Below are 115343 nucleotides of genomic sequence, written 5' to 3'. Positions count from 1 at the left end.
CCGATTACAGCGAACAACTTATTGAGGTTTGTCGTAAACTTTCTCCGCAAGATCTTTCATCATTAATGTCTATCAGCGATAAGTTGGCAGGTTTAAATGCCGCACGCTTTGCAGAATGGACAAAAATTCACAATGAAGACAATTCTCGCCCTGCACTCTTTGCATTTAAAGGCGATGTTTATACAGGTTTAGATGCTGATTCCCTTTCGGAAGATGATGTCATTTTTGCGCAATCCCATTTACGTATGCTGTCTGGGCTTTATGGACTTTTAAAACCGCTTGATTTAATGCAACCTTACCGATTAGAAATGGGGACAAAATTAGCCAATCCGAAAGGAAAAGATCTGTATGCCTTTTGGGGAAATGTGATTACCCAAGCAGTTCAACAAGCTATTGATGCACAAGGCGATAATGTATTAGTCAATCTAGCCTCTGATGAATATTATAAATCTGTTAAAGAAAACCAACTTAACGCCAAAATTATCAAGCCAGTTTTCTTAGACAATAAAAATGGAAAATACAAAGTAATTAGCTTTTATGCTAAAAAAGCACGAGGCTTAATGTGCCGTTATCTTATTCAACATCGTTTAACCAACATTGAACAATTAAAAGAATTTGATTTAGCTGGTTATTGGTTTGATTCAGCATCCTCCACTGAAACTGAATTTGTCTTTAAGCGAGATATTAATGAATAAAATTTTTGTTATTTTGACCGCACTTATACTTTCAGGCTGTGCAACTAAGCTGACCCAATTAAATGTGCCTACGCAGTTAGAATATAATGGCAAACATTATGTACTTACTGGCAGCCAAGATTTAGGAACCATTGCACGCTATGCGTATATATCTAAGCCAGATACGCTAGAAAATTGGCAATCTGAAATTGAAATTCTTTTTGATCGCAATCAACCAGCACGTTCAATTAAAGAACGCATTGCATTGAGAGAACGCATTTATCGCAATACAGACGTGAAAGATTTTCATTTTGATACTATTCCAGAAAATTCGACCAATCCAAATGAATTAAATGGATATGTCATCTATTCGCCAACGAAGGAAAATCCATCTTGGCAAGTCAATGTAATGAAAGGACGACAATTGCCCCAATGTGGCTTTGTGCAATTTCAATATTCACAGAAAATACAGCAACCAACGCGTTCTAAACATTTATCTGTCGATAAAGTACAACAACATTTGCAAAAATACGTTGTGGATATAGAAAGAAAACATTTACAAAATTTGAAATGGCAACTGTTCTGTGAAAAATAATGTAGATCAAAATCTCGTCAAATTTTGCTAGAGCAGATTCTTTGAATGATGTAATCTTATGCCCATTTTCAATTATGGTTAAAAGTAGGTAAATTATGATTAAAAAAATTGCAGTTTTAACAAGTGGTGGCGATGCGCCAGGTATGAATGCCGCAATTCGTGGCGTAGTACGTTCTGCACTTGCAGAAGGCTTGGAAGTGTTTGGTATCTATGATGGTTACCAAGGTTTATACAATAATAAAATCAAACAATTAAATCGCTATAGCGTATCTGATGTCATTAATCGTGGCGGTACTTTTTTAGGCTCTGCACGTTTTCCTGAATTTAAAGATCCTAATATTCGGGCAAAATGTGCGGAAATTTTACGTTCTCACGGCATTGATGCACTTGTGGTTATCGGTGGTGACGGTTCTTATATGGGGGCAAAATTATTAACCGAAGAACACTGTTTCCCTTGTGTTGGATTACCCGGTACTATTGATAATGATGTGGCAGGTACTGACTATACCATCGGTTATCAAACCGCATTACAAACTGCAGTGGATGCAATCGACCGTTTACGTGATACATCAAGCTCACACCAACGTATTTCTATCGTTGAAATTATGGGTCGCCATTGTAGTGACTTAACGATTTCTGCGGGGATCGCTGGCGGTTGCGAATATATCGTCGCATCAGAAATTGAATTTAATCGCGAAGAATTAATTCAACAAATTGAACGTAGCATTATTCGCGGTAAACGCCACGCTATTATTGCTATCACTGAACTTTTAACTGATGTTCATTCTCTGGCAAAAGAAATTGAAGCTCGCGTAGGCCACGAAACTCGCGCAACCGTTTTAGGGCATATTCAACGTGGTGGTTCTCCTTGTGCTTTTGACCGTATTCTTGCCTCACGTATGGGCGCATACGCAGTAGATTTATTGCTACAAGGCAAGGGCGGCTATTGCGTAGGTATCCAAAATGAACAGCTCGTTCATCACGATATTATTGATGCCATTAATAATATGCAGCGTGTATTTAAGGCTGATTGGCTTAAAGTGGCAAAACGTTTGGAATAATCCTTTATTCACTATATAAATCACTAACACTTAATTCATCTTTTTATCTTTCTCAAACAGACACAACAATGTGTCTGTTTTTTCTTAAAAAGTGCGGTCAGTTTTTCTCTTATTTTCTACAAATCATTTATTTTTAAAGATTGAAAATAAATGCGACTGCCAGTTCTACCTAGATGATCTTTTTGCTATCAAAATAGAGATCCGATAAAATGCCTCAGGCAAAATAAGGGATAAAATTATGACAAAGAAAAAAGTAAAACCCAATTCAAATACTATCGCACTGAATAAACGTGCAAGACACGATTATTTTATTGAAGATGAAATTGAAGCAGGTCTTGAATTACAAGGCTGGGAAGTCAAATCTATACGCGCAGGCAAGGCAAATATTAGTGATAGTTATGTTATTTTTAAAAATGGCGAAGCCTTTTTATTCGGCGCAAGCATTCAGCCATTAAATGTTGCATCAACGCATATTGTTTGTGATCCAACTCGCACTCGTAAGTTATTGTTAAATAAACGCGAATTAGCATCCCTATTTGGCAAAGCAAACCGAGACGGTTTTACCATAGTTGCACTTTCTCTTTACTGGAAAAGTGCGTGGGCAAAAGTCAAAATTGGTTTAGCCAAAGGTAAAAAACAACAGGATAAACGTGATGATATTAAAGAACGTGAATGGAAAGTAACAAAAGATCGCATTATGAAAAATGCACATCGAAGATCTTAAATTGTAATAATAAATTAGCCCCAAATTACTTGGGGCTAATTTTTAAAATAGAATGAAAAACATTCAATCTTTTTGTTAATAAAAGAATATCGCCTTATCCCATACCGTATTTTTTTAATTTTTTACGTAATGTACCACGGTTGATACCAAGCATATTTGCTGCACGGGTTTGATTACCACGAGTATATTGCATAATCATATCTAACATAGGGTGTTCAACTTCCGCTAATACTAGCTCGTAAAGATCATTCACATCTTGACCATCTAATTGTGCTAAATAATTACGCAACGCTTGTTTGACTGAATCGCGTAATGGTTTGCTGGTCACTTGTGATTGCGCATTTAATACTGATACCGTTAAGGCATCGGCAGAATTACGTTGTTGTTCTAACATTTTTCTTTATCCAAAATTAAATTGAAAAAATCTTCCAATACAATCAGCTGCTCTTTTGGATCACTAATTGCATTAAAAGTCTGTTTAAAAACGGAATCAGGTTGAATTCCCTGTAAATACCAAGCTACGTGTTTACGCGCAATGCGATAGCCTTTTTGTTCGCCATAGAATTGATGTAATTCTTGAATATGACGCAAAATCTGACCACACTTTTCTTTTAAACTTGGCATTTGACTTATCGAGTTATGCTCAATTAGGTTTTCTACCGCTTGAAATAACCAAGGGTTACCTAAGGCAGCACGACCGATCATAATGGCATCCGCTCCAGTATAATCAAGAACGAATTTTGCTTTCCGAGCAGAATCAATATCGCCATTAGCTATAACTGGTATAGCAATCGCTTGTTTAACGGCTTTAATGTTATCGTACTCCGCTTCACCTTCAAAAAGACAAGCGCGTGTACGACCATGCACCGTTAATGCTTGTATGCCACATTGTTCTGCAATTTTGCCGATTTGAACGCAATTTCGATTAGATTTATCCCAGCCTGTACGAATTTTTAAGGTCACTGGCACATTGACGGCGGACACTACTTCTCGCAAGATTTTTTCCACCAAATAAGGAAATTGCAACAACGCAGAGCCTGCGAGTTTGCGATTTACTTTTTTGGCAGGGCATCCCATATTAATGTCAATGATTTGAGCGCCATATTCCACGTTAATAGCAGCGGCTTGCGCCATCTCGAGTGGATCACTACCTGCAATTTGCACCGCATTGAGACCTAAATCTTCGCTATGTGCCAAACGCAATTTGGATTTTTCGGTATGCCAAACTTGCGGATTTGTGGACATCATTTCTGAAAATGTAAGCCCCGCACCATAATATGCACAAAGACGGCGGAAAGGCTGGTCGGTAATACCTGCCATTGGTGCAAGTAAAACACGATTTTTTAATTGGTATGAACCGATTCGCATTTTACGTTCCTTTCCTAGCAAGCCTAAATCTAATTTATATCGAACTGCTCGACAACCGACAAGGCTGGCTATAATACGCATTTTGCCTTGCTTTGCAAAGTGAAATTTGTTTAAAAAATACACTTTTTTTGATTGACAAAAAGAAATTAAAGCGTTTTTAGCTTACCCGTAATTCGGCACCATTCTTCTCTCGCCGCGACTGGCTCTAACGCAAATGTTTGCGTATAGGCATCGCATACCGATTGAGCTTGAGTTTCTAAAATGCCCGATAAACCAAGATCGCCATTCGGCTTAACAAGTTGGCTAATGATTGGGTAAAGTTCTTTGAGAGGGCCAGCAAGAATATTCGCCACCACGACATCTGCTTTTAAATCAGAGGGTTTTTCATCAGATAAGAACAGCTGTAGGCGATCTGCCACGCCATTTTGCTCAGCATTATTGCGACTGGCCAGAATGGCTTGTGGATCGATGTCAATTCCCACCGCACTTTTCGCACCAAGTTTTAATGCTGCAATGGCTAAAATACCAGATCCACAACCAAAATCGATGACGCTTTTATCTTTTAAATCAAGACCATCTAGCCATTCTAAACATAGTGCGGTTGTAGGATGAGTGCCTGTACCAAATGCTAAACCTGGGTCAAGCATAACATTGACGGCATTTTCATCAGGCACATCACGCCAACTTGGACAAATCCATAAACGCTTACCAAATTGCATTGGGTGGAAGTTATCCATCCACTCACGTTCCCAGTCTTTATCTTCTATTTGTTCAATTTTGTATGCCGTATTGCTATCTAAGTGTTTTGCTTCTTTTAATAAGCGGACAATTTCTGCCATATCTGTTTCTGCATCAAATAGTGCAATAACATCGGTATTACCCCATAAACGCGTTTCGCCCGGCAAAGGCTCAAAAATCGGTGTATCTTGACTATCCATAAAAGTTACAGAGACGGAGCCGATTTCTTCTAAAAAATCACTCATTTGTTCTGCTTTTTCATTGGTGCTGTTCAGGCGAATTTGAATCCAAGCCATTTGTTTTTTCCTTTATTTCATAAAATGGGGCATATTATACCGATTTTTTTAAAAGTTTCGGCAGTAAAGTCGAGCCAAGTGTGGCGAGCATGATGATTGTTATACCAAGTGCGGCTGAAAATGATAGCGTTTCGCCAAGTAATGATACAGCAAATAAGATGCCGAATAGCGGTTCAAGTGCGACTAAAACACCGGAGATATTGGCATCCACACTATTAAGGCCTTTATTCCATAACCAATAGGCAAGCCAGCTACAGCCAATGGCAAGATATAATAAACCTGCAATACCAGTAGAATTTAATGATATTTGCCAGTTTTCTGTGAGTAATAGCGTAAATGGCAATGTTGTGATGGTGCCAAGAACAATGCTGACGGAGGTATAAGCCTGCGTTGAGACTTTGGCTACAACTCGCTGTGTCCAACGTAATACGGCAGCGAAAATGATCCCAGCACTTAGTACTAATAAACAGCCGAATAAACTGATGTTATCAATGCCTTCATTATTTTTTCCGCCATTAATTAAAATTGCCACGCCAATAAATGCCATTGCACCGAATAGCCAGTGAAACCATTTTGCTTTGTCTTTAAAGAAGAAATGCCCGACAAATACAACGAGCAGCGGTTCTAGCCCAATCATGGTGACTGCACTGGACGCAGATGTATATTTTAGTCCGATGAATTGCAATAAAAATACGGCGGTATAGTTAAAGAATGCCAACCACCAAAGCTGTTTACGCATTGGTTTATCAATTTTTTTCCAACGACGTAAAAAGAGTGGCATGACAATAATCATTGCAATAATTAACCGCACTTGCACAACAAGCACAGGATCCATCATCGAATAAGTGAGCTTACCGACGATTAATGAACTGCTCCAAATAAGTAGCGCAAGAATTTGATAGAGCATTGATGTATCCCTGTGAATTGTTCCAACTCTATGTTTTAGCGTAGAAATTGCTGAAAGTGAGAAAATTAAATATCACCTTCCTCTCATTTAGAAGAAGGTGACAGCATATTGATTAATACTTAAAGTGCGGTAACTTTTAATTGAGTTTTTTCAATACGACGTTCGCCCAATTTATTACCCACTAAAAAGGCAATTAATCCAAATACTAATGACGGCACGATTTGATGGAAGTTAAATAATTTTATGCCAAGTTGAGTGAGCAAGATATAACTCCCCAAGCCGATAATCATTGAGCTTAACGCACCATAAGCATTTGCTTTATCCCAGTAAATACCCAGCACAATTACCCATAAAAATGCGGCTTCCAGTCCGCCAAAGGCAAATAGGTTTAACCAAATAATCATATCTGGTGGATTGAGGGCGGCAAAGATTAAAAGTGCGGTCAAAATCAGCGTAATAATTGATGAAAAATAGCTCACTTTTTTCTCATTTTTTGCGGCCTCTGGTTTCGCAGAAAGGTATAAATCTTTGACAAAAATAGAAGAAGATTGAATAAGTTGTGCATCAATTGTGGACATAATCGCAGACATCGGTGCAGCTAAGAAAATCCCCGCAACAATAGGCGGCAATACTTTTATCATTAATGTTGGAATTACTTGATCTGATACCGTTAAATTTGGAATAACCGCTCTGCCAAGCGCACCAGCTAAGTGCATACCCAACATAATAATTGAAAGTACAATGGTTCCAATCAGCATACCGCGATGTAAGGCTTTACTGTCTTTAAATGCCATACATCGAACTGCGGTATGTGGAAGACCAACCACCCCGAAACAGACAAGTATCCAGAAAGAAGCCATAAATTGGAAATCTAACATTCCATTTGGCCCGTAAGGCGTGACTAAGTCAGGATCAATTTCAGTTAATTTATTAACCGCACTTTCTACACCACCGAGGGCATAAATCGTGCCAATAAGGAGGATTATAGTCCCAAAAATCATTACGGTACCTTGAATGGTATCCGTCAGTACGACGGCACGGAAGCCCCCGATAAAAGTATAGATACCTACCGTTAAAGCAAATAAGAGTAATGCTTGAGTATAAGAAATGCCGATGGTTGTTTCTAATAAACGCGCACCACCAATAAATTGCACGGTCATAGCCGCAAAAAATGCGAGAAGAAGAGCAAGGCTTGATAGCCAAACTAAATATTTGTTTTTATAGCGATAAAAGAAAAGATCATTAATAGTTAAAGCATTGGTTTCTCTTGATAATAGCGCGAATTTTTTACCTAATGCACCTAATGCAAGCCATACGACTGGCACTTGAATCATCGCAAGTAATACCCAACCTAATCCGTATTTATAAGCTGCGCCTGGCCCTCCGACAAAAGAACTTGCACTGGCATAAGTTGATGCAGTTGTCATTGCGAGCACAAAACCAGTCATCGAACGATTTCCCACATAATATTCTGTTAAAAAATCGCCTTTTGTACGTTTTACATAGGCAAAAATTGCCGCACCAAAAACAAAAGTGAGATAAATAATTAAAGGAAGAATAATACCTAGATTCATTTCTGACTCTCCTGATCGTTAATTTCAAGAGAAATATCCTGAAAAATAATTTTGATAATCCAATAACCAATTACAATAAACAGAATAGGCAAATAAATACAAGAGAGTTCGAACCAGAGGGGGAAACCAATCGGCCCTTGAGTTTCTTTAGGTAAATAAGCACATAAGCACCAACCTATCACATATAAAATAGATAAGCTCAATGCCCAACTGGCTTCTTTACCAGCTTGTTGATAACGTTGTTTTAATGTCATATTTTTTCCTTAAATTTTTATAAGTGAAAGTATATTTTTTGAATGGTATAAGAGGCGCATATATCCTACGCTCCTTATACTTATTCATATTACAACTTTTTTGAATAATTCAAAATGTTTTGCTCGTTTTAGTTTTTATTATCATTAAATAAATATCGGAATATATAAAAAATGGCTAACCTTTGTTAGCCATTTAACGTTTAATTATTCATGCATACCTAATTTTTTCTCCAAATAGTGGATGTTTGTTCCACCTTTTTGGAAATTCTCATCTTCAAGAATTAATTCATGAAGTGGAATATTGGTTTTAATACCATCAATAATTGTTTCAGATAAAGCATTTTGCATACGACGGATTGCCACTTCACGTGTATCGCCGTAAGTGATAAGTTTTGCGATCATCGAGTCGTAATGTGGAGGCACAGTATAGCCGCCATAAACGTGAGAATCCCAACGAACGCCCAAACCGCCAGGCGAATGTAAGTGATTTACTTTGCCCGGAGATGGTAAGAATGTTTTTGGATCTTCTGCGTTAATGCGGCATTCTATTGCATGGCCTTTAACTTTAATGTCCTCTTGTTTAAAGGAAATTGGCAAGCCTGCCGCAATGCGCAATTGCTCTTTCACTAAATCTACACCTGTGATCATTTCTGTTACTGGGTGTTCTACTTGGATACGGGTATTCATTTCAATAAAGTAGAATTCGCCATTTTCATATAAGAATTCAAAGGTTCCCGCTCCGCGATAGCCGATTTCTACGCAAGCTTTTGCACAGCGTGAGCCAATATCGCGGCGAACTTCTTCTGTGATACCTGGCGCTGGTGCTTCTTCCACAACTTTTTGGTGACGACGCTGCATTGAGCAGTCGCGTTCAGCCAAATAAACCGCATTACCGTGAGTATCTGATAACACTTGAATTTCCACGTGACGTGGATTTTCTAAGTATTTTTCCATATAAACCATATCATTGTTGAATGCAGCTTTCGCTTCTGCTTTGGTCATCGCGATAGATTCTTCTAATGCGTCTTCGCTACGAACAACACGCATTCCTCGGCCACCGCCGCCGCCAGATGCTTTGATGATGATTGGATAACCAATACGTTTGGCGATTTCTTTATTTTTAGCAATATCATTACCTACAGGGCCATCCGAACCCGGTACACAAGGCACACCTGCTTTTTTCATTGCTTTAATAGCTGAAACTTTATCGCCCATTAAACGAATAACATCTGCAGTTGGGCCGATGAAAGTGAAACCTGAACGTTCAACTTGTTCAGCAAAGTCAGCGTTTTCAGATAAGAAACCGTATCCAGGATGAATTGCATCCGCACCTGTTACTTCGGCGGCAGCAATGATAGCTGGAATATTTAAATAACTTTTTGCGGAAGGTGCTGGACCGATACAAACGGTTTCATCAGCGAGTAAAACGTGTTTTAAATCACGATCAGCAGTGGAGTGAACTGCCACAGTTTTAATACCTAATTCTTTACAAGCACGTAAAATGCGTAGAGCAATTTCACCGCGGTTAGCAATCACAACTTTTTCTAACATAAAAGAGTCCGTTTAGTCAGATAGACGTGAATTTTTATGTAGGCTCTTGAAATATTGTTCTCCCTATAAAATTTGGCGTGAACAGATTTCAATTTATATCGCCTACGATAAATTCGCTCTAATTGTTTGTATATGAAATAGGCGGACTAAAGTCCGCCCGACAAAAATATTGGAAATTATTCAATAACGATTAATGGTTCGTCAAATTCAACGGCGTTACCGTCGTTGATAAGAATCGCTTTTACAACGCCAGCTTTGTCCGCTTCAATGCGGTTCATCATTTTCATTGCTTCAACGATACAAAGCGCATCGCCAACTTTCACTGATTGCCCCACTTCAACGAATGCTTTTGCTTCTGGGCTTGGGCTGCGATAGAAGGTTCCCACCATTGGAGAACGTACAAGATGGCCTGATAATTCATCCGATGCGGCTGGTGCGGATGTCGCAGCTGCTGGAACTTGAGCTGGTGCAGCGGCAGGAGTTGGTGCTACTACTGGTGCTGCAGCATATTGAACGGCTGCAGGAGCAATTACTGGCGCAGCACGGCTAATACGTACTGTACCCTCTTCTTCTTGCACTTCTAATTCAGTAATGCCCGATTCTTCTACTAATTCGATTAATTTTTTGATTTTACGAATGTCCATACGTTCTTCCTAAAAAAATTGAAATTTTAACCGCACTTTTAAAGGAAAAAGTGCGGTTATGAATAAACTTACTTTTGTGTTGCAAAGATTACCTTAATTTTTTCAAATTTGCGATAAAATTCTGTGAATTTCGCCAAAAATGCTCGATTTTCTATTTTTTAGCAAGGTAATCCATAGCAAATAAAAAGGCAAACTCGTAACCTTTTGCGCCCAAACCGCAAATAACGCCTTCAGCCACATCGCTAAAATAAGAATGATGACGAAATGGTTCACGTTTATGCACGTTAGATAAATGAATCTCTACAAAAGGAATTGAAACAGCTAAAAGTGCATCGCGCAATGCTACACTGGTATGGGTGTAAGCCGCAGGATTAATTAAAATAAAATCGACTTGTTGAAAACTTTCGTGGATCTTATTAATTAATTTTTCTTCACTATTGGCTTGAAAACATTCCACTTTTACATTGTGTTGAGTGGCTAATGTTTGTATTTTCGCTTCAATAGATGCAAGCGAAATACTGCCATAATGTTTTGGCTCGCGAGCCCCTAACATATTTAAGTTCGGGCCATTTAACAGCAAAATTCTGTGTGTTTGCGACATTTTTAATCCTTTTTGTGTGGCGCATTATACTGGTTTTTTCGATTTTTGGTGGTCGAATCAGATAATTTTAGTGATAAATTCAGATTCTAAATCCACAATAGGTAAATTAGAACTAGGCCAAGCACGTAGTACCTGATATTCCATCAAATCTAAAGTATCTAAGCCTGGAGTTGCATTCGGAGTGTATTGTTGTGCAATTCGCGCGAGCTGAGAGAGCCCTAAACTGCTTTCGATACTTGAACTTATAACCGCTTTTAGGCCTAACGAATGTGCTTGGTTAATGAGCTCAGCACAACGTTGAATTGAACCAATTAAAGTGGGTTTGATGACGACAGCCGATAAGTGCGGTTCTTTTTCTAGACAAAAATTAGGCTCTCGCACGGATTCATCCCACGCAATAGCAATGTCGGTTTGAGCTGCAAATTCACGGCTGAGTTCTTGTGTTTTACAAGGTTCTTCTAAAAATTGAATACGTTTTCTATGTTGCAGTTTGACTTGAGCGGCAAACTGTAACGCTTTTTCTAACGACCAATGGCGGTTTGCATCAAGCCGTAATTGTAAATCAGGAATGGCTTCTAAAAACATATCGGCAATTAATCCATCGCGATTGGCTTCGTATATGCCCACTTTCATCTTTGCCACCTTTTCGCCTTCCATGCTCGCAAGTTTGGCGTACAATTCATCTGGATCGCCATAACAAAGTGGTGCTGTATGGTAATTGCCTTCAGCTTGTAAATAACCTTTCATTTCATCCATTGCGCAACTGATACCAAAAGCAACGGAGGGATAGGTGCCATCTAATGGTACGCGAGGTGCGTCACAGCTTGCATTGCACCATGTTGTTAGCCATTCAATTGCTTGTTCTTGAGCTTGGTCTAAGGTTTCTTCGCTAAAACCAGGTAGCGGAGCGATTTCTCCCCAACCGTCTCGGCTGCAACTCACTCTTACGATTAAGCCTTCACGGCGTTTTAAAAAACGATCACGCAGAATAAGTTGGCTATCAACGGGGATGGAATAACGGTAAAGATTAAATGATTTTTCAGCCATGCTTGCTCTCAATACAAAAGTGCGGTCAAAATTCACGAAGATTTTTAACCGCACTTTAGAACGATAAATTAAGGGTTACGTCTGAATTTACTGAAGTCTGGGGCGCGTTTTTCGTTAAACGCATTGCGACCTTCTTGACCCTCTTCAGTCATATAGAACAACATTGTTGCGTTACCCGCTAATTCTTGAAGACCAGCTTGACCATCACAATCCGCATTTAATGCTGCTTTCAAACAACGGATTGCGATTGGGCTATTGCGTAACATTTCACGACACCAACGCACGGTTTCTTTTTCAAGATCAGCGTAAGGCACAACCGTATTGACTAAGCCCATGTCTAATGCTTCTTGTGCATTATATTGACGGCATAAGAACCAAATTTCACGCGCTTTTTTCTGCCCCACTAAACGAGCCATATAGCTTGCGCCCCAACCGCCATCGAATGAACCGACTTTTGGCCCAGTTTGCCCGAAAATGGCATTTTCAGCAGCAATCGTTAAGTCGCAAAGCATATGTAATACATGACCGCCACCAATTGCATAACCAGCCACCATTGCTACAACTGGTTTTGGACAAGAACGAATATCGCGTTGGAAATCTAATACATTTAAGTGATGTACGCCGCTGTCATCTTTGTAACCACCGTAATTGCCACGCACTTTTTGGTCACCACCAGAACAGAATGCTTTTTCGCCTTCGCCAGTTAATACAATGACACCAATGTTTTCATCGAAACGTGCATCGGAAAATGCAGTGATCATTTCTTTCACTGTTTGTGGGCGGAACGCATTACGAACTTCTGGGCGGTTAATGGTAATTTTTGCAATGCCATCAGTGGATTTATGATAGCGAATATCGCTATAGCCTTCACTGTGATCGACCCATTCAACAGGCGCATATAACACATCATCTTTTGGATTTTGCATAAGAATTCCTTTTAATTAACGTAAAAAAGTGCGGTCATTATAGCGGAAGTTTTTCAGATCAGGAAAACTAAATTCATTTGCTGCTTTATCTGTTGTGAAGATATTGCTAGAATTTTGTGCATTCTCACTTTTATAAGGATCAAATGTGAAATTAATTGCAACCTTAGGTATGGCAGCATTGCTGTCTGGCTGTTCAATGTTTGATAGTCAACAATCCGCAATTCCAGCGGAATTTGCTGGGGCTGATTACCAACTTTCCGATCAACATGCAAAACAATGGGCGATTGCAAGTAAGCAAGTAGAACAATGCGTTTACCCAAATTTAACTCGAATTTTGCAACAGCATTTTTCAAAAGAAGATAGCTATATTCACTCACAATATGTCTTTTTCTATCCGTTGGAAAAAATTATTGGCGAACAATATGTGAAGATTATCCAAGCCGATGAAAAATCAATGAATTATGCAAGCTATCAGTTTAAAAAATTCCGTACCAAAGTGAGCAATGTTGAACCTTTAACTAAACAGTCTTGTTTGAAGTTGCGTAACGAAGCGCACGATGATTTGGCTGTCGTGAAAGGTCAATATAAAAATGGTATGGTGGAAGTGCAAAAAAATGAAGATGGCACACCAAAAAATTCTGATGGCATTGCAACCAATCAAAATAAATTCTTCTTTGATATTATCAAATGGGGATCGATGTTGTTACTTTAGTCTAAAATTCGATGCAATAAAAAACCGCACTTTAAAGTGCGGTTTTATTTTTCATTCTTTCTAGCTAAAAATTACGCTAATTTTTTGATTTGTGCAGCTAATTTAGATTTGTGGTTTGCTGCTTTATTAGCGTGGATTAAGCCTTTAGAAGCCATACGGTCTACAACTTTTTGCATTTCAACGAATGCTGATTCAGCTGCTGATTTTTCGCCTGCTGCCACTTGAGCATATACTTTTTTGATATAAGTACGCATCATAGAGCGTTGGCTTGCGTTGTGTTGGCGACGTTTTTCAGATTGAACCGCGCGTTTTTTTGCTGACTTGATATTAGCCAAGGTCAAACTCCTAAAATTTCTGTTGATTGATAGACAAAATAAAGGGCGTCAATATGCCGATTTTTTATACTTTTGTCAATGGAAAATTTGTGTTGATTTCGGTGAGACACAACCGAAAGTAAGTATCGTTATTTTTACAAGCTCTTTCAATATAGGCTCACACAAACGATGTGCGGCGGATTTTATCAGTTTTTTTTCACGGAATATAGCGTAAAAACAAAATTTCTATACAATTAGGCAAAAATTTTAGGCTTGAGAAGAATATTTTGAGTAAACGACTTTTAAAATCTAGCATTGTTGTTAGTTCTATGACTTTATTATCAAGAGTGTTAGGTCTTGTGCGCGATGTAGTTATCGCTCATCTCATTGGGGCTGGCGCTGCGGCGGATGTTTTTTTATTTGCTAATCGTATCCCAAATTTTCTTCGTCGTTTATTTGCTGAAGGGGCCTTTTCTCAGGCTTTTGTCCCTGTTCTCGCAGAATATCAACAATCTGGCGATATGAATAAAACCCGTGAATTTATTGGAAAAGTTTCTGGTACCCTTGGGGGATTGGTGAGTATTGTTACGATCCTTGCGATGGTTGGATCGCCTGTCGTTGCCGCTTTATTTGGGATGGGCTGGTTTACCGATTGGATGAATGATGGCCCTGATGCACATAAATTTGAACAAGCCTCTCTTCTTCTTAAAATAACTTTTCCTTATTTATGGTTTGTTACTTTTGTGGCATTTTCTGGTTCTGTGCTTAACACGATTGGAAAATTCGGCGTGATGTCCTTTTCACCCGTGTTATTAAATATAGCGATGATTGCCACCGCACTTTTCCTTGCACCACAAATGGATAACCCAGATCTTGCACTGGCTATCGGGATTTTTCTTGGCGGATTATTACAGTTCTTATTCCAAATTCCATTTATGAAACAAGCTGGTTTACTGGTGAAACCAAAATGGGCTTGGCGGGATGAAGGCGTAACCAAAATTCGTAAATTAATGATCCCTGCGTTATTTGGTGTATCGGTAAGTCAAATTAATCTTTTGCTGGATACAGTGATTGCGAGCTTCTTAATGACGGGCTCTATTAGCTGGTTGTATTATTCCGACCGCTTACTGGAATTTCCTCTCGGTTTATTTGGCATTGCGATTTCTACCGTAATTTTACCAACGCTTGCTCGCCACCACGTCAATCGTGAAGGCGATTCAGATAAAAGTGCGGTTGATTTTCGTAATACAATGGATTGGGGCGTGCGAATGATTTTATTACTTGGCGTTCCTGCTGCCATTGGTATTGCTGTATTGGCTCAGCCAATGTTACTTACGCTCTTTATGCGTGGAAATTTTATGCTAAATGATGTTTATGCCGCCTCTTATTCTTTATGGGCGTTTAATGCGGGTTTGCTTAGCTTTATGTTGATTAAAATCCTCGCCAATGGCTATTACGCTCGCCAAGATACCAAAACCCCAGTAAAAATCGGCATTATTGCCATGGTGAGTAATATGGGCTTTAACCTATTGGCAATTCCTTTCAGTTATGTGGGTTTAGCTATTGCTTCAGCGATGTCCGCAACTCTTAACGCCTATTTGCTCTATCGCGGCTTAGCCAAAGCGGATGTGTACCATTTTTCACGTAAAAGTGCGGTCTTTTTTGTCAAAGTTTTATTGGCAGCAATCACAATGGGTGCGGCAGTTTGGTATTACGTGCCTGAAATCAACCAATGGGCGAAAATGGATTTCTTTATGCGTGTTTATTGGCTTGTTTGGTTGATTGTCTTAGCCGCGATAGTTTATGGCACAACGTTGATTTTATTAGGCGTTCGCAAGCACCATTTGCTGACAAAAAACTAACTTCTCGCTATAATGCCGAAATTCTCTTATTTTCATGGATAAGGACATGCAATTAATTCGTGGGCTTCATAATGCAAATCGTGTTTTACAAGGTTGTGCGCTAACGATCGGCAACTTTGATGGTGTGCATTTAGGGCATCAAGCAGTCCTCCGCCATTTACGCCAAAAAGCTGACGAATTAAATTTACCCATGGCGGTATTGTTATTTGAATCTCAGCCGCGTGAATATTTTATGGGGGAAAATGCACCTGCGCGTTTAATGCGTTTGCGTGACAAAATTTATTATCTCGAAAAGGCTAAGGTCGATGTCGTAATTGTGGCGAAATTTGACCGCACTTTTGCTGAACAACCAGCTGATGTTTTTATTGAACAAACGCTTGTTAATCATCTACATGTGAAATTTTTAAGTATTGGCGATGATTTCAAATTCGGCTCAAAACGCCAAGGTAATTTTGCCATGTTGCAAGCAGCTAGTAAGCGTTTTGGTTTTATTGTTGAAGATAACCGTAGTTTTTGTCTAGATGCACAGCGAATTAGTAGCACGGCAATTCGCGAAGCGTTAGCGAATGATGACTTACAACTTGCAGAAAATTTACTCGGTAAACCTTATCGTATTTTCGGGCGTGTGATTCATGGAAATAAATTAGGCAGAACAATAGGATTTCCAACGGCCAATATTCGTTTGCATAGACAAGTAAATCCAATCAAAGGCGTTTATGCCGTAAAAGTGCGGTTAAAATCGGGGGAGATTTTTAACGGCGTGGCAAACATGGGAAAACGTCCAACTATAAATGGATTAATGCAATTATTAGAAGTCCATTTATTTGATTTTTCTCAGAATATTTATGGCCAAATGGTGGAAGTGGAATTCTGCCACAAGATTAGAAACGAGATTAAATTCCCGTCTTTTGATGATTTGAAAGTGCAAATTGAGAAAGATGTAGAAACTGCGAAAGCGTTTTTTAACAGTTAATTTTAAAATGTAAAAATTGGAAAATAAAATGACAGTCGATTACAAAAACACTCTTAACCTACCGGAAACCAGCTTTCCAATGCGCGGTGATTTAGCTAAGCGCGAACCTGATATGTTGAAAAATTGGTACGAGAAAAATCTTTACCAAAAAATTCGTAAAGCGAGTAAGGGCAAAAAATCTTTTATTCTGCACGATGGCCCTCCGTATGCGAATGGTAACATTCATATTGGTCACGCTGTAAACAAGATTCTGAAAGATATTATTATTAAATCCAAAACGGCGTTAGGTTTTGATTCGCCTTATATCCCGGGTTGGGACTGCCACGGCTTGCCAATTGAATTAAAAGTAGAAGGTTTAGTGGGCAAACCAAACGAGAAAATTTCTGCGGCTGAATTTCGTCAAAAATGTCGTGAATATGCCTCGGAACAAGTAGAAGGTCAGAAAAAAGACTTTATCCGTTTAGGTGTGTTGGGCGATTGGGATAATCCATATCTCACGATGAATTTCGATACCGAAGCGAATATTATCCGCACTTTAGGTAAAGTGATTGAAAATGGTCATTTGTATAAAGGCTCAAAACCAGTTCACTGGTGTTTGGATTGCGGTTCTTCTTTAGCAGAAGCAGAAGTGGAATATGAAGACAAAGTTTCTCCGTCAATTTACGTTCGTTTCCCTGCGGAAAGTGCGGTTGAAATTGAAGCTAAATTTTCTGCACAAGGTAGAGGACAAGGTAAATTATCAGCCATCATTTGGACTACCACACCTTGGACGATGCCGTCTAACCGTGCGATTGCGGTGAATGCAGACTTAGAATACAACTTAGTCCAACTTGGCGATGAGCGCGTGATTTTAGCTGCTGAATTAGTTGAGTCAGTGGCAAAAGCGGTGGGCGTAGAACAAGTTGAAATTCTGGGTTCTGTAAAAGGTGCTGATCTTGAATTAAGCCGTTTCCATCATCCATTCTATGATTTTACTGTACCAGTAATTTTAGGCGATCACGTAACCACTGATGGCGGCACGGGTTTAGTACATACCGCACCTGATCACGGTTTAGATGACTTTATCGTGGGTAAACAATATGATTTACCAATGGCGGGTCTTGTATCGAATGATGGTAAATTTATTTCAACGACCGAATTCTTTGCAGGCAAAGGCGTATTTGAAGCAAATCCGCTTGTGATAGAAAAATTACAAGAAGTAGGTAACTTATTAAAAGTTGAGAAAATCAAACACAGCTATCCACACTGCTGGCGTCACAAAACGCCAATTATTTTCCGTGCAACACCGCAATGGTTTATCGGCATGGAAACGCAAGGTTTACGCCAACAAGCATTAGGCGAAATCAAACAAGTTCGCTGGATTCCAGATTGGGGTCAAGCACGTATCGAGAAAATGGTTGAAAACCGCCCAGACTGGTGTATTTCACGCCAACGTACTTGGGGTGTGCCGATGACCTTGTTCGTGCATAAAGAAACCGAAGAACTTCATCCGCGTACCTTAGAGCTACTTGAAGAAGTGGCGAAACGTGTAGAAAGAGCGGGTATTCAAGCGTGGTGGGATTTAGACGAAAAAGAATTATTAGGGGCGGATGCAGAAACCTATCGCAAAGTGCCAGATACCCTTGACGTATGGTTTGACTCAGGATCAACCTATTCTTCTGTTGTTGCAAATCGCCTAGAATTTAATGGTCAAGATATTGATATGTATTTAGAAGGTTCCGACCAACACCGTGGCTGGTTTATGTCTTCTTTAATGCTTTCTACTGCAACAAACAGCAAAGCACCATACAAGCAAGTATTAACTCACGGTTTCACTGTGGATGGTCAAGGCCGTAAGATGTCAAAATCTATCGGTAACATAGTGACGCCACAAGAAGTCATGGATAAATTCGGTGGTGATATTTTACGTTTATGGGTTGCTTCAACAGACTATACAGGCGAAATGACCGTTTCTGATGAGATCTTAAAACGTGCAGCGGACAGCTATCGTCGTATTCGTAACACCGCTCGTTTCTTATTAGCAAACTTGAATGGTTTTGATCCAAAACGTGATTTAGTCAAACCAGAAGAAATGATTAGCCTAGATCGTTGGGCGGTAGCTTGTGCATTAGATGCACAAAATGAAATTAAAGATGCATACGATAACTATCAATTCCACACTGTGGTACAACGTTTAATGCGTTTCTGTTCGGTAGAAATGGGGTCATTCTATTTAGATATTATCAAAGATCGTCAATATACAACCAAAGCAGACAGCCTTGCGCGTCGTAGCTGTCAAACTGCGTTATGGCATATTGCTGAAGCATTAGTTCGTTGGATGGCACCGATCTTATCTTTCACTGCCGATGAAATTTGGCAACACTTGCCACAAACTGAAAGTGCTCGTGCGGAATTCGTATTTACTGAAGAATTCTATCAAGGCTTATTTGGTTTAGGCGAGGATGAAAAATTAGATGATGCTTACTGGCAACAACTGATTAAAGTTCGTTCAGAAGTAAACCGTGTATTAGAAATTTCTCGTAACAATAAAGAAATAGGCGGCGGTTTAGAAGCAGAAGTGACCGTTTATGCTAATGACGAATATCGTGCATTGTTAGCACAATTAGGTAATGAATTACGTTTCGTATTAATTACCTCAAAAGTAGATGTAAAATCTTTATCGGAAAAACCTGCTGATTTAGCGGACAGCGAATTAGAGGGTATTGCGGTAAGCGTAACACGTTCTAACGCAGAAAAATGCCCTCGTTGCTGGCATTATTCTGACGAAATTGGGGTAAGCCCAGGACATCCAACACTTTGTGCACGTTGTGTAGAAAATGTAGTGGGCAATGGAGAAGTTCGATACTTTGCATAATTAAATTCATTGTAAAACAAAAAGTGCGATTGATTTGCTCTGTCCTTAAAAGTTAGACTAAATAAGCAACAATTATGGACAGGTTAATTCGCCGCACTTTTTATAGGGAGCAAACAATGGCAGAAGAAACAATTTTTAGTAAAATTATCCGTAAAGAAATTCCGGCAAATATCGTCTATCAAGATGAATTAGTCACTGCATTTCGTGATATTTCCCCTCAAGCTAAAACACATATTTTGATTATTCCAAATAAAGTCATTCCCACAGTGAATGATGTGACGGAGCAAGATGAAGTAGCGCTAGGTCGATTATTTAGCGTAGCGGCTAAACTCGCTAAAGAAGAAGGTGTTGCGGAAGATGGTTACCGCCTAATTGTGAATTGTAATAAACATGGTGGGCAAGAAGTATTCCATTTACATATGCATTTAGTTGGTGGAGAACCTTTAGGTAGAATGTTAGCGAAATAATGAAAAAATATTTTCTAATTTTAGCGAGCTTCATGCTCGTGGCTTGTTCAAGTTCAGAACAAAACTTAACTTATTCAACAAAGCCGATTTTGAATATTACGTCGTCTCTTTCGCCTTTGATTCAAGTTGAAACGACTCAAAAATCAGCGGTTATAAAAAATAAAAGTCAGCAACTTTTGAATATAAGTTACCATTTGTATTGGTACGATCATTTAGGGGTAACCCAAATTTGGGAAAATCAGCAAGAAAGCTATTCCGCTCAATTTTTGCTAAAACCACAAGAGCAAAAATCAATTGATTTAACTAAACCTACTGTAGAAAGTAAAAATTATCGCCTTTATTTAAAATAATTTATGAGCTCGTTGTTAATTGATTTAAACGGAAAAGAGTTGGAACAAGAGGAAGTTGAGTTACTTTCTCACCCTCTTGTTGCAGGATTAATTTTATTTACTCGAAATTTTGAAAACAGAGAACAAATTCAAGAATTAATTCGTTCTGTTCGCCAACGAGTGAAAAAGCCTTTATTAATTACGGTGGATCAAGAAGGTGGACGAGTTCAACGTTTCCGTGATGGATTTACAATGTTGCCTTCAATGCAGGCTTTTCAAGAAACTCTGTCAGCAACTGAACAAGTGAGTTTTGCTAAAGAAGCAGGTTGGCAAATGGCAGCAGAAATGATTGCCTTGGATATTGACTTGAGTTTTGCTCCTGTGTTGGATTTGGGGCATGAATGTCGAGCGATTGGCGATCGCAGTTTTTCATCTGATATAAAAAGTGCGGTAAATTTAGCCACCGCTTTTATTGATGGTATGCATCAAGCAGGTATGGCATCTACAGGTAAACATTTTCCCGGTCATGGCCATGTATTAGCCGATTCTCATTTAGAAACACCTTATGATGATCGCACAAAAGACGAAATTTTTAGTTTCGATCTCCAACCTTTCCAACAGTTGATTTCACAAAATAAACTCGATGCGATTATGCCTGCTCACGTAATTTATTCGCAATGTGATAGTCAGCCTGCAAGTGGTTCAAAATATTGGTTGAAAGAAATTTTACGCAAGAAATTAAATTTCCAAGGTACAATTTTTTCCGATGATCTAGGAATGAAAGGCGCGGGAGTAATGGGGAATTTTGTAGAGCGTAGTAAAAAAGCACTCAATGCAGGTTGCGATCTTTTATTACTGTGTAATGAACGTGAGGGTGTCATTCAAGTATTAGATAATCTAAAACTTACTGAAAATCAACCGCACTTTATGGCTCGTCAAGCTCGCTTACAAAGTTTATTTAAACGTAGAGTGATTAATTGGAACGACTTAATTTCAGATCAACGTTGGAGACTTAATTATCAAAAATTAGCTGATATTCAAAGCCGTTGGTTAGACATTCAGGCAGCAAAAAATGATTGATTGTCGATACTATCAACAAAATAAATGTCGTTCTTGCCAATTGCTTGAAATACCTTATAGTCAGCAGCTAACTGAAAAACAATATCATTTAAAGCAGCAACTGATTTCTATTAATTACGATGAAGCTCAATGGGTGGCTCCTTTTCAATCTAATGAACAAGGCTTTCGTAATAAAGCTAAAATGGTTGTTAGTGGTAGTGTTGAACGCCCGATACTTGGCATTTTAAAAAATAATGATCCACAAAGTGCGATTGATTTGTGTGATTGTCCTCTTTATCCTACACATTTTTCAGCAATTTTTTCAATTCTCAAAGATTTTATTGGTCGCGCAGGTTTAGTACCTTATAACATTGCTAAACAAAAAGGCGAGCTTAAATATATTTTGCTGACAGAAAGTATCGCGACGGAAAAATTGATGTTGCGTTTTGTGTTACGTACAGAAAATAAATTGCCATTAATTCGTCGAGAATTGCCCAAATTATTGGAAAAATTACCGCACTTAGAAGTGATTAGTATTAATTTACAACCACAGCACGCGGCTATTTTAGAGGGCGAACAAGAAATTTTTCTGACAGAACAACAATTTTTGCCTGAAAATTTTAACGGTATTCCACTCTTTATTCGTCCACAAGGCTTCTTTCAAACTAACCCTAAAGTGGCTGCAGGTTTATATGCAACCGCTCAACAATGGGTGGCTGAATTCCCTATTTATAACCTGTGGGATTTATTTTGTGGCGTAGGGGGATTTGGCTTACATTGTGCTAAAGCGTTGCAGGAAAAATGGGGAAAACCCATTAAATTAACAGGAATTGAAATTTCTTCCTCTGCTATTTTGGCAGCCAGTCATTCTGCGAAAATATTAGGTTTAGAACATGTAAATTTCCAATCTCTAGATGCAGCAAGCGTGATTGAAAATAAAAATAAAAATAAGCCAGATCTTGTGATTGTAAATCCGCCGCGTCGTGGAATTGGAAAGGAATTAAGTGAATTTCTCAACCAAATTCAACCGCACTTTATCTTGTATTCCAGCTGTAATGCCATGACAATGGGTAAAGATTTACAGCATCTAACTTGTTATAAACCATTGAAAATTCAACTTTTTGATATGTTTCCGCAAACATCTCACTATGAAGTATTAGTTTTACTAGAAAGAAAAAAGATTAATTAAGGTAAGCTAGAAAAGGCTAGGGAATTTGAAAGAAGGGTGGTGGAACTAAGCAGAATTGGTCTTAACAGCAAGTGGCTTACTGCACGCATCCCTGCGGGATTTCTACCCAGTCCACCATAGATTAAAAAATGCATCTCGGTGTTCTAGCTTTTGCAGCATAAAACTATGCAATAAGGTTTAAACCTTTAAAGCCACTATATCAGGAGACCAATCCTGTCTTCCTACAATATCCGTAAGAATTGGAGCAATGATAAAATCCTTTATATTAATTGTCAATTAATGTTTTGAATATTATTTCCAATTAAACAAAAACCACCCAAATTAATTTCGGATGGTTTTATTTTGAATAAATTATGATGAAAAATTATCTTGCGCCATATACAACGATTGTTTTTCCATGAGCGTGGATAAGATTCTGATCCTCCAACATCTTAATAATGCGCCCCACAGTTTCTCGTGAACAACCCACCATTTGCCCTATTTCTTGGCGTGTAATTTTGATTTGCATACCATCAGGATGCGTCATTGCTTCAGGCTGTTTAGCTAAGTTCATTAAAGTTTGAGCGATGCGACCTGCGACGTCTAAAAATGCCAAATTCGTGACTTGACGTGATGTATTTTGCAAACGTCTTGCCAATTGTGCAGTGAGAAACATTAAGATTTCAGGGTTTGCCTGAATCAACTGGCGATATTTCTTATAGGAAATTTCAGCAATTTCACATGTTGTTTTTGTTTTTACCCAAGCTGATCGTTTTGAACCTTCATCAAATAATCCCGCTTCGCCAAAAAATTGTCCTGCTCCTAAGTAAGTGAGGATCATCTCTTTGCCTTCATCATCTTTTGAAGATACCATTACAGAACCTTTAATTACATAATACAGCGTGGTCGCATCTTCCCCAGCATGAATTAAAGTTGATTTTGCAGGATATTTATGCAAATGGCAGTGAGTAAGAAACCAATCTAAAACGGGATCTCGTTGAGTTGCTTCTTCTTGAGAGGAGGTTACAACTTCATCAATTTCGGTTAATTCATTTGACATTCTTGCTCCTTACATTCCTGTTTCAAAAATTCCGTTTTATTTTTGATGTCAATGGATTCATGTAATTCAGACCATACAATCAACGCAATTCCATTGCGAATTTGAGTCAGTAAAAGTTGTTTTTTCTGGTTGAGTGAAAGTTCTTCTATACCGTAATCGGTTCCTTCGCGTAAAATCACGCTTTCTACGATATTATCTAATGTTTCTGCTTCCAGTTCTTGCCAAGGAATAATCATATATTTACTCGGTAAAGTCAATTAGGCAAAAAGTGGCTCGATAAAACGCCATTGTTGTTCAAAAGACTGACTTGAATTCAGACGGAAATTTGTACGAACATAGCGCATAAATTGTCCTTCGCAGAGTGTCACTAAATGTGAGGCAATTATACGTTCATCCACGTTGAAAGCACGCCCTTCACGTAATTTACGCATTTGCAAAATATTGACAAACTGCATCTCAAGACGATCGAAAAATTGTGCCACACGTGCTTGTAATTGCGCTTCTTCAAACATTAACGCGTGACCTGTTAGAACACGTGTTAAGCCGGGATTTTTTCGAGCAAAATCCAAAATTGTTTGTAAAATGTCGTGAATGCGATTCATTGTTTGAGTTTCGTTACGCATTGACGCTGTAATTCGGCTCAGCAAAGTACTTTCAATATGTTCAATTAGTGCTTCAAACATTTTTGTTTTGCTTGGAAAGTAACGATATAACGCAGCTTCCGACACACCAACTTCTTTTGCTAGACGAGCGGTTGTCATTCTTTCCATTCCACGTTCAGAATGAAGCATATGTATCAATACTGTAAGCACTTGCTGACGACGTTCTTTTACCGTTCTTTTTTCAATTTTCGGTGTTTCAATTTTAGGCGCAATTTCTTCTACGCCTGATAAAGATAATTGTTCTTCTACCATAAATTATTGTTTACCTGAATGACCGAAACCGCCTTCTCCACGTTCGGTTTGTTGAAAATCTTCTACAATATTAAATTCAGCTTGTACTACTGGCACGAAAACAAGTTGAGCAATACGATCGCCGACTTCAATTTTGAATGGTTCATTTCCACGGTTCCACATTGATACCATTAATGGCCCTTGATAATCGGAGTCAATTAATCCCACAAGGTTTCCTAACACAATGCCGTGTTTATGGCCAAGACCCGAGCGAGGCAAAATCACGGCAGCTAAATTGGGATCCGCAATATAAATTGATAGCCCTGTCGGAATTAATTTGGTTTCGCCTGGTTGAATTTCAAAGCTTTCATCGATCAACGCACGTAAATCAAGACCTGCTGAACCTTCAGTTGCGTAAGTTGGCAGAGGAAATTCATTTCCAATGCGAGAATCTAAAATTTTTACGTCAATTTTTTTCATTTAATACTCCGTTTGAAATTCATTTTTAGGTAAAAGTGCGGTTGGAATTATAAGGTTTTTTGATAGCGTTCGATGATTTCATTGACTAAATCAGCGGCAAGTTCTACTTTTGATTTTAGCGATAATTTTTTATGACCATTTTTCCAAAAAAGCTGCAAGGCATTTTCATCCGCGTTAAAAACTTGTCCGCCAGATACATCGTTGGCACAAATCATATCAAGATTTTTGCGTTCAAGTTTATCTTTTGCATAATCATCAATATTTTGGGTTTCGGCTGCAAATCCAACAGTAAAAGGACGATGTGTTTTTAAATGTCCTACATCTGAGATAATATCGGGATTTTTAATTAACTTGATAGATATTTCATCGCCAGATTTTTTGATTTTTTGTTCTGCAACTTCAGCTACTCTGTAATCAGCAACAGCCGCACAACCAATAAAAATTTGATTTTTTACCGCACTTTCAAGAGAGGCTTGCCACATTTCTTGTGCTGAGATGACATTAATTCGATTTACATTTTTTGGTGTTGTTAAATTCACTGGGCCTGAAATCAGTGTGACGTTTGCCCCACGTTTGGCAAATGCTTCAGCAATCGCAAATCCCATTTTCCCTGAACTATGGTTAGAAATATAACGAACGGGATCGATTGCCTCACGCGTTGGGCCTGCTGTAATGGCGACATTTAATCCTTGTAGATCTTGTTTTTGAGAGAAAAAGTCAGAAAGTGCGGTAAAAATTTCCTCTGGTTCTGACATACGCCCTTTCCCCATATCGCCGCAAGCTTGAAAACCACTATTGGGGCCGATAAGCTCAATCCCACGTGTTTGAAGAGTCGTTAAATTTTGTTGAGTAATGGATTGGTGATACATCTGCTGATTCATTGCTGGCACAAGAAAAATTGGCGCATCAGTTGCAAGACAAATTGTTGAAAGTAAATCATTCGCCATGCCTACAGTAAGACGGGCAATAAAGTCTGCACTAGCTGGCGCAATAATAATGGCATCAGCCCATTTGGCAAGTTCAATATGCCCCATTGCCAGCTCTGCTTGTGGATCAAGTAAAGATTGCGATACCGCATTGCCAGAAATGGCTTGAAGTGTCAAAGGAGTAACAAATTCTGCTGCAGCTGGGGTTAATACTACACGTACTTCAGCTTCTGCTTTGCGTAATAAACGAATCAACTCTATTGTTTTATAGGCTGCAATGCCGCCCGTAATACCGACGACAACACGTTTTCCGTTTAAATTCATTTTCTTCCCTTGTTAGTACTTAACCACAATTTCGTTATTTTACTTTAATTTTATTGAATGCCCAACGCTATTTTTACGATATGCATCGCAGATTTTGAATCACTTGCTCGTCAAACCTAAAAAGTGCGGTCAAAATCTTTCTTATTTTTCTTTTATAAATATATGGAAAACAATGATGAATTAATGCCACGGGAAAAATTGCTGGCATTCGGAGCAAAAGCATTAAGTGATTATGAACTACTTGCGATTTTTTTACGTACTGGTATCAAAGATTGTCCTGTTATGTCACTTTCTAAAAATGTATTAACGCATTTTGGCTCCTTGCACGCTTTACTTTCCGCAGATAAAAAAGCTTTCTGTTCTGTAAAAGGCTTAGGTATTACGCAATTTATTCAACTGCAAGCGATTACGGAAATGACCAAGCGTTATTTAAAGCAAGAGATGTTAAGTACGCCGATTATTAATGATCTTGAAACGGTAAAACTTTTTTTACTCACTGAATTGCAACACGAGGAAAGAGAAGTATTTATGGTTTTATTTTTAGATAATCAACATCGTTTGATTAAAAAAGAGCGGTTATTTTTAGGTACAATTAATGTATCAGCGGTTTATCCGCGAGAAATTATTAAAGAAGCACTCTATTGTAATGCGGCAGCTTTAATTTTGGCACATAATCATCCTTCAGGTATAACGGAGCCGAGTTATTCGGATCAACTTATTACTAAAAAAATTCAAGATGCGGCTGAACTAATGGAAATTCGCGTGCTTGATCATTTAATTGTAGGGAAAAGCGATTGTTATTCTTTCGCGGAGAATTGTTTATTATAAATTTTTATAATATTGACCATTTTTTTACCGATTACATTCAGGAAAATCGCATTTACACTTGAGAAATGAAAACAAAGTCAGTATAATTTGCGACCTTTAATATAGTAAGCGGGTCGGATTAGCGCGACCTGACGAGGTAGCAAGCTAGGTTTAACCAGCTTTAAACAATCCGAACCGTAAGCTCGAGCTTATATTTAATTATTGGAGATTATTATGTCTAGAGTTTGTCAAGTAACAGGCAAGCGTCCAGCTGTGGGTAATAACCGCTCACACGCAATGAATGCGACACGTCGTCGTTTTCTTCCAAACCTTCACACTCACCGTTTCTGGGTTGAAAGTGAAAACCGTTTCGTAACCTTACGTTTAACTGCGAAAGGTATGCGTATTATTGATAAAAAAGGCATTGATGCAGTATTAGCTGAAATCCGTGCTCGTGGCGAAAAAATCTAAGGAGCTAAAAAATGGCAGCTAAAGGTGCTCGTGAGAAAATCCGTTTAGTTTCTACTGCAGAGACAGGTCACTTCTACACAACTGATAAAAACAAACGTAATATGCCTGAAAAAATGGAAATCAAAAAATTTGATCCAGTAGTGCGTAAACACGTTATCTATAAAGAAGCAAAAATCAAATAATATTGATTTAATTATTTTAAACCCGAGTAGAAACTCGGGTTTTTTATTTGTTCTTATTAGAAACGTTTGCTTTTTATTTAGCCGTTTGACTCGTAAGAAGCTAAATTTGCTTTTCATATTGCAAAAAGAATATACAATTGTCCCCGTTTTGACGTAACCCTACATCAAAACCTGTTTCCAACCTAGCCCGTCCAATGGGCAAACTAGGGTAAAAACAAAAAAGCTGAAACGCTTTTTTTAATAAGTAGCGAGTCAAATGCCCTATGTGTCTGTTTTATAAACAGTAAATTTATCGCAAGGCACCCGACTTATTTTTTTCACCTCTTTTAGAAGGTTTTAATCAAAAATGACAATGATTACCCCTGTACAAGCAATTCTTGCTTCAAACCAACATTTTTTAGATCGCCAAGATGTAATGGAATCCAACGTACGTAGTTATCCTCGCAAATTACCTTTTGCCTATGCAAAAGCACAAGGCTGTTGGGTTACTGATGTTGAAGGTAATGAATACCTAGACTTTTTAGCAGGCGCAGGAACCCTTGCATTAGGACATAATCATCCTATATTAATGCAAGCCATTAAAGACGTATTAGATAGCGGATTGCCGTTACACACTTTAGATTTAACCACTCCACTTAAAGATGCGTTTAGTGAAGAATTATTGTCATTCTTCCCGAAAGATAAATATATCTTACAATTCACAGGCCCTTCTGGTGCAGATGCAAATGAAGCAGCCATCAAATTAGCCAAAACTTACACAGGGCGTGGCAATATCATTGCTTTCTCTGGCGGTTTTCACGGTATGACCCAAGGGGCATTAGCCTTAACGGGTAATCTTGGTGCAAAAAATGCCGTTGAAAATTTAATGCCTGGCGTACAATTTATGCCATATCCACACGAATACCGCTGCCCATTTGGCATTGGTGGCGAAGCAGGCGCGAAAGCAGTTGAACATTACTTTGAGAACTTCATCGAAGATGTAGAAAGTGGCGTAGTAAAACCAGCTGCAGTAATTTTAGAAGCAATCCAAGGAGAAGGCGGCGTTGTTCCAGCACCAATAAGCTTCTTACAAAAAGTACGTGAAGTAACCCAAAAACACGGCATTTTAATGATCGTCGATGAAGTGCAAGCGGGTTTCTGCCGTTCTGGAAGAATGTTCGCCTTTGAACACGCAGGCATTGAGCCTGATATTATTGTGATGTCAAAAGCAGTTGGTGGCAGCTTACCATTAGCTGTATTAGCTATTCGTAAAGAATTTGATGCTTGGCAACCTGCAGGACATACAGGTACATTTCGTGGCAATCAATTAGCGATGGCGACAGGTTACGCTTCACTTAAAATTATGCGTGATGAAAACCTCGCACAAAATGCCCAAGAGCGTGGTGAATACTTAACCAACGCATTACGTGAATTAAGCAAAGAATATCCGTGCATCGGCAACGTACGTGGTCGTGGCTTAATGATGGGGATCGATATTGTAGACGAACGCCAAGCGAAAGATGCGATAGGGGCTTACCCGCGCGATTGTGAATTAGCGGCAGCAATCCAAAAAGCTTGCTTCAAAAACAAACTCTTGCTCGAACGTGGCGGACGCGGTGGCAACGTGGTTCGCGTGCTTTGTGCGGTAAACATCAACCAAAGTGAATGTGAAGAGTTCATCAAACGCTTCAAACAATCTGTTGTAGACGCATTGAAAGTGGTGCGTAGTTAATTAAAAGCGGTCTGATTTTGCAAATGTTTTGCGAATTTTGACCGCTTGTAAATTCAAAATGGTAGGGAAATCCCACCTTTTTTCTACTCAACTGTATAAAACTGGGATATACTTATGCTATATACAATTAAGCATAAGGAATAACTATGATTGAAGCCTCTGTTTTTATGACTAATCGAAGTCAAGCTGTGCGTTTGCCCGCTGAAGTTCGCTTTTCTGAAGAAATCAAAAAATTATCGGTTCGTGTATCGGGCAGTGATCGGATTTTATCGCCTCTCAACCAATCTTGGGATAGTTTTTTCTTGAATGATCAAGCAGTTAGCGATGATTTTATGAATGAACGAGAAATTGCATTTCAACCAGAGCGTGAGGCTTTATAGTGTTGAAATATATGCTTGATACTAACATTGTGATTTACGTGATTAAGCGTAGGCCATTGGAAATTCTTTCTCGCTTTAATCAAAATGCAGGAAAAATGTGCGTGAGTAGCATTACTGTGGCTGAACTCTATTATGGAGCTGAAAAAAGCGAATATCCCGAAAGAAACATTGCGGTTATTGAAGATTTCTTATCACGCCTCACCATTTTAGATTACCAACCAAAGCATGCAGCTCATTTCGGCAATATTAAAGCTGAACTCTCTAAACAAGGGAAATTGATTGGCGAAAATGATATTCATATAGCTGCTCATGCTCGTAGTGAAGGGTTAATTCTGGTTAGTAACAATTTAAGAGAATTTGAGCGAGTTATAGCATTACGTACAGAAAATTGGGTGTAATTCATATCTAGGAATAATTATGTCAAACCTCAAACAACACAAACAAGCTTTGTTTTGCAACGATAACGAAGCCATTAACGATTATGAAACAGCGATGTATAATGCGGTGCAAGCAGTCTCTGCTTGGCTGAAAAATGAAAAAATGTACACAGGCGGTTCAATCAAACAAATGCGAGCCTTAATAAGCGGTTTTAATCCGACGAAAGAGGGTATGGGTGTACAGAAATCACTCGATCATTTGGTAAAAATTTTCCTTAATCCAAGCCTTAAAGTACATCATCCACACTCACTTGCCCATTTACATTGCCCAACGATGGTAACAAGCCAAATTGCGGAAGTACTGATTAATGCGACCAACCAATCAATGGATTCATGGGATCAAAGCCCAGCAGGTTCAATTATGGAGGAGCATTTGATCAACTGGCTACGCCAAAAAGCAGGCTATGGCGAAGGCACATCAGGCGTGTTCACTTCTGGTGGTACTCAATCTAACTTAATGGGCGTATTGTTGGCACGCGATTGGGCGATTGCAAACCACTGGAAAAACGAAGACGGCTCTGAATGGTCAGTACAACGTGATGGTATTCCAGCAGAAGCAATGCAAAAAGTGAAAGTGATTTGTTCAGAAAACGCACATTTCTCTGTACAAAAAAATATGGCAATGATGGGCATGGGGTTCCAATCGGTCGTGACCGTGCCATCAAATGCCAATGCACAAATGGATCTTATTGCACTTAAACAAACACTTGCACAGCTTAAAGCTGATGGCAAAATTACTGCCTGTATTGTCGCTACCGCAGGCACAACAGATGCTGGCGCAATTGATGATTTAAAAGCAATCCGCAAACTTGCCGATGAATATCAAGCGTGGTTACACGTTGATGCCGCTTGGGGTGGCGCATTATTGCTTTCCAAAGATTATCGCTATTTCTTAGATGGTATTGAATTAACTGATTCCATCACGCTTGATTTCCACAAACACTTCTTCCAAACGATCTCGTGTGGGGCGTTCTTGTTGAAAGATCCTGAGAACTATCGCTTTATCAATTACAAAGCGGATTATCTCAATTCGGAATATGATGAAGCTCACGGCGTGCCAAACTTAGTGGCAAAATCGCTACAAACAACTCGTCGTTTCGACGCATTAAAATTATGGTTTACCCTTGAAGCATTGGGCGAAGATCTTTACGCTTCAATGATCGATCACGGCGTAAAACTGACCAAAGAAGTCGAGCAATACATCAACGATACTCCTGCCTTAGAAATGCTTGTGCCAAGTCAGTTTGCATCGGTGTTATTCCGTGTCGTACCAAAAGACTATCCAGCTGAATTTATTGATGCACTAAACCAAAACGTGGCAGATGAACTCTTTGCTCGAGGAGAAGCGAATATTGGCGTGACTAAAGTAGGCGACAAACAATCACTGAAAATGACTACCCTAAGCCCGATTGCAACATTGGAAAATGTTAAAGCGTTATTAACTCAAGTACTAACAGAAGCAAATCGCATTAAAGATGACATCAAAAATGGCACTTACACACCACCCATTGATTAATTAGTTAGTCAATTAACACAAAAAATAACCGCTTGTATCTGAAAACAGGCGGCTATTCTGTAAAATAAAAATCTTTTAGCATAGATCAAACGAGATATATAAATTTTATCCATTAGATAACTACCTATATTTTTGAAATATTCATCATTTTAATTTTCAAAGAATATAAAAAAATGGTAAAACTAACCGCACTTTATATCATTATTCTATCCACTTACTAAGTTGAAAATCATGCCAGAACTTCCTGAAGTCGAAACTGCACTACGTGGTATTAGCCCTTATCTTAAGAATTTTACGATTGAGAAAGTTGTCGTGCGCAAGCCTAAATTGCGCTGGGCTGTATCAGAAGAATTAATAACGCTAAAAAATGTAAAAATTGTCGATCTCACTCGTCGAGCAAAATATTTGATTATTCACACGGAAAAAGGCTATATCATCGGGCATTTAGGTATGTCTGGATCTGTTCGAATCGTGCCACAGGATAGTGCAATAGATAAACATGATCATATTGATATTGTAGTGAATAATGGCAAGTTATTACGCTATAACGATCCTCGCCGTTTCGGTGCTTGGTTGTGGACGGAGAATCTAGATGACTTTCATCTTTTCTTAAAGTTAGGCCCTGAACCACTTTCTGATGAATTTAATGCAGAATATTTATTCAAAAAATCTCGTCAAAAATCTACCGCACTTAAAACTTTCTTGATGGATAACGCTGTGGTAGTGGGCGTTGGAAATATTTATGCGAATGAAAGTTTGTTTATTTGTGGCATTCATCCCCTTAAACTCGCTAAAAATTTGACGCGCAATCAATGTTTCTCTTTAGTGAACACGATTAAAGATGTTTTGAGAAAAGCCATTATTCAAGGTGGAACAACACTTAAAGATTTTTTACAGCCCGATGGTCGCCCAGGTTATTTTGCACAAGAATTATTGGTATATGGCAATAAAGATAAACCTTGTCCAAAGTGCGGTGGAAAAATTGAAAGTTTAATTATTGGACAGCGTAATAGTTTCTTTTGCCCGAAATGTCAGAAAAGGGGTTAGAACAAATAAATTTTCAAATTGAAAAGAAAGTATTAAATATAATGAAAACAGCGGTCAAAATAGACCGCTATTTTTAATTTACTGGAAATTCTTCAATAACAACTGGAATTTGTAAGATTTTGCCTAATCGTAGAATGGTGACGAGAACTTTTGAATTAGGTTTTGTATTTGCGATAATTTGCATCATTTCTCTGGCTGAAATCCCCTCTTGATTATTTAATTTCAAAATCACATCGCCAACTTGAATACCTGATTTCGCAGCTGGGCTGTTCGGGCTTACGTCTGTGATAACTATGCCTTCTTCACTACTTGAACTAATATCACTTTGTACACCAAAATAACCTCGAATCACACGTCCATCACGCATAATTTTACGTAGTACATCATTTGCAATATCTATTGGAATGGCAAAATTTAGTCCTTCTGCGATTTCATTGGCGGTTTTGCCAATACTTAGCGTGCTAATTCCAACCAATTCCCCAGCAGAATTAATTAATGCGCCACCTGAGTTGCCGCGGTTAATTGAAGCATCAGTTTGAATAAAATTTTGTCTGCCCACCGAATCGCCTACCGCATTACGACCGATTGCGCTAATGATTCCTTGAGACACGCTTTGTCCTAAGTTGTAGGGATTACCGATTGCTAATACCACATCGCCGACGTGAGCTTGACGCGCTGAATTTTGTGGAATAGTTGAAAGATTATCTGCACGAATTTTAAGAACAGCGAGATCAGTGAGATCATCTGAACCAACAAGACTGGCCTCAAAAATATTTCCGTTTTGCAACGCTACTACAATTTGATCTGCATTTTGGATGACGTGTTTATTCGTCAGAATATAGCCATCTTTACTCATAATCACACCAGAACCTAAGTTATTCACTTGTAGCTGATCATTATCATTAATGCTGGCGGAAGAAAAAGAGCGGTTATAAACATTCACTACTGCTGGAGAGGCAATACGCACGGCATTTTTGAACGATATAATATCGTCTGAAGTGAAGATATTGCTGTTATTCAGTCTTGGAACCGCAAACAAAATCACGCCCGCAGCAGCCAAGCCCCAAAGTGCGGAATGGAAAAGTTTTTTAAGCATTTAGACTCCTTTCGGTGTGTAAGTTAATTTTATATCGTCACCGATTTGTTCTAATTCATTGAGTTGCCATAATGGTGCATCGGCAAGTTTAGTTAAATTCGGTAATTGGCATAGACCACGAGCATTGTCTCCAAGTAATTTTGGCGCAATGTAAATAATCAATTCATCCACTAATTTCGCATCAATTAAACTGCCCGCTAAATTTGCTCCAGCTTCTACCCAAAGGGTATTGATTTGTCGTTTTCCCAGCTCTCGCATTAATTCTTTTAGTAAATTTTCTTTCGGAAGAATAATTTGTTCACAAAAATCAGGAAAGCCTGTTAAATCTCGTGTTTCACTAGAGACTAACCAAACGGGAGAATGGGTTAAAAAAAGTTTATGAGTCGGCTGAATGCGATGTTGTGAATCTAAAATGACTCGCACAGGCTGGCGAAGCCATTCTTTTTTATATTCTGTTTTAAGATTTTCAGGAAATTCGTCCCAGCGTACATTAAGGCTTGGATCATCTGCAAGTACTGTCGCAGAAGTAGATAAAAGTGCGGATGATTTTGCTCGCATTTTTTGTACGTCCGAACGAGCATCTGGGCCCGTAATCCATTTACTTTCTCCACTTGCCATTGCAGTTCGTCCATCTAAACTCATGGCAAGTTTTAGTTGAACAAAAGGCATACCTTGACGCATTCGTTTTAAAAAGCCTTTATTTATTTTTTCCGCTTGATCGTTTAATAGATTCACTGCACTTTCGATACCAGCATCAGACAACATTTTCAAACCTTTTCCTGCGACTTGAGGATTCGGATCTTGCATAGCCGCAATGACTTTCACTACGCCCGCCTCAATTAATCCTAATGCACAAGGTGGTGTTCTCCCATAGTGAGAACAAGGCTCTAAGGTGACGTAAGCGGTTGCTCCTTTAGCATTTTCACCAGCTTGAGCTAAAGCAACGCGTTCAGCATGAGGTTGTCCTGCCTTAAAATGAAAGCCCTCCCCCACAATTTCACCATTTTTAACCAATACGCATCCCACCGATGGGTTCGGTGTAGTGGTATATTGACCTTTGGCGGCTAAATCTAAGGCACGTTGCATAAATACGCAATCTTGTGAGGAGAATTCAAGCATAATTAATCCTTTAATTTTTCAATTTCGATAGTGAATTGATCAATATCATCAAAACTTAAATAGACTGATGCAAAACGAATATAAGCCACTTTATCGAGTTTTTTTAATTCATTCATCGCAAGTTTACCCACTAACTTACTTGGCACTTCACGTTCTCCAGTTGCACGCAGTTGAAGAATTATGTGATTAATTGCTTTTTCTACATCATCTGCACTTACAGGACGTTTTTCTAAGGCGTGTTGAATACCGCTGCGCAATTTATCTTCATTGAATGGCTCACGTGTACCATCAGTTTTGATAATTTTCGGTATGATTAATTCTGCCATTTCAAAAGTAGTAAAACGTTCGTGACAATGACCGCACTCACGGCGGCGGCGAACTTGATAACCATCAGATACTAAACGGCTATCAATGACTTTAGTTTCTTCTGTATCACAAAATGGACAGTGCATAGATAATTCTCCATAAAAGGGTGTTATTCTACTAAAAAATAGGTTATTTGACGATTAGCTTTGTGCCTTTCTTGTCTTCTTTTGTGCGAATAATAAGCCAAACCAAGCTTTTGTTTGTTTTAATAATTTCGCAATATTTTCAGGTTGTTTAAATCTTGAGGTCTGCGCTAATACTCGTGACCAATATGGATCGGCTTTTGACCCGAAACCATTACTTTCAGTTAATTCCTGAAGTTTTTCAGAAACGGAATTTTCATCACTTACAATAAAATCACTTATATTTCTTACTGTTGGCACCAATTGTATTTCTATTTGGCTTTGTAAATAATCTTTTACGTAAATTTGTAATTGAGCAAGCGCAACTTCACGCTCAATAGGCGGTAATTCGAGAACCTTATCTTGCGTAATTAATTTTGCTGGTACCGCATTTTCTTGTGTAACACATTGAATTAAATAATAAATCCAAGGACGAATACAATAACGATCTTTGTATTTCGCAAAATGCCAGTGAATGACTTGTGAATTATCGCCAAATAAAGCCTCCATATAACCAAATAAACGGATTTTTTGATTTTCGTTTTGCCAATCTACGGCAATATTAAAATCTATAGAAGCCTGTTTAGGCTCGCCAAGATCGGCTATTTTCTCTTTAAATTCTAAAACATTATCGCGAATATTTTCAGCATAAACCTTTCCAAACTCTGCGCGCGGTAACACGCCTTTTACTTCTGCTTGTCTAAAATAATCAGCAAAATTTTGTTCATCAAGGTAAATTAAGTCATTATTGAGAGAATAATTATCTAACCCACTTAAAGTGAAGTTTTCACTGTCAGCAATGCGTTCATCTTTATCGCGGAAATAAACACCAAGTTGTTTTTCAAAGAAAAATTTCACTGGATTTTCCACAAAGCTGACTAAAGAATCCAGTTCAACTTCTTCGATTTTTTCTGGGTTTTCTGTCATAGTGACGGCAAATTCCGAATTACTTGCACTTGCGTCAAATTGAGCCATTGGCAACCATTTTGTCGCAAAAGAGCGGGTAAATTTCTCGTTATATTTGAAATTATCTGGGCTAAATGCGGTCATTGGATGTTCAATGACAGTAAGGACATTTTCCTTTTGCCCTTGATTAATATAATCCACGAGTTGGCTTACCAATACGGAGGGTTCTTTCGGTTGATTATCGGTAATGGAACGCCCAATATAGCTGATATAGCAATAATTACGTGCGGCTAATAAGGCCTCTAAGAACAAATAACGATCATCATCACGGCGAACACGGTCGCCTTTTTGATAATGATATTGCATTAAGTCAAAACTGTTTGGTGTTTGTGTTCTTGGGTAATCGGCATCATTCATTCCAAGTAAACAAACCACTTTGAATGGCACTGAACGCATTGGTAATAAGGTGCAGAAGTTTACTTTCCCTGCAAGGAATTTGAGGCTATTTGGTGCATCTTCCAATTTCATTGTGATGACATCGGCAATCACATCTGCTTGTAATTTTTCAGTAAAATGGAGCATTTTTAGATGCTCAGCTAATTCATTAATTTTCTCTTGAATATAGAAAATCGTGTCGCTAGTGTCTTCATTTTGTACGAAGAAATCTGATAAAAGTGCGGTTAAAATTTCTTGCCATTTTTCGATGGAATGTGCTTGTTGCAGGGTTTCATGCAGCAAGGAAAGTGCGGTGAAAAAGTACGATAAATTTCCAGCAAGTTCACCTTTTAAGCCATAGCTGCTGTTTAACCCCAAACTATCTTGCCAAATACCCTGCTCTTCACGCATCGCATAGCCTAAAATCATTCTTTCTAATCCAGCTTGCCAAGAATTAAAATTGATGCCATCTTGATTTTTTTGCAAACCGAAACGAATCCCTGAATCCGCCACCCATTCTCGCACTAATGGTAAATCAGCAAGAGAAATATTAAATCGTTCTCGCGTCGCAGGAATATCCAACAACGCTAACACATCTTCCGCACTAAAATTGCTTTCTTTTAAGCGTAATAAAGTTAAGTAACTTGAGACCAACACATCGCTTTCTGAAAGTTTATTATCTGAAAGTGAAAATGGAATTTGTGGAGCATTTCTATTTTTTTGCCCGAAAACGGCCTGAATATAAGGCGTGTATTGATTTATATCTGCCACCATAACAACTACATCTTTTGGCGTAAGGTTAGGATCTTGATTGAATAAATCGAGTAAATAATCGTGCAAGACTTCCACTTCCCGCATAGCACTGTGGCAAGAATGTAGAGTTAAAGTGCGGTCATTTTTTGCGATATTTAACGGTTTATTTTCTAAATGCAGAATTTGAGATTGCAATTGTCCAAGTAAACTGTTCGATTTAATTTCTTGATAAGCATTGACGGGATAAGTTGGAATATGTTCTTCATCTCGCACTAAGGTATAGAGAAAATCTCGTCCCATTTTCCCCCAAGCCGCCAGCAATGGATTGCCTACTTGAAGGTTTTCATTTTGATAAGTGACGTCAAACTGAGCGTTTTCTAGTTGAGAAAGTTGTTCCTCAGAAAAGAGCGGTTGATTTTCATTTTGTTTATTGAATTGATAACGCTGACGAGAACGCAAATAATCAAGGCGTAGATCACTAATATCCCCCCAATATTCTTGGCAAGGATTATTAAAAAATAAATGAATATCCACTTCAGAGGATATCGCTTGCAAAATATTGAGATAAGCAGTTGGAAGCGCTGGAATACCAAAAATAAATATGCGTGAAGGTAATTTTTTCGGTGCTTTTTTATCCGCAAGCAAGGCTAAGAACTGATTATGCAAAGCCGCTCGATGTGTAGCATCATCAACATCTGATTTAACATCGACGACCAACGCACGCCATAGCTCCCCTTGCCATTTTATATTGCCTTGAATTTGCTCAAACAACGTATCGTTTAGGTTAGGTTGTTGCTTTCGTATTTGCGCAGTGATTTGTTCATCTTCGCCTTTTTCCCAAGCAAAAATCCATTCAGCTCGGTAAACTAAATATTGGTCAAATAAGTCGGCTATTTTACTGCTAAGTTGATAAAGTTTGTATTGTTCAGAATGTGGCGAAGATGCTAAATAATTTCGTAAAGGCAAAAAATTTTCTTTCTCGAGAAAAGTCGGGATTAAGCGTATTAAACGCCACATCATTGAATCTTTATCAAAAGGGTTTTCCAATGCCGTTGCGGGTAAATTTTGAGCATAAAGCTGCCAAATAAAACTTGCTGGCATAGGAAATTTTAGGTTCGCTGAAATGCCTGTTTCTTTGGCGAGTTCAATTTGTAGCCATTGTGCCATATTAGGGCTTTGCACCAAAATAATATCTTGTTGAAAAGGATCTTCAGGTGGTAAAGATTTGAATAAAGAAGAAAGAATTTCTTTTTGTTTTTCAAGCTGATTGGAATAATAAATAATGAACACAATGGCGACCTTTTGATGATTTAACCTAGAAAAAACAACGCCATTTTACTGAGTTTTTATCAAAATTTCACTCGTAGGATAACGCACAATAATGCGTTCATTTTCACATCGAATACGAAAAGTTAAGCCATTTTGTTGTATCAATTGTTCACAAGCTAACCCTAAAAATTGGCGTTGAGCTTGATTCTCTGCAATTTGTGTTGCCTGAAAATCTTGATAAATTTTTACCGCACTTTTTCGCTGTTCTGCCGTCCATTGATTAAAAACAAGAAATAAAACGCTAAATAAAGCTAAAGAAAATAACAATGTAATAAGAGACATTCCTTTATTCATCCTGAACATTAAAATCACTCCAACTTTTTTCTGCTAACTTCCACTGACTATATTGTTGCACTAAAGCGACCACCGTCTTTTTCCCATAAGCTAAAGTTACGCCATCTAAAGTTAAATTCCCGTTGGTAATCACTGCGCCACTAATCCTCCCTTTGCCAGTCAATTTTAAATCGCCCTCTGCAATTAATACGGCAGACACCGTGCCATTAATTTCAACCTCTGCTTGTGAATCTGAAAACCAATAAAGTTTAGGCGTTTTATTCGCGTTTAAAATTCTGGGCGGAGAAGAAAAGTGCGGTCGAAAATAGGCAAGTTTTTCGCCACTCACAAAATCTTTCAATGCGCCTTGATTATCTCCCTTTTTAGGCGATTTTTTAAATAGGCTCATTCTTTCACACCAAAGAAAATATTGAATTGAATCTGTGGCACCATCAAGCGTAATGCTGATTTGCTTTACACTTTCATCATTATTTAATGATAAATCAAGGCAGGCAGTTTGTTTTTTCAAGGCTGTTATTCTTTGTAATTGTAATGTTCTTTCCACATACAGTTTTCGTTGATTTTGTTGCGCCCGAAAAAAACTTAAATTGCTATCATCTAACAATAAGATTACGCTTAATAAGCCTGAAATAAAAATCAGAATAGTCAGCGTAATAATACCTTTTTGTATTGTCATTGTTTTTGATTCCAAAGAGCAACGACAAGGGAGGTTTCATAACTGATATTTGGGGTTTGTTTTAAATTTCCTTTTAACTTGATTTCTAATCCTTTGCCTTCAATTAACCAATTAAATTGTAGCCTAGTAATTTCATATTCGTTGTTATCTAATAAATCTGCCCAACCTCCCCCAGCGTTGCAAGCGGTTTGTTGAAAAGCACGTTTACACGTTTCTGCCGTGCAATTAGTAGGAATAACACTTTGATAAGTCAGTTTGGTTTTTATCATTTTGTTACTCACTTTATAGCCAAATAATTCTTCAGTACTACTTTTAGATGTATTTTTCCCATTTTTCATACAGGTTTTCGGCGAACCTTTACCAATACACCCATTTTTATTTAAATCATAAAAGAACAACACGCAGCTATTAGGTGGCGCATTATCTTCTTGGCTAATAAAAATGGCTGTGCCTTGTTCATCTAATTCAAATAAAAATAAATTGCTTTCCGTCAGTTTTGCATTTAATGCTCGAAATCCTAATCGGCGAAGATCTTTGCCTATTAACTGTAATATTCGTTGTAATTCAGCTTGTAATTTTAAATGTAATAACATTTGTTGGTTTTGTGTTTGTATTTGCACATAAAAATGCGAAATGCTTAGCAGCAATAAAGAAGACAAAGCCAGTGAAATCATCAGTGCTAATAGGGTTTGCCCTTTTAATAATGTTTTCATCATTAATTACAAGCACTATCAAATTGATTGGTTTTTAAACGAATACTGCCAACATTGAAAAATAAAAATAACGTACGTTCATTTTCTGCTTGCAAAATAAAGCAACGAGTAACGATAGTATTACGAATGCCATCAAATCTCGTGATTTCTTTTGGATAAATATGATGGCTTTGAATCATCGTTTTATTAGGAAAATAAGGATAGTAAAAATGCGCATAAACCTCTTTCGGGCAATTTATCGGATTTAAACAATCACAAGTTTGGTTATTTTTTACTTGTGCCGTTAAGCACCATTGTTGTGTCGCAAGGTTCCGATTGATAAGTAAAAACCACACTTCCGATGAATTTTCTGCACGAACCTGAATTTGTCGTAGAAATAAATACAAGCGATGTTGCTCTTTGGCTAAAATCGTTTTAGGTGAATCGGTTTGCCATAATGGCACGACAAAACTCAGCACAATGCTGATGATTGCTAATCCAATCAATAATTCCACTAATGTCACACCTTTCTGCATAAAACGCTCCAATTTTCTACCGCACTTTAACCATAAATAATGGGTAGAAAAATCACTTGATGTGATTTTTGCGATCTATATCGCAAAGTTTTTCTGAAAATCTATAAAAACCATTGTTTTATGATTTTCAACTGGTTATTTTGGCAAATCTCGCTATAATGGTGCGGAATTTTTCTGTTCTTTAAAATCTGGTGGAAATATGAATCCAATGTTAAATATCGCTATTCGTGCGGCACGAAAAGCGGGTAATGTGATTGCTAAAAATTATGAACGCCGTGATGCTATCGAAAGCACACAAAAAGGTATTAATGATTATGTAACAAACGTTGATAAAGCGGCAGAAGCAGAAATCATTGAAATTATTCGTAAATCTTATCCTGATCACACAATTATTACGGAAGAAACAGGCGCAATTGAAGGCAAAGAAGGCAAAGATAGCGATGTACAATGGATTATTGATCCGCTAGATGGTACTCGTAATTTTATGACAGGGCTTCCCCACTTTTCTGTGTCTATCGCAGTTCGTGTAAAAAATCGCACTGAAGTCGGGGTTGTTTACGATCCAATCCGCAATGAATTATTTACTGCTGTGCGTGGCGAAGGTGCAAAATTAAATGAAGTACGTTTACGTGTAGATAGTAAACGTGAACTTCAAGGTTCAATTTTAGCCACTGGTTTTCCATTCAAACAACCAAAATTAATGCCAGCTCAATTTGCAATGATGAATGCCTTAATTGAAGATGCCGCTGATTTCCGTCGTACGGGTTCTGCCGCATTAGATTTATGCTATGTGGCGTCAAACCGTATTGATGGTTATTTTGAAATGGGCTTAAAAGCATGGGATTGTGCTGCTGGCGATTTAATCGTGCGTGAAGCAGGTGGTTTAGTTTGCGATTTTGATGCTGGTAACGGCTACTTACGCAGTGGCAATATCATTGCTGCACCATCACGCGTAATTAAAGAAATGTTAAATAAAATTCGCCCTTGTTTAGGTGCTGAATTTAATCATTAATTTTTATAAGCACAATAGCACCTATCAAGGTGCTATTTTTAATTTTATTAATGAAACATACTTGATTAGCGACTTTATCTGCACATCAACGAAAAAAACGACGACATTATGCTTCCAGAACTTGGCTTTTTCCTTCTTTTACTCGCAACAGCTAGCGCGTTTTTTCTTGCGTTAGTGCCTCAATTTGGGTTGTTCAAAAAAAATTCGACTTTAATTAATGCTGCTTGGCCGCTTAGTTATATTTTTACCCTTGCGACGACGTTCTCAATTGGTTTGCTTACTTATTCTTTTGCGGTGGATGATTTCACCCTTGAATATGTAGCGGCACATTCCAACTCTCAATTACCTACATTTTTTAAAGTGGCTGCCACTTGGGGAGGACATGAAGGTTCAATGTTGTTTTGGTTATTTTCATTGAGTTTATGGCTTGCTGCTTTTGCTTTTTTTAATCGAAAAAATGACCGCACTTTTTCCGCTCAATCTTTATCTTTATTGGGATTGATTTGCTTTGGTTTTGCGGTGTTTATTTTATTTTATTCCAATCCATTTGGACGCATTTTCCCTGCTCCCGCAGAAGGGCGCGATCTCAATCCAATGTTGCAAGATGTGGGATTAATTTTCCATCCGCCTTTATTATATGTTGGCTATGTGGGCTTTGCGGTAAATTTTGCAATGAGTTTGAGTGCGTTGATTTATAACCAATCTGCACGACAAATTGCCCGCTCAATGCGTGGATGGGTGTTGGTTTCTTGGTTGTTTTTAACCATTGGCATTGTGCTTGGTGCTTGGTGGGCATATTACGAACTTGGCTGGGGCGGTTGGTGGTTCTGGGATCCCGTAGAAAATGCGTCTTTAATGCCTTGGTTGCTTGGGTTAGCGTTATTACACAGTTTAATGGCGACGGAAAAACAAGGCGTATTTAGTTATTGGACAACGCTTTTTTCTCTGCTTGCTTTTGCCTTTAGCGTATTAGGCACGTTTATTGTTCGTTCTGGCGCGCTCACTTCTGTGCACGCCTTTGCATTGGATAACACGCGCGGTTATGTGTTGTTATTAATTTTCTTTGTTTTGACAGCGTTAGCCTTTGGTTTATTCGCTTTACGAGCGGGAAGTTCATCAGAAAGTGCGGTGAAATTTCAGTTCATTTCTAAATCGGGTGGCATTTTATTACTGAATATTTTGCTGACCATTGCGACGGTTTCTACCTTTTTAGGTACCTTTTACCCGATGTTATTCCAAGCGATGAATTGGGGCTCAATTTCGGTGGGAAGTCCTTATTTTAATAGTATTTTCTTCCCCATTATTACGGCGATTTTAATCCTAATGGTAATTGTGCTTAGCATACGTAAGGGGCAATTTGATCGCACATTATTGATACGTTGTGGGTGGTTGCTTATTCCGTCTTTAATTCTTGCAGGCCTAATGATTTGGCAACAGCTACGCCATAATTCTGCGTTGAATTTTCACGCTTTCGCTTTTGTGTTATTAACTCTTGCGATTTGGCTTTTGTTGGTCACTTTATGGCAAAATTGGCGACAAATTCGTTTGTCTCAATTTGGTATGATTTTAGCGCATTGTGGCGTGGCGATTGTAACTATTGGTGCGGTAATGAGTGGTTATTTTGGCAGTGAAATTGGTGTGCGTTTAGCACCGCAACAAAGTCAAACGCTGGGACAATATGAATTTCACTATCGCCAATTTTCTAATGAAATCGGACCAAACTTTACGGCAGAAGTCGCCTTTTTTGACGTAACTGAAAATGGTAAACCTTATGCAGAAATTATCCCCGAACGCCGTTATTACGATGTTCGTACAATGACAATGAGTGAAGTGGGGCTTAATGGCGGTTTTTGGGGCGATTTATATATTGTGATGGGCGATTCTCTCGGCAAAGGGGAATTTACTTTCCGCTTACATTATAAACCACTGATTCGTTGGCTTTGGGCGGGCGGTATTTTAATGGCCTTTGGCGCACTTTTTAGCGTCTTCGGATTACGCAGAAAACAGGAAAAATAATGAACAAAAAACTTCTCTTTTTTGCACCGCTCTTTGTGCTTTTAGGCGTGTGTGTATTATTAATTGCTGGGTTAAATCAAGATCCGAAAAAAATTGCGTCGGCTTTAATTGATAAACCCGTTCCAGAGTTTTATCAGGCTAATTTACATGATCCATCACAAATCGTAAGCCCGAAAGATTTTCCTAAACAGCCATTTTTATTAAATGTGTGGGGCAGTTGGTGTGGTTATTGCAAAGAAGAACATCCGTTGTTAATTGAGATTGCAAAAACGTTGCCTATTGTGGGTGTAGATTATCGCGACAATCCGCAAAATGGTATTGAAATACTTAAGAGAATGGGCAATCCGTTCATCTTAACTATTGATGATAGTCAGGGAGAACTTGCCCTCAAATTAGGCGTGGATGGTGCGCCAGAAACTTATCTTGTGGATGAAAATGGTGTGATTCGTTATCGCCATTCTGGTTTATTGGATAAAGAAACTTGGCAAACGGTATTTTTGCCAAAAATTGAAGCATTGAAGAATAAATGAAAAGCCTATTAGATATTTTTACTCGAGTTCAAAAAACATTTGTTTTTGCAACCGCACTTTTATTCGCATTTTCCTTGTTTACTCAAGCGGAAATGGTGGATACCTATCAATTCCAAAATCAAGATGATCGTACTCGTGCCGTAGAGTTGGCAAAATCTTTACGCTGCCCACAATGTCAAAACCAAAATTTGGTGGAATCTAATTCTCCAATTGCTTATGACTTGCGTCTTGAAGTGTACAAAATGGTGGATGAGGGCAAAAGCAATCAGCAAATTATCGATAAAATGACGGCTAGATTTGGTGATTTTGTGAATTACAAACCGCCATTCAAATGGAATACGGCGTTGTTATGGTTATTGCCAGTCGCCCTTTTAATTCTAGCTGCAGTATTGCTTTATTTCTCAAATAGGAAAAAACAGTTTTCAGAAAAAGTGGTTGCACAACAACTAGAGAATGATGAAATAATTTCCCTCCCCTCAACCTTTGGCAGCTCCCCCCGCAAGCAAGGGGAGCCAAGTAAACTTTCTAAGGGAAAAGTGAATAGCAAAATTTATTTTGTGCTTTTTACTTTACTCATCGCTATTCCAGCTACTTATTATTTTTCCCTTGATCGTTTTAGTCGTGTTCAACAAGGCGAGCAATCGATGATTGAGCAACATAATCAAAATGTTGAAATGAATGATGAACACAAAAATGAAAATGTGATTGAGAAGCTCCAAAATAAACTGCGAACTGATCCGAATAATGCGGAAACTTGGCTTCAACTTGGGGAAGCCTATGTGCAGAATAATGAATTTGATAGCGCGCTTGTGGCTTATTCTAATGCGGAAAAATTGTCGGGAAGTAAACCTAATATTTTAGGCTTGGCAGCCACCGCACTTTATTATCAAGCAGGTCAGCAAGTGACCCCAAAAGTCGAGCAACTTTTGAATGAAGCTTTGGCAAAAGATAAAAATGAAGTATCTAGTCTTTCTTTGTTGGCGACAATTGCCTTAGAAAATCGCCAATATCAACAAGCCGGTATGTATTTACAGCAGTTATTAGATTCAGGTAATGCGGCAGTGGATCGTCGTTCAGTTATTCAACGAATGAAGATGTTGGATTTTTTACAACGTGGTGAAAAAGGACAAAATCCGTGAGCCAATATTCTGAAAATATTATTATTGGTGCGGGTGCGGCAGGATTATTTTGTGCCGCACAATTGGCTAAGCTAGGCAAGTCGGTAACAGTTTTCGACAACGGCAAAAAAATCGGACGTAAGATTTTGATGTCGGGCGGTGGGTTTTGTAATTTCACCAATTTAGAGGTTACGCCAGCTCATTATCTTTCGCAAAATCCTCATTTCGTCAAATCGGCACTAGCTCGTTATACCAACTGGGATTTTATTTCTTTAGTGGCGGAGCAAGGGATTACTTATCACGAAAAGGAATTGGGGCAATTATTTTGCGATGAGGGTGCAGAACAAATCGTTGAAATGCTGAAATCTGAATGCGATAAATATGGTGCTAAGATTTTATTGCGTAGCGAAGTTTCTCAAGTTGAACGGATTCAAAATGATGAAAAAGTGCGGTTTGTTTTACAGGTAAATTCAACCCAATGGCAATGTAAAAATTTGATTGTTGCGACAGGTGGGCTTTCTATGCCTGGGCTTGGCGCAACGCCATTTGGTTATCAAATTGCGGAACAATTTGGCATTCCTGTTATTCCGCCTCGTGCGAGTTTAGTGCCTTTTACTTATCGAGAAACAGATAAATTTTTAACCGCACTTTCAGGTATTAGCTTGCCTGTCACTATCACGGCACTGTGCGGAAAATCTTTTTACAACCAGCTTTTGTTTACTCATCGTGGTATTTCAGGCCCTGCGGTGTTACAAATTTCTAATTATTGGCAGCCCACTGAGTCAGTGGAAATCGATTTATTACCGAACCACAATGTGGAAGAGGAAATTAATCAAGCAAAACAACATTCACCAAAACAAATGTTGAAAACCATCTTGGTTCGATTATTGCCGAAAAAATTGGTCGAACTTTGGATTGAACAAGGCATTGTGCAAGATGAAGTTAGCGCTAACATCAGCAAAGTGCGGGTAAAAAATCTGGTGGATTTTATTCATCACTGGGAATTTACTCCAAATGGCACAGAAGGCTATCGCACGGCTGAAGTGACAATGGGCGGTGTGGACACCAAAATGATTTCTTCTAAAACAATGGAAAGTAACCTTGTACAAGGTTTGTATTTTATTGGGGAAGTGCTAGATATAACAGGCTGGCTAGGCGGTTACAACTTTCAATGGGCGTGGAGTTCAGCTTATGCTTGTGCAACGAATATCTCAAGACAATAAATAGATAAAGATCAAAGCATACGCATTTTTTACAAGACAAAATCTCAAAATAGCTTTATCATATCGCCTGTTTTAGGCTCGCTTAACCCGTTTTAATTAACTTAATTGAGGAAAATAAAAATGGCAAAAATCGTTAAAGTGATTGGTCGCGAAATCATCGACTCACGCGGTAACCCAACTGTTGAAGCTGAAGTTCATCTTGAAGGTGGTTTTGTTGGTTTAGCTGCGGCTCCATCTGGTGCATCAACTGGTTCTCGTGAAGCATTAGAATTACGTGACGGCGACAAATCTCGTTTCTTAGGTAAAGGCGTATTAAAAGCCGTGTCTGCAGTGAACAACGAAATCGCACAAGCCATCGTTGGTAAAGATGCAACAAACCAAGCTGAAATCGACCAAATTATGATCGATTTAGATGGTACTGAAAACAAATCTAACTTTGGTGCAAATGCAATCTTAGCGGTATCTTTAGCAAACGCAAAAGCAGCAGCAGCATCTAAAGGTTTACCACTTTACGCTTACATTGCAGAATTGAACAGCACACCTGGTGTTTACTCTATGCCATTACCAATGATGAACATCATCAACGGTGGTGAGCACGCAGATAACAACGTGGATATCCAAGAATTTATGATTCAACCAGTTGGTGCGAAAACATTACGTGAAGCACTTCGTATCGGTGCTGAAGTATTCCACAACCTTGCTAAAGTATTAAAAGCTAAAGGCATGAGCACAGCAGTTGGTGACGAAGGGGGTTTCGCACCTAACTTAGCATCTAACGCAGATGCTTTAGCATGTATCAAAGAAGCAGTTGAAAAAGCAGGTTATGTATTAGGTAAAGACGTTACTTTAGCGATGGACTGCGCATCTTCTGAGTTCTACAACAAAGAAACTGGCAAATACGAAATGAAAGGCGAAGGCCGTTCATTCACTTCTCAAGAGTTCACACATTATCTTGAAGAATTAACTAAACAATACCCAATCGTGTCTATCGAAGATGGTCAAGATGAATCTGACTGGGAAGGTTTTGCATACCAAACTAAAGTGTTAGGCGACCGCGTTCAATTAGTGGGCGACGACTTATTCGTAACTAACACCAAAATCTTAAAAGAAGGTATCGAAAAAGGTATCGCAAACTCTATCTTAATCAAATTCAACCAAATCGGTTCTTTAACTGAAACTTTAGCAGCAATCAAAATGGCTAAAGATGCAGGTTACACTGCGGTTATCTCTCACCGTTCAGGCGAAACTGAAGATGCAACTATCGCTGATTTAGCGGTTGGTACAGCAGCAGGTCAAATCAAAACTGGTTCTATGAGCCGTTCTGACCGTATTGCGAAATACAACCAATTAATTCGTATCGAAGAAGCATTAGAACGTGCAGGTACTCCAGCTGCATTCCCAGGCTTAAAAGCAGTTAAAGGTCAAGCGTAATTCACGCTGAATTTACTGTAAAATCTCACCGCACTTTGTATAAAAGTGCGGTGTTTTTATATCTAATATTTAAAGGAAAGGGAATGTTACATTTAACTTTAGAGGACGAACTCTTTTTAGGAACGCCAAAGCAAGTAGGAACGCATTCTACGGTATTTGAGCATTTTGCCGTAATGTTTGAAGATGACGGCGAAACAGGCTATTTTTATGCACTTGATATGCGTCAAAATGCCCAACCGATAGTTGATATGTTGCACGTGTATAATGTTGATTCAACCTCTAATCATCATGAGGCACGCAAACTTGAAATTTGTTGGGATGAGAGTGGTTATTTAGCATTGTTGCTTATTAATGGCTATCCTCATGCCGTATTTGATTTTGCTCGTTTAGTCGGCTATAACAGCAATAAATATCCACAACCAGATTTAATGAGCATGTGGACTCGTGAAGAAATTACTAATAAACAGGCCGAGCAATGGCTAGGCGTGAAAACCATTCGATAAAAATTGAGAACAATGAAAAAGAAAAATCAGATTTTAGTTAGTTTATCTATTGTGGCCTTATTAGGAGGCTGTTCAGAAGAACAAGTACAACGTGATGTGTATCAATCTTTAGACGATTGTTTAGCGGATTGGAAAAAAATTGAGCTTTGTGAGGCAGATAAAAATACTGAAAGTACTCAGAAAACTGAAACTACACCACAGCAGGGGCTTGGTTTAAATATTCGTGATAACGGTAATGCAGAAAGTGCGGTAAAAAATCCAGCTGAAAATAATGCACAAGCTAATCAAAGCGAGAACAATACCGAATCGACTGCAAAAGCTGAAAGTAACGATCCTTCTTTAGGGGCTGCGATTGCTGGTGGCGTTATGGGGTATATGGTGGCTCGTGCAATTAGTAATTTCCTTGGCCCAAGTTATCATCCTGGAAATCGAGCGGTCACCACACCAACAGGGCAAGTGGTGCAACCTCAAACGAATCGTTCTGTTGGAAAACCAATGCTCGTGAAAGGAAATGCAGGAAGCATGAATAGTAAACCTGTATCTCGTGGTGGTTTTAGTAGCCCAAATAATACTCATCGTAGCAGTGGGGGATAAATGAAGCGTGTAACAGGGTTTCCTACTCGACCAGATATGGTTCAACAGCTACTTAATGTTGGATTTGATTATTATAACTTGCCTTCCAGTGATGGATCTCATTATTGGTCTGATAATGTCGCCTATGAATTTACCTTAGCGGAAATTGATCGCATTGAGGATACCACTAATGAATTGCATTCAATGTGTTTAGATTTTGCGGCGGATGAAATTAAAAAAGGCGATTATGAAAATTATCGTTTTACGGAGTTGCAAAAACAGATTATTGAAAGCTCTTGGCGTAATCAAGATCCTTATTTATATGGACGCTTTGATTTTGGCTATGATGGCGACAACCTAAAAATGTTTGAATATAACGCCGATACACCAACATCTTTGTTGGAGGCAGCGGTTGTTCAATGGCAGTGGTTGGAGCAAATTGAGGGCTTGAAACATCGTGATCAGTTCAACTGGATTCATGAAGAATTAATTAAACATTTCCAATTTTTGAAACAACAAAGTGGAAAAACAGATTTCCATTTGAGTGCCATGCAGGATGCTGGTCGTGAAGATTGGGGCAATGTGGATTATTTAGCTGATGTGGCTTATAACGCGGGTTGGAATATTCATCAATTAGCGGTGGAAGATATTGGCTATAACAGCGAAACAAAAAAATTTGTAGATTTAAATGATCAGCCTATTGAAATGTTATTTAAATTGTATCCGCTGGAATGGCTAAGCCACGCTGAGTTTGCTCGCCATATTACAACGGCTGAAACACGATTTATTGAGCCTGCGTGGAAAATGTTGTTAAGTAATAAAGCACTATTGGCAAAACTTTGGGCACGTTATCCTAATCATCCGAATTTATTGCCAGCTTATTTTACGCCCTTCGAATTACCAAAAGATTTATCAATGTGGGTTAAAAAACCATTGTTAGGTCGAGAAGGTGCTAATGTCTTCTATTACGAAAAAAACAATGGCGTAGAATTTGCAGCGAAAGGAAGCGAATACTCTACGTTTTATGGCAATTCAGGTTATGTTTATCAACAAAAATTTGAATTACCGAGTTTTGATGGAATGTATCCAATTATCGGTTCTTGGGTTGTGGGGGATGTGGCTTGCGGTATGGGATTACGCGAAGATTTTACTGCAGTGACGGGTAATGATAGTCATTTTATACCTCATTATTTTGTACCTTGATATATATTTATCATTATTACTCAAATGCAATATTTATCATAAGAATGGAAGCTATTATAGGTTATTTTTCACATTCAAATTTTTGACCGATTACAAAATCGTTCACGTATTATGTAATTAATTAGTAATATTTCATTAAAAAATCTGCACCCAAATTGATTAAACCTTAGTCTAACTTTTGGGTGCAGATTCATTACTACTATTATTTATTTAAAATAATAAACTCAAAAGATTATAACAATCCACCTTGACCTAATGCAGGGTCAGTATCACGAGCTTTTAATGCATCTTCAACGGTTAAACCTAATGCTTTCGCAACGCCTTCACCGTATGCCGCATCACACCAGTGACAGTTACGAATGTGGCGATATTTGATGAAATCAGGTGCATCGCCCATTGCTGCTGCCGTGTTGTTGAATAATGCTTGTTTTTGCTCTGCATTCATTAAGTTAAATAATGCACGTGGTTGGCTGAAATAATCATTATCATCGTTACGATAATCCCAGTGTGCAGCATCTCCGTTGATACGAAGTGGTGGTTCAGCAAAGTCTGGTTGTTGTTGCCATTGGCTGAAGCTGTTTGGCTCGTAGTGTGGCAAGCTGCCGTAGTTACCATCTACACGACCTTGACCATCACGTTGGTTGCTATGCACTGGGCAACGTGGACGGTTTACTGGAATTTGACGGAAGTTCACACCTAAACGGTAGCGTTGTGCATCCGCATAGTTAAATAAACGAGCTTGTAACATTCTGTCAGGGCTTGCGCCGATACCTGGAACCAAGTTACTTGGTGCAAATGCAGATTGTTCTACATCAGCGAAGAAGTTTTCTGGGTTACGGTTTAATTCAAACTCACCTACTTCAATTAATGGATAGTCTTTTTTTGACCATACTTTGGTTAAGTCAAATGGATGATAAGATACTTTTTCTGCATCAGCTTCTGGCATAATTTGTACAAATAATGTCCATTTAGGAAAATCACCACGTTCAATCGCTTCATATAAATCACGTTGATGACTTTCACGGTCATTTGCAATAATTTCTGCGGCTTCAGCATTCGTTAAATTTTTAATGCCTTGTTGAGTACGGAAGTGGAATTTCACCCAAAAACGTTCGCCCGCTTCGTTCCAGAAACTATAAGTGTGAGAACCGAAACCGTGCATATGACGATAGCTTGCAGGAATACCACGATCACTCATTACAACAGTTACTTGGTGTAATGCTTCTGGTAATAATGTCCAGAAATCCCAGTTATTTGTTGCTGAACGCATATTAGTACGCGGATCGCGTTTTACTGCTTTGTTTAAATCTGGGAATTTACGTGGATCACGTAAGAAGAATACTGGCGTATTGTTACCTACTAAATCCCAGTTACCTTCTTCAGTATAGAATTTTAATGCAAAACCACGAATATCACGCTCAGCATCTGCTGCACCACGTTCGCCTGCAACGGTGGTAAAACGTGCGAACATTTCAGTTTTTTTACCCACTTCACTGAAAATTTTTGCACGAGTATATTTAGTAATATCGTGTGTTACAGTAAAAGTACCAAATGCACCAGAACCTTTAGCGTGCATACGACGCTCTGGGATCACTTCACGCACGAAATCCGCTAATTTTTCGTTAAGCCATAAATCTTGTGCAAGTAATGGACCACGTGGACCAGCTGTTAAGCTGTTTTGGTTATCAGCAACGGGTGCACCGTTACCCATTGTTAAGTTTGTCGCAGTTAAGTGCGAAAAAGGACATTGAGAACTCATTGTAAACTCCTTGTAAAGTTAATAAATTTAGTTAGGTTGAAATGAATTTTCTTGCATATCATATAGAAAGGTTTAAACAATTGAAATCTATTAAATCAATCAAAAAAAACTATACTAAAAATAAGGATTAAAATCTACCTAAATATTCCAAATTACTTACTAGATATAGTTTATAAACCCTGATTTTCAACTGCATTTTTTCGCCTTTATCCGTTTTACGGATTCAAGTATAATACCAACATTTTTAATTACATTAGATAAACGATTATGAACACAAAATTTAACGTAAAAACATTCCAAGGTATGATTTTAGCCCTACAAGAATATTGGGCAAACCAAGGCTGCACCATTGTACAACCTTTTGATATGGAAGTGGGCGCAGGTACCTCTCACCCAATGACCGCATTGCGCGCATTAGGTCCAGAGCCAATGGCATTTGCTTATGTGCAACCTTCACGCCGCCCGACGGACGGTCGTTATGGCGAAAACCCAAACCGTTTACAACACTACTACCAATTCCAAGTAGTGATCAAACCTTCTCCAGATAATATTCAAGAATTGTATTTAGGCTCGCTTGAAATGCTTGGCTTCGATCCGACCAAAAACGATATTCGTTTCGTAGAAGATAACTGGGAAAACCCAACCTTAGGCGCATGGGGCTTAGGCTGGGAAGTATGGTTAAACGGCATGGAAGTGACCCAATTTACCTATTTCCAACAAGTGGGCGGCTTAGAATGTAAACCTGTAACAGGCGAAGTGACCTACGGTTTAGAGCGTTTAGCCATGTACATTCAAGGCGTAGATTCTGTGTATGACTTAGTTTGGTCTGACGGTCCATTAGGCAAAACCACTTATGGCGATGTTTTCCATCAAAATGAAGTTGAGCAATCAACCTATAACTTTGAACACGCAAACACAGATTTCTTATTCTACTGCTTCGACCAATACGAAAAAGATGCACAAGAGTTATTAGCCCTAGAAAAACCGTTACCATTGCCAGCTTATGAGCGTATTTTGAAAGCAGCACACAGCTTCAACTTGTTAGATGCACGTAAAGCGATTTCGGTAACCGAACGCCAACGCTATATTTTACGCATTCGTGCCTTAACCAAAGGCGTGGCGGAAGCCTATTATGCAAGCCGTGAAGCCTTAGGTTTCCCTGGTTGTAAAAAATAAGGCTTAAACAAATTCACAAAAGTGCGGTGAAATTTGACCGCACTTTAGGAGAGCAAAATGAACAAACCAATTCTTTTTTATGCAGAAACATGCCCAGATACCGCACCATTTGTCGCGGAGTTGGATCGCTTAGGTGTGGATTACGATGAAGTAGAAATTATGACTTCATTACCTAATCTCAAACAATTCATTCGTTTACGCGATAGCAGTGCAGAATTTGATAACTCGAAAGCAAATGGCTATTTAGGCATTCCTGCATTGTTATTACCAAATGGCGATGTTGTTTTAGACCTATCAAAGTTAAAAGTAATTTTTTAAGTTTTGGGAAAGATAGAACAGCAGTTTTCATGCAACCCTATGAAAAATACTTAAAGCTGAATTCGCAGAAACTGCGAGCGGATCAAACGGATACAGAAAGAAAGCTATGGCAACGCATCAATCGAGATCAATTATTAGGATTTCGATTTAATCGACAAAAGCCACTTTTAAGTTATATCGTTGATTTTTATTGTGCAAAGACAAAGCTGATTATTGAATTAGATGGTAGTCAGCACTATAAACCTGATTATCAGGAAAAAGATGCATTGCGAGATGCAGAATTAAATTCACTTGGTTTTACAGTGATGCGGTTTAGCAATGATGAAGTCATGCGTAAAATTGAAGCGGTAGTAGAGCAGATTTATTTGTTTTTAGAGAATGTAAGGACTGATTGAGTATGAGGTTGGATTAACCTCTGCCACAAACGCTTGCGTTTGTGGCAGAAGTTAAACGAAGAAAACAATTAAATCGTGTGTGAGCTATTAAAATTCTCACTCCACATTGAATCAATTATATTAATCTAAGGAAAATGCTATGACATTACAGAAATTTTTGTTACCCCCATTATTATTTTTATCAATAAATACCTTTGCAGCACCAGCATATTTGCTTTTTGGTGGAGATAATCATGATAAATTTTTAGGCTGTTTGAACTGTAGTAAACATGATAACTCATCAATTTGGAATAAATATGGTGAATTCGGCTCTAAATATAATAGCGATAGTATTTGGAATAAATACGGAACTTATGGCTCTAAGTATAACAGTGAAAGTCCTTGGAATAAGTATTCTACAAGTGGGCCAGTGATTGTTGATAATGAAGGTAACTTTTATGGTAAATTCACAACTAATAAGTATGATAATCAGACAAGAATTAAATCTCTTCTTTGGATTTTAGAAAATCATGAATATATTATTGAAAATATTAATGATGTGATAGATAAAATGTAAATAAGTAATCAATGCAGCAAGTTGCACCTTACCAGAGAAAACAAAATGACAACCCAAAACTTCCTTGTAGAAATCGGCACAGAAGAGCTGCCACCAAAAGCTCTCAAAACATTAGCGACCTCTTTTGCGGATAACGTTGAGGCGGAATTGAATCAAGCAGGTTTATCATTCGATAAAATCGAATGGTTTGCGGCACCGCGTCGTTTAGCCGTAAAAGTGTTGAACTTAGCAACCCAACAACCGAGCAAAGAAATCGAAAAACGAGGGCCTGCAGTATCAGCCGCCTTTGATGCGGAAGGTAAACCAACTAAAGCGGCAGAAGGCTGGGCGCGTGGTTGTGGCATTACTGTTGAGCAAGCAGAACGCATTGCAACTGATAAAGGCGAATGGCTCGTTCACCGTGCAAAAATTAAAGGTCAGCCGACCAAAAACTTACTTAACGATATTGTGGCAAATGCGTTAGCGAAATTGCCAATTCCAAAACCAATGCGTTGGGCAGATAAAACCGTGCAATTTATCCGCCCAGTTCACACTGTGACTATGTTGTTAGGTGATGAGTTAATCGAAGGCGAAATTTTAGGTGTGGCAAGTGCTCGCACCATTCGCGGTCACCGCTTCTTAGGCGAGAAAGAATTTGACATTCAACATGCAGACCAATATCCGCAATTATTGCGTGATAAAGGTTCTGTGGTGGCAGATTTCAATGAGCGTAAAGCAGAAATTTTGGCAAAATCTCAAGCAAAAGCGACCGCACTTGGTGGCGTGGCTGACATTGAAGAAAGCCTGCTTGAAGAAGTCACTTCCTTGGTGGAATATCCAAATGTTTTAGCGGCAAAATTTGAAGAACGCTTCTTAGCGGTGCCTGCGGAAGCCTTGGTTTACACCATGAAAGGAGACCAAAAATATTTCCCGATTTATGATAAAGACGGCAGATTATTACCGCACTTTATCTTTGTCTCGAACATCAACCCAGAAGATCCAACCGCGATTATCGAAGGGAACGAAAAAGTGGTTCGTCCACGTTTAACCGATGCGGAATTCTTCTTCAAAACCGACTTAAAACAAAAACTGGTTGATCGTTTACCACGTTTAGAAACCGTGTTGTTCCAACAACAACTTGGCACATTGAAAGACAAAACTGACCGCATTGAACAACTTGCAGGCGAAATTGCAAAACAAATCGGCGCAGATGAAGCGAAAGCAAAACGTGCGGGTTTACTGTCAAAATGTGATTTGATGACCAACATGGTATTCGAATTCACTGATACGCAAGGCGTAATGGGTATGCATTATGCTCGTCACGACGGTGAAGATGAAGAAGTGGCAGTGGCGTTAAACGAACAATATATGCCACGCTTTGCGGGTGATGAATTACCTAAGTCTTTAGTGGCAAGTGCGGTCGCTTTAGCGGATAAATTTGACACCTTAACGGGTATCTTCGGCATCGGCCAAGCACCAAAAGGTAGCGCAGACCCATTTGCATTACGTCGTGCGGCATTAGGTGCATTACGTATTATCGTTGAGAAAAATTTGCCTCTTGATCTGAATGACATTATTAGCAAAGCATTTGATTTATATAAAGAACTTGATAACGAAAGACTACGTAATGCACCTATTGCCAAAACAAGAGGTGGATTTAGTGAATACCCAGAAGGTTATGTTTCATTCTTTACACGTGGTGATGATTTAGTTCCAAAACAAAAAATCCTTGATGAGGTAGTAGACTTCATGCTCGGTCGTTTCCGTGCATGGTATCAAGATGAAGGCATTGCGGTGGATGTAATTCAAGCGGTATTGGCACGTCGTCCAACTCGCCCTGCTGATTTTGATGCGCGCGTGCGTGCGGTTTCACACTTCCGTACTTTAGATTCAGCGGAAGCGTTAGCAGCAGCAAATAAACGTGTTAGCAACATCTTAGCGAAAGCAGGTGCGGCAATTGGCGAGATCAATTTAACCGCTTGCGTAGAGCCAGCAGAAAAAGCCCTTGCTGAAGCGGTACTGGCATTACGCACTGAAGTACAACCGCTTATCGCACAAGGCGATTACACCGCAGTATTGGATAAATTAGCAAACTTACGTGCGCCAGTAGACAGTTTCTTTGATAACGTGATGGTAAATGCTGAAGATCCAGCACTACGCCAAAACCGATTAGCGATTTTAAATACGTTACAAGGGTTATTCTTACAAGTAGCTGATATTTCAGTGCTTCAATAATGTAAAAAGGGATGGTTGATTTTTCGTCAATCATCCCTTCTTTTATAGACTTCAAGTGATTATTTCTCTATAATTACCGCACTCTCCCCCCTTAGCTCAGTCGGTTAGAGCAGGCGACTCATAATCGCTTGGTCACTGGTTCAAGTCCGGTAGGGGGGACCATTTTTCCAGCAAAAAATTTCTTTTTTATCAAAAATCTTATTTCAATATTGTCTATTTTATTTGCCTTGTGACTACAAACAAATTTTTACAGATAAATCAGCGAGTTTGATCCACACTTCATCACTAAATTCTTGTTTAGCAAGGCGTTCAATATTGGCGAGTTCTTGGATAATTTCGTAGAGCTTTTGGTAGGTTAAACGTTGAATTGCACTTAAAAAGAGCGGTCGGCGATTTTGCCAGATTTTTAGACGATCAAATTCAGCCTTAATTTGTTGAGTTGGAAGTTTTTCCGTTGTCATAATACGTTGCTGTGGTTTTGTGAGTTCAAGCAACGTAAATAATTCTCGCTGTAGTGTGCGTAATAAAATAACAGGTTGCACATCTTCAGCTTGTAAACCTTTTAAAATACGTTTAGCACGATTTGCTTTTCCCACTAGCAAAGCATCAATCCATTGAAATGGTGTAAAAATTGAGGATTGTTCCACCGCGCTAATGACACGATTGTAGTTAAGTTTATGATCAGGATAGAGCAAATCTAAAAGCTGCAGAGCTTGTTTAAGAGCGAACAGGTTATTTTCATAACTATAACAAAGTTGTTGAATTGCTTCATTATCGGCATCTAATCCCATTGCTTTAGTACGATTTTTTACCCAACGTGGCAAGTTTTCTACCGTCGGTGTTTGACAATTTATCAGTATTACATTTGGTTCATATTGATTAAGTGCAATAAACCACGCTTGCTTTTCAATCGCTTTAGTCAATTTTGCTACCTGTAAAATAAGCAAGACATCTTTATTCAATACGGATATAAGTTCTTGCAGGTTTTTCTGCAAAAGTGCGGTGAAATTTTCAGGTAAATTCAAGCTTAGTATTTGTTTACTAAAAAATAACCCCATAGATTGACAAGATTCTATAAGTTGCACCCAATCAGTTTGGCTATCAACCTGAATGCTATTTTTTTCATCAAAACCTTGCTGGTTTGCCACTTGACAAATAGTATCCTCAGTTTCACTAAGTAATAAAGGATCTTGCCCATGCGAGAGATAAACTCTAGCTAAACCTTGAGCAAGATTATAATTTAGTTGCTCTGGAAAAATACGGTTCATTATTTGCTTTTTATTTGATTTTGTAACGCAATTATTTTTACGATTAATTGACGCGCTACTTGCTCGCGCATATCATTCCAAATTACCTCACGTTCTTCTGATTTGGCTAATGCTGCACGTGCATTATCAAAGAAAGTACGGTTTACTTTCGCATTGATTGGATAGCTTTCGCCATTAGCAAGGCGAAAAGTGGCTTCAACTTCCAATATTAAAAGTTTTTCTGCTTCACGTCCGTGCTTAAAAATAGATGCGACTTGATCTGAAGTAATCTGTTTATTAATACGTAAAATGGGAATATTTTGTTTTACATTAACAATATTAACCTGATTTTCCTGTAACTTGCGACGCATAATAACAGTGAAATCATTATAAGGGTCATCACTTTCAAGGGCTAATGTTCGCCATTCATTTGGCATAGTAACCGACTGTTGAAAATGCCAACCGCAAGCAGAAAGAATTGCTAATGTTGCGATAAGCAGTAAAGTCTTGATTGATTTGATCATAAAAACTACCTTTAATTGTAGGACGTGTAAAATGTAAATATTTCACGTACGTATAAAAAATGGTGCGTGAATTTTGAATTCACACACCCCACGTATTATGGTTTCACTACTACGTTTAATAATTTACCTGCGACATAAATCACTTTGACAATATGTTGATTATCAACAAATTTCTTCACATTTTCATCCGCGAAAGCAATCGTTTTGACTGTTTCTTCATCTGCATCTGCCGCAACGGTAACTTTGCCACGAACCTTACCGTTTACTTGTACCACAATAAGTTTTTCGTCTTCTACCATTGCATCTTCGTCGGCTTTTACCCATTCTGCGGTATCAATAGCACTTTCATTGCCAAGAGCTTGCCATAATTCAAAACAGATATGTGGCGTAATTGGATAAAGCATACGAACAACTGCACTTAATGCTTCCGCCATGACTGCTCGATCTTGATCGCTTTCTAAGGAAGCCTTAGTCAGTTTATTCATCAACTCCATTACTGCTGCAATCGCAGTATTAAATGTTTGACGACGACCAATATCATCACTCACTTTCGCAATTGTTTTATGTACTTCACGACGAAGCGATTTTTGCGCGGCTGAAAGTGCGGTGATATCTAGGCTAGTTTTTGCTGGATTCTGTTGATATTGATATACCAAATTCCAAACACGTCCTAAGAAACGTTTCGCACCTTCTACGCCAGATTCTTGCCATTCCAAGGTCATTTCTGCTGGAGAGGCAAACATCATAAAGAGACGAACAGTATCGGCACCATATTTTTCTACCATTTCTTGTGGGTCAATACCGTTATTTTTAGATTTCGACATTTTGGTCATGCCACTGTGGACTAGTTCACGCCCTTCAGGATCGGTGGCTTTAATAATTCTGCCTTTTTCATCACGCTCAAGGGTCACTTGGGTTGGGCTTACCCAAATACGCTCGTTGGTTGGGCTGGTGTAGTAGAAAGCATCTGCAAGCACCATACCTTGACATAATAATTTATCGGCTGGTTCCTCACTGGTTACAAATCCTGCATCGCGTAACAATTTGTGGAAGAAACGGAAGTAGAGCAAGTGCATTGTTGCATGTTCAATACCACCGATATATTGATCCACTGGTAACCAATAGTTTGCTTCTTCCGCATCAAGCATGCCATTTTGATATTGTGGACAAGTGTAGCGCGCGTAATACCAAGAGGATTCCATAAAGGTATCAAAGGTATCCGTTTCTTTTAATGCAGGTACACCGTTGAAAGTGGTTTTCGCCCAGTTTGGATCCGCTTTAATTGGGCTTTTCACGCCATCCATTACCACATCTTCAGGCAGAATAATAGGTAAATCTTCTAACGGTGCAGGCACAACATCGCCATTTTCAAGGGTTAGCATCGGAATTGGTGCACCCCAATAACGTTGGCGAGAAACGCCCCAGTCACGTAAACGGTAATTAACTTGACGTTTTCCAACACCTAATTTTTCTAATTTATCTGCAATGCCGTTGAATGCGCCATCAAAGTCTTTACCATCAAATTCAGCTGAGTTCACTAATTTACCGTGCTCAACGAAAGCTTGTTTAGTTAAATCAATTTCTTCATCTGCAAGCGGTGCGATCACTTGTTTAATTGGCAAACTGTATTTTTGAGCAAATTCAAAGTCACGTTGGTCGTGAGCTGGAACCGCCATTACTGCGCCAGTACCGTAGTGCATTAACACGAAATTAGCGACCCAAATCGGTAATTTATCCCCCGTCAATGGATGAATGGCGAACAAGCCCGTTGCCATTCCTTTTTTCTCCATTGTCGCAAGATCAGCTTCTGCCACTTTGGCGTTTTTCGCTTCTTGGATAAAGGCGGCTAATTCAGGATTATTTTGAGCCGCTAAACTTGCTAATGGATGTGCTGCAGCAATGCCTAAATAACTCACGCCGTAAAAGGTATCTGGACGCGTGGTGTAAACCGCCACTTTTTCGTTGGTATTTGCAACATCAAAGGTAATTTCTACCCCTTCAGAACGACCAATCCAGTTACGTTGCATGGTTTTTACCATATCAGGCCATTGCGGAAGGGTATCTAAACCACCTAATAATTGCTCTGCATAGTCAGTAATTTTGATAAACCATTGTGGGATTTCTTTTTGTTCCACCGGTGTATCACAACGCCAGCAACAACCTTCGTGTACTTGCTCGTTTGCGAGCACTGTTTCATCATTCGGGCACCAGTTTACGGTTGAGGTTTTTTTGTACACTAAGCCTTTTTTGTAAAGCTCAGTGAAGAACCATTGTTCCCATTTGTAGTATTCTGGTTTACAGGTTGCGATTTCACGATCCCAGTCGAAACCAAAGCCTAAAAGCTGAAGTTGTTTTTTCATGTAGGCAATGTTTTCGTACGTCCATTTAGCAGGCGCAGTTTTGTTTTTGATTGCAGCACCTTCTGCTGGTAAGCCGAAAGCATCCCAACCAAATGGTTGCAATACGTTTTTGCCTAGCATGCGTTGATAACGAGAAATGACATCACCAATAGTGTAGTTACGCACGTGCCCCATATGCAGGCGACCAGAAGGATATGGGAACATAGAAAGACAGTAATATTTTTCTTTAGATTCGTCTTTGATTGCTTTGAAAACTTTATTTTCTGCCCAATATTGTTGAACCTTTGGTTCGATCATATCGGGGCGATATTGTTCTTGCATAAGATCACCTTAAATTTTAACCGCACTTTTGCAGCATTTTGACAATAGAAAATGTGGCATAGAATACCGTAAAATGGCAAAAATTAATAGGGAGAGAAATAAAAAGTGCGGTGGTTTTTTAGTTGTTTTTCACAATAAATTTTCAATTTTTACAGAACAGATTAGAACAAAGGAATCCATAGCAAGCCAATATAACTTATGATATAGTTTACCACCAAATTTATAGAGGTCTCTCAATAATAAAAATAATGATAGAGTTGGATCAAACAAATATACCAAAACACGTTGCCATTATTATGGATGGTAATGGCCGTTGGGCAAAACAGAAAAATAAAATGCGAATTTTCGGACACACCAATGGCGTTACTGCGGTACGCAAAGCAGTGGCTTATGCACGACAAATCGGTGTGGAAGTACTCACACTTTATGCCTTTAGTAGCGAAAATTGGAGTCGCCCAGAACAAGAAATCAGCGCGTTAATGTCGCTTTTTATGCAAGCCTTGGATCGCGAAGTGAAAAAATTACATAAAAATAATATTTGTCTGAAAATTATAGGCGATGTATCTCGTTTTAGTGAAACTTTACAAGAAAAAATCAAAAAAGCGGAAAATTTAACAGAAAAAAATACCGCACTTACACTCAATATTGCGGCAAATTACGGCGGTTGTTGGGATATTATTCAAGCCGCTAAACAAATTGCAGAAAAAGTTAAAAAAGAAGAAATGTCAGTTTCAGATATTAATAACTCGACTTTTCAACATCATCTTGCAACCCAAAATGCACCACCTGTGGATTTATTAATTCGTACCAGTGGAGAACAGCGCATAAGCAACTTTTTATTATGGCAAATTGCCTATGCGGAATTATATTTTTCCGATGTGCTTTGGCCCGATTTTAATCAATTAGAATTTAATCACGCGATTGCAAGTTATCAACAACGTCATCGCCGTTTTGGCGGGACTGAATAGTTAAACGGATTAAAATTATGCTTAAACAACGAGTTTTATCTGCCATTGTGTTAATCGCAGCGGTGTTATGTGCGCTATTTTTATTCACGCCTTTTTATTTTGCCCTCGCTTTAGGGGCAGTAGCGATTTTAGGCATTTGGGAATGGACTCAATTTGCTCGCCTAAAACAACCTTTGATACGTTTTTTTGTGGCTACCTTTTTAGGCGTATTTATCTTCTTATGGCTCTATACTGAGGGCAACTATTTAGATGCAGGGCGTGTGTTTGAACAACATCTTCAGCTTTTATTGATAAATGCTGTTAGCTGGTGGGGTTTAGCTTTGTTACTTGTGATCAGTTATCCTAAATCAGCTAAATTTTGGTCTAAAAATCCACTTTTACAACTTTTATTTGCCTTTTCTACGTTGATTCCATTTATCGCAGGTGTATTACGTTTACGTTTAGAACACTATACCCATGATCCTTATCACGGCTTATTTTTATTACTTTACGTATTTATACTTGTTTGGGCGGCTGATTCTGGTGCTTATTTTAGCGGACGTGCCTTTGGCAAACGTAAACTTGCCCCTAAAGTATCGCCAGGTAAAAGTTGGGAAGGGGTCATTGGTGGCTTAATTACAGCATTAGTGCTTGCTTTTATCTTTATTCATTTCTCTAACAATACTTTAGTAGGCGATCGAAATATTACTGGATTTATCATTCTTTCTGTAGCGACAGTTGCAATTTCAGTGTTGGGCGATTTAACTGAAAGTATGTTTAAACGTGAGTCAGGAGTTAAAGACAGCAGTCAATTAATTCCAGGTCACGGCGGCGTATTAGATCGCATTGATAGCTTGACTGCCGCGGTACCTTTTTTCAGCTATTTCTATTTCTTTGTCTTATAAGGATTTTTAATGTCATTTTTGTGGTCACTAGGTTCTTTTATCATTGCTATTGCTGTATTAGTATCCGTTCACGAATATGGTCACTTTTGGGCAGCGAGAAAGTGCGGTATAAAAGTCCATCGTTTTTCCATTGGTTTTGGAAAAGTAATTTGGAAACGCATTGACAAATATGGTACAGAATTTGCGGTTTCAATGATTCCTTTAGGCGGCTATGTAAAAATGCTTGATGGACGTAATGAAGTAGTTCCTGCTGAGCAAAAATCACAAGCATTTGACAGTAAAAGCGTATTACAACGGTCATTTGTAATTATTGCAGGCCCTTTAGCTAATTTTATTTTTGCAATTTTTGCTTATTGGGTCATTTACCTTTATGGAATGCCAACGGTTAAACCAGTGATTGAATCAATAACACCAAGTTCCATCGCAGCACAAGCTCACATTGAACCTAATACACAAATTCTAGCGGTTGATGGCGAAGAAACTCAAGATTGGGAAACTATCAATATGCTACTTGCAACAAAAATGGGGGAGTCTAATGTTGAAATTACCCTTTCTCCTTTCAATTCTAATATTGAACAACAACGGACTTTAAATCTTACAAATTGGATATTCGATCCTGAAAAAGAAAGTGCTTTTGAGGCATTAGGGATTATGCCTATGCGTCCTAAAATTGAAATGGTGCTTTCTAAAGTTGTTCAAAATTCTCCCGCTGAGAACGCTGGTTTACAAATCGGTGATAAAATTTTAAAAGAAAATTTAACCGCACTTCCTTGGCAAGATTTTATAAAACAGGTCGAACAAGGCGAATCTTTTTCTATTAAAGTTGAACGTAATGGGGAAACGCTTGACAAAACTATCACTCCAGTGCGCAATCAAAATGGCAAATGGTTTGTTGGGGTTAGCCCAACCTTAACAAAATTAGCGGATGAATACCGTACTGAATTAAAATATGGTATTCTTGAATCTTTACAAAAAGGCATTGAAAAAACAGGACAGCTTTCCCTTTTAACCTTGAAAATATTAGGGAAATTACTTACTGGCGATTTGTCATTAAATAATTTAAGTGGGCCAATTTCTATTGCAAAAGGTGCTGGCGCATCAGCAAATATTGGATTGGTGTATTTTTTAAGTTTTATGGCATTGATTAGTGTAAATTTAGGGATTATGAATTTATTTCCATTACCAGTATTAGATGGCGGTCATTTAGTTTTTTTAACAATGGAAGCTGTTAAAGGAAAACCTGTTTCTGAGCGGGTGCAAAGCATCTGTTATCGAATTGGCGCAGCACTGTTATTAAGCTTAACGGTGTTTGCATTATTTAATGATTTTTTACATCTATAATTTATATAGGATACAATCGATGAAAAAACTTCTAATCGCAAGTTTATTATTCGGTACGACAACGACTGTGTTTGCCGCACCTTTTGTGGCAAAAGATATTCGTGTGGATGGTGTTCAAGGTGACTTAGAACAACAAATCCGAGCAAGTTTACCTGTTCGTGCCGGTCAGCGTGTGACTGACAATGATGTGGCTAATATTGTCCGCTCTTTATTCGTAAGTGGTCGATTCGATGATGTGAAAGCGCATCAAGAAGGCGATGTGCTTGTTGTTAGCGTTGTGGCTAAATCGATCATTTCAGATGTTAAAATCAAAGGTAATTCTATTATTCCCACTGAAGCACTAAAACAAAACTTAGATGCTAACGGGTTTAAAGTTGGCGATGTTTTAATTCGAGAAAAATTAAATGAATTTGCCAAAAGTGTAAAAGAGCACTATGCAAGTGTAGGTCGCTATAACGCAACCGTTGAACCTATTGTCAATACGCTACCAAATAATCGCGCTGAAATTTTAATTCAAATCAATGAAGATGATAAAGCAAAATTGGCATCATTAACTTTCAAGGGGAACGAATCTGTTAGTAGCAGTACATTACAAGAACAAATGGAATTACAACCTGATTCTTGGTGGAAATTATGGGGAAATAAATTTGAAGGTGCGCAATTCGAGAAAGATTTGCAGTCAATTCGTGATTATTATTTAAATAATGGCTATGCCAAAGCACAAATTACTAAAACGGATGTTCAGCTAAATGATGAAAAAACAAAAGTTAATGTAACCATTGATGTAAATGAAGGTTTACAGTATGACCTTCGTAGTGCACGCATTATAGGTAATCTGGGAGGTATGTCTGCCGAGCTTGAACCTTTACTTTCAGCATTACATTTAAATGATACTTTCCGCCGTAGTGATATTGCAGATGTAGAAAATGCAATTAAAGCAAAACTTGGAGAACGCGGTTACGGTAGCGCAACGGTAAATTCAGTACCTGATTTTGATGATGCAAATAAAACATTAGCGATAACCCTTGTTGTTGATGCTGGACGACGTTTAACTGTTCGCCAACTTCGCTTTGAAGGAAATACCGTTTCTGCTGATAGCACTTTACGTCAGGAAATGCGCCAACAAGAAGGAACTTGGTATAATTCACAATTAGTTGAGTTAGGAAAAATTCGCTTAGATCGTACAGGTTTCTTCGAAACAGTCGAAAACCGAATTGATCCTATCAATGGTAATAATGATGAAGTGGATGTCGTATATAAAGTCAAAGAACGTAACACGGGTAGTATCAACTTTGGTATTGGTTACGGTACAGAGAGTGGTATTAGTTATCAAGCAAGTGTTAAACAAGATAATTTCTTGGGAACAGGGGCGGCTGTAAGTATAGCTGGTACGAAAAATGATTATGGTACGAGTGTCAATTTGGGTTATACCGAGCCCTATTTTACTAAAGATGGTGTAAGTCTTGGTGGAAATGTTTTCTTTGAAAACTACGATAACTCTAAAAGTGATACATCCTCTAACTATAAGCGTACGACTTATGGAAGTAATGTTACTTTAGGTTTCCCTGTAAATGAAAATAACTCCTATTATGTAGGATTAGGTCATACCTATAATAAAATTAGTAACTTTGCTCTAGAATATAATCGTAATTTATATATTCAATCAATGAAATTTAAAGGTAATGGCATTAAAACAAATGACTTTGATTTTTCTTTTGGTTGGAACTATAACAGCCTTAATAGAGGCTATTTCCCAACTAAAGGGGTTAAAGCAAGTCTTGGTGGACGAGTTACAATTCCAGGTTCTGATAACAAATACTACAAACTAAGTGCAGACGTACAGGGTTTCTACCCATTAGACAGAGATCACCTCTGGGTTGTATCTGCAAAAGCATCTGCAGGATATGCAAATGGTTTCGGAAACAAGCGTTTACCGTTCTATCAAACTTATACAGCGGGTGGCATCGGCTCATTACGTGGTTTTGCTTATGGTAGTATTGGCCCTAACGCAATTTATCAAGATCTAAGTAGTAAAAAATTTACAAAAAACCACACAGATGTTGTGGGTGGTAATGCAATAGCTACAGCTAGTGCAGAGTTAATTGTGCCAACTCCATTTGTGAGTGATAAGAGCCAAAATACAGTCCGAACTTCCTTATTTGTTGATGCGGCAAGTGTTTGGAATACTAAATGGAAATCAGATAAAAATGGATTAGAGAGCGATGTATTAAAAAAATTGCCTGATTATGGCAAATCAAGCCGTATTCGTGCCTCTACAGGTGTCGGATTCCAATGGCAATCTCCTATTGGGCCATTGGTATTCTCTTATGCCAAACCAATTAAAAAATATGAAAATGATGATGTCGAACAGTTCCAATTTAGTATTGGAGGTTCTTTCTAATAAATTGAACTTTTTTCGTCATCAGAACTCAAAAACAACGTTCTCTGCCTAATTTAATTGGGCAGAGAAAATATTAAACAAACCTCTATTTAATTAAGGATCTTTATCAAATGAAAAACATCGCAAAAGTAACCGCACTTGCTTTAGGTATTGCACTTGCTTCAGGCTATGCTTCCGCTGAAGAAAAAATTGCTTTCATTAATGCAGGTTATATTTTTCAACATCACCCAGATCGCCAAGCGGTAGCAGATAAACTTGATGCTGAATTTAAACCTGTAGCTGAGAAATTAGCAGCAAGCAAAAAAGAAGTTGATGATAAAATTGCTGCTGCTCGTAAAAAAGTAGAAGCAAAAGTTGCGGCTTTAGAAAAAGATGCACCTCGCTTACGTCAAGCTGATATTCAAAAACGCCAACAGGAAATTAATAAATTAGGTGCGGCTGAAGATGCTGAATTACAAAAATTAATGCAGGAACAAGATAAAAAAGTTCAAGAATTCCAAGCTCAAAATGAAAAACGTCAAGCTGAAGAACGTGGTAAATTATTAGATAGCATTCAAACTGCGACAAATAATTTAGCAAAAGCAAAAGGTTATACTTATGTGCTTGATGCAAATTCAGTTGTATTTGCGGTAGAGGGTAAAGATATTACTGAAGAAGTATTAAAATCTATCCCTGCTTCTGAAAAAGCACAAGAGAAAAAATAATAGGTTCTCATAATGCAAAAATCCTATTCTTTACAAGAATTGGCAACTCAAATCGGCGCTACCGTTCGCGGTAACGCCGATGTTGTTGTTGAGAATATCGCGCCTCTCGATAAAGCCCAATCAAATCAACTCACTTTTATTTCTAACATAAAATTTCGTGCATTATTGAAAGATTCTAAAGCAGGGATTTTGGTTGTTTCTGAAGAGGATGTTGAACACTGTTCTCCAGAAAGCAATTTACTTATTGTTAAAGATCCTTATGTGGCTTACGCAATTTTAGCTCAATATATGGATAGCACGCCAAAAGCGGCACAAGGAATCGCAAAAAGTGCGGTCATTTTTGATGACGTTTTATTGGGCGAAAATGTATCTATTGGTGCGAACGCAGTGATTGAAGAAGGTGTTGTACTAGGTGATAACGTGATCATTGGTGCAAATTGCTTTGTTGGTAAAAATACCAAGATAGGTTCAGGCACTCAGCTCTGGGCTAATGTCACTGTTTACCATAACGTTGAGATTGGAGCTAATTGCTTAATTCAATCAGGAACAGTTATCGGTAGTGATGGTTTTGGTTATGCAAATGATCGTGGTCGTTGGATTAAAATTCCACAAGTTGGTCAAGTAATAATTGGTAATAATGTGGAAATTGGTGCGAATACCTGTATTGACAGAGGCGCATTAGATGCCACGATTATTGAAGATAACGTTATTATCGATAACCTTTGTCAAATTGCGCATAATGTTCATATTGGCACTGGTACAGCGGTTGCGGGTGGCGTTATTATGGCAGGTAGCTTAACTGTTGGTCGCTATTGCTTAATTGGTGGTGCAAGTGTGATTAATGGTCATATGGAAATTTGTGATAAAGTAACCATTACTGGAATGGGAATGGTTATGCGCCCAATTACAGAGCCTGGCGTATATTCCTCTGGTATTCCATTGCAAACGAATAAAGAGTGGCGTAAAACGGCAGCTCTAACATTAGGCATTGATGGCATACATAAACGCTTAAAAGCGTTAGAAAAGAAAATTTCTTAATTAATACCCCATCATTTAATCTGCATTTTAAAAGTTTAATAACTGATTAAGATGCAGATTTTATGTGTATAAAATTTACTTAACAAAAATAAGCTGAAATTCTTTTAAAAATAAATAAGCCCAACTTTAAGTTGGGCTTATAAGCATATATTTCTTATCTTTAAAGAATTATGCGTTACCGCCAGTGATTTTCGCTACTTCAGCAGCAAAATCTTCTTCTTTTTTCTCGATACCTTCGCCTACTTCTAAACGAATGAAGTTAGAAACAGAAGTATTTACCGATTTTAAGAAATCCCCTACAGATACAGAAGGATCCATTACAAATGCTTGACCTGTTAATGAAACTTCACCAGTGAATTTCTTCATACGACCTTCAACCATTTTCTCTGCGATTTCTTTTGGTTTACCAGAGTTGATTGCGATATCGATTTGGATTTGACGTTCGTGTTCAACAACTTCAGCAGATACATCTTCTGGATTTACGAATTCTGGTTTAGATGCAGCTACGTGCATAGCTACTTTTTTAAGTTCATCTGCAGAACCTTCGCCCGCAACTAATACGCCAATTTTCGCACCGTGTAAGTATTGAGCAATTACTTGACCATCTAAGTAAGCAACACGACGGATGTTCATATTCTCACCGATTTTAGCCACTAATGCCGCACGTTTTTCTTCAAATTGCGCTTGTAATGCTTCGATAGTGGTACCTTTTTTTGCTGCTGCGAAATCAGCTACTTCGTTTGCTAAACCTAAGAAACCTGCATCTTTTGCTACGAAGTCAGTTTCACAGTTCATTTCAACTAATACACCGAAACCATTTTCTACACGAGCAAGGATAACACCTTCAGCTGCAACACGGCCTGCTTTTTTAGCTGCTTTAGCTTGACCAGATTTACGCATATTGTCGATTGCTAACTCAATATCACCGTTTGCTTCAACTAATGCTTTTTTACATTCCATCATACCTGCGCCAGTACGGTCACGAAGTTCTTTTACTAATGATGCTGTGATTTCAGCCATTTTTAAAATCCTCTGTCGAAAATGCGGTTTATTTTGACCGCACTTTTAGATAAAAATATAGGGGCTAAATTTTAGCCCCTATGCCAATTAATCGCTTGATTATTAAGGGCTTCGCCTTATTGCAAAACTTAAATTATTCTGCGTCAGCTGCTAATTCTTCAGCAACTTGAGCTTCGTTACCACGACCTTCTTTAACCGCTGCTGCAGCTGCAGAAACGTAAAGTTGGATAGCACGAGTCGCATCATCGTTACCAGGGATAACGAAATCTACGCCAGCTGGTGTTGAGTTAGTATCAACGATAGCAAATACAGGAATACCTAGGTTGTTTGCTTCTTTAACTGCGATATGTTCGTGGTCCGCACCAATAACGAATAATGCATCTGGTAAGCCACCCATATCTTTGATACCGCCAAGGCTTAATTCAAGTTTTTCCATCTCACGGCTACGCATTAACGCTTCTTTTTTGGTTAATTTATCAAAAGTACCGTCTTGAGATTGGGTTTCTAAATCTTTTAAACGTTTAATTGATTGACGAACGGTTTTCCAGTTAGTCAACATACCACCTAACCAACGGTGGTTTACGTAATATTGCTGACAATCTAATGCTGCTGCTTGAACTGCTTCAGACGCTGCACGTTTTGTACCAACGAATAATACTTTACCGTTGTTGCTAGCAATGCGAGTTAATTCCGCTAAAGCTTCGTTGAATAAAGGTAAAGTTTTTTCAAGATTGATGATGTGAACACCGTTACGAGCACCAAAAATGAAAGGTTTCATTTGTGGGTTCCAGTAACGAGTTTGGTGTCCGAAGTGTACGCCTGCGTTGATCATGTCGCGCATTGAAACTTGTGCCATAATATTTTCCTTTTGTTGGGGTTGAGCCTCCACATATCAGCTAATCGACCGTTTGGCACCCCGATTAAGCCTTGTTAATATGTGTGTGTTGTTAGTAATTAAAAAACTGCTTTTGAAAGGCAAAAACAGCGGGGCGATTTATACCATAAAGTGCGGTTAAAAACCAGTTTATTTTGTTTATTTCTCCACTTTTCTTGCTTTGATAAATAACAATGGTGGTCGATGTGACAAATCTTTAAATTCATTATGCCATTGCGGTTGGTCAGCAAGCATGGGTTCTTCCATTTGCTCGATTTGAAACCTTGCATGAATTAAATTATTGATAATTGTTGCTGTTGTTCGATGATAGGTTTGAAAAGGTTGTTTGAACCAATTTCTATTGCGTTTCCCCTCTTCTCGATAATGATTTAAACGATAAGCGACTTGCTGTTTTTTATCATTTTTTTCCCAGCGTTCTCCCTCTTTATGGCAGGTAGTTATCGGATGTTCTTGTGAGAAAATTAATGTGCCATTAGACGAGAGTTTGTCATGGATCGTTGATAATAATGTCGGAAAATTTTCAATATAATGAAAGGCAAAAGAGCTAGTAATCACATCGAAATGACTTTCTGGTAACTCAGCTAATTTTTCCATTGGTAAGTGATATAAGGAAAAACGCGCTGAAAATTGACCGCACTTTTGAAGATCTTTTTCAGCTTGTTCGAGCATTTTTTCGGAAAGATCAGTTCCAATTACTTTAGCCGCCTCTCGTTCTAAATAAAGTTGTAAATGCCCTCCCGTACCACAGCCTAAATCGAGTAATTTCTTCCCTTTTAAATTAGGCAACAATGAAAGCATGGTGGGCTTTTCGATAATTTCATTGAGGCTAATTGGATTTGCACGGAGTTTCTGATAAAGCTCAAAGAAATTATCTTTATCATAAACACTAATTTTATTATTCATTTATTACCTTAAAATAAAAATTTACGTGATTTAAATCACTCAAAAGTAAATACTTAAACGAGAAGTTAAAATTTAATATTTTTATAGATAAAAAATATCACTAAAGATAAAAAATAATTTTATGAATGATCATTTGATATTTCTTCTTCAATTTTCTCACTTAGAATTTCTTCTGTTTCTTTATTTAATGCTTTTGTATCAAGATGCGGTTTAATAAATGGTCTTGGTGTCCAATATTTTTTTACTATTTCATTCGAAAAACCGTGTAAAACTTCTTCATTTAACCGTTCTTGATCCAATGTTCGTACTTCCTTAATAATTTCTTCCGCTTCAATTTTATCAATACCTAATTTCATCAAGGTTGCTCGACTAAGTGTAATTGCTGATTCAAAAGTTTCACGCACAATAAAATCTACATCTTGCTTAATCAAACTAACCGTTGTTTTTCTATCATAAGTTCGGGTTAAAATCGGTAAATTTGGATAAGCCTCTTTCATTTGACTAACAATATGTTCAATTCTTTGTGTATCGTTAATGCCTAATACGACACATTTCGCTTTTTCAATTCCTGCTGCTCGTAAAACATCTAATCGAATGCCATCGCCATAATAAACCTTAAAACCAAACTTTGCGGCAGCACGGATATTTTCGATATTGCGATCGATCACAGAAACGCTAATTCCACGAATTAATAATGTTTGGCAGACAATTTGACTAAAACGTCCAAAACCAATAACTAAAACGTTATCTTCCAAATCCACGATGGTGTCTAGATCATTTTCATCAAGTTGATCAAGATGTTTAGGCTCTGTACGCTGTATAAGTTTGCGAGCAATTTGAGCGATAATAGGCGAAAAAAGCATCGAAATAATCACTGCAGCAGTGAATGTCGCTTGTTCTTCATTACTGATTACTTCCGCGGTCGCTGCGGCTGAAAAAAGCACAAAGGCAAATTCGCCACCGTGTGCCATCAAAGACATTCGCCCTATGGATTCTCGATGATCAAGACGGGTAATTCGGGCAATAATATAAACAGCACTAGCTTTACCCAATATATAAAGAAAAACAATTCCAAGTAGCAAGATCCAATGATTAAACACTAAATGCAAATCTAAGGACATTCCTACGCCCATAAAAAATAATCCAAGTAATAAACCGCGAAATGGTTCTATATCCGCTTCAAGCTGATGGCGAAAAGCTGATTCAGACATCATCACACCAGCAACAAACGCACCCATTGCCATTGAAAGCCCGCCAATTTCCATTGCTAATGCGGCACCTAAAACGACCAATAATGCGCCCGCTGTCATCATTTCACGAATACGTGCCTTAGAAATTAAACGAAATAGTGGGTTCATTAACCATTTTCCAGCCACAATTAGCCCCACAACAGCACTTAATGCTATGCCAATTGATACCCAATTAGTGTGTGGTGTAGCTTCTTTCGAATGAGAGGCAAGAAAAGCGACAGACGCCAAAAGTGGTACGATAGCAATATCTTCAAAAATTAATGTCGAAATTACACGTTGTCCTTTTGACGTAGAAGTAAGCCCCCTTTCTTCTAGTGATTGCATTACAATAGCAGTAGAGGAAAGCGTGAAACCCATACCAGCAATAAATGCAACTTCTTTTGTTAATCCTAATAAATAAATACCCGAAAAAGTGAGTAAGCAACCACATAATCCAACTTGTAACAAACCTCTGCCGAAAATAGCTTTACGCATTGCCCAAAGGCGTTCTGGATACATTTCAAGCCCGATAATAAAAAGAAACATTACCACACCTAATTCCGCTAAATGTACCACTGCTGTTGGATCTTGCACTATGCCAAAAACAGATGGGCCGATCAAACAACCTGCGACTAAATAACCTAGCACGCTACCCAACCCGAGTCTTTTAAATAACGGCACAATTGTTACACTAGATGCGAGTAAAATAACGACTTTAATCAGTTCTGGATTGGCAAGTTGAGACATAATGGCTCCCATAATGCAAAAAATACAAATATTTTGGCTAGTATATTAAAAAGTTATATGTGATAAATCATACTACATCTTTTAATATAACTTTAAACTACATTCATTTTATATGAAATTGTGAGTTTCATTTAGTAACCGATGAATTAATTTTGCATTCGCAGGTGGAAACTGTCCTGCATCTAGTTCGCGTTGTTCGATCCAAAAACCTTCTTGCCCCTCTCGCCCAAAAGGTTCGCCAATCCATTCATCTACCAGATAAAAGAAAAAAGAAATAATCTTTGTTGGATATTCAAATTGAAAACGTTCATAAAGTTCAGCATTTAATGCAACGATGCCTATTTCCTCTTCCAGTTCACGTTTTAAAGCCTGTTCTGGGGTCTCTCCCGCATCTACTTTTCCACCAGGGAATTCTAAAGATTGGGCAAAATCCTGTCCTTCTAAACGCTGCGTTAAATAGATCTGACCAAATTCATTACGAATAATCCCCGCAGCAACTTGTATAATTTTTTTATCCATTTTTCTATCCAATGTAGAGGTATGAAAAAAGTGCGGTGAAAAATCACCGCACTTTGATTGTTCATTAGTGGCGTGCCACACGACTGCCGTGACAATGCTTATATTTTTTACCCGACCCACAAGGACAAGGCTCGTTGCGTCCAATGCGACGATCTGAATAATCTTCAGTCTCTGAATTTTGAGTTGTCTGACTATTTTCATCCACAGGTAAATTATTTTGATTGATACGAGCAGCCATTTCTTGACGAGCACGTTCAGCTTCTTCCATTTCTTCTTGAGTACGCACACGTACACGGGTTAAAGTCGTGATAACGTGGTGTTTTAAGGAATCTAGCATTTCCGTAAACATACGGAAAGATTCTTTTTTATACTCTTGTTTTGGATCTTTTTGCGCATAGCCACGTAAATGAATACCTTGGCGTAAATAATCCATCGAAGCTAAATGTTCTTTCCAAAGTTCATCTAAGGTTTGTAACATAACACCTTTTTCAAAGTGGCGCATAGCGTCTTCGCCAGCCAAAACCTCTTTTTCTTTGTATTCCTTTTCTGCAATTTCCACAATGCGTTCGCGCAAACTTTCTTCGTGAAGATTATTATCTTCTTCTAACCAATTAGAAATCGGTAATTCCATACCAAACTCTTGGGCTAAACGTTCTTCAAGCCCTTTAATATCCCATTGTTCTTCCAAAGATTGCGGTGGAATATATTGATCAATCACACCATTAAACACATCGTGGCGAATGGCATTGATGGTTTCAGAAATATCATCATTATCAAGCAAATAATTGCGTTGCTCATAAATGGCATGACGTTGGTCATTTGCCACATCATCATATTCAAGTAGGTTTTTACGACCATCGAAATGGAAAGCTTCAACTTTTGCTTGAGCGGATGCAATCACTTTCGCCAACATTTTCGATTCCATTGCCTCGCCCGGTACAGTAAACGCTTTACGCATTAAATTGAGCTTACCCTCATTCAAATAAATGCGCATTAAACCATCTTCTAAAGAAAGATAGAAACGAGAAGAACCGGGGTCACCTTGACGACCTGAACGGCCACGTAACTGGTTATCAATACGGCGAGATTCGTGACGCTCTGTACCGATAATATGCAACCCACCTGCTTTCATTACAATTTCGTGGTTTTTCTCCCACTCTGCTTTAAGGGCTTCAATTTGTTCTTGAGTTGGATTTTCTAATTTAGCAGCCTGCGCTTTCCAGTTACCACCAAGAATAATATCCGTACCTCGCCCAGCCATATTCGTTGCGATAGTCACCGCACCAGGATAACCAGCTTCTGCCACGATTTCAGCTTCTTGTTGGTGGAATTTCGCATTCAACACATTGTGTTTGATGCCCGCTTTATCTAACGCTTTAGATAATTCTTCTGATTTTTCGACTGAAATCGTCCCCACTAATACTGGTTGCTGGCGTTCTACACAATCTTTAATATCTTCAATAATCGCATTAAATTTATATTGTTCATTTTCAAACATCACATCAGTGCGATCATCACGAATCATTGGACGATTTGTTGGAATTACAACAGTTTCCAAGCCGTAAATTTGTTGGAACTCAAACGCTTCAGTATCCGCAGTCCCCGTCATACCTGCAAGACGCTCATATAAACGGAAGTAGTTTTGGTAAGAAATTGACGCGACAGTTTGGTTTTCGCTCTTAATATCCACCCCTTCTTTTGCCTCAATGGCTTGGTGCAAACCATCTGACCAACGACGCCCCGCCATTGTACGACCAGTGTGTTCATCAACAATCACGATTTCACCGTCCTTCACAATGTAATCGACATCTTTTTCAAACAATGTGTGCGCACGCAATGCAGCCATAACGTGATGAAGCAATACAATTCGACTAGGAGAATACAAAGAGTCCCCCTCAGGCATTAAACCTTGCGTAATTAACCAATCTTCTACTTTTTCTTGACCACGTTCGGTTAAATGCGCCTGTTTAGATTTCAAATCTAAAGTGAAATCGCCCTCTCCTTGATATTCTTCCGTATCTTCTTTTTCTTGTTTAATTAAACTTGGGATCAATTTATTTACCGCAATATAAAGCTCTGAACTGTTTTCTGCCTGGCCAGAAATAATCAATGGCGTACGTGCTTCATCGATTAAGATAGAATCCACTTCATCCACCAACGCATAGCCTAAAGTACGTTGGAAACGCTCTTCTTTTGAGTGGGCTAAGTTGTCACGTAAATAATCAAAACCAAGTTCACTATTGGTTGCATAAGTAATATCTGCCGCATAAGCTGCACGTTTTTCTTCTGGCGATAAACCAGGAATATTGACGCCTACGCTCATACCCAAAAATTCAAATAACGGACGGTTTGTTTCTGCATCTCGGCGAGCAAGATAATCATTCACCGTGACAACATGAACGCCTTTACCTTCAAGAGCGATTAAATAACAAGGAAGAGTCGCCGTTAATGTTTTACCTTCACCAGTACGCATTTCTGCGATACAGCGGTTAGTCAATACCATCCCACCGATAAGCTGCACATCAAAATGGCGCATACCAAGCACACGCTTACTTGCTTCGCGTACCGTTGCGAATGCTTCTGGTAAAATTTGTTGCAAAGTTTCGCCACCACTTAAACGATCACGAAACTCTTGTGTTTTTGCTTTTAATTCATCATCACTTAATGCCTCAAAAGCAGGCTCCATTTTATTAATTTTTACGACTTGTTTTTTTAATTTACGTAAAACGCGTTCATTACGACTACCAAAAATTCTTGTTAAAATGCTCATAATTTCTCTTTTTAAATATATAAGTTAAATAGTTAAATGCTTATGAAATACTTTATTTCATGCACAATAATTTTTTAAAATATCGCTATTTCAATAGCAATATTCTTCACAAAAAACAGAAAAATTAAATAAGTAAGGGGCCTGCTCGAATTGGCGCACTAAGATTCAATACATCCGCTAAAAAGTGCGGTTGAATTTTAGGTTGTTTTTCAGTTTGACGGGAAATTGAAGGTTGAGGAATGGCTTGTCGTTGCACTTCACGAGCAACTTTTACCGTTTCTAACGCTTGTTGAATGGAAACACTTGAGGAATAATTTTCCGTATTATTTTGATTTTCAAAACTTTGTGCGTTAGGCAAAGCAAAAATCGCGATGATACTTAAAAGTAATCGCGACCAAAAATTCGGTTTGACAGTGCCTGAAATCATTCGTCTCATTGTTTATTATGAAAATTGCGTGTATTGTAGCGGAAATCTAAACTGATGTCATTTACTGGGGGCTGACTTTATGGAAAACAAGGCTGATCGTTATCAAAAAGCAGTCAATATTATGGATGTGCTTGAGCAATCGCCCTTTGCCAAAATAATCAAAAAAGGTCTTGCCATCAATGAACTTAATCAAAAATTTAACCGCATTTTTCCACAGGAATTTCACGGCAAATTTCGTATTGGCAACATAACAGATCATTTAATTTTTATTGAAGTGTCTAATGCTATTGTTCGGCAGGGGATTCTATTTAAACAAATTGAATTATTAACACTAATTCAAGAAGAATTTCCGCAAGTAACAGGGTTTGAGATAACGATCAATCCTGGATTTTAAGTTTCAAATATAAGGAAAAATAAAGAATTAATTATCACTCAGACTTTTTAATAATGCTTTCTCTATTTTTTTCTCCTCGCGTCTTTTCTGAAAAAATGTACTCAATTTTTGACTACACTCTTCTGCCAATACGCCAGATGTAATCTCTAAAGTATGATTCATCTTGTAATCATCAAAAAAATGAAAACGTGATCCAATCGCGCCAGTTTTATAATCAGATGCACCGAACACAAGGCGTTTAATACGGCTATGCAAAATTGCCCCTGCACACATTGTGCAAGGCTCTAATGTCACATAAAGCGTGCTATTCAGTAGGCGATAATTTTGAATATTTTTCGCGCCATTACGCAAAGCGATAATTTCAGCATGTGCGGTAGGATCGCTTTGAACAATGGAGAGATTCCAACCTTCTCCAATAATATTTCTAGCGTCATCAACCAAAACCGCCCCCACAGGAATCTCACCTAACGCTTCCGCTTTATCGGCAAGCTCAAGGGCGTAGCGCATCATTTTCTCGTCAAATTCTGACCGCACTTTTGCTGCATCCATTAGACGGAAAAAGGATATTTAATTGGCTCATGAGATTGATAGCCAACGACTTTAAAATCATCCATCGTGACCCAAGTTTCTAAATCTTCAAGCGTTTTTATATCTGGATTGATTTCTAATTTTGGCAATGGGAAAGGCTCGCGTTTAAGTTGTACGTCACGCATTAACTCAAGCTGATCTTCATAAATATGCGCATTCACAATTTTATGATATGCCTTGCCGGCTTTTTTGCCCGTGATCTGAGCCATAAGCGCTAAGAAGGTAAACACCTGAATTTGATTGAAATTCAATCCAAGCGGAACATCACAGGAACGTTGATAACTAGTAAGATGTAAAGTATCGCCCACAAGAGAAAAAGTATGCGTGTGCATACAAGGACGAAGACAACCAAGATCAAATTCCCCAGGGTTAAAAAAAGTTAAAATCTCTCCTCTATCATCAATACCTTTCGTTAAGTTATTAACAATTTTACGTAGCTGATCTATGGTTTCTCCATTAGGCTTACGCCATGCTCTGCCTTGCACACCATATACGCGCCCCATATCATCAACGCCTCTACGATGCGGATTTGCAAGCCAAGCTGCATTTACATTCGCATTAGCATCCCAAGTTTTCGTGCCAAGTGCGCGGAAATCAGCGGCATTGTCATATCCACGAATATAACCTAGAAATTCAGCAATGGCCGCTTTCCAATAACTTTTACGGGTAGTAATCAGCGGAAATTGATTATTCGCCACATCATATTCTAAATCTGCATTAATGACCGTGAGGCAATGCTTACCTGTACGTTCATTAGCAACCCACTCCCCTTCACTAACAATGCGGCGACAAAGATCAAGATATTGCTTCATAAAAATCTCCTATTTTATGACCGCACTTTTGCGTGAATAAGCCCAAGCCATAATGAAAGCACCACCAATAATCATTGGTAAGCAAAGGGCTTGCCCTCGTGTAATAATCCCAAAGAAATTTTCAACTTCAGGTTCACGCACATATTCCACAATAAAACGGAAGACACCATAACCAATTAAGAATAAACCTGCAACAGAAGCCATTGGACGTGGCTTTTTAATAAAAATATTCAGAATCGCAAACAACACCAGGCCTTCTAAAAAGGCTTCATAAAGTTGTGATGGATGACGAGGCAGTAAAAGAGGATCATTCGGGAAAATCATTGCCCAAGGCACATTCGTTTCGCGTCCCCATAGTTCAAGATTAATGAAATTACCAATTCTGCCTAAACCTAAACCAAACGGAATCAAAGGCGCAACAAAATCAGCCGTTTGCCAAAAATTACGTTTTTGTGAATAGGATGTCCAAATCATAGCAACAATTACACCAATTAAGCCACCGTGGAACGACATTCCACCTTCCCAAACGCGGAATAAATAAAGTGGTTCTTGTAAGAAATGATCGAGATTATAGAAAAATACATCGCCAACACGTCCGCCAATAAACACCCCCATAAAACCATTGAAAAGTAAGGTATCAACTTGATCTACTGTCCAACCGCTATTTGGGCGATTAGCACGGCGAACCGCAAGCCAACGTGCAAAAACAAAACCTAAAAGGTACATCAAACCATACCAACGTAAGCCGATATTACTATCGCCAAGCGTAAAAATACTCGGATCAAAGTGGGGAAGAAGTAAATAATTTGAATTCATAATTTTCCTTATTTCAGAAACATATTGATCGCAACCACAATTAAGAAAAGGGCGAAACCTTTTTTTAAGGTTGAAACAGGCAATTTAGCGGTTGCACTTGCGCCTAATTTGGAAGTAAAAAATGAAGTGGCAGTAATACCTAACACTGCGGGAAGATAAATATAACCGAGCGAATATTCAGGCATTAATGGATTTCCCCAACCACTCACTATAAAACTAAACATCCCTGATATACCCAATAACATCCCACAAAATGCGGAAGAACCGATAGCTTGTTTGATATTAATGCCACGAGCAGTTAAAAACGGTACAATAAATCCACCACCGCCAATTCCCGCAGCACTAGATGCCATACCAATCAAAATACCGCCGATTACGGAAGCAAGGGGGGTAAGTGGTTTTGTTGTGACTTGATCTTTTTTAATCGAAAGTACCATTTTTGTGGCTAAATATACCACTAAGCAAGCAAAAATTTTGGCAGAAATTTCACGATCAAGTCTTCCAATGAATAAACCACAAATAAAAACAGAAAACATAATAACCGGAGCTAAAATGCGAACTGCCTGCCAGACTATGTTACCTAATTTATGATGACGTTGTGCCGATCCAATGCCAGTAATCACAATGGTAGCAAATGATGTTCCAAGTGCGGTAGACATCAACAAAGACTCTGGTACATCTACAATAGGCAGTAAATACACTAACGTTGGCACAATTACTAACCCACCGCCGATACCAAATAATCCTGCAAGAAAACCCGCTAATGCACCAACAAGTAAACAAAGAAGAATAAAAGTGAACATTATTGGCCTCTTGATTTATAAAAATGGCGTTTCGTGTATTTTGCCTGAGAATATTTTTTGTTTGCCGAATAATGCTGTGAATTTGCTTCACGAGATGCGGAAAATATTAGTGGATTGTCCGTAAATAGTATCGAAGCAAACTCTTTCATTACCTTTCGATAAACATCTCGCTTAAAAGACACAACTTGACGAACAGGATACCAAAAACTTACCCAACGCCACCCGTCAAATTCTGGCGATTTAGTTGTTTGCATATTGATGTTTTTTTCATCGCTAACAAGCTGTAGCAAAAACCAGCGTTGTTTCTGCCCAATACACATCGGCTTGCTATCATAACGCAATAAACGCTTTGGCAATTTATAGCGTAACCAATGTTTAGAAACATATAACAGACGCACATCTTTAGGTTGTAAACCAACTTCCTCGTGTAGTTCGCGATACATCGCTTGCTCGGCACTTTCATTATCATTAATGCCACCTTGCGGAAACTGCCACGAATTTTGCCCACAACGCTTCGCCCAAAGCACTTGCCCTTTGCGATTACAAATCACAATACCCACATTTGGACGGTAGCCATCAAAATCGATCACTATCGTTTTACCTTAAATTTTTCCTATAAAAATAGCTCAAGATTGTTTCATAAATCAGTGCTTTTATCAACCAAAGGACATTATGACAAAATAATCATATCATCACGATGCATTGCCACCGCGCCATATTCATAGCCTAAAACATTCTCAATGTCTGCTGATTTTCTGCCCTTAATTAATTGTAGAGCATCGCTGTTATAGCGTGGCATACCCAGCGCAATGTCTTTACCTGATTGAGTGCGTATTTTGACTACTTCACCACGCGAAAAACGCCCTTCCACGTTAATAATACCAGCGGGTAATAAAGATTTATTTTGTTCAAGAATGGCATTTTGCGCACCGTTATCAATGGTAATAATACCTGCCGATGGTGCGGCGAAAAGCCATTGTTTGCGGCTTTCTAATCGATCAGATTGGTGTGCAATAAATTTTGTACCAATATTTTGTTCATAAGCAAGATCTGCAATTACATTTGGGCGATTACCTGGAGCAATAATGGTTTCAATTCCAGAGCGAGTCGCAACATCGGCAGCAATGATTTTGGTCATCATTCCACCAGTACCAAGATTTGTACCACTTCCTCCTGCAATTGATCGAATATGATCGGTGATTTGTTCTACTACTGGAATTAATTTCGCTTCAGAATTTTTACGCGGATCACTATCAAATAAACCTTGTTGATCAGTCAATAAATAAAGCTGTTCCGCTTGCACAAGAATAGCGACTAATGCCGATAAATTGTCATTGTCACCTACTTTAATTTCCGCAGTCGCTACCGCATCATTTTCATTAATCACAGGAATAATGTGGTTATCTAAAAGAGCGTGTAAAGTATCTCGCGCATTTAAAAAACGTTCGCGATCTTCAATATCGGCACGGGTTAATAAAAGTTGCCCGATATGGATATCATAAATAGCAAATAATTTTTCCCAAGCCTGAATTAATTGGCTCTGACCAACCGCTGCAAGCAGTTGCTTTGAAGCTATAGTGGGTGGTAATTGAGGATGATTTAAATAATGGCGACCCGCTGCAATCGCACCAGAAGTCACGATCACTATACGAAATCCATCATTATGCAGTTGTGCAATTTGACGAACGATTTCCATCATATGTGGCGAATTCAGTTTTGGCGAACCCTGAGTTAGCGTGCTTGTACCGAATTTCACAACGATTGTTTTTTTGTTCATAATCCTTTCCAAGTTCTTAAAATTGGCATTAACGTTATCACTAAATCAATGAAAAATCACTTAATATCAGGTATAGTAACGGCAAATTTTATCAGGTATAGTAACGGCAAATTTTAGGGGGATTTATGACATTTAGTTTAATTGTGGCGACAACATTAAATAATGTGATTGGTAAAGATAACCAAATGCCTTGGCACTTGCCTGCAGATTTAGCTTGGTTTCGTCAGAACACCACAGGTAAACCTGTCATTATGGGGCGTAAAACCTTTGAAAGTATTGGTCGTCCACTACCTAAACGTACCAATATCGTACTTTCTCGCCAGCTTTTTGAACACGAAGGTGTGATATGGAAAGATAGCTTTGAAAGTGCGGTCAATTTTGTCAGAGATTTTGATGAAATTATGTTGATTGGTGGGGGCGAGTTATTCAAACAATATTTACCCAAAGCAGATAAGTTATACCTTACTCAAATTCAAACAGAACTAGATGGCGATACTTTTTTCCCTCAATTGAATTGGGAGGAGTGGGAAATTGAATTTGATGAATATCGTAAGGCAGATGCACAAAATCGCTATGATTGCCGATTTTTAATTCTTACCCGAAAATAAATCAAATAAATGAAACAATACTTCTAGAACATTCATTAATCTAGCAAAAACAAAGAGATGATAATTTCCCCTTGAGTTCCCCTTTTTAAAGTTTCATAATGACCTTTCATTTTATTTTTGATAGTTTTAAATATCCCATTTTTAAACATTATCCCAAATCAGGGAAGACATTATGACGAAAACTGCAATTGAAACTCCATCAAATAAATCTGTATCAAATAAAACTAACCGTAAAAAAGGCTTAAGCATTTTTATTCTTCTCCTGCTTATTATTGGTATTGCTTGTGCTTTGTATTGGTTTTTCTTCTTGAAGGATTTTGAAGAAACAGAAGATGCTTATGTGGGTGGAAATCAAGTAATGGTATCATCACAAGTTGCAGGTAATGTAGCGAAGATTAATGCAGACAATATGGATAAAGTCCATGCAGGTGATATTCTAGTTGAATTGGATGATACCAATGCGAAACTTAGTTTTGAACAGGCCAAAAGCAATCTCGCCAATGCTGTACGTCAGGTAGAACAACTGGGTTTCACTGTGCAGCAATTGCAATCAGCTGTGCACGCCAATGAAATTTCTTTAGCTCAAGCTCAAGGCAATTTGGCGCGCCGAGTTCAACTTGAAAAAATGGGTGCGATTGATAAAGAATCTTTCCAACACGCAAAAGAAGCTGTCGAGCTTGCCAAAGCAAATTTAAATGCCTCTAAAAATCAATTGGCTGCTAATCAGGCTTTATTGCGTAACGTTCCATTACGTGAACAACCGCAAATACAGAATGCGATAAACTCGCTTAAACAGGCTTGGTTAAATTTGCAACGTACAAAAATTAGAAGTCCAATTGATGGCTATGTGGCGCGTCGTAATGTTCAAGTTGGGCAAGCCGTTTCAGTGGGTGGCGCGTTAATGGCGGTGGTATCTAATGAACAAATGTGGTTAGAAGCTAACTTCAAAGAAACCCAATTAACGAATATGCGCATTGGTCAGCCAGTAAAAATCCATTTTGATTTATACGGTAAAAATAAAGAATTTGATGGCGTGATAAATGGCATTGAAATGGGGACTGGCAATGCGTTTTCTCTTTTACCTTCGCAAAATGCTACGGGTAACTGGATTAAAGTGGTACAACGTGTACCTGTGCGAATTAAATTAGATCCACAACAATTTACAGAAACGCCATTGAGAATTGGTCTTTCTGCAACGGCAAAAGTAAGAATTTCAGATTCATCAGGCGCAATGCTACGAGAAAAAACAGAACCGAAAACGTTATTTTCTACTGATACACTTAAATATGATGAAAGTGCGGTAGAAAATTTGATTGAATCTATCATTCAGCAAAACAGCCATTAAGGCGGCGTTATGGACAATTCCGCAAAAAAATTCCCGCCTATTCAAGGTGGTGTGCTGATTTTATTAACACTGGCTTTATCTCTCGCCACCTTTATGCAGGTATTAGATTCTACCATTGCAAATGTGGCGATTCCTACTATTGCGGGCGATCTTGGCGCATCTTTTAGTCAAGGTACGTGGGTAATCACTTCTTTTGGGGTAGCAAATGCGATTTCTATTCCAATAACGGGTTGGTTAGCAAAACGTTTTGGCGAAGTGCGGTTATTTTTAGTCTCAACTTTTTTATTTGTTGTCTCTTCTTGGCTCTGTGGGATTGCAGATAGTCTTGAGGCGTTAATTATTTTTCGCGTCATTCAAGGTGCTGTCGCAGGTCCAGTGATCCCTCTTTCGCAAAGTTTATTATTAAATAATTATCCACCAGAAAAACGCGGAATGGCATTGGCATTTTGGTCAATGACTATTGTGGTTGCGCCTATTTTTGGCCCAATTTTAGGCGGATGGATTAGCGATAATATCCATTGGGGATGGATCTTTTTTATCAATGTTCCGATCGGTTTGTTAGTTGTGCTAATCAGCTGGAAGATTTTGGGTAGCCGAGAAAGTGAAATTGTTCATCAACCTATTGATAAAGTCGGTTTAGTTTTACTTGTCTTAGGCGTGGGATGTTTACAATTAATGCTTGATCAGGGCCGTGAGCAAGATTGGTTTAATTCTAATGAAATCATTATATTAGCCGTTGTTGCTGTCGTTTGTCTGATTGCATTGATTATCTGGGAATTAACAGATAACAATCCTGTAGTGGATATTTCGCTTTTCCATTCTCGTAATTTTAGCGTAGGGTGTTTATGTACTAGTTTAGCCTTTTTGATTTATCTAGGTTCTGTGGTATTAATTCCGCTCTTGCTACAACAAGTCTTCCATTACACCGCGACGTGGGCAGGGCTTGCGGCTTCCCCAGTTGGATTATTCCCAATTTTGCTTTCACCGATTATTGGGCGTTTCGGTTATAAGATCGATATGCGAATTTTAGTGACGATAAGCTTTATTGTATATGCAATAACATTTTATTGGCGAGCGGTAACTTTCGAGCCATCAATGACATTTGTTGATGTAGCTTTACCACAATTAGTGCAAGGTTTAGCGGTGTCCTGTTTCTTTATGCCACTTACTACAATAACGCTGTCTGGCTTGCCTGCGCATAAAATGGCTTCAGCCTCTAGCTTATTTAACTTCTTGAGAACTTTAGCGGGTTCTGTAGGAACATCTTTGACCACATTTATGTGGTATAACCGTGAAGCTGTTCACCACACTCAATTAACAGAACACATTAATCCTTATAACCCAATTTCCCAAAGTTTTTACCATCAAATGAATCAATTTGGTTTAAGTGATACGCAAACTTCAGCTTACCTCGCTCAACAAATAACATCGCAAGGATTTATTATTGGCGCAAATGAAATATTTTGGTTATCAGCTATGGGATTCTTAGGATTGCTTATTGTGATTTGGTTTGCAAAACCACCTTTTGGTACTCAGCATTAAAATAAATATATATTACATACCAATCACAACACAATCGGTAACAGTTTTAGCTCTACTTTGCGCCTGTACTGCAAGCTCTCGAGTATCAAAACTTACTACACGAACACGGTTCCATTCGCCGTTAGTTTGTATTTGAGCATTTAATCCTGTCATCTGTAAACGACCTTGCAAATTTTCAGCTTGCGCTCGATTTTTGAAAGCACCGCATTGTAAACCAAATTTCTTGCTATCCCGTACATTATTAACCGTTTTTATTTGTTCTACTTTTTTTGCGCTTTCAATTTTCTGTGAGTCTTGCTTTTTAATTGATTCCGATTTTACGATTTCTGCCTCTGTATTTTTCATATCTTCCGTTTTTTTGGATTGAGTTCTCGTTGCATCTTCTATTCTCTGTTGCTCAGCCAGTTTTCTAGCTTCATCAGCCGCTTTTTGATCTCTTTCTATTTGAATTAAAACTTGACGTTGTTCTTCTGTTAAACGCATATTTTGTTCTACACTCGCTGGATTATTATCTACAGGTACAGTACGCGTTTCTAAGGCTTTAATATAACTCCACACTTCCTCTGGACGATTAGGTAACACACTTTTAGGTTGAGCTTTTTCCTGTTGTGTTATAGCTTGCTGCATGCTTACCTTACTGTTCTGATTTTTCAACAAATAAAGTCCAACAACAAAAACTAGAACAATAAATAAAGCAAGAAAAATCAAGACATTTGTATTCTTTTTCTTATTTTTTTTCTTATTATTTGAGCTACGACGCGCAGCAAAATCTCGATGTGCCACAATAAATTCCTAGATTTGAAGTGATAATTTTAATAATTCAACAAAATTCGCTAAGTTTACTGAAAAATAGTCTTTAAATAAAGACTAACATAAGTGGATCATTTATATAATTAACAGAATAAAAAATACCGCACTTATGCAGGTTATGCTCAAAAAAGTTGGATAAAACAACTATTTATAAGTACGAATTACGTAAGATAACCTAAGTGCGGTTTGTTTTTTCTATGTTTTAATTAGTGGGTTGTTTTATTTTCATCAAAAACCGGTAATGGTTTGTGTTCAGTTGCGACATAGCTATATACCACAGGCAAGACGAACAAGGTGAAAATAGTACCAATGGATAATCCCGCTACAATCACTATCCCAATACTAAAGCGAGATACCGCTCCTGCACCTGTTGCATAGAGTAATGGAATTAAGCCAGCTACCATTGCAGCAGTTGTCATTAGAATTGGACGCAAACGCACTTTTGCAGCATGAGTGATTGCCTCAATTCGAGTTTTACCATGGTTAAGCTGTTCTTCTTTTGCCACTTCGCACATTAAGATACCGTGTTTGGTGATTAATCCCACGAGAGTAATCAACCCAACTTGAGAGTAGATATTTAATGTTGTTCCTGCGATGCTAAAGAAGGATAAAATATTTAAGCTCACCAATGCACCACTTACGGCTAATGGTACGGAAATCATAATTACCATTGGGTCACGTATAGATTCAAACTGAATGGCAAGTACCAAGAATATGATGATAACAGCCAATGCAAAAGTGACGGCTAATGCGTTGCCTTCTTGGACTAATTGACGTGCTTCAGATTTAAAATCAAACGTATAGCCTTGCGGTAAATTGTCTGTTGCATGTTGTTGAAGCCAAGCAATGGCATCACCACTTGATGTACCCGGCATTGGTACAGCACTGATTTCAGCCGAATTTAATTGGCTGAAACGCGGTAATGATGTTGGCTGAGTTTCTAATTTCATACTAATAACACTACTTAATGGCACTGATTGACCATTAGATGCAGTTAAATAATAATTTTGGAAACTTTCTGGCGATAAGCGATCATCTCGTTTTACCTGCGAAATGACTTTATAAGCGCGTCCATCCACATCCACACGCGTAACTGTCGCACCAGATAAGAAACTCCCTAAAGTATTACTGATTTGTTGCATCGTGATGCCGTAAGTACCAGCTTTCTCTTTATCTACTGAAATTGTCATTTGTGCCGTGTCATAGGTCAAATCTAAATTTGTATAAATAAATTTGCCAGAGGCTTTCATCGCACTGAGGAATTTCTCTGCGGTGTTTGCCAAAGATTTATAATCTTGTGCAGTTTTCAATACAATAGAGACTGGAGCGCCTTGTTCCCCTGTATCAATTTCAGGAATGTTAAATGCTGATACTGACACTTCTGGAATTGATTTTGCTTTTTCATTAATTTCATTCATTATTGCGGATTGTTTACGTGAACGTTCTTTCCAATCTTTCAATGTGATGATATTTAACGAGCTATTAGAAGTTGGCGCGCCAGCAATGCTCATACCAAAAGAGACTTCGGGTGTTTCCATTACATTTTTCATATATGGTTGCATTGCATTTTGAATGTAATCCACATTTACGCTAGATGGAGCGTTACCAATTGCAATAAATGCGCCTTTATCTTCATTTGGCGTTAATTCACTAGAAAGTGAATTAAACAAAAATGGGAGCGTTGAGAAAATCACGACCGCAAAAGCCAGCATTGATTTACGATTGAGCATAACGAGATCAAGCATGTATTCGTAAACACGATTTACTTTACCTAAGGTATGTTCTACGCGTTCTTCCATCCATGTTGGTTTAGCATTGGATTTGAGTAACTTACTACTCATCATTGGCGATAACGTTAATGCCACAACACCAGAAATAAATACTGCACCAGCAAGGGTTAAAGCAAACTCTTTAAACAATGTGCCGGTAATGCCGCCCATTAAAGCCATTGGCGAATAAACCGCGATCAATGCGATAGTCATAGAAATAACAGGGACTGCAATTTCACGCGTACCAATAATCGCCGCTCGGAATGGCGTTTCTCCCGCTTTAATATGACGATCAATATTCTCCAGCACCACAATAGCATCATCTACAACTAAACCTATGGCAAGAATTAAAGCAAGCAAGGTCATTAAATTAATAGAAAAGTTGAAACTTTGTAGCAGCATTAATACGCCAATAAGAGAAATTGGAATAGCCAATATTGGAATTAAAATGGCACGGAACGAACCGATAAACATTAAAATTACTACTAAAACGATCAAAGTAGCTTCACCAATAGTTTTTATGACCTCGTGAATAGAACTATTAATGGCAATAGTGCGGTCATAAAGAATATCGCTTTCCATACTGTCTGGCAGTTGTGTTTTTATACTTTCATATAAAGGGCGAATTTTTTCTGCGACAGTCAAAGGGTTTGCTGTCGAGGTTGGATTGATGGCTAACACAACGGACTCTGCGCCATTTGCCGTAGCACGCGAATTATCACTTTCTTTATTTAATTCAACGGTTGCAATATCACGCAAACGCACTAAATCATCGCCATTTGATGAAATAATTAAGTTGCTGAGTTGTTCCACTGATTTCGTTGTAGTCTCCACTTTATTACGATAACTCACGTAATAGCCATTATCGTTCCCCGCAGCCGTTTGTACGTTATTAGCAGAAAGCGCAGACATCACTGTTGGCACAGAAAGATTTTGAGCTGCCATTTTTTGTGGATCAAGCCAAATACGTAATGCATATTCAGCTGCACCAAATACCTGTACTTCGGCAACACCCTCAATGGTAAAAAACTGTGGTTTGACTACACGATTGATGTAATCAGTTACCTGACTAGAATCTAGTTTTTTAGATCGGAAACTGATATACATAATACCGCTCCCACCTGAAGAAGAGGATACACTAGGATCTTCAATACCATTTGGTAATGCTGACTTTACTGCATTCACTTTGGCTAACACATCTGCTAACGCGCCTGCAGGATCGGTATTTAATTTCATTTTTATTGTAATAGTCGAACTACTAGGCGCACTAGTCGAAGACATATAATCAATATTATCGGCTTGCGCGATAGATTCTTCCAATTTTGACGTAACAAATGCTTGGATTAAATTCGCATCTGCCCCTGGATATGCGGTACTCACTGTAATGACTGTAGTAGTCATTTTAGGGTATTCACGCACTGCCAATTTCGAGATTGCTTGCAACCCTAAAATAATCATTAACAAACTAATTGAAACTGCTAAAACAGGACGACGAATAAATATATCGGTAAATTTCATTCGGATTTCCTCATACATTAAAGTGGTGTTTTATGTGCAGGCTCTACTGCACCCACAATGTCTTTTTTAATCCATTCCACAAGACTTCCATTACCAATACCTTGCTGACCGCCTGTAATAATTTTATCTCCCGCTTTAACTTCATTTCCCTGTAATTGAGCATAAACACCTTGACGATCTTTAGTAAATACGGTGATCTGTTTCGCACGATAGAGACGATCCAATTTTTCATTACCTGACATTTTTCCTTTTTCTTCTTCAGATAATGGTTCAAGTAAATAGGCAATTTCGCCATACATATTGTAGCTAATAGCTACTTGTGGAACGACAACTTGATTTGTTTCAGTTGGAAGTGCAATGCGTAAGCGAGAGAACATACCTGAAAGCAATTTATGCCCATCTTCAGGATCAAAAGTAGCCTGAACATCAACTAAACCTGTTGATGAATTAATGGCAGGTTCAATCGCAGTGATTCGAGCTGAAAATGTTTTGCCCAAGCGAGCATCTGTTGTCGCTGTAACGCGTTGACCGATATGTAATTTATCTAAATCATTTTGTGAAAGAGCAAAATCCACTTTCATTGAGCTAGTATCTTCTACACGCACAATTTCTGTTCCAACATTCACATATTGTCCAACATTGATTTTCACAATACCTGCTTTGCCATCAAATGGCGCAACAATTTTACGGCGCTCAATTACTGCTTTTAAAGATTCGATATTGGCTAGTTGAGCGTCATAAGCCGCTTTTGCGTTATCCATTTCTTGACGTGATACAGCATTGCTGTTTAATAAACCCACATAACGCTGGTAAGTTTGACGAAGTGCTGATAATTGTGCCTGAGCAGCTTGTAGATTAGCTCGTTCAACAGAACTATCAAGTTCCACAAGCACCTCACCTTTTTTCACATTTTGTCCATTTTGCACAAGTACTTGAGAAATCGTACCTGCATTTTGTGTACTGAGCAATGCGCCTTGATTTGGACGCACAAGACCTGTTGTGTTAATAACTGGCGTCCATTCACGCGGTTGAACTTCAAGTGCGGTTACTGGGCTTGAAGATTCTGGCATTTCTGCAATGGCTCGGCTTATCATTACGCCTTTTATTATATTAAAACCGATGACACCGACAAAAATTAAGACAAATACCACTAAAATTATTTTCATCAAGAAAATATGTGAGCGTTTTGGTCTTTGATGTTGAGTTTGACTCATGTTTAAAGCTCCGTTATAAAAATAACAACAATTATTTCTGAATCGCACGCCAAGAGCGTTCAATCACAGATTCTAAAATTTCAGGCTTAAGATCGAAATCGATAAATTTTGCATCAGAGGCTAAATTTATCGCCGTTTTCAAACTTAATAAAAAGAGAATATCTTCAGATAATTCCGCTAATAAGCCAGCTTTTTTGGCTTGGTCACAAAATAAATCCCAACGACAATTTTTAACGTTTTTACAAATATCCTTGAAATTAGGCAAAGATTCATATTGCTTTAAATTGGATAGAATGGTGGGATTTTCTTGTAAGAAATACCAAATATTTTTCCACATTTGTCGATACTGTTCGAAAAAAGGTTTAGTTTCATCAAAATCTTTTTCAAGTGTTGCCATAAACATTGAAAACACTCTGTGTGCAAATTGTTCGAGCAACTCATCTTTGTTTTTAAAATAAAGGTAAATCGTTCCTGCGGCCACATTTGCTTCTTTCGCAAGTTTGTGCATAGAAAGTTGATTCAACCCTTCTCTTGCCATTAAACGATCTGTCGCTGAAAAAATCTGTTCAGCTAAGTCTGTTTTAGCTTGTCGCATAAGATCCTTGAGTAAAATAAGGAGCAATAATTGCTCAAAAATGAATGAGCGTTCATTTTATTTATTTTTTGTTTTTTGGCAAGTTAAAAAACAAAAAACGTAACAATACTTATCTGTAGGTAAGCCGTAAACCCACAAGATGAATGATGAACAAAGGAGGATATAAAAAATAGGAATATAAAATGCAGTCAAAATTAACCGCACTTTTCATCATCAAATCAAGGTGTAGAATGAGGCTACCTTATTTTGTGTGATAAGAACGATGTCTTGTATGCCCTTGCGGTGGTACTGCACGTTTTAACCGATACGGTTTCGGCAGTTCAAGCAAGGCTTCTGTTTCATATTGGCTCACTGGGATAGAATGGCCAATATATTCTTCTATTCCTGGTAAATTCATCGCATATTCTTCGCAAGCAAAACTAATCGAAACGCCACTTTCCCCTGCTCGTCCAGTACGGCCAATTCGGTGAACGTAATCTTCCCTATCATCAGGTAAATCATAATTGAAAACATGCGTCACATCAGAAATATGCAAGCCACGAGCAGCCACATCTGTTGCTACTAAAATATCTAAATCACCGTCGGTAAATTGTTTTAATAACGATAAACGTTTTTTCTGGGCTACATCGCCAGTCAGTAAACCAACACGATGTCCATCAGCCGCCAAATAACCCCAAATTTCTTCACAACGATGTTTTGTATTCGCAAACACAATACAGCGCTCAGGCCATTCATCTTCCATTAAGGTTAAGAGAAGTGCCATTTTATCCTGATTAGATGGATAAAAAAGTTCTTCTTTAATACGATGACCTGTTTTTTGTTCCGGTTCTATTTCAATATATTCAGGATCATTCATATCCTCAAATGCTAATTCACGCACTTTATAAGAAAGCGTCGCTGAAAATAACATCGTTAAACGCGCTTGCGGAGCGGGGCATTTACGCAATAAATAACGAATATCACGGATAAACCCAAGATCAAACATTCGATCCGCTTCATCTAGCACGACAACTTGGATTTCATCTAAACCAATTACGCCTTGTTTTACATAATCAATGACTCGCCCCGTCGTACCAATCAAAATATCTACGCCACGCTCAATCACTTGTAGTTGTTTATCATAACCATCGCCACCATAGGCAAGTGCGGTCTTTAATCCACTCGCTTTTGCAAGAAATTCTGCGTCATTACTAATCTGTACCGCTAATTCTCGAGTAGGTGCTAAAATCAAAGCTCTTGGGTGAGGATATTCAAGATTAGGATCTTGGTGAGTTAAAAGATGGTGAAAAGTAGCCGTTAAAAAAGCCATTGTCTTGCCTGTACCCGTTTGAGCTTGTCCTGCAACATCTCGTCCATTTAAACTGATAGGCAAGGATAAAGCCTGAATTGGGGTACAAAAATCAAAGCCTTTTTTTGCCAAAGCACCTCGCACAATCGGATGTAGAGGAAGAGCGGAGAATCGTTGTTGGCTTAAATAATCTTGTTGCATAAAAATCACATTTTAGAATAATAAAATCACGTTTAGCATAGCATTTTTAGGAAAAATCCTCAAAAAAAGCACCGCACTTATAAAAATTAACCGATAGGGTTTCCTATCGGTTAATCTCTATTTAATGCTCCATCCGTCACTCACATTTGGATCCATTGCAAAATCAGCAGTATCACTTGGAATCGCTTTTTCTTCAGCCGCCCATTCGCCAAGATCAATTAACTGGCAACGTTTGCTACAAAAAGGTCGAAAAGTACTTTCATTTATCCAAGGCACCGATTTTTGGCAAATCGGACAAGGTACTTCAATCATTTCGTCAGGCATTTTTATTTTCCGCTTGTTGTAAATAAAACTGGTGCAATTCTAGCACCTTTTGCTGCAAGTGCGGTAAGTTTTGGGCCAGTTCAGAATCATTGTTAATCACATCATCTGCCCATTTTAAACGCTCTTGTTGAGAAACTTGAGAATTCATAATTCGTTGAATTTGCTCAAAATTATTGTTATCTCGTTGTGATGAACGAGCAAGTTGAGTTTGTGGACTCACATCCACCACCAAAATACGATCACAAAGTGCGGTCAATTTATTTTCTATTAATAAAGGGACGACAAATAATGTGTAAGGCGCAGTTTGTTCAGCTAATTTTTGTTTCATTCGTTCACGAATAGCGGGATGTAGAAGGTTATTTAACCACAATTTATCTTCATCATGGTTAAACACTCGCTCTCGTAAAGCCGCGCGATTAAGCTCGCCTTGTTCCGTTAAAATTTGAGCCCCAAAATGTTCAACAATTTTTGACAATAAGGGGGAATCTTTCGCGACGACTTCTCTAGCAACCACATCCGCATCCACTAGAGGTACGCCAAGATCGGTAAATAAATTAGCAATCGTTGTTTTACCACTACCAATGCCACCAGTTAAGCCAACAATATAAGTCATATAATTTCCCATAAAAAATAAGCGGCGATATTAATCGCCGCTAAACATATAATCAACGAAAGAAAATAAATCATTTCGGATAAACTGGAAGACGTTTACAAATTGCTAATACTTTTTCTTTAGTTTCAGCAATCACTTGTTCTTCATTTTCTTTGCCTAAAGCATCTAAAACATCACACATCCAGCCAGCTAATTCACGCACATCATTTTCATTGAAACCACGGCGAGTCACAGATGGTGTACCTACACGGATGCCAGAAGTGACGAATGGTTTTTGCGGATCGTTTGGTACAACATTTTTATTCACTGTAATATTTGCTTTGCCTAATGCCGCATCAGCTGCTTTACCTGTTAATCCTTGTTTAATAAAACTTACTAAGAACAAGTGGTTTTCAGTGCCATTTGACACAACGTCATAACCACGTTGTTTAAATACCTCAACCATTGCTTTCGCATTTTTGATTACATTTGCTTGGTATTCTTTATATTGAGGCTCTAATGCTTCTTTAAAGCAAACTGCTTTTGCCGCAATAATATGAACTAATGGACCACCTTGATTTGCAGGGAATACGGATGATTGTAATTTTTTGTAGATTTCTTCATCGCCACAAGATGAAAGAATTAAACCACCACGCGGACCGCCCAACGTTTTATGGGTTGTTGTTGTCACAACATGTGCATGAGGGAGTGGATTTAGATATAAACCCGCTGCAATTAATCCCGCTACATGCGCCATATCCACAAATAAATACGCACCAACTTCATCTGCGATTTCACGCATTTTCGCCCAATCCACAACTTGTGAATAAGCCGAGAAACCAGCAACGATAAGTTTTGGTTTACATTCTAATGCTTTTTGACGAACATCTTCATAATCAATTAAGCCATCCGCAGTAATTCCATAAAGTACGGAGTTATAAATTTTGCCAGAGAAACTGACTTTTGCACCGTGAGTTAAATGACCACCGTGAGCCAAATCCATACCTAAAATAGTATCGCCTGCATTAATCAATGCACCATACACCGCAGCATTCGCTTGTGATCCAGAGTGCGGTTGAACATTCACGTAATCTGCACCAAATAATTCTTTCGCACGGTCAATTGCTAACTGTTCCACAATGTCCGCATACTCACAACCACCGTAATAACGTTTACCTGGATAGCCTTCCGCATATTTATTAGTGAATTGTGAACCTTGCGCTTCCATCACACGTGGACTCGCATAGTTTTCAGATGCAATGAGTTCGATATGTTCTTCTTGACGACGATTTTCATCTTGGATCGCTTGCCACAATACTGGATCGTAATCAGCGATAGTCATATTTCTTGTAAACATTGTGTTCTCCTGTTATGTAATTTATGGCAGATAGTTTAACTGTTTATGGATAAAAACTTAATTAAAATTTCATTCCTAAATTTTCATTACTTAAATGAAATTAATTCATCATAGCGTCTAATTTAATGAACATACTCTTGTTTACCATTAGATTCTATTTTTAGGTATCCAGCATCACCTGTGAGAATATTTCCATTAACAACCCCCTTATCGCAAGTGCTAACTGAATAGTTATATCCCATTATATTAATAATAAAGCTAGATAACTGATTATGAAATGAAATCTTACATGATTCAAAATTGTCCAACACTAGTTTCTGTATTTCTTCATTTGGACTATATAGAACTAATGGCACAATATAATTATCTTCATCAAATGTCCCTTGCTTATAAGTGTCGCCTTTTACATATTGACCATGATCTGATGTATAGGCAATTATCCAATCTTTAGAAGATTTATTAGATAAGTAATGGTAAACCTCTGAGATAAAGTTATCAGTATTTAGAATAGTATTATCATAATTATCTGTTGCGTTATTTTTTCCAAACACCTTCTCTTTTTCATCTAATAATGCCCCATAGGGAATATGACTCCCTCTATGATGTAAAACAACAAAATGATAACCATTATCTAAATTAATATTTTTAAAAGCAGGAAGTAATTTATTATCAGGCATTGAATCTCTTAAAGAATACCCTTCATTATCTGGAAAACGAATATCATCAATCCAAGCTCCTCCTAAAAAATTGATCATATGCATATCATCCCTAGCTTGAGCTGAATAAAAATATGTCTGAAAGCCTTGCTCTTTCGCTAAATTAAATAAATTCGTATCTCCTTTAGCTATCTGTTGTATTCCATTTGGATAAGGAATTGCATTAAAAAACATTGGTAAAGAAATTGCTGTTAGCTTTCCTCCTGAATAAGTTTTACCAACAAGAGCTCCTGATTTATATTTTAAGCTATCTAAAAAAGGAGATGTTTTTCTCCCGTAACCAAAAGCACTAAAATGACTTGAGGTCGCACTTTCCCCCATAATTAAAATTATATTCTTAATTTTCGGAGAGCCCGATTTCATAGGCTTAGATTTATGATAAAGAGGAATATTAGATAAAGAAAATATCTCATAAGGAACAATTCGTCCTATAAAATAACCCAACGATAAATAATTGGATTTTAATCGAGAATAAACAGTGTTAGGTGAAATAAAACGCTCATGGGATTTTGTTGTATACGCTCGAACAAAAACATACATCATCACAGCATAAAAAATAAAGTCAAAAATCCAAGAAAGTTTATATACTTTTCTTTTTATGAAACTTAAACTTAAAAACACAGCAACTTCAAATAAACCAAATAACAATGGATATATGAATTTATCTATCATTGTTAAGCCAGCATTTGTTATCTCATTAATTTCTTTAAATGCAAGTGAGTAATTAACAGGTCCAATCCAAGATTGGTATACTGCATAATGTACATTATTAACAACAATACTTATTGCAAATAAAGCGCCAACTAATATTCTTGTAATTCTATATTTTGAAAAAACAAACAAACAAACAAACAAACAGACAGACAAATAACTTTCAGTGTATCTCTCAATACTAGAAATATTAAATAATTTTCTATAAATAACTTCTAATGAAAGAAGAATTGCAGAATATAATACTACGATGACAAATTGTCGCATAAGTTGATATAACCTCATAAAGTAACAAAATAATAATTCTAATTTATTGTCAGAGCAATCGTAAACGTTGCCCTAACAAAATCCTAAATCCTAGGAAAATACAATTCTACCCTGTACAATATTTTTTATCTAATTAAATTCAACAAGATTTCTAACTATTTTGCTTGTTCTCGTTCCACAGCCCTGTAACCAATGTCTCGACGATAAAAACGCCCAGACCATTGAATTTGCTCAGCCAATTTTAACGCTTTTTGTTGTGCTTCAAATACACTTTCGCCTAACGCAGTCACACAAAGTACACGACCGCCGTTTGTGACTAGCTTGCCTTCTTGTTCTGCGACACCCGCTAAGAAAACTTTCTCGTTTTTGACCGCACTTTTAGGCAATCCGCTGATTTCATCGCCTTTGCGATAATCCTTTGGATATCCCTCTGCAGCCAATACGATACCTAAAGAAGCTCGTGGATCCCATTGTGATATTACTTCATCTAATTTGCCGTCACATGCTTTAAGACAGAGTTCAACAAGGTCTAATTTGAGACGTAGCATTATTGGCTGCGTTTCTGGATCACCAAAACGACAATTAAATTCGATCACTTTCGGCTGCCCATTTGGCATAATCATTAATCCTGCATATAGGAAACCCGTGTAAACACTGCCTTCCGCTGCCATGCCATTAACGGTTGGGTAAATCACTTCCTTCATAATGCGACTATGAATTTCGGGTGTTATTACTGGTGCAGGCGAATACGCGCCCATACCGCCTGTATTTAACCCCGTATCATTTTCGCCCACGCGTTTATGATCTTGGCTAGTAGCCATAGGTTCTACGTTTTTACCATCTACCATGACGATAAAACTTGCTTCTTCGCCATCTAGAAATTCTTCAATCACTACTCGGCTGCCCGCTTCGCCAAAGGCATTACCAGAAAGCATATCGCGTACTGCATCTTCGGCTTCTTGCAATGTCATCGCAACGATTACGCCTTTACCCGCCGCCAAGCCATCCGCTTTAACGACAATTGGTGTGCCTTTTTCACGCAAGTAAGTCAATGCAGGTTCGACTTCGGTGAAGTTTTGATATTCCGCTGTTGGAATTTTATGACGAGCGAGAAAATCTTTAGTGAATGCCTTTGAACCTTCCAATTGCGCAGCCGCTTTAGCTGGCCCAAAAATCTTCAATCCAGCTTCACGAAATGCATCAACTACCCCAATCACTAAGGGGGCTTCAGGACCAACAATGGTTAATCCAATTTGTTTATCTTGAGCAAATTTCACTAATGCTGGAATATCTGTCGCAGAAATATTCACGTTTTCTACTTTGTGTTCCAATGCAGTACCAGCGTTACCCGGTGCGACAAAAACTTTATCTGCTAATGGAGATTGTGCAACTTTCCAAGCCAAGGCGTGTTCACGACCGCCGTTTCCGATGATGAGGATGTTCATGTTGTAGTCCTTGCGTATGCCTAATTTAAAAAAAGTACGGCTATTTTTTACCTGCAATTCCCCCTCTTTTGTAAAGAGGGGGATAGTTAGATAAATTAATGTCTAAAATGTCGCATTCCAGTCAATACCATTACCATATTATGTTCATCCGCCGCATCGATGACTTCTTGATCGCGCATTGAACCACCTGGATGGATCACACATTGAATTCCCACTTTCGCTGCAGCATCAATGCCATCACGGAATGGGAAGAACGCATCAGATGCCATCACACAACCTGCCACGGTCAAGCCTTCATCCTGTGCTTTGATACCTGCAATTTTGGCCGAATACACACGGCTCATTTGACCTGCACCAATGCCGATAGTTTGATTGTCTTTGGCGTAAACAATGGCATTCGATTTCACAAATTTTGCCACTTTCCAGCAGAATAATAAGTCTTTTAATTCTTGTTCAGTTGGCTGACGTTTACTCACGACTTTTAAATCATCCACGCCAACCATACCTAAATCCGCATCTTGTACTAATAAACCGCCGTTTACACGTTTGAAATCCAAACGTTCGGAACAAGAAGTCCATTCACCACATTCAAGCAAACGCACATTTTTCTTACGCTTCATTACTTCTTGCGCTTCAGCAGAAACTTTCGGTGCGATAATCACTTCAACGAATTGGCGTTCCACAATTTCATTTGCGGTTTTTTCATCTAATTCACGGTTAAAAGCAATAATGCCGCCAAATGCAGACGTTGGATCGGTTTGGTAAGCGCGATTATAAGCATCTAAAATATCCTTACCTAACGCCACACCACAGGGATTAGCGTGTTTAACGATAACACAAGCTGGCTCATCAAATTCTTTCACGCATTCAAGTGCTGCATCAGTGTCGGCAATGTTATTGTAAGATAATGCCTTACCTTGCAGTTGATTAGCCGTAGCCACGCTCCCTTCTTTCACATTTAAATCAACATAGAAAGCAGCATTTTGATGGGCATTTTCTCCATAACGCATGGTTTGTTTACGTACGAAATTAAGATTTAAAGTCCGTGGGAATTGACCGCACTTTGCATTCGCCTCTTCTTCCTCTGCAATATGATAAGGTTTTACTAGCTGACCGAAATAGTTGGCAATCATAGAATCATATTGAGCGGTATGTTCAAATGCTTTAATCGCAAGATCAAAACGAGTTTCAAAAGTTAGGCTGTTTTGGTGTTTATCCATTTCTGTAAGAATGGCGTTAAAATCATTATTATTCACTATGATCGCTACATCTTTATGGTTTTTCGCCGCAGAACGAACCATGGTTGGCCCCCCAATATCGATATTTTCTACCGCATCAGTCAAGGTGCAATCTGGCTTAGCAACGGTAGCTGCAAAGGGATATAAATTCACAACAACCATATCAATGCCTTCAATACTATGTTGTTGCATAATGGCATCGTCCGTACCACGACGACCAAGAATCCCGCCATGTACTTTGGGATGTAAGGTTTTCACTCGACCGTCCATCATTTCTGGGAAACCTGTGTAATCAGACACTTCCATTACAGGTAAACCATTTTGTGCTAAAAGTTTTGCCGTTCCACCTGTTGAAAGTAGTTTTACACCACGTTTAACTAAACCTTGAGCAAACTCTACAATACCCGTTTTATCAGACACACTCAGTAAAGCCTGACGAATTGGACGATCTGCCATTGTATTTTCCTTTCATTAAATAGTTAAAAGTAAGCGATGAGAATTATAACGCAAACGTTTGCTTAAATATAGAAAAGATTAAATATAATTTCTTAAAGCGCGGTAAAAATACGATAAATTTCAGGTATAAAAAAGCCCACATAAATGTGGGCAAAAATAAGGATAAAATTATGAAACTACAACTAAACTACTTTTTAAAAAACTTATTATCTAAAGCACAAGCACCTGCGCCAGAAAATACAAAATATAGAAAGAGAAGTGAGTAAAGTAATGCAAGCTCGCCGCCATTTGCAATTGGGAAAAATAGGTTTCCTTTTCCTGCTACGTGCATAAAGAAATAGGCATATGCCATTTCCCCTGACAAAATAAACGCAGCTTGGCGTGTAAATAAACCTAAGATTAATAAAATGGAACCAACAATTTCAATTACGCCTGCCACTAGTAGCATTGGATCGCCTACTGCACCATTTCCTCCAGTCATAGAAATTGGAAATTCCAAAAATTTTGCCGTGCCGTGTAAAATAAACATATAAGCGACAACGATACGTAAAAATGCCAAGAAATACGGGCGATATTTTTCAAGATTGTTCATTTGCTTTCCTTTTGTTTAAAGATGAATTAAAACGGCGTCATATTAATCTTTAACGGGTAGTTAAACAATAATTAAAATTGAAAAATACTTTTTACCAAAAGTAAAAAATAACTAAAGTAGCTTTTCAATCCAATTAGAAAAAGCATCAGCATCCATAAAGCCCGTTACTCTACTTCCTTTAATTTCATTATTTTGCTGATCAAAAAATAAAATCGTAGGCAATCCCATCACATTAAAGCGTTCCATTAATGCTTTATTTTCTGGGCTATTCTTTGTCATATTCACTTGTAACAATAAGATATTTTGAAATTGCTGTTGCACTTGTGGATCTGAAAACGTCAGCTTTTCAAATTCTTTACAAGCAACACACCAATCCGCGTATAAATCCAACATAGCAATTGAATGCGGATTTTCCGCTAAAGTGCGGTCAAGTTCTTCAGTATTTTTAATTTGCTTAAATTTAACTTGAGAAACAGGCATATTTTCTACCGCACTTTGTGTTGTAGTTTGAGTTTGCCAAATCCAATTTTGCAGGGGTTGTACAGTAACCATAGCCAACGCAAAACTAATAATTTTAATAGCATAGCCAAAACCGTTCTTAGACATCTGCAACGCAAACCAAATAAAAAATACTGTCGCTAATCCAGCCCATAAGCGTGGCTCCCATACTTCAGGCAAAATACGAGAAAGTAAAAATACAGGTAACGCCAACATCACAAAGCCGAATGTTTGTTTTACGGTATTCATCCACTCACCTGATTTGGGCAAAATTTTATTACCAAACAATGTGATTAACATTAGCGGCACGCCCATACCAAGTGCGAGCAAATAAAGGGTTACTGCGCCTGTAAATAAATCGCCACTTTGTGCCACATAAAGTAAAGCACCAGAAAGTGGCGCAGATGTGCAAGGCGATGCCACCAGCCCAGCAATCATTCCCATCGCAAAGGCACCGCCAAAAGCACCCGAGGTTTGTTTTTGGCTCCATGTATTCAATTTATTTTGTAAGCTATTTGGCAATTGAATGGTAAATAAGCCAAACATTGAAAGGGCAAGAGCAACAAATAAAATAGAAAGCCCGATCATCACATAAGGATGTTGCAAGGCGATTTGAAACGGTAAACCGATGGCTGCCACTGCAAGACCTAACAAAGTGTAAGTCAGAGCCATGCCTTGAACATAAAGAAAAGCTAAACTAAACGCTCGCATCATATTTGGACGTTGTTGCTGACCGATAACAATAGCAGAAAGCAACGGTAACATTGGCAATACGCAAGGCGTAAAAGCCAGTCCCAATCCTAATACAAAGAAACCAAAAATTGCCCATTTACTATGGAATAAACCATCAGCTAAACGATCTTGTTCAGATAAAAGTGCGGTATTTTTTTCAACTGTTTTTTCGACAATTTGCTTTTGAGAAACGGCTAAATCCCCAATTCGTAATACTTTAGTTTCAGGCGGATAGCAAAAACCTTCGGTACATCCTTGATAAGTGATTTCAACCTTATCATCAGCATTATTAAATGCGCCCCTAAATATGCCATCAATTGAGTGAGTAAAAACTTTTACTTCGCCAAAATAAGGATCTTGATGTAATTCCGCCGCCTGTTGGGTATGTAAAGAGAGAGGATTTGATTTACCGACTAACTCAGCACTAATTTTATCTTGATACAAATAATAGCCATCGGCAATATCCCAATGGGCTTGTAACTGGCTTTTATCTGTAGATAAAGTAGCAGAAAAAGCAAAAGCATCATCTACTTTTAAGAAGGTTTGTTTTTTATCGAATAAACCTGAATTAGCCGCAAAAGCGGTGAAAATCAGCGTAAAAAAAAGAAAGAGTTTTTTCATAGAATTGAGTGTAAAAATATAGATGCTCGAAATTCTATCACAAAGAAAGTTGAATACCTAAAACTATGATTTAGATCACAAAAAGGAAAATCAGGTAAAAAATCACCGCACTTTTTTATTGTTACAATAATGTTGCACAGATAGAATGATAGCTTTGATAGCATACGCCAAAATAAGTATAAGGATGGAAAATGACTACTCCAAAAATTCTCGTTGTTGAAGATGAAATTGTCACTCGAAATACGCTTAAAGGGATTTTTGAAGCGGAAGGATATGATGTGTTTGAAGCAGAAAATGGTGTTGAAATGCATCATATATTGGCAAATCATAATATTAATTTGGTTGTGATGGATATTAATTTACCAGGTAAAAACGGCTTATTATTGGCAAGAGAACTCCGTGAAGAATTAAGCTTACCTCTTATTTTTTTAACTGGTCGAGATAATGAAGTGGATAAAATTTTAGGTCTGGAAATTGGTGCCGACGATTATTTAACCAAACCTTTTAACCCTAGAGAACTGACTATCCGCGCACGTAATCTATTGCATCGCACAATGCCGCATCAAGAAAAAGAAAATACATTTGGTCGAGAATTCTATCGTTTTAATGGTTGGAAATTAGACCTAAATAGCCACAGTTTAATTACACCAGAAGGACAAGAATTCAAACTTCCTCGCAGTGAATTTCGTGCAATGTTACATTTCTGTGAAAATCCAGGAAAATTGCAAACGCGCGAAGAATTGCTGAAAAAAATGACGGGACGAGAGTTAAAACCTCAGGATCGTACCGTAGATGTCACAATTCGACGTATCAGAAAACATTTTGAAGATCATCCAAATACTCCAAATATCATTATGACTATACATGGAGAAGGCTATCGTTTTTGTGGAGATATTGAATAAAGTGATTTTTCTACAGAAAAATTCCTTTTTGAAATTCACTTCCTGTTTTGTTAGAATTCGCACACTTTTCAATATCTAATGGAAAGTGAGTTCGGATGAAGGTAGCTGGAGAGCGGGGAATTGACCCCACACCGACGATGTAAAATCTTTCAGGTGCGATGGCAGGGACTGTTACTGGACGAACCCTTGGAGAGATCCATTTTAGAAATGGACGCCGAAGGCGCAAAAGAGCGGTTAATTTTTCAATCGTTTTTCAAACGCTCAGGCAAAAGGACAGGGGCAAAAGACAATCTATTGTAAGTGTGGAAATTATTTATTTTTTACGGCACTTTCTTTTCCATTGTATCTTTTCGTCTTCTTGTCGTGTTTATTTTTGATTTAAACGACGAGGAATCACAATGACAATTGAGTCAATTCTTTCAGCTATTGATAGCTTTATTTGGGGTGCACCTCTACTCATACTCTTATCGGGCACGGGGCTCTATTTAACGTTACGCTTAGGCTTTATTCAAATTCGCTATTTACCACGTGCACTAGGTTATTTATTTAAAAAAGATAAAGGTGGAAAGGGGGACGTTTCCTCTTTTGCCGCACTTTGTACTGCATTAGCAGCAACAATTGGAACGGGTAATATTGTGGGCGTGGCAACTGCGGTACAAGCAGGTGGGCCAGGGGCTATTTTTTGGATGTGGCTGGTTGCTTTGTTAGGAATGGCAACAAAATATGCTGAATGTTTACTCGCGGTTAAATACCGTGTTCGCGATAAAAATGGCTTTATGGCTGGCGGCCCGATGTATTACATTGAACGTGGACTAGGTATCAAATGGTTAGCAAAATTATTTGCATTATTTGGTGTGATGGTGGCCTTTTTCGGGATCGGCACATTCCCACAGGTCAATGCGATTACCCATGCAATGCAAGATACTTTTAATATTCCAGTTTTAGTTACTGCAATTATTGTGACGCTTTTAGTCGGCTTAATTATTCTTGGCGGTGTAAAACGTATTGCAACCGCATCATCGGTAATTGTGCCGTTTATGGCGATTTTATACGTCACGACTTCACTGGTTATTATCCTTTTAAATATAGAAAAAGTACCAGATGCGATTTTATTGATTATTGATAGTGCTTTTGATCCGCAAGCTGCGCTAGGTGGGGCTGTTGGCTTTACCGTAATGAAGGCTATTCAATCAGGCGTTGCACGCGGCATTTTCTCCAATGAATCAGGTTTAGGAAGCGCACCAATTGCAGCTGCAGCGGCACAAACTCGTGAACCTGTTCGACAAGGCTTAATTTCCATGACAGGTACATTCTTAGATACCATCATCGTCTGTACAATGACAGGTATTGTATTGGTATTAACGGGAGCGTGGAACAATCCTGAATTAGCGGGTGCTACCGTCACAAACTATGCCTTTGCACAAGGTTTAGGCACATCAATTGGTGCAACGATTGTAACAGTTGGTTTATTATTTTTTGCATTCACGACTATTTTAGGTTGGTGTTACTACGGTGAACGTTGCTTTGTTTATCTCGTCGGTATTCGTGGCGTAAAACTATATCGTCTAGCTTATATTATGTTGGTTGGTTTAGGGGCATTCTTACACTTAAATTTAATATGGATTATCGCCGATATTGTAAATGGTTTGATGGCTTTCCCAAATCTTATCGCGCTTATTGGATTGCGAAAAGTGATCATTGAAGAAACAAAAGATTATTTTCAACGTTTAAAAATTAATCATTATGATCAAGATGAAGTGATAAAATAGTGAAATAAAAGGTGCTGTTCAGCAAATTCTGTGAAACAACACCTTTATTTTTCTATTTTTAATCAGCACTATAATACAATTTTCCGATTTCAATTTTTTGACGACCCGTCTCTTCTCGCCATTTATTACTATCACGTAAAGAATACACACAACCGCAATATTCCTGTTGATAAAACCGCTCACGCTTACTAATTTCAATCATGCGTTGCGAGCCACCTTCTTTTCGCCAGTTATAATCCCAATAAATAACATCATCATATTTTTCCGCCGCACGATGTCCACAGCCATTGATTTGATTCATATCTTTCCAGCGAGAAATTCCCAAGCAACTAGTAAATACAGGGAAACCATGTTCATGAGCATATTCAGCAGCTTTTTCAAAGCGCATATCAAAACACATTGTGCAGCGAATACCTCTTTCAGGCTCCCATTCCATTCCTTTGGCACGATCAAACCAATTTTGACGATCGTAATCAGCATCAATAAATGGAATACCAAATTTTTTTGCAAAACGGATATTTTCTTCTTTACGAATCAAATATTCTTTGAGTGGATGAATGTTTGGATTATAAAAATAAATTGTAAATTCAATGCCTGATGCAAGAATTGCTTCCATCACTTCGCCAGAGCAAGGCGCACAACAAGAATGCAAAAGGAGCTTATTGTGTCCATCTGGCAACTCAAGTTTTTCACGAATAAAAGGTGCGTTAGGATCCTTACGGATTTTTTGTTTTCGCGGTTTAGCTTGAAAATTGACCGCACTTTTTTCTAGTTTAGGTTGAAGTTCTGTATTCATAAAGTTTAATTAAAATTAATGGGTATCAAGTATATAAGCTAAATTATAGACTAATAATTTCTATCTACAGACAAATATGCCAATGAAATCAACGCTTGTTTATATTCACTTTCTGGCAAAATTTCGATTGCATCCACTGCTTTTTGAGCCTCTTCTTTTGCACGATTCATTGCGTAATCTAAAGACTTATGCTCAGTCATAATAGCTAATACTTCATCAATTGCTTCACGTTTACCACCTTGCTCAATCGCTTCGCGAATTAAAGCTGCCTGTTGAGCATTTCCATGACGCATAGCGTGTAGTAGAGGAAGGGTTGGTTTTCCTTCAGCTAAATCATCGCCTACATTTTTACCTAGAGCTTGTGCATTTGCACTATAATCCAATACATCATCCACGAGCTGAAATGCAGTGCCAAGATAACGCCCATAATCTTGTAAAGCCTTTTCTTGAGCTTCTGTTCCACCGGCGACAATTGCCGCAGCCTGACCAGCCACTTCAAACAAACGGGCAGTTTTGCTATAAATTACACGCATATAATTAGCTTCGCTCGTTTCGGGATCATTAACATTCATTAACTGCTGAACTTCGCCTTCCGCTAAAACATTAGTCGCATCAGCCATAATACTTAAAATTTTTAATGATTCTAACTGTGCAACTAATTGAAATGCACGCGTATAAATAAAATCGCCTACCAACACACTCGCCGCATTGCCAAATTCAGCATTCGCCGTAGCACGCCCACGACGCATATCAGACTCATCTACGACATCATCGTGTAACAAAGAAGCGGTATGAATAAATTCAACAAAAGTAGCACAAGTAATTGAATTAGATCCTTCAAACCCTAAAGATCGTGCTGCGAGAACTGCGATCAACGGGCGGATCCGCTTACCACCACCTTGAACAATATAAAAACCTAACTGTCCTATTAGCGGTACATCTGAATTAAGCTGAGCAAGAATATTTTGATTAACTTTTTGCATATCTGGATCTGCAAGTTTCTGGATCTCGTCTATGCTCATAAGATCTTGTTTCTTCATTTTTCATCATTTATCAGTCAAAAGTGCGGTGCATTTTACCCGAATTTTCAGACTTTCTGAAATCAATCCGCAAATGAAGGGAATTTTTTTATTTTATTATAAATAAATTCTTGCCATAGGTAGGATTTTTCCGTAGAATTTGCGACCTATTTATATGAATTTTTAAGTGTGGACTGCTAAGAAGCAGGAAAACACAATTAAGCGGAGTATTTATGTACGCAGTTTTCCAAAGTGGCGGTAAACAACACCGTGTGAGCGAAGGTCAAGTTGTTCGTTTAGAAAAACTTGAACTTGCAACTGGTGCAACAGTTGAGTTCGATTCTGTGTTGATGGTCGTTAATGGTGAAGATGTTAAAATTGGTGCACCAGTAGTTGCTGGCGCAAAAGTAGTGGCTGAAGTAGTTGCACAAGGTCGTGGCGAGAAAGTTAAAATCGTTAAATTCCGTCGTCGCAAACACAGCCGTAAACAACAAGGTCATCGTCAGTGGTTCACAGAAGTGAAAATCACTGGGATTCAAGCATAATTTCAGAGGAGATCAAGTAGATGGCAACTAAAAAAGCTGGTGGTTCAACTCGTAACGGTCGCGATTCTGAAGCTAAACGCCTTGGTGTTAAACGTTTCGGTGGCGAATCTGTATTAGCAGGTAGCATTATTGTTCGCCAACGTGGTACTAAATTCCACGCAGGTAACAACGTAGGAATGGGAAGAGATCACACCTTATTCGCAACCGCAGATGGTAAAGTTAAATTTGAAGTAAAAGGCGAGAAAAGCCGTAAATACGTAAGTATTGTTACTGAATAATTTAAAATCTATTCCATTGAAACGCCCTACAAATTTTGTGGGGCGTTTTGTCTTTCTTAATTTCACATAAGTGAGAACGCAATGAAACAACAACCTTTACTAGGCTTTACCTTTGCGCTTATTACCGCTATGGCTTGGGGGTCATTGCCTATTGCCTTGAAACAAGTTTTGTCTGTAATGAATGCGCAAACTATCGTATGGTATCGTTTCATTATTGCTGCAGTTTCATTATTGGCTTTACTTGCTTATAAAAAACAATTACCTGAGTTAATGAAAGTTCGCCAATATGCGTGGATTATGCTTATTGGAGTAATTGGTCTTACCAGCAATTTTCTATTATTTAGTAGCTCGCTGAATTACATTGAACCGTCAGTTGCACAAATTTTTATTCATTTATCCTCTTTTGGAATGCTCATCTGTGGTGTACTGATTTTCAAAGAAAAATTAGGGTTGCACCAAAAGATCGGACTTTTCTTATTATTAATTGGTTTAGGCTTATTCTTTAATGATCGTTTTGATGCATTTGCTGGACTAAATCAGTATTCAACAGGTGTCATTTTAGGTGTAGGGGGTGCTCTTATTTGGGTCGCTTATGGAATGGCGCAAAAATTAATGTTACGTAAATTTAATTCACAACAAATCTTGCTAATGATGTATTTAGGTTGTGCCATAGCCTTTATGCCGATGGCTGAATTCTCGCAAGTACAAGAACTCACACCTTTAGCTCTGATTTGTTTTATTTACTGCTGTTTAAATACCTTAATTGGATACGGCTCTTATGCGGAAGCACTTAATCGTTGGGATGTATCAAAAGTCAGTGTTGTTATCACACTTGTACCTCTTTTCACAATTCTATTTTCCCATATTGCGCATTATTTTAGCCCAACAGATTTCGCGGCACCAGAATTGAATAATATTAGCTATATTGGTGCATTTGTTGTAGTATGCGGGGCAATTTTATCCGCGATTGGACATAAATTATTACCGCATAAAACTCATTAAAGTGCGGTTTATTTTGGAGAAGTTTTAATGAAATTTATTGATGAATCCCTTATTCGAATTGAGGCTGGAGATGGTGGCAACGGTTGCGTAAGTTTCCGTCGAGAGAAATTTATACCGAAAGGTGGCCCTGATGGTGGTGACGGTGGCGATGGTGGCGATGTCTATTTACAGGCTGATGAAAACCTCAATACCTTAATTGACTACCGTTTTAATAAACGCTTTGCCGCAGAGCGTGGTGAGAATGGACGGAGTTCAGATTGTACAGGACGTCGCGGTAAAGATATTATTTTACCTGTTCCCGTAGGAACTCGCGCTATTGATAATGATACCAAAGAAACCTTGGGAGATTTAACCCAACACGGTCAAAAAATGTTGGTAGCCAAAGGTGGTTATCACGGTTTAGGGAATACCCGTTTCAAATCATCGGTAAACCGTGCACCGCGTCAAAAAACAATGGGAACACCGGGTGAAAAACGCGATTTATTATTGGAATTAATGCTACTTGCTGATGTGGGAATGCTCGGTTTTCCTAATGCAGGTAAATCCACTTTTATTCGTGCCGTTTCAGCCGCCAAACCAAAAGTTGCAGATTATCCATTTACTACCTTAGTACCAAGTCTCGGTGTTGTGAAAGTAGACGATTCACACAGTTTCGTAGTCGCTGATATTCCTGGATTAATTGAGGGCGCAGCAGATGGTGCAGGGCTAGGAATTCGCTTTTTAAAACATTTAGAACGTTGTAGAGTGCTTATTCATTTAGTTGATATAGCCCCAATTGATGGATCTAATCCAGCAGATAATGTCGCTATTATTGAATCTGAACTTTTCCAATACAGTGAAAAATTATCAGAAAAGCCACGTTGGTTAGTATTCAATAAAATTGATACGATGAGCGATGAAGAAGCTGAAGAGCGAGTTCGAGAAATCACTGAACAATTAGGTTGGGAAGAAGACTATTACCTGATTTCAGCTGCAACAGGGAAAAATGTTCCGCCACTTTGTCGTGATATTATGGACTTTATCATAGCAAATCCACGCGAAGCTGAAATACAACAAGTTGCACCTGAAGAAGTGAAATTCAAATGGGAAGATTATCATCAAGAACAACTAGCGGAGCATCAATTTGATGATGACGAAGATTGGGATGATGATTGGACTGAAGAAGATGATGAAGGAATTGAGTTCATCTATAAACCTTAAGAAAGTCTAATTTTGTAAGCATTAAAAATTTAAAAGCACCTAAAACTTTTAGGTGCTTTTTGCTATCAATTAACTCTCAAAAATTTCACAATCAGTAAAGAAATAAGCAATTTCACGATTTGCATTTTCTATACTATCTGATCCGTGAACCGAATTCTCACGCTGACTTAATGCAAAATCTTTACGAATTGTCCCTTCTTCTGCAGTTTCTGGATTAGTTGTACCAATCAAAGTGCGGTAATCTTTCACTGCATTTTCTTTTTCAAGAACAGAAACCACTATCGGCGAAGACATCATATATTCAACTAAAGGCGCAAAAAATTCTTTGCCTTGATGCTCTGCATAAAAGCCTTCAGCCTGCTCACGAGTTAGGCGTACCATTTTAGAGGCTATGATTTTAAAGCCATTTTGCTCAAAACGAGTTAAGATTGCTCCAATTAGATTACGCTTTACCGCATCAGGTTTAATAATCGAAAAAGTTCTTTCTGTCATCATATCTCCTTACTTCAATGATTTTGATAACATTAAATTTGCTAAAGTTTGCACACCAATCCCTGTCGCCCCAACAGCCCATAAATCACTACTAGATTTACGATAAGTTGCGGAACAATCAATATGCAACCAATTTTGTTGATAATTTTTTACAAAATACGATAAAAATGCCGTTGCTGTACTTGCCCCCGCCCCAACTGGAACAGAACCAATATTAGCAATATCTGCAAAAGATGAATTAATTTGTGAGCGATGAAAATCTTCAAATGGTAAACGCCAGAAAGGTTCATTTTCTTCTTGTGCTGATTGGAAAAGATTCTTCACGAGATCATCATCCATAGATAATACCGAATGATAGTCATTTCCTACAGCCATTTTTGCTGCGCCAGTTAAAGTTGCACAATCAATAATAAAATTTGGATTTTGGTTGTCCGCTTCAATCAATCCATCAGCCAACACCAAACGCCCTTCCGCATCAGTATTCAGCACTTCTGCTGTCACGCCATTTTTATAAGTAATAATATCGCCTAGTTTAAAGGCATTATTGCTTATCAAATTCTCTGCGCAACATAAATACAGTTTAACGCGTTGATTTAATCCGCGAGCGATAGCGAAACCTAAAGCCCCCGTTAATAATGCTGCCCCACCCATATCGGTTCGCATTGTGCTCATTCCATCACTTGGTTTGATACTGTAGCCGCCACTGTCAAAAGTAATCCCCTTACCAACTAAACAAGCTAACACTGGCGCATTCGGATCTTGTGTTGGATTGAAATCAAGTTGCAACATAGCTGGCAAGTTAGCTGAGCCTTTACCCACAGTCCAAATTCCGTGATAACCTTGTTGCTCAAGTTCCTCACCAGAAATAATCTTAAAACTTACCGCACTTTTTTCATTATAAATATCAGCTTGGTTTAAGATAAATTCAGCCGCACGTTCTGCTAATTTTACTGGTGTTAGGCTTTGTGCTGGCTCATTAATAATCCCACGCACAAAATCGCCACATTCGATACGCGCTAATAATTCATCTTGTAGATCATGATCCAAATGAGGAAACTCAATCCCGTAATCTTGTTTTGCGGTATAAAAACCTTGATAAAACGCCCAGCAAAATTCTAAATCCCATTCTTCACCGAGCAATTCCACATTTTTAATTCCCTGCCCACGCAATTTACGAGCAGCTTGTTGAACTAAAGTGCGGTCAGTTTTTTCATTATTTTTTAAATGAATTGTTGCTTTATTAGAGTCAAAGCTCAAAATAGCATTTTTTCCCCAAGCATCATTCGCTAAGTTATTTGAAAGTGTAATTTGCATATTTATTCCCCCATGTATAAACAAAATAAATTTAGAAACTATACCAGCTTTATTTCTAATAGTTAATTATTTGACCTTATTCACTCACTTTTTGACACCATTCTTGATGATTTAAATACCAAATTACCGTTTTTCTTAATCCCGATTCAAAAGTTTCTTTAGGTATCCAGCCTAGTTTATGATTGATTTTACTTGTATCAAGCGCATAACGAAGATCGTGACCTGGTCTATCTTGCACATAGCAAATTAAATCTTCATATTTATCAATATGTTTTGGTTTATTAGGTAAAAATTCTTCCAGCAAAGAACAAATAGAACGCACTACATCAATATTGGACTTTTCATTATTTCCGCCAATATTATAGGTTTCCCCAATATTTCCTTTCATCAAAACGTTATATAGTGCATCAATATGATCTTCAACAAATAACCAATCTCTAATTTGCAAACCATCGCCATAAATAGGCAGTGTTTTTCCCTCTATCGCATTTAAAATCATCAATGGAATTAATTTTTCAGGGTACTGATACGGGCCATAATTATTTGAACTATGTGTAATAATTGTCGGTAACCCATATGTTCTATACCAAGCCTGCACGAGATGATCGCTTGCCGCCTTTGAAGCAGAATAAGGGCTGCTAGGTTTATAAGCTGATGTTTCAGTAAATAAACCCTCATTACTTTTTAAATCCCCATAAACTTCATCGGTGGAAATATGTAAGAATCGGAAGCTGGATTTTTTTTGATTATCTAAACGATGCCAGTAATCTAGAGTTGATTCAAGTAGGCAGTAAGTGCCTACAATATTGGTTTGTATAAACTCCGAAGAAGCATTTATAGAACGATCAACATGGCTTTCAGCGGCAAGATGGATAACAGCATCAGGTTGATATTGTGAAAAAATATAAGACAACGCTTTAGTATCACAAATATCTGCTTGTACAAAAGCATAACGTGGATGGTTTTCTACGGTTTTAAGTGAGGCTAAATTTCCTGCATAAGTCAGCTTATCAACATTTACGATTTTATTATGTGTCTTTTCAAGAAGATAATGGACAAGCGCAGAACCAATAAACCCCGCTCCACCAGTCACTAGAATTGTTCTATTTGTATTCGACATTTTTACCCGAGTCTCGTTATAAACAATTTCAAACGAAAAGTGCGGTAAATTCTACCGCACTTTTAAAAATGATTACGTCAATGACATTACGCATAATACATTTCAAATTCAACTGGATGTGGTGCCATATTTAAACGTTCCACTTCTTTACGTTTGATACTGATAAACGCATCAATAAAATCTTTAGCAAATACGCCACCTTGGGTTAAAAATTCATAGTCTTTTTCTAATGAATTCAATGCTTCTTCTAAAGAGCTTGCAACAGCTGGAATATCTTTTAATTCTTCTGTAGGAAGATCGTAAAGATTTTTATCCATCGCATCGCCTGGGTGGATTTTGTTTACCACGCCATCAAGACCTGCCATTAATAATGCAGCAAATGCTAAATATGGGTTTGCCAATGGATCTGGGAAACGCGCTTCTACGCGAATCGCTTTCGGATTGGTTACAGCAGGAATACGAATTGAGGCTGAACGATTGCTTGCAGAGTAAGCCAACAATACTGGTGCTTCATAACCAGGCACTAAACGTTTATATGAATTAGTACTTGGATTAGTGAACGCATTTAAGGCTTTAGCGTGCTTAATGATACCGCCGATGTAGTAAAGTGCGGTTTCAGAAAGGCCTGCATATTTATCGCCTTGGAAAATATTTTTTCCGTCTTTACTTAACGACATATTACAGTGCATACCCGAACCATTATCTCCAGTAATTGGTTTTGGCATAAAACACGCCGTTTTACCATGCTCCAATGCCACATTTTGCACCACATATTTATAGATTTGAGTTTCATCCGCTTTTAAAGTTAGCGTATTGAATTTAGTCGCAATTTCGTTTTGCCCTGCAGTAGCCACTTCATGATGATGGGCTTCGATGACTAATCCCATTTCTTCTAAAATCAAGCACATTTCAGAACGAATATCGTGCGCACTATCAATCGGTGCAACGGCACAATATCCACCTTTTTTCAATGGGCGATAAGCGTTATTGCCTTCTTCATATTTTTTATTCGTGTTCCAAGCAGCTTCTATATCATCAATAGAAAAAGACGCTTTATTCATTGATACATTAAAACGCACATCATCAAATAAGAAGAATTCAGGCTCTGGACCAAAAAAAGCTTGATCAGCAATACCTGTTGAACGCATATAATTTTCTGCACGAATTGCAATAGAGCGCGGATCGCGATCATAGCTTTGCATTGTCGTTGGTTCATAAACACTACAACGAATAGAAAGTGTCGGAATTTGTGCGAATGGATCGACAACCGCCGTTTCAGCTATTGGCATAAGCAACATATCGGCTTTATTAATGGTTTTCCAACCTTCAACAGAGGAGCCATCAAACATCTTGCCGTCTTCAAACATATCTTCATCAACAAGGCTAACTGGGATAGAAACACCATGTTCTTTACCTTTAATGTCAGTAAAACGAAGCAATACAAACCTAATATCATTCTCTTCGATCAATTTAAACACGGAAGCAATGGCATTTGACATAGTAGATCCTCTTTCTATATAAAAAATTAAGGAAGTATTATAGTCTAATCAAATTAGACTTTCATTAGATTTGTTGTGGCGTTATAGTAAAAAGCACAGAAAGCCTGTATAATAGCTGCTATTAAAAATAAGTTATATTTTATTCAATGAACGGTACAATATGCCCAATCAATCAATCAATCAATCAATCAATCAAT

Annotated in this window: 111 protein-coding genes, 1 tRNA gene and 1 riboswitch (1 of these 113 running past the window's edge); of the genes, 51 read left to right on the top strand and 61 right to left on the bottom strand. The window is 38.2% G+C overall.

The window, feature by feature from the left end; genetic code table 11:
• From yaaA to smpB, 4 genes are all read left to right on the top strand, one after another.
• Positions 1-695: the 3' portion of a peroxide stress protein YaaA gene (gene yaaA / locus HMPREF2644_RS01775; protein WP_005688368.1), read on the top strand. Its footprint begins 82 nt before the window's first position; 695 of the gene's 777 nt are visible here — the last part of the coding sequence; its start codon lies beyond the left edge, outside the window; it ends in the stop codon at positions 693-695.
• Positions 688-1269 carry a hypothetical protein gene (locus tag HMPREF2644_RS01770; protein ID WP_005651586.1) on the top strand — a complete coding sequence of 194 codons (582 nt, stop codon included), beginning with the start codon at positions 688-690 and terminating at the stop codon, positions 1267-1269. The genes yaaA and HMPREF2644_RS01770 overlap by 8 nt, the downstream gene beginning before the upstream one ends.
• Positions 1270-1364: 95 nt before the next feature.
• Positions 1365-2330 carry a 6-phosphofructokinase gene (gene pfkA / locus HMPREF2644_RS01765; protein ID WP_005659252.1) on the top strand — a complete coding sequence of 322 codons (966 nt, stop codon included), beginning with the start codon at positions 1365-1367 and terminating at the stop codon, positions 2328-2330.
• Positions 2331-2568: 238 nt separating this feature from the next.
• Complete coding sequence (gene smpB, locus HMPREF2644_RS01760) at positions 2569-3054, top strand: SsrA-binding protein SmpB (protein ID WP_005659251.1); 486 nt, start codon at positions 2569-2571, stop codon at positions 3052-3054.
• Positions 3055-3148: 94 nt separating this feature from the next.
• Here smpB and fis read toward each other — a convergent pair whose 3' ends face one another.
• From fis to menB, 11 genes are all read right to left on the bottom strand, one after another.
• Positions 3149-3448 (bottom strand): DNA-binding transcriptional regulator Fis, encoded by a 300-nt coding sequence (fis, locus tag HMPREF2644_RS01755; RefSeq protein ID WP_005651583.1) that lies wholly within the window; start codon positions 3446-3448, stop codon positions 3149-3151.
• Positions 3442-4422 (bottom strand): tRNA dihydrouridine synthase DusB, encoded by a 981-nt coding sequence (gene dusB, locus HMPREF2644_RS01750; protein WP_012055332.1) that lies wholly within the window; start codon positions 4420-4422, stop codon positions 3442-3444. Before dusB ends, fis begins: the two co-directional genes overlap by 7 nt.
• A 146-nt stretch (positions 4423-4568) precedes the next feature.
• On the bottom strand, positions 4569-5456 hold the full coding sequence (gene prmA / locus HMPREF2644_RS01745; RefSeq protein ID WP_005647969.1) for a 50S ribosomal protein L11 methyltransferase: 888 nt from the start codon (positions 5454-5456) through the stop codon (positions 4569-4571).
• A gap of 34 nt (positions 5457-5490) precedes the next feature.
• On the bottom strand, positions 5491-6363 hold the full coding sequence (locus tag HMPREF2644_RS01740; RefSeq protein WP_005664204.1) for a DMT family transporter: 873 nt from the start codon (positions 6361-6363) through the stop codon (positions 5491-5493).
• A gap of 119 nt (positions 6364-6482) precedes the next feature.
• Complete coding sequence (gene panF / locus HMPREF2644_RS01735) at positions 6483-7937, bottom strand: sodium/pantothenate symporter (protein WP_005647973.1); 1455 nt, start codon at positions 7935-7937, stop codon at positions 6483-6485.
• Positions 7934-8191 carry a YhdT family protein gene (locus tag HMPREF2644_RS01730; protein ID WP_005659242.1) on the bottom strand — a complete coding sequence of 86 codons (258 nt, stop codon included), beginning with the start codon at positions 8189-8191 and terminating at the stop codon, positions 7934-7936. The genes panF and HMPREF2644_RS01730 overlap by 4 nt, the downstream gene beginning before the upstream one ends.
• Before the next feature lie 204 nt (positions 8192-8395).
• Positions 8396-9742 carry an acetyl-CoA carboxylase biotin carboxylase subunit gene (accC, locus tag HMPREF2644_RS01725; RefSeq protein ID WP_050845851.1) on the bottom strand — a complete coding sequence of 449 codons (1347 nt, stop codon included), beginning with the start codon at positions 9740-9742 and terminating at the stop codon, positions 8396-8398.
• A gap of 176 nt (positions 9743-9918) precedes the next feature.
• Positions 9919-10386: an acetyl-CoA carboxylase biotin carboxyl carrier protein gene (gene accB / locus HMPREF2644_RS01720; RefSeq protein WP_005669668.1), complete on the bottom strand. Its 468-nt coding sequence runs from the start codon at positions 10384-10386 to the stop codon at positions 9919-9921.
• A 151-nt stretch (positions 10387-10537) separates the two neighbouring features.
• A complete protein-coding gene (aroQ, locus tag HMPREF2644_RS01715; RefSeq protein WP_044330820.1) occupies positions 10538-10987 on the bottom strand; it encodes a type II 3-dehydroquinate dehydratase in 450 nt (149 codons plus the stop codon).
• 57 nt (positions 10988-11044) lie between these two features.
• The gene (gene menC, locus HMPREF2644_RS01710; protein ID WP_048950087.1) at positions 11045-12034 is read right to left on the bottom strand and encodes an o-succinylbenzoate synthase; all 990 of its coding nucleotides are present in this window, start codon (positions 12032-12034) and stop codon (positions 11045-11047) included.
• Positions 12035-12102: 68 nt separating this feature from the next.
• Complete coding sequence (gene menB / locus HMPREF2644_RS01705; RefSeq protein WP_011272317.1) at positions 12103-12960, bottom strand: 1,4-dihydroxy-2-naphthoyl-CoA synthase; 858 nt, start codon at positions 12958-12960, stop codon at positions 12103-12105.
• A 145-nt stretch (positions 12961-13105) separates the two neighbouring features.
• On the opposite strand from menB, the gene HMPREF2644_RS01695 reads away from it, so the two are divergent.
• A complete protein-coding gene (locus HMPREF2644_RS01695) occupies positions 13106-13672 on the top strand; it encodes a DUF5358 domain-containing protein (protein ID WP_011272316.1) in 567 nt (188 codons plus the stop codon).
• Between the two features lie 71 nt (positions 13673-13743).
• On the opposite strand, the gene rpsT is transcribed toward HMPREF2644_RS01695, so the two are convergent.
• A complete protein-coding gene (rpsT, locus tag HMPREF2644_RS01690; protein ID WP_011272315.1) occupies positions 13744-14007 on the bottom strand; it encodes a 30S ribosomal protein S20 in 264 nt (87 codons plus the stop codon).
• Between the two features lie 266 nt (positions 14008-14273).
• On the opposite strand from rpsT, the gene murJ reads away from it, so the two are divergent.
• From murJ to rlmC, 7 genes are all read left to right on the top strand, one after another.
• Entirely contained in the window at positions 14274-15848 is a 1575-nt protein-coding gene (gene murJ, locus HMPREF2644_RS01685; protein WP_044364463.1) for a murein biosynthesis integral membrane protein MurJ, read from the top strand.
• A 46-nt stretch (positions 15849-15894) separates the two neighbouring features.
• Positions 15895-16821 (top strand): bifunctional riboflavin kinase/FAD synthetase, encoded by a 927-nt coding sequence (ribF, locus tag HMPREF2644_RS01680; RefSeq protein ID WP_005688371.1) that lies wholly within the window; start codon positions 15895-15897, stop codon positions 16819-16821.
• Positions 16822-16849: 28 nt separating this feature from the next.
• Positions 16850-19675 (top strand): isoleucine--tRNA ligase, encoded by a 2826-nt coding sequence (ileS, locus tag HMPREF2644_RS01675; protein ID WP_011272312.1) that lies wholly within the window; start codon positions 16850-16852, stop codon positions 19673-19675.
• A 116-nt stretch (positions 19676-19791) separates the two neighbouring features.
• A complete protein-coding gene (gene hinT / locus HMPREF2644_RS01670; protein ID WP_005627389.1) occupies positions 19792-20142 on the top strand; it encodes a purine nucleoside phosphoramidase in 351 nt (116 codons plus the stop codon).
• Positions 20142-20492, top strand: a complete 351-nt coding sequence (locus HMPREF2644_RS01665; RefSeq protein ID WP_005647993.1) for a YcfL family putative periplasmic lipoprotein — start codon at positions 20142-20144, stop codon at positions 20490-20492. Before hinT ends, HMPREF2644_RS01665 begins: the two co-directional genes overlap by 1 nt.
• Positions 20493-20495: 3 nt before the next feature.
• Positions 20496-21551 (top strand): beta-N-acetylhexosaminidase, encoded by a 1056-nt coding sequence (gene nagZ / locus HMPREF2644_RS01660; protein WP_021034786.1) that lies wholly within the window; start codon positions 20496-20498, stop codon positions 21549-21551.
• A complete protein-coding gene (gene rlmC, locus HMPREF2644_RS01655) occupies positions 21544-22719 on the top strand; it encodes a 23S rRNA (uracil(747)-C(5))-methyltransferase RlmC (RefSeq protein WP_021034785.1) in 1176 nt (391 codons plus the stop codon). The genes nagZ and rlmC overlap by 8 nt, the downstream gene beginning before the upstream one ends.
• 364 nt (positions 22720-23083) lie before the next feature.
• On the opposite strand, the gene crp is transcribed toward rlmC, so the two are convergent.
• From crp to coaBC, 5 genes are read right to left on the bottom strand one after another with little or no spacing between them, the layout of a single operon-like run.
• Entirely contained in the window at positions 23084-23758 is a 675-nt protein-coding gene (gene crp / locus HMPREF2644_RS01650; RefSeq protein ID WP_005647998.1) for a cAMP-activated global transcriptional regulator CRP, read from the bottom strand.
• On the bottom strand, positions 23743-23994 hold the full coding sequence (locus tag HMPREF2644_RS01645; RefSeq protein ID WP_005647999.1) for a YheU family protein: 252 nt from the start codon (positions 23992-23994) through the stop codon (positions 23743-23745). The genes crp and HMPREF2644_RS01645 overlap by 16 nt, the downstream gene beginning before the upstream one ends.
• 21 nt (positions 23995-24015) lie before the next feature.
• A complete protein-coding gene (slmA, locus tag HMPREF2644_RS01640; RefSeq protein ID WP_005648000.1) occupies positions 24016-24672 on the bottom strand; it encodes a nucleoid occlusion factor SlmA in 657 nt (218 codons plus the stop codon).
• Positions 24673-24675: 3 nt separating this feature from the next.
• On the bottom strand, positions 24676-25131 hold the full coding sequence (gene dut, locus HMPREF2644_RS01635; RefSeq protein WP_005631431.1) for a dUTP diphosphatase: 456 nt from the start codon (positions 25129-25131) through the stop codon (positions 24676-24678).
• A 47-nt stretch (positions 25132-25178) separates the two neighbouring features.
• Positions 25179-26381, bottom strand: a complete 1203-nt coding sequence (coaBC, locus tag HMPREF2644_RS01630) for a bifunctional phosphopantothenoylcysteine decarboxylase/phosphopantothenate--cysteine ligase CoaBC (RefSeq protein WP_011272308.1) — start codon at positions 26379-26381, stop codon at positions 25179-25181.
• A 162-nt stretch (positions 26382-26543) separates the two neighbouring features.
• Between coaBC and radC the strand changes: the two genes are divergently transcribed.
• The 8 genes from radC to mutM all read left to right on the top strand — a co-directional run bounded on the left by radC (position 26544) and on the right by mutM (position 32932).
• Positions 26544-27209 carry a RadC family protein gene (gene radC, locus HMPREF2644_RS01625; RefSeq protein WP_013526173.1) on the top strand — a complete coding sequence of 222 codons (666 nt, stop codon included), beginning with the start codon at positions 26544-26546 and terminating at the stop codon, positions 27207-27209.
• Between the two features lie 213 nt (positions 27210-27422).
• Positions 27423-27659 carry a 50S ribosomal protein L28 gene (gene rpmB / locus HMPREF2644_RS01620; RefSeq protein WP_005542826.1) on the top strand — a complete coding sequence of 79 codons (237 nt, stop codon included), beginning with the start codon at positions 27423-27425 and terminating at the stop codon, positions 27657-27659.
• Positions 27660-27670: 11 nt separating this feature from the next.
• Entirely contained in the window at positions 27671-27841 is a 171-nt protein-coding gene (rpmG, locus tag HMPREF2644_RS01615) for a 50S ribosomal protein L33 (protein WP_005613503.1), read from the top strand.
• 346 nt (positions 27842-28187) lie between these two features.
• Positions 28188-29552, top strand: a complete 1365-nt coding sequence (locus HMPREF2644_RS01610; RefSeq protein WP_005651563.1) for a diaminobutyrate--2-oxoglutarate transaminase — start codon at positions 28188-28190, stop codon at positions 29550-29552.
• 146 nt (positions 29553-29698) lie between these two features.
• Complete coding sequence (gene vapB2 / locus HMPREF2644_RS01605; protein WP_005648011.1) at positions 29699-29932, top strand: type II toxin-antitoxin system antitoxin VapB2; 234 nt, start codon at positions 29699-29701, stop codon at positions 29930-29932.
• On the top strand, positions 29932-30330 hold the full coding sequence (gene vapC / locus HMPREF2644_RS01600; RefSeq protein WP_005651560.1) for a type II toxin-antitoxin system tRNA(fMet)-specific endonuclease VapC: 399 nt from the start codon (positions 29932-29934) through the stop codon (positions 30328-30330). Before vapB2 ends, vapC begins: the two co-directional genes overlap by 1 nt.
• 19 nt (positions 30331-30349) lie before the next feature.
• On the top strand, positions 30350-31885 hold the full coding sequence (ddc, locus tag HMPREF2644_RS01595) for an L-2,4-diaminobutyrate decarboxylase (protein WP_011272306.1): 1536 nt from the start codon (positions 30350-30352) through the stop codon (positions 31883-31885).
• Between the two features lie 231 nt (positions 31886-32116).
• Positions 32117-32932 (top strand): DNA-formamidopyrimidine glycosylase, encoded by an 816-nt coding sequence (gene mutM / locus HMPREF2644_RS01590; RefSeq protein ID WP_011272305.1) that lies wholly within the window; start codon positions 32117-32119, stop codon positions 32930-32932.
• A gap of 73 nt (positions 32933-33005) precedes the next feature.
• Here the strand turns inward: mutM and degS are convergent, their stop codons facing one another.
• The 8 genes from degS to HMPREF2644_RS01550 are packed head-to-tail and all read right to left on the bottom strand — an operon-like array spanning position 33006 to position 41256.
• Positions 33006-34028: an outer membrane-stress sensor serine endopeptidase DegS gene (gene degS, locus HMPREF2644_RS01585; protein WP_005693292.1), complete on the bottom strand. Its 1023-nt coding sequence runs from the start codon at positions 34026-34028 to the stop codon at positions 33006-33008.
• A complete protein-coding gene (gene ribD / locus HMPREF2644_RS01580) occupies positions 34029-35147 on the bottom strand; it encodes a bifunctional diaminohydroxyphosphoribosylaminopyrimidine deaminase/5-amino-6-(5-phosphoribosylamino)uracil reductase RibD (RefSeq protein WP_011272304.1) in 1119 nt (372 codons plus the stop codon).
• 2 nt (positions 35148-35149) lie between these two features.
• Positions 35150-35599 carry a transcriptional regulator NrdR gene (gene nrdR, locus HMPREF2644_RS01575; protein WP_005648026.1) on the bottom strand — a complete coding sequence of 150 codons (450 nt, stop codon included), beginning with the start codon at positions 35597-35599 and terminating at the stop codon, positions 35150-35152.
• 54 nt (positions 35600-35653) lie between these two features.
• The gene (gene recC, locus HMPREF2644_RS01570) at positions 35654-39019 is read right to left on the bottom strand and encodes an exodeoxyribonuclease V subunit gamma (RefSeq protein ID WP_011272303.1); all 3366 of its coding nucleotides are present in this window, start codon (positions 39017-39019) and stop codon (positions 35654-35656) included.
• A gap of 45 nt (positions 39020-39064) precedes the next feature.
• A complete protein-coding gene (locus HMPREF2644_RS01565) occupies positions 39065-39352 on the bottom strand; it encodes a DUF5374 domain-containing protein (protein ID WP_021034778.1) in 288 nt (95 codons plus the stop codon).
• The gene (locus tag HMPREF2644_RS01560; RefSeq protein WP_011272301.1) at positions 39345-40028 is read right to left on the bottom strand and encodes a DUF2572 family protein; all 684 of its coding nucleotides are present in this window, start codon (positions 40026-40028) and stop codon (positions 39345-39347) included. The genes HMPREF2644_RS01565 and HMPREF2644_RS01560 overlap by 8 nt, the downstream gene beginning before the upstream one ends.
• A complete protein-coding gene (locus HMPREF2644_RS01555) occupies positions 40025-40744 on the bottom strand; it encodes a PulJ/GspJ family protein (protein ID WP_011272300.1) in 720 nt (239 codons plus the stop codon). The genes HMPREF2644_RS01560 and HMPREF2644_RS01555 overlap by 4 nt, the downstream gene beginning before the upstream one ends.
• A complete protein-coding gene (locus HMPREF2644_RS01550) occupies positions 40744-41256 on the bottom strand; it encodes a pilus assembly FimT family protein (RefSeq protein ID WP_011272299.1) in 513 nt (170 codons plus the stop codon). Before HMPREF2644_RS01550 ends, HMPREF2644_RS01555 begins: the two co-directional genes overlap by 1 nt.
• Before the next feature lie 199 nt (positions 41257-41455).
• Here HMPREF2644_RS01550 and suhB point away from each other — a divergent pair, with 199 nt between their 5' ends.
• The 9 genes from suhB to HMPREF2644_RS01505 all read left to right on the top strand — a co-directional run bounded on the left by suhB (position 41456) and on the right by HMPREF2644_RS01505 (position 50865).
• The gene (suhB, locus tag HMPREF2644_RS01545) at positions 41456-42268 is read left to right on the top strand and encodes an inositol-1-monophosphatase (protein ID WP_011272298.1); all 813 of its coding nucleotides are present in this window, start codon (positions 41456-41458) and stop codon (positions 42266-42268) included.
• 108 nt (positions 42269-42376) lie between these two features.
• Positions 42377-44284, top strand: coding sequence for a heme lyase NrfEFG subunit NrfE (nrfE, locus tag HMPREF2644_RS01540; protein WP_011272297.1), 1908 nt, complete (start codon positions 42377-42379; stop codon positions 44282-44284).
• The gene (locus HMPREF2644_RS01535; protein ID WP_005688388.1) at positions 44284-44814 is read left to right on the top strand and encodes a DsbE family thiol:disulfide interchange protein; all 531 of its coding nucleotides are present in this window, start codon (positions 44284-44286) and stop codon (positions 44812-44814) included. Before nrfE ends, HMPREF2644_RS01535 begins: the two co-directional genes overlap by 1 nt.
• Positions 44811-45953, top strand: a complete 1143-nt coding sequence (gene nrfF / locus HMPREF2644_RS01530) for a heme lyase NrfEFG subunit NrfF (protein WP_005688390.1) — start codon at positions 44811-44813, stop codon at positions 45951-45953. The genes HMPREF2644_RS01535 and nrfF overlap by 4 nt, the downstream gene beginning before the upstream one ends.
• A complete protein-coding gene (locus HMPREF2644_RS01525; protein WP_070828180.1) occupies positions 45950-47155 on the top strand; it encodes a BaiN/RdsA family NAD(P)/FAD-dependent oxidoreductase in 1206 nt (401 codons plus the stop codon). The genes nrfF and HMPREF2644_RS01525 overlap by 4 nt, the downstream gene beginning before the upstream one ends.
• Positions 47156-47275: 120 nt before the next feature.
• Positions 47276-48586: a phosphopyruvate hydratase gene (gene eno / locus HMPREF2644_RS01520; RefSeq protein WP_070828179.1), complete on the top strand. Its 1311-nt coding sequence runs from the start codon at positions 47276-47278 to the stop codon at positions 48584-48586.
• An 83-nt stretch (positions 48587-48669) separates the two neighbouring features.
• The gene (locus tag HMPREF2644_RS01515) at positions 48670-49089 is read left to right on the top strand and encodes a DUF2251 domain-containing protein (RefSeq protein WP_005636440.1); all 420 of its coding nucleotides are present in this window, start codon (positions 48670-48672) and stop codon (positions 49087-49089) included.
• A 12-nt stretch (positions 49090-49101) separates the two neighbouring features.
• Positions 49102-49683 (top strand): DUF1190 domain-containing protein, encoded by a 582-nt coding sequence (locus HMPREF2644_RS01510; RefSeq protein WP_061401264.1) that lies wholly within the window; start codon positions 49102-49104, stop codon positions 49681-49683.
• Positions 49684-50865, top strand: coding sequence for a glutathionylspermidine synthase family protein (locus HMPREF2644_RS01505; protein ID WP_070828178.1), 1182 nt, complete (start codon positions 49684-49686; stop codon positions 50863-50865).
• 232 nt (positions 50866-51097) lie between these two features.
• On the opposite strand, the gene HMPREF2644_RS01500 is transcribed toward HMPREF2644_RS01505, so the two are convergent.
• Entirely contained in the window at positions 51098-52624 is a 1527-nt protein-coding gene (locus tag HMPREF2644_RS01500) for a catalase (protein WP_012054548.1), read from the bottom strand.
• Positions 52625-52891: 267 nt separating this feature from the next.
• Between HMPREF2644_RS01500 and glyQ the strand changes: the two genes are divergently transcribed.
• From glyQ to HMPREF2644_RS01470, 6 genes are all read left to right on the top strand, one after another.
• Positions 52892-53800, top strand: a complete 909-nt coding sequence (glyQ, locus tag HMPREF2644_RS01495) for a glycine--tRNA ligase subunit alpha (protein ID WP_061401263.1) — start codon at positions 52892-52894, stop codon at positions 53798-53800.
• 57 nt (positions 53801-53857) lie between these two features.
• Positions 53858-54118, top strand: coding sequence for a hypothetical protein (locus tag HMPREF2644_RS01490; RefSeq protein WP_070828177.1), 261 nt, complete (start codon positions 53858-53860; stop codon positions 54116-54118).
• 29 nt (positions 54119-54147) lie between these two features.
• The gene (locus HMPREF2644_RS01485) at positions 54148-54513 is read left to right on the top strand and encodes an endonuclease domain-containing protein (RefSeq protein ID WP_038440293.1); all 366 of its coding nucleotides are present in this window, start codon (positions 54148-54150) and stop codon (positions 54511-54513) included.
• Between the two features lie 139 nt (positions 54514-54652).
• Positions 54653-55069 carry a hypothetical protein gene (locus HMPREF2644_RS01480; protein WP_005655886.1) on the top strand — a complete coding sequence of 139 codons (417 nt, stop codon included), beginning with the start codon at positions 54653-54655 and terminating at the stop codon, positions 55067-55069.
• Between the two features lie 45 nt (positions 55070-55114).
• Positions 55115-57283, top strand: coding sequence for a glycine--tRNA ligase subunit beta (gene glyS, locus HMPREF2644_RS01475; protein ID WP_038440294.1), 2169 nt, complete (start codon positions 55115-55117; stop codon positions 57281-57283).
• A gap of 85 nt (positions 57284-57368) precedes the next feature.
• Positions 57369-57445: transfer RNA gene (locus tag HMPREF2644_RS01470), tRNA-Ile, on the top strand.
• 71 nt (positions 57446-57516) lie between these two features.
• Here HMPREF2644_RS01470 and holA read toward each other — a convergent pair.
• The 3 genes from holA to leuS all read right to left on the bottom strand — a co-directional run bounded on the left by holA (position 57517) and on the right by leuS (position 61735).
• Positions 57517-58551, bottom strand: coding sequence for a DNA polymerase III subunit delta (gene holA, locus HMPREF2644_RS01465; protein ID WP_038440295.1), 1035 nt, complete (start codon positions 58549-58551; stop codon positions 57517-57519).
• Entirely contained in the window at positions 58551-59054 is a 504-nt protein-coding gene (lptE, locus tag HMPREF2644_RS01460; RefSeq protein ID WP_038440296.1) for an LPS-assembly lipoprotein LptE, read from the bottom strand. Before lptE ends, holA begins: the two co-directional genes overlap by 1 nt.
• Positions 59055-59149: 95 nt before the next feature.
• Positions 59150-61735 (bottom strand): leucine--tRNA ligase, encoded by a 2586-nt coding sequence (gene leuS / locus HMPREF2644_RS01455; RefSeq protein ID WP_038440297.1) that lies wholly within the window; start codon positions 61733-61735, stop codon positions 59150-59152.
• A gap of 248 nt (positions 61736-61983) precedes the next feature.
• Here leuS and uppS point away from each other — a divergent pair, with 248 nt between their 5' ends.
• The 6 genes from uppS to lpxD all read left to right on the top strand — a co-directional run bounded on the left by uppS (position 61984) and on the right by lpxD (position 69071).
• Positions 61984-62703 (top strand): polyprenyl diphosphate synthase, encoded by a 720-nt coding sequence (uppS, locus tag HMPREF2644_RS01450; protein WP_006995578.1) that lies wholly within the window; start codon positions 61984-61986, stop codon positions 62701-62703.
• 17 nt (positions 62704-62720) lie between these two features.
• Positions 62721-63587, top strand: a complete 867-nt coding sequence (locus HMPREF2644_RS01445) for a phosphatidate cytidylyltransferase (protein ID WP_006995577.1) — start codon at positions 62721-62723, stop codon at positions 63585-63587.
• A gap of 9 nt (positions 63588-63596) precedes the next feature.
• A complete protein-coding gene (rseP, locus tag HMPREF2644_RS01440; protein WP_038440298.1) occupies positions 63597-64928 on the top strand; it encodes an RIP metalloprotease RseP in 1332 nt (443 codons plus the stop codon).
• Between the two features lie 19 nt (positions 64929-64947).
• Entirely contained in the window at positions 64948-67329 is a 2382-nt protein-coding gene (gene bamA / locus HMPREF2644_RS01435; protein ID WP_070828176.1) for an outer membrane protein assembly factor BamA, read from the top strand.
• A 110-nt stretch (positions 67330-67439) separates the two neighbouring features.
• On the top strand, positions 67440-68033 hold the full coding sequence (locus HMPREF2644_RS01430) for an OmpH/Skp family outer membrane protein (protein ID WP_005648089.1): 594 nt from the start codon (positions 67440-67442) through the stop codon (positions 68031-68033).
• Positions 68034-68045: 12 nt separating this feature from the next.
• Positions 68046-69071, top strand: a complete 1026-nt coding sequence (gene lpxD / locus HMPREF2644_RS01425; protein WP_070828175.1) for a UDP-3-O-(3-hydroxymyristoyl)glucosamine N-acyltransferase — start codon at positions 68046-68048, stop codon at positions 69069-69071.
• A gap of 168 nt (positions 69072-69239) precedes the next feature.
• Here the strand turns inward: lpxD and tsf are convergent, their stop codons facing one another.
• The 7 genes from tsf to secM all read right to left on the bottom strand — a co-directional run bounded on the left by tsf (position 69240) and on the right by secM (position 77581).
• On the bottom strand, positions 69240-70091 hold the full coding sequence (tsf, locus tag HMPREF2644_RS01420) for a translation elongation factor Ts (RefSeq protein WP_070828174.1): 852 nt from the start codon (positions 70089-70091) through the stop codon (positions 69240-69242).
• Positions 70092-70224: 133 nt separating this feature from the next.
• Complete coding sequence (gene rpsB / locus HMPREF2644_RS01415) at positions 70225-70947, bottom strand: 30S ribosomal protein S2 (RefSeq protein WP_005645552.1); 723 nt, start codon at positions 70945-70947, stop codon at positions 70225-70227.
• A gap of 177 nt (positions 70948-71124) precedes the next feature.
• The gene (locus HMPREF2644_RS01410; RefSeq protein WP_070828173.1) at positions 71125-71889 is read right to left on the bottom strand and encodes a class I SAM-dependent methyltransferase; all 765 of its coding nucleotides are present in this window, start codon (positions 71887-71889) and stop codon (positions 71125-71127) included.
• 119 nt (positions 71890-72008) lie between these two features.
• Positions 72009-73865: a monovalent cation:proton antiporter-2 (CPA2) family protein gene (locus tag HMPREF2644_RS01405; protein ID WP_070828172.1), complete on the bottom strand. Its 1857-nt coding sequence runs from the start codon at positions 73863-73865 to the stop codon at positions 72009-72011.
• Between the two features lie 108 nt (positions 73866-73973).
• The gene (mutT, locus tag HMPREF2644_RS01400; protein ID WP_013526207.1) at positions 73974-74384 is read right to left on the bottom strand and encodes an 8-oxo-dGTP diphosphatase MutT; all 411 of its coding nucleotides are present in this window, start codon (positions 74382-74384) and stop codon (positions 73974-73976) included.
• Positions 74385-74448: 64 nt separating this feature from the next.
• The gene (secA, locus tag HMPREF2644_RS01395) at positions 74449-77154 is read right to left on the bottom strand and encodes a preprotein translocase subunit SecA (protein ID WP_038440303.1); all 2706 of its coding nucleotides are present in this window, start codon (positions 77152-77154) and stop codon (positions 74449-74451) included.
• A gap of 124 nt (positions 77155-77278) precedes the next feature.
• Positions 77279-77581, bottom strand: coding sequence for a secA translation cis-regulator SecM (gene secM / locus HMPREF2644_RS01390; protein WP_005651471.1), 303 nt, complete (start codon positions 77579-77581; stop codon positions 77279-77281).
• Positions 77582-77660: 79 nt separating this feature from the next.
• Here secM and HMPREF2644_RS01385 point away from each other — a divergent pair, with 79 nt between their 5' ends.
• A complete protein-coding gene (locus HMPREF2644_RS01385) occupies positions 77661-77975 on the top strand; it encodes a DUF721 domain-containing protein (protein WP_011272280.1) in 315 nt (104 codons plus the stop codon).
• A 27-nt stretch (positions 77976-78002) separates the two neighbouring features.
• Here the strand turns inward: HMPREF2644_RS01385 and tadA are convergent, their stop codons facing one another.
• From tadA to proB, 6 genes are all read right to left on the bottom strand, one after another.
• Positions 78003-78524, bottom strand: coding sequence for a tRNA adenosine(34) deaminase TadA (tadA, locus tag HMPREF2644_RS01380; protein WP_005663639.1), 522 nt, complete (start codon positions 78522-78524; stop codon positions 78003-78005).
• Entirely contained in the window at positions 78524-79375 is an 852-nt protein-coding gene (locus HMPREF2644_RS01375; protein ID WP_011272279.1) for a thymidylate synthase, read from the bottom strand. Before HMPREF2644_RS01375 ends, tadA begins: the two co-directional genes overlap by 1 nt.
• A gap of 9 nt (positions 79376-79384) precedes the next feature.
• Positions 79385-80191: a prolipoprotein diacylglyceryl transferase gene (lgt, locus tag HMPREF2644_RS01370; protein WP_011272278.1), complete on the bottom strand. Its 807-nt coding sequence runs from the start codon at positions 80189-80191 to the stop codon at positions 79385-79387.
• Between the two features lie 8 nt (positions 80192-80199).
• On the bottom strand, positions 80200-80994 hold the full coding sequence (locus HMPREF2644_RS01365) for a sulfite exporter TauE/SafE family protein (RefSeq protein ID WP_013527285.1): 795 nt from the start codon (positions 80992-80994) through the stop codon (positions 80200-80202).
• Positions 80994-81584 (bottom strand): RNA pyrophosphohydrolase, encoded by a 591-nt coding sequence (gene rppH, locus HMPREF2644_RS01360; protein WP_038440307.1) that lies wholly within the window; start codon positions 81582-81584, stop codon positions 80994-80996. Before rppH ends, HMPREF2644_RS01365 begins: the two co-directional genes overlap by 1 nt.
• A gap of 80 nt (positions 81585-81664) precedes the next feature.
• Entirely contained in the window at positions 81665-82771 is a 1107-nt protein-coding gene (gene proB / locus HMPREF2644_RS01355; RefSeq protein WP_005663647.1) for a glutamate 5-kinase, read from the bottom strand.
• 125 nt (positions 82772-82896) lie between these two features.
• Between proB and folA the strand changes: the two genes are divergently transcribed.
• From folA to HMPREF2644_RS01340, 3 genes are all read left to right on the top strand, one after another.
• On the top strand, positions 82897-83379 hold the full coding sequence (gene folA, locus HMPREF2644_RS01350; RefSeq protein ID WP_044364519.1) for a type 3 dihydrofolate reductase: 483 nt from the start codon (positions 82897-82899) through the stop codon (positions 83377-83379).
• A gap of 172 nt (positions 83380-83551) precedes the next feature.
• The gene (locus tag HMPREF2644_RS01345; RefSeq protein ID WP_011272273.1) at positions 83552-84724 is read left to right on the top strand and encodes an EmrA/EmrK family multidrug efflux transporter periplasmic adaptor subunit; all 1173 of its coding nucleotides are present in this window, start codon (positions 83552-83554) and stop codon (positions 84722-84724) included.
• A 9-nt stretch (positions 84725-84733) separates the two neighbouring features.
• Positions 84734-86266 carry a DHA2 family efflux MFS transporter permease subunit gene (locus HMPREF2644_RS01340; protein ID WP_048955019.1) on the top strand — a complete coding sequence of 511 codons (1533 nt, stop codon included), beginning with the start codon at positions 84734-84736 and terminating at the stop codon, positions 86264-86266.
• Between the two features lie 12 nt (positions 86267-86278).
• On the opposite strand, the gene HMPREF2644_RS01335 is transcribed toward HMPREF2644_RS01340, so the two are convergent.
• The 13 genes from HMPREF2644_RS01335 to HMPREF2644_RS01275 all read right to left on the bottom strand — a co-directional run bounded on the left by HMPREF2644_RS01335 (position 86279) and on the right by HMPREF2644_RS01275 (position 103210).
• Positions 86279-87049 carry an SPOR domain-containing protein gene (locus HMPREF2644_RS01335; RefSeq protein WP_005671790.1) on the bottom strand — a complete coding sequence of 257 codons (771 nt, stop codon included), beginning with the start codon at positions 87047-87049 and terminating at the stop codon, positions 86279-86281.
• Positions 87050-87282: 233 nt separating this feature from the next.
• A complete protein-coding gene (locus HMPREF2644_RS01330; protein WP_070828171.1) occupies positions 87283-90363 on the bottom strand; it encodes a multidrug efflux RND transporter permease subunit AcrB in 3081 nt (1026 codons plus the stop codon).
• Between the two features lie 17 nt (positions 90364-90380).
• Positions 90381-91577, bottom strand: coding sequence for a multidrug efflux RND transporter periplasmic adaptor subunit AcrA (locus HMPREF2644_RS01325; protein ID WP_070828170.1), 1197 nt, complete (start codon positions 91575-91577; stop codon positions 90381-90383).
• A 31-nt stretch (positions 91578-91608) separates the two neighbouring features.
• Positions 91609-92172, bottom strand: coding sequence for an efflux transporter AcrAB transcriptional repressor AcrR (locus HMPREF2644_RS01320; RefSeq protein ID WP_070828169.1), 564 nt, complete (start codon positions 92170-92172; stop codon positions 91609-91611).
• Between the two features lie 241 nt (positions 92173-92413).
• Complete coding sequence (gene rhlB / locus HMPREF2644_RS01315) at positions 92414-93661, bottom strand: ATP-dependent RNA helicase RhlB (protein ID WP_038440313.1); 1248 nt, start codon at positions 93659-93661, stop codon at positions 92414-92416.
• 117 nt (positions 93662-93778) lie between these two features.
• A complete protein-coding gene (gene yacG / locus HMPREF2644_RS01310) occupies positions 93779-93985 on the bottom strand; it encodes a DNA gyrase inhibitor YacG (RefSeq protein ID WP_011272266.1) in 207 nt (68 codons plus the stop codon).
• Positions 93978-94598: a dephospho-CoA kinase gene (gene coaE / locus HMPREF2644_RS01305; RefSeq protein ID WP_038440314.1), complete on the bottom strand. Its 621-nt coding sequence runs from the start codon at positions 94596-94598 to the stop codon at positions 93978-93980. The genes yacG and coaE overlap by 8 nt, the downstream gene beginning before the upstream one ends.
• Before the next feature lie 70 nt (positions 94599-94668).
• The gene (glyA, locus tag HMPREF2644_RS01300; protein WP_070828168.1) at positions 94669-95934 is read right to left on the bottom strand and encodes a serine hydroxymethyltransferase; all 1266 of its coding nucleotides are present in this window, start codon (positions 95932-95934) and stop codon (positions 94669-94671) included.
• Positions 95935-96056: 122 nt separating this feature from the next.
• Complete coding sequence (locus tag HMPREF2644_RS01295) at positions 96057-97628, bottom strand: phosphoethanolamine transferase (protein WP_042594392.1); 1572 nt, start codon at positions 97626-97628, stop codon at positions 96057-96059.
• A 155-nt stretch (positions 97629-97783) separates the two neighbouring features.
• Entirely contained in the window at positions 97784-99073 is a 1290-nt protein-coding gene (gene purD / locus HMPREF2644_RS01290; protein WP_070828167.1) for a phosphoribosylamine--glycine ligase, read from the bottom strand.
• A 95-nt stretch (positions 99074-99168) separates the two neighbouring features.
• Entirely contained in the window at positions 99169-100767 is a 1599-nt protein-coding gene (gene purH / locus HMPREF2644_RS01285) for a bifunctional phosphoribosylaminoimidazolecarboxamide formyltransferase/IMP cyclohydrolase (RefSeq protein ID WP_070828166.1), read from the bottom strand.
• 187 nt (positions 100768-100954) lie between these two features.
• Entirely contained in the window at positions 100955-101359 is a 405-nt protein-coding gene (locus tag HMPREF2644_RS01280) for a DoxX family protein (RefSeq protein WP_005655793.1), read from the bottom strand.
• Positions 101360-101470: 111 nt separating this feature from the next.
• Entirely contained in the window at positions 101471-103210 is a 1740-nt protein-coding gene (locus HMPREF2644_RS01275) for a protein-disulfide reductase DsbD (RefSeq protein WP_038440318.1), read from the bottom strand.
• A 191-nt stretch (positions 103211-103401) separates the two neighbouring features.
• Here HMPREF2644_RS01275 and arcA point away from each other — a divergent pair, with 191 nt between their 5' ends.
• Positions 103402-104112: a two-component system response regulator ArcA gene (gene arcA, locus HMPREF2644_RS01270; RefSeq protein WP_015701912.1), complete on the top strand. Its 711-nt coding sequence runs from the start codon at positions 103402-103404 to the stop codon at positions 104110-104112.
• 176 nt (positions 104113-104288) lie between these two features.
• A riboswitch (glycine riboswitch) is annotated at positions 104289-104399 on the top strand.
• Between the two features lie 111 nt (positions 104400-104510).
• Positions 104511-105881, top strand: a complete 1371-nt coding sequence (locus HMPREF2644_RS01265) for an alanine/glycine:cation symporter family protein (protein WP_038440319.1) — start codon at positions 104511-104513, stop codon at positions 105879-105881.
• Positions 105882-105939: 58 nt separating this feature from the next.
• Here the strand turns inward: HMPREF2644_RS01265 and HMPREF2644_RS01260 are convergent, their stop codons facing one another.
• Positions 105940-106677 carry an epoxyqueuosine reductase QueH gene (locus HMPREF2644_RS01260; RefSeq protein ID WP_044331057.1) on the bottom strand — a complete coding sequence of 246 codons (738 nt, stop codon included), beginning with the start codon at positions 106675-106677 and terminating at the stop codon, positions 105940-105942.
• A 50-nt stretch (positions 106678-106727) separates the two neighbouring features.
• Positions 106728-107717, bottom strand: coding sequence for an octaprenyl diphosphate synthase (ispB, locus tag HMPREF2644_RS01255; protein ID WP_006995542.1), 990 nt, complete (start codon positions 107715-107717; stop codon positions 106728-106730).
• A 212-nt stretch (positions 107718-107929) separates the two neighbouring features.
• Here ispB and rplU point away from each other — a divergent pair, with 212 nt between their 5' ends.
• From rplU to cgtA, 4 genes are all read left to right on the top strand, one after another.
• Entirely contained in the window at positions 107930-108241 is a 312-nt protein-coding gene (gene rplU / locus HMPREF2644_RS01250; protein ID WP_005626416.1) for a 50S ribosomal protein L21, read from the top strand.
• A 20-nt stretch (positions 108242-108261) separates the two neighbouring features.
• Positions 108262-108519, top strand: a complete 258-nt coding sequence (gene rpmA / locus HMPREF2644_RS01245) for a 50S ribosomal protein L27 (protein ID WP_005539872.1) — start codon at positions 108262-108264, stop codon at positions 108517-108519.
• Positions 108520-108600: 81 nt separating this feature from the next.
• The gene (locus tag HMPREF2644_RS01240) at positions 108601-109521 is read left to right on the top strand and encodes a DMT family transporter (RefSeq protein WP_005659066.1); all 921 of its coding nucleotides are present in this window, start codon (positions 108601-108603) and stop codon (positions 109519-109521) included.
• 27 nt (positions 109522-109548) lie between these two features.
• Positions 109549-110721 (top strand): Obg family GTPase CgtA, encoded by a 1173-nt coding sequence (gene cgtA, locus HMPREF2644_RS01235; RefSeq protein ID WP_005659064.1) that lies wholly within the window; start codon positions 109549-109551, stop codon positions 110719-110721.
• A 69-nt stretch (positions 110722-110790) separates the two neighbouring features.
• Here cgtA and ndk read toward each other — a convergent pair whose 3' ends face one another.
• The 4 genes from ndk to glnA form a co-directional block, all read right to left on the bottom strand.
• On the bottom strand, positions 110791-111213 hold the full coding sequence (gene ndk, locus HMPREF2644_RS01230; protein WP_005659061.1) for a nucleoside-diphosphate kinase: 423 nt from the start codon (positions 111211-111213) through the stop codon (positions 110791-110793).
• Between the two features lie 9 nt (positions 111214-111222).
• Positions 111223-112527: an aminopeptidase PepB gene (gene pepB / locus HMPREF2644_RS01225; RefSeq protein ID WP_038440322.1), complete on the bottom strand. Its 1305-nt coding sequence runs from the start codon at positions 112525-112527 to the stop codon at positions 111223-111225.
• 76 nt (positions 112528-112603) lie between these two features.
• Positions 112604-113647, bottom strand: a complete 1044-nt coding sequence (rfbB, locus tag HMPREF2644_RS01220) for a dTDP-glucose 4,6-dehydratase (protein WP_011272256.1) — start codon at positions 113645-113647, stop codon at positions 112604-112606.
• Positions 113648-113733: 86 nt separating this feature from the next.
• Positions 113734-115146, bottom strand: a complete 1413-nt coding sequence (glnA, locus tag HMPREF2644_RS01215; RefSeq protein WP_070828165.1) for a glutamate--ammonia ligase — start codon at positions 115144-115146, stop codon at positions 113734-113736.
• Between the last annotated feature and the right edge of the window lie 197 nt (positions 115147-115343).

Source organism: Haemophilus sp. HMSC071C11, from assembly GCF_001837655.1.
Lineage (GTDB): Bacteria > Pseudomonadota > Gammaproteobacteria > Enterobacterales > Pasteurellaceae > Haemophilus > Haemophilus influenzae.
This window is presented reverse-complemented; position numbering and strand designations above follow the sequence as displayed.

Bases quoted from the DNA above. Each gene is read 5' to 3' on its own strand.
- HMPREF2644_RS01730 (WP_005659242.1), bottom strand. From the start codon at position 8,191: ATGACATTAAAACAACGTTATCAACAAGCTGGTAAAGAAGCCAGTTGG.
- aroQ (WP_044330820.1), bottom strand. From the start codon at position 10,987: ATGTCGCAAACACACAGAATTTTGCTGTTAAATGGCCCGAACTTAAAT.
- coaE (WP_038440314.1), bottom strand. From the start codon at position 94,598: ATGACTTATATTGTTGGCTTAACTGGTGGCATTGGTAGTGGTAAAACA.
- holA (WP_038440295.1), bottom strand. From the start codon at position 58,551: ATGAACCGTATTTTTCCAGAGCAACTAAATTATAATCTTGCTCAAGGT.
- prmA (WP_005647969.1), bottom strand. From the start codon at position 5,456: ATGGCTTGGATTCAAATTCGCCTGAACAGCACCAATGAAAAAGCAGAA.
- HMPREF2644_RS01365 (WP_013527285.1), bottom strand. From the start codon at position 80,994: ATGTTCACTTTTATTCTTCTTTGTTTACTTGTTGGTGCATTAGCGGGT.
- lpxD (WP_070828175.1), top strand. From the start codon at position 68,046: ATGCAAAAATCCTATTCTTTACAAGAATTGGCAACTCAAATCGGCGCT.
- secM (WP_005651471.1), bottom strand. From the start codon at position 77,581: ATGATTTCAGGCACTGTCAAACCGAATTTTTGGTCGCGATTACTTTTA.
- HMPREF2644_RS01265 (WP_038440319.1), top strand. From the start codon at position 104,511: ATGACAATTGAGTCAATTCTTTCAGCTATTGATAGCTTTATTTGGGGT.
- HMPREF2644_RS01260 (WP_044331057.1), bottom strand. From the start codon at position 106,677: ATGAATACAGAACTTCAACCTAAACTAGAAAAAAGTGCGGTCAATTTT.
- ribD (WP_011272304.1), bottom strand. From the start codon at position 35,147: ATGCTTGAATTCTCCTCACAAGATTGCGTATTTATGCAACGTGCCTTA.
- purD (WP_070828167.1), bottom strand. From the start codon at position 99,073: ATGAACATCCTCATCATCGGAAACGGCGGTCGTGAACACGCCTTGGCT.
- HMPREF2644_RS01485 (WP_038440293.1), top strand. From the start codon at position 54,148: ATGCAACCCTATGAAAAATACTTAAAGCTGAATTCGCAGAAACTGCGA.
- slmA (WP_005648000.1), bottom strand. From the start codon at position 24,672: ATGGTAGAAGAACAATTATCTTTATCAGGCGTAGAAGAAATTGCGCCT.
- suhB (WP_011272298.1), top strand. From the start codon at position 41,456: ATGAATCCAATGTTAAATATCGCTATTCGTGCGGCACGAAAAGCGGGT.
- HMPREF2644_RS01500 (WP_012054548.1), bottom strand. From the start codon at position 52,624: ATGAGTTCTCAATGTCCTTTTTCGCACTTAACTGCGACAAACTTAACA.
- menC (WP_048950087.1), bottom strand. From the start codon at position 12,034: ATGGCTGAAAAATCATTTAATCTTTACCGTTATTCCATCCCCGTTGAT.
- coaBC (WP_011272308.1), bottom strand. From the start codon at position 26,381: ATGAATTTAAACGGAAAACGTGTTGTCGTCGGTATTACGGGCGGCATT.
- HMPREF2644_RS01240 (WP_005659066.1), top strand. From the start codon at position 108,601: ATGAAACAACAACCTTTACTAGGCTTTACCTTTGCGCTTATTACCGCT.
- mutM (WP_011272305.1), top strand. From the start codon at position 32,117: ATGCCAGAACTTCCTGAAGTCGAAACTGCACTACGTGGTATTAGCCCT.
- HMPREF2644_RS01280 (WP_005655793.1), bottom strand. From the start codon at position 101,359: ATGAACAATCTTGAAAAATATCGCCCGTATTTCTTGGCATTTTTACGT.
- dut (WP_005631431.1), bottom strand. From the start codon at position 25,131: ATGAAAAAAATTGACGTAAAAATTTTAGATTCTCGCATTGGAAATGAA.
- HMPREF2644_RS01535 (WP_005688388.1), top strand. From the start codon at position 44,284: ATGAACAAAAAACTTCTCTTTTTTGCACCGCTCTTTGTGCTTTTAGGC.
- HMPREF2644_RS01340 (WP_048955019.1), top strand. From the start codon at position 84,734: ATGGACAATTCCGCAAAAAAATTCCCGCCTATTCAAGGTGGTGTGCTG.
- HMPREF2644_RS01275 (WP_038440318.1), bottom strand. From the start codon at position 103,210: ATGAAAAAACTCTTTCTTTTTTTTACGCTGATTTTCACCGCTTTTGCG.
- degS (WP_005693292.1), bottom strand. From the start codon at position 34,028: ATGCTTAAAAAACTTTTCCATTCCGCACTTTGGGGCTTGGCTGCTGCG.
- HMPREF2644_RS01510 (WP_061401264.1), top strand. From the start codon at position 49,102: ATGAAAAAGAAAAATCAGATTTTAGTTAGTTTATCTATTGTGGCCTTA.
- accC (WP_050845851.1), bottom strand. From the start codon at position 9,742: ATGTTAGAAAAAGTTGTGATTGCTAACCGCGGTGAAATTGCTCTACGC.
- glyS (WP_038440294.1), top strand. From the start codon at position 55,115: ATGACAACCCAAAACTTCCTTGTAGAAATCGGCACAGAAGAGCTGCCA.
- HMPREF2644_RS01320 (WP_070828169.1), bottom strand. From the start codon at position 92,172: ATGCGACAAGCTAAAACAGACTTAGCTGAACAGATTTTTTCAGCGACA.
- pepB (WP_038440322.1), bottom strand. From the start codon at position 112,527: ATGCAAATTACACTTTCAAATAACTTAGCGAATGATGCTTGGGGAAAA.
- HMPREF2644_RS01610 (WP_005651563.1), top strand. From the start codon at position 28,188: ATGACAATGATTACCCCTGTACAAGCAATTCTTGCTTCAAACCAACAT.
- rhlB (WP_038440313.1), bottom strand. From the start codon at position 93,661: ATGCAACAAGATTATTTAAGCCAACAACGATTCTCCGCTCTTCCTCTA.
- HMPREF2644_RS01555 (WP_011272300.1), bottom strand. From the start codon at position 40,744: ATGATGAAAACATTATTAAAAGGGCAAACCCTATTAGCACTGATGATT.
- glyQ (WP_061401263.1), top strand. From the start codon at position 52,892: ATGAACACAAAATTTAACGTAAAAACATTCCAAGGTATGATTTTAGCC.
- smpB (WP_005659251.1), top strand. From the start codon at position 2,569: ATGACAAAGAAAAAAGTAAAACCCAATTCAAATACTATCGCACTGAAT.
- purH (WP_070828166.1), bottom strand. From the start codon at position 100,767: ATGGCAGATCGTCCAATTCGTCAGGCTTTACTGAGTGTGTCTGATAAA.
- HMPREF2644_RS01560 (WP_011272301.1), bottom strand. From the start codon at position 40,028: ATGACAATACAAAAAGGTATTATTACGCTGACTATTCTGATTTTTATT.
- HMPREF2644_RS01565 (WP_021034778.1), bottom strand. From the start codon at position 39,352: ATGAATAAAGGAATGTCTCTTATTACATTGTTATTTTCTTTAGCTTTA.
- HMPREF2644_RS01505 (WP_070828178.1), top strand. From the start codon at position 49,684: ATGAAGCGTGTAACAGGGTTTCCTACTCGACCAGATATGGTTCAACAG.
- rlmC (WP_021034785.1), top strand. From the start codon at position 21,544: ATGATTGATTGTCGATACTATCAACAAAATAAATGTCGTTCTTGCCAA.
- rfbB (WP_011272256.1), bottom strand. From the start codon at position 113,647: ATGTCGAATACAAATAGAACAATTCTAGTGACTGGTGGAGCGGGGTTT.
- dusB (WP_012055332.1), bottom strand. From the start codon at position 4,422: ATGCGAATCGGTTCATACCAATTAAAAAATCGTGTTTTACTTGCACCA.
- fis (WP_005651583.1), bottom strand. From the start codon at position 3,448: ATGTTAGAACAACAACGTAATTCTGCCGATGCCTTAACGGTATCAGTA.
- leuS (WP_038440297.1), bottom strand. From the start codon at position 61,735: ATGCAAGAACAATATCGCCCCGATATGATCGAACCAAAGGTTCAACAA.
- accB (WP_005669668.1), bottom strand. From the start codon at position 10,386: ATGGACATTCGTAAAATCAAAAAATTAATCGAATTAGTAGAAGAATCG.
- HMPREF2644_RS01740 (WP_005664204.1), bottom strand. From the start codon at position 6,363: ATGCTCTATCAAATTCTTGCGCTACTTATTTGGAGCAGTTCATTAATC.
- HMPREF2644_RS01515 (WP_005636440.1), top strand. From the start codon at position 48,670: ATGTTACATTTAACTTTAGAGGACGAACTCTTTTTAGGAACGCCAAAG.
- rpmB (WP_005542826.1), top strand. From the start codon at position 27,423: ATGTCTAGAGTTTGTCAAGTAACAGGCAAGCGTCCAGCTGTGGGTAAT.
- ileS (WP_011272312.1), top strand. From the start codon at position 16,850: ATGACAGTCGATTACAAAAACACTCTTAACCTACCGGAAACCAGCTTT.
- lgt (WP_011272278.1), bottom strand. From the start codon at position 80,191: ATGAATTCAAATTATTTACTTCTTCCCCACTTTGATCCGAGTATTTTT.
- glyA (WP_070828168.1), bottom strand. From the start codon at position 95,934: ATGTTTACAAGAAATATGACTATCGCTGATTACGATCCAGTATTGTGG.
- lptE (WP_038440296.1), bottom strand. From the start codon at position 59,054: ATGATCAAATCAATCAAGACTTTACTGCTTATCGCAACATTAGCAATT.
- HMPREF2644_RS01490 (WP_070828177.1), top strand. From the start codon at position 53,858: ATGAACAAACCAATTCTTTTTTATGCAGAAACATGCCCAGATACCGCA.
- rpmG (WP_005613503.1), top strand. From the start codon at position 27,671: ATGGCAGCTAAAGGTGCTCGTGAGAAAATCCGTTTAGTTTCTACTGCA.
- HMPREF2644_RS01325 (WP_070828170.1), bottom strand. From the start codon at position 91,577: ATGAGTCAAACTCAACATCAAAGACCAAAACGCTCACATATTTTCTTG.
- ddc (WP_011272306.1), top strand. From the start codon at position 30,350: ATGTCAAACCTCAAACAACACAAACAAGCTTTGTTTTGCAACGATAAC.
- HMPREF2644_RS01430 (WP_005648089.1), top strand. From the start codon at position 67,440: ATGAAAAACATCGCAAAAGTAACCGCACTTGCTTTAGGTATTGCACTT.
- uppS (WP_006995578.1), top strand. From the start codon at position 61,984: ATGATAGAGTTGGATCAAACAAATATACCAAAACACGTTGCCATTATT.
- HMPREF2644_RS01405 (WP_070828172.1), bottom strand. From the start codon at position 73,865: ATGTCTCAACTTGCCAATCCAGAACTGATTAAAGTCGTTATTTTACTC.
- HMPREF2644_RS01295 (WP_042594392.1), bottom strand. From the start codon at position 97,628: ATGCGACAATTTGTCATCGTAGTATTATATTCTGCAATTCTTCTTTCA.
- rpsB (WP_005645552.1), bottom strand. From the start codon at position 70,947: ATGGCACAAGTTTCAATGCGCGACATGATCAACGCAGGCGTACACTTC.
- proB (WP_005663647.1), bottom strand. From the start codon at position 82,771: ATGAACAAAAAAACAATCGTTGTGAAATTCGGTACAAGCACGCTAACT.
- vapB2 (WP_005648011.1), top strand. From the start codon at position 29,699: ATGATTGAAGCCTCTGTTTTTATGACTAATCGAAGTCAAGCTGTGCGT.
- cgtA (WP_005659064.1), top strand. From the start codon at position 109,549: ATGAAATTTATTGATGAATCCCTTATTCGAATTGAGGCTGGAGATGGT.
- HMPREF2644_RS01345 (WP_011272273.1), top strand. From the start codon at position 83,552: ATGACGAAAACTGCAATTGAAACTCCATCAAATAAATCTGTATCAAAT.
- HMPREF2644_RS01665 (WP_005647993.1), top strand. From the start codon at position 20,142: ATGAAAAAATATTTTCTAATTTTAGCGAGCTTCATGCTCGTGGCTTGT.
- eno (WP_070828179.1), top strand. From the start codon at position 47,276: ATGGCAAAAATCGTTAAAGTGATTGGTCGCGAAATCATCGACTCACGC.
- ribF (WP_005688371.1), top strand. From the start codon at position 15,895: ATGCAATTAATTCGTGGGCTTCATAATGCAAATCGTGTTTTACAAGGT.
- radC (WP_013526173.1), top strand. From the start codon at position 26,544: ATGGAAAACAATGATGAATTAATGCCACGGGAAAAATTGCTGGCATTC.
- menB (WP_011272317.1), bottom strand. From the start codon at position 12,960: ATGCAAAATCCAAAAGATGATGTGTTATATGCGCCTGTTGAATGGGTC.
- panF (WP_005647973.1), bottom strand. From the start codon at position 7,937: ATGAATCTAGGTATTATTCTTCCTTTAATTATTTATCTCACTTTTGTT.
- nrfF (WP_005688390.1), top strand. From the start codon at position 44,811: ATGAAAAGCCTATTAGATATTTTTACTCGAGTTCAAAAAACATTTGTT.
- HMPREF2644_RS01445 (WP_006995577.1), top strand. From the start codon at position 62,721: ATGCTTAAACAACGAGTTTTATCTGCCATTGTGTTAATCGCAGCGGTG.
- HMPREF2644_RS01480 (WP_005655886.1), top strand. From the start codon at position 54,653: ATGACATTACAGAAATTTTTGTTACCCCCATTATTATTTTTATCAATA.
- rseP (WP_038440298.1), top strand. From the start codon at position 63,597: ATGTCATTTTTGTGGTCACTAGGTTCTTTTATCATTGCTATTGCTGTA.
- tadA (WP_005663639.1), bottom strand. From the start codon at position 78,524: ATGGATGCAGCAAAAGTGCGGTCAGAATTTGACGAGAAAATGATGCGC.
- mutT (WP_013526207.1), bottom strand. From the start codon at position 74,384: ATGGATAAAAAAATTATACAAGTTGCTGCGGGGATTATTCGTAATGAA.
- HMPREF2644_RS01410 (WP_070828173.1), bottom strand. From the start codon at position 71,889: ATGAATAATAAAATTAGTGTTTATGATAAAGATAATTTCTTTGAGCTT.
- HMPREF2644_RS01385 (WP_011272280.1), top strand. From the start codon at position 77,661: ATGGAAAACAAGGCTGATCGTTATCAAAAAGCAGTCAATATTATGGAT.
- HMPREF2644_RS01550 (WP_011272299.1), bottom strand. From the start codon at position 41,256: ATGCAGAAAGGTGTGACATTAGTGGAATTATTGATTGGATTAGCAATC.
- hinT (WP_005627389.1), top strand. From the start codon at position 19,792: ATGGCAGAAGAAACAATTTTTAGTAAAATTATCCGTAAAGAAATTCCG.
- ispB (WP_006995542.1), bottom strand. From the start codon at position 107,717: ATGAAGAAACAAGATCTTATGAGCATAGACGAGATCCAGAAACTTGCA.
- secA (WP_038440303.1), bottom strand. From the start codon at position 77,154: ATGAGCATTTTAACAAGAATTTTTGGTAGTCGTAATGAACGCGTTTTA.
- pfkA (WP_005659252.1), top strand. From the start codon at position 1,365: ATGATTAAAAAAATTGCAGTTTTAACAAGTGGTGGCGATGCGCCAGGT.
- arcA (WP_015701912.1), top strand. From the start codon at position 103,402: ATGACTACTCCAAAAATTCTCGTTGTTGAAGATGAAATTGTCACTCGA.
- rpmA (WP_005539872.1), top strand. From the start codon at position 108,262: ATGGCAACTAAAAAAGCTGGTGGTTCAACTCGTAACGGTCGCGATTCT.
- HMPREF2644_RS01770 (WP_005651586.1), top strand. From the start codon at position 688: ATGAATAAAATTTTTGTTATTTTGACCGCACTTATACTTTCAGGCTGT.
- bamA (WP_070828176.1), top strand. From the start codon at position 64,948: ATGAAAAAACTTCTAATCGCAAGTTTATTATTCGGTACGACAACGACT.
- HMPREF2644_RS01375 (WP_011272279.1), bottom strand. From the start codon at position 79,375: ATGAAGCAATATCTTGATCTTTGTCGCCGCATTGTTAGTGAAGGGGAG.
- ndk (WP_005659061.1), bottom strand. From the start codon at position 111,213: ATGACAGAAAGAACTTTTTCGATTATTAAACCTGATGCGGTAAAGCGT.
- nrfE (WP_011272297.1), top strand. From the start codon at position 42,377: ATGCTTCCAGAACTTGGCTTTTTCCTTCTTTTACTCGCAACAGCTAGC.
- nagZ (WP_021034786.1), top strand. From the start codon at position 20,496: ATGAGCTCGTTGTTAATTGATTTAAACGGAAAAGAGTTGGAACAAGAG.
- yacG (WP_011272266.1), bottom strand. From the start codon at position 93,985: ATGCCTGACGAAATGATTGAAGTACCTTGTCCGATTTGCCAAAAATCG.
- glnA (WP_070828165.1), bottom strand. From the start codon at position 115,146: ATGTCAAATGCCATTGCTTCCGTGTTTAAATTGATCGAAGAGAATGAT.
- tsf (WP_070828174.1), bottom strand. From the start codon at position 70,091: ATGGCTGAAATCACAGCATCATTAGTAAAAGAACTTCGTGACCGTACT.
- nrdR (WP_005648026.1), bottom strand. From the start codon at position 35,599: ATGCACTGTCCATTTTGTGATACAGAAGAAACTAAAGTCATTGATAGC.
- rplU (WP_005626416.1), top strand. From the start codon at position 107,930: ATGTACGCAGTTTTCCAAAGTGGCGGTAAACAACACCGTGTGAGCGAA.
- HMPREF2644_RS01645 (WP_005647999.1), bottom strand. From the start codon at position 23,994: ATGATTATTCCTTGGCAAGAACTGGAAGCAGAAACATTAGATAATATC.
- crp (WP_005647998.1), bottom strand. From the start codon at position 23,758: ATGTCAAATGAATTAACCGAAATTGATGAAGTTGTAACCTCCTCTCAA.
- folA (WP_044364519.1), top strand. From the start codon at position 82,897: ATGACATTTAGTTTAATTGTGGCGACAACATTAAATAATGTGATTGGT.
- HMPREF2644_RS01330 (WP_070828171.1), bottom strand. From the start codon at position 90,363: ATGAAATTTACCGATATATTTATTCGTCGTCCTGTTTTAGCAGTTTCA.